Genomic DNA, 115,343 nt, shown 5'->3' on the forward strand with positions numbered 1-115,343 from the left:
CTGAAAAGTGCCTGATTATTGCCATGCCCGAAGTCCGGATGACCGGGGATGGGATCGAACCCTATCGCGATGCCATGCAAAAGGCGGGTGTATGCGTCAAACCGATACGCATGCCGCTAGCACGGGTTGGACAAGCCGTGTCGCATGGTGAAATTGATGGTGCGCTCGCCGAACTTGAAGGATTTCAACAACGCGTTGACCGCCCGATCATAAGGGGAAATGTCCGCGTTGGACTGGTTGACGGAATGCTGGTGGTGCGGTCCGGAAAGATATCGAGGATAAGCGATCTGACAGATGAGAGTGTTGGTGTCTGGCTTGGTTCCGACTGGTCTGATGTACTATTGGCTGATCATCCCAAAGTCGTGCGTGTTCCGCGCGGGCCCGAAATGATGCAGAAGATGCTGCGGTACGGGCGATTGGACGCAATGCTGCTGGATAGCTATTCGTTGTCGGTCACTGGTGGCACCCCGGACGGATTCCAGGCAATTCCCGTTACGAGCCTTTCGGTCTACAGCTGGCTTGCCGTCGACCATGCCGATTTGCTTCCTGCCTTTGATGAAGGCACGTCATTGTTTTTGAAAATGATTATTGAGTGGCGCCTGAAGTAAGGTGACTTGCCCGGTGTTATCTGCGGCCTATCCCGAAAGATAAAATATCGACATGCCATAAAGGCACAGGATTGAAACGCTCTCCCAGCCGATATTGGCAAGTCCCCTGCGTTCGCGGTTGAGCATCCCCAACAGAAGGATGCCTGTCATCAGTATGACAAGGGCGATGGTAAACAGGTGCTGCGGACTGAATGCGGCGTAAATCGATCCATCGCGATAGGCGAAGTCCGATGCGGCCAGAAACAGAACATCAAACGCATTGCCACCGATAATATCCCCAACTGCCAGATTGACGGCTCCCATGCGGACAGCTGCAATTGCCGAAACAAGTTCGGGCAGCGATGTCGCAATCGCGGTCAGGAAGGTGCCAACTGCTGTCTCGCTAATGCCGGTTTTATCGACGATGGCCAGTCCGCTTTCGCCAATAGTGTAACCGGCGACGGCTGTTATTGCGGCAAAGGCCAGAAACTCTGCCCACAGACGAAGCGTGCTTTCGGGATGGTAATCTGCGTCGTCTTCTTTGGCATCCTCGTCGGTCAGGTCGGTTTTGCGCGGTCGCCACATTGGCTGATGCCTGATTTCGGCGAGCAGTGACAGGCCAAAGCCATACAGAATGAACAACAGGATCGATACCGGATGGATATGCAATATTGTCCAGTCTGGACCAGCATAGGCCAGAAGCGGCAGGGCAAGCATGCTGACCAGCAGGGTTGCCTGCGCCAAGCCGGTTGCGCTGGCCGCGGCATGTTCCAGATTACCCCTGCGATACAGAAAATCGGCGATTGCCAGAAAGGTCGTCTGGGCAGCAATGCCACCCAGCGCATTACCGATGGCAAGATCGGTGTGTCCTTGCCACGCCGTCGTTACCGAAAGCACACTTCCGGGCAGGCTGGTCGACATGCCGACAAAAACCGCACCCGCTATGATTTGTCCCATGCCGGTCCGTTCGGCGAGCTTAAGGGCAATCGTTGCCAACCGAGTTCCGGCGAAGCCGATCACCACTGCACAGATTGAAAACAGTCCGATAATGGACCAAAGCGGAAGGGTTGCAATTGCAGGCAGCATCAAAACGTCTTTTGTTCGGATCTGGCCGCATTTGCACCGGGGCGGCTTTACCTGCCCTTTATGACGCGTCGGGCGCCGTCATGTTCCCTGATTGTGTAAAAGTTAAAACACTTCCCCTTCCGGACGTGCCACCGGCTTGTTTTCGTTGTGTTCAATCGCTTCTTCACGGGCGCGATGCGTGATATCAATCGGCTCGCCGTTGCGGTTATCGGGGCGGACACGGCCAAAGAAATCGGAAAGTTCCTTTGCGACGGTTTCCGGACCTGTCACCTGACGCAGCGTGAAGCTGTGACCTAGCCGGTCGGTAATATGCAGATCACCATAATCAAAGATATTGCCGATTACACTTTTGCTGATCTGGGTGCTTTTGATGGACTCAAACCCGCGATCATCTTGATCTTTTCGCAGAACGCCGCTGCGTGTTACGATCCGGTTATTGGTGATGACACGTTCAAAGAAAAACAGATCGCGAATGGCCGTAAGCGGCAAGAGAATGCTATCGCGTGCAGCGCGCGTTGAAACGCCAAGGGCACGTTTCAAAAGTTTCCAGACAATCGAAATCAGCGCAATGATCACCCCGAACAGGGCAATTGAAAACACGAATTCATATTCTTCCCAAACGCGATCCAGCGCGGCAAAGGCTTCAGGTCCGGTCAGAAGGGCGCGTGCCTGCGGCATGAGGAAATCGTAAATTGCCCGCCAGTGATAGGATGCGTAAATCAGAATCGCAATCCAGATGATCTTGATGAGACCGGGGACAAGGATCGAAACCGGCGAAATCGGCAAATCCATGATGACCACCTCGCCGTCATGCAGATGGCGGCGGATGCCCTTGAAGGGTTTGCTTTCCGCATTGGTGTCGTTTTTCCGGCTCATGCAGTCTGTCCTGTTTTATGCAATCGGTCCAACATAGGCCGCGATCCGAAATTGGCAAGATACAGAAGGATTTACCCGGTCAAAAGGCACCGTCTGTTGCAAAATATTCGGCCAAAAACGTATCGCGTGCAGCAAAACCGGGCGATTTTGCCGGGCGTGTGCTGTCATGGGTCAGTCTGGCAAATGTGATGGTTTGCTCGCCGCGGGTTGCCCAACCCACAAACCAGCCCCACGGTTGCCCCTTGATCGTGCGGCCATCGGCATTTTGCGACAGGCCAGCACCGGTTTTGCCAAATACATGCCAGCCATTTGCCTGAACACCCATGTCAAACAGCCCCATTGCCATTTCGCGGGCCTGTTTGCCGATGGGCAACTCGCCCCGGATCATTTTTGAAATGAATTCGATCTGTTCGGCAGGCGAGATTTGCAAGGACGAGCTTAGCCATGATCGCGTCAGGCCGTTCTGTTTTCCGGCATCCCCGGATACATCGGCATTTCCGTAATCAAAGGATGTGACATAGTTGCGAAACCTTGCCTCTCCCAGTCTGATATTGATCTGTTGCGAATACCAGACGACGGATTGTTCGATCCAGTATTGCGGATCCGTATCCTCGTGCCATGCGGTGCGCCAGTCTGGATAGCCTTCCTTGAACGACCATACGGGATGATGGGCATCGGTCAGGATGCCACTGTCAAATCCCATCAGACTGATGGCGATCTTGAAGGTCGAGGCCGCCGTTGCGCGGGTTTTACATTCTCCTTCCTCAACAATGGTCTTGCCGGTTTTGGTATCCGAAATCAGGGTGCAAACCGTTTTGGTTTCCGCCGTGGCATTGAAGGGGGCGAACATTACGCCAAGAAGAAAAATCAGGCTGGTACGTTGCAAAACGCGATCCTTGTGGATGGGTAAAGTTCGAAGGGTAGGGACGAATGCTGAAGGTTCATTTAATCGTTTAACCCATGTTGTCCTGGCCTTTATCTACGGGCGGAAATTCAGATTGCCAAAATGCGGCAAAGCGGGTTTATGTTCCCGGTCCGGTTGCGCCACAATCCGGCAGCCAAAAAACAACAACGTCCAAGCAAGAGCCCCGCATGATCCCGTTCTTCGGTGAAGCCGCCGCCTTTACTGCCGCTATGGCTTGGGCGACGTCGAGCATGATTTTCTCCAACATTGGCGGCAAGGTCGGTGCGCAGACAGTCAATCGCGGGCGTCTTGCCTGCTCGATTACGTGTCTTACATTGCTGCATTGGCTGCTTGAAGGGCAGCCATGGCCGAATGCCGTGACATGGGAACAGCTTGGCTGGCTGTCACTGTCTTCGGTTCTGGGGCTTGTGATCGGCGATGCCATGCTGTTTCAGGCCTTTGTGACCCTGGGGGCGCGGCTATCGATGCTGATGATGTCGACCGTGCCGATCATGGGGGCGGTGTTGGGCTGGGTTCTGTTTGACGAAGTCCTCAGCCTTCAGGAAATGTCGGGTATTGCGCTTGGCATTGGTGGCATTCTTTTGGTCATCATGATGAAAAAGGGGCGCCCTGTCGGGCTGGAGGGACGCAATTATCTGGTCGGTATTCTGTTTGGACTTGGTGGCGCCATTGGACAGGTCGCCAATCTGGTGACGGCGAAATATGCACTGATCGGCGGCTATTCCGCACTGTCGGCAACATGGATCAGAACTTTTGTCGCGGTTGTGATCATGTGGGGAATTGCGATTGCCATGGGGCGTGCCCGACGCACGATCGTGGCGTGTAGTGCGCCGGATGTCGGGCGTTGGCTGTTTCTTGGTGCCTTTATCGGTCCTGCTTTGGGGGTATGGCTTTCGATGGTGGCGGTTCAGAATGCCAATGTCGGGATTGCCTCGACCCTGATGGCGTTGCCGCCGGTTCTGCTGATTGTTTACGAAGGTCTGATTTTGCGCCGCCCGGTCGGCCCGCAGGCCATCATCGGGACCTGCATGGCCTTTGGCGGGGTTGCCCTTTTATTCCTGCATTGATCGTTGTTTTTACCGCTGTCTGAACCAGATCGGGATGAATGCCAGATTGGAAATCAGGCTCACGCCGAACAGGATTGCTGCCCATAGCGGAAGATCAAGCAAGGCACCTGTGCCGCGAAGGCCGGGTGCGGCCGGTTCGGATGATTTTGATGCGTCTATTGTGTTTGGCGTATCTGTCATATCTGACGAATGGGTTAGGGTGACTTGATGCCCCATGCCGTCCGACACCAGGATTTTCCAATGCGAACCGGTTTGCCCGTCACGTGGCTGGGATGGCGTTGCAAGGGCAAAACGACCTGCACGATCCGTCCGGCCCTTTTGCCAAACCTTGCCATCCGGACCGGTTATCGTGACTTCGGCAAACATCATTGCCGTGCCATCGGTATATCCAAACTGATAGACGGTGGCGGACTGGCTTTGGTCGATTTGCCATCCGGCACCGTGGGCAAACGCAGGCAAGGGCCCCGCCAACAGCAGGGCTAAAGCCAGAATTCTGGGGCGAATAAATGCCATCATGACGGAATGTTATTGCGCAATGTCAAAGGTCATCGTGGCACGCAGATTGTGCACGCCCACACCTTCCTCGACATCGGGAAGATCAGCGGCAACACGGACCACCCATAGACCCGGCGCACTGATGCGGATTTTGGCAATGCCGCTGCCGCGATCGTCGCTCATGGTTTCGGTATAATAAGCATAGGAAGATGGTGTTTCGGTAAATCCGGCATAGGTTGCCAGAACGCTGGTCGAATAGGGCTGCCCGTTCAGCAGGACCTGAACATCGATATCATCCCCGATGCCTGTCGCGCGCGGATCGCTTAGGGGCACGATCTCAAGCGTGTGGCCGAGTGGTGTTGAAACAAACGCTGCATTTCCGTCACCGCCGGTCAGGTTCTTGGAAAACTTTTCAAAGCGCGAGGATGCAATGGCATCCGGATTCACATCCGACCCGCCTTCTTTCCAGCCATCGGGTGTCTGTGACCAGATCACCGGAAGGCGATGTCCGACAAGCCATGCCGGTTCGTCGGAAAGGGTAAAGGTACCGGTCAGATTGGGGGCATCCGCATTTTCGCTAACATCAAGATCGGTGGCGGCCGAGGGAGTGATTAATTGTGCGGCTACATGCTTTGGGGCTTCGGCTTCTTCGGCGGAGCCGAAAACATGGGTCGAATCGAGGATGAATACAGCAGTGTTTTTGTCATTTGCGGGGTCGGTTTTGCTGCTGGCGATGAATTCGTGGGCCGTTGCACCATAACCAATCAGGCACCCCAGCGCGGCAATTGCAAGCGGGGTTGTGAACTTTGATTGAAACATCTGCTATCCTTTGGGAGATTAAGGGAGTTGAAAGGCTGTGTGAACTTTTCAAAATTGTTCATACGAGTCAAGCTGATGATTCTGAAAGGGAATTCGTATGACCCGTGTGACCGTATCGATCGAAGACGATTTGATGGAGGCATTCGATGCCTTCCTTGAACATCGCGGCTATACCAACCGTTCCGAAGGTTTTCGTGACCTGATTCGGGAAAAGCTTCAGAACACCAAGCTTGACGAAGACACTGGCGGCGTTGGCATTGCGGTTCTGAATTACGTGTATGATCATGAAGAACGCATGCTGGCGTCACGCTTGATGAGCGCGCAGCACGAACATCATGACCTGACGGTCTCGACCGTGCATTTCCACATCGATCATGATACCTGCCTTGAAAGTGTTACCCTGCGCGGCAAGCTTGCCGATATCCGCAGATTTGCCGATCAGGTTCTGGCGCAGCCGGGGGTTCGCCATGGGCAGCTTTATTCCGTTCCGGGCGAACTGCATGTCGAAGCCCATCACCATGGCGATGACGATCATGGTCACGCCCATCGTCACGAACACCTGAAAATAACCACCTGAAACAGGATTTCGGCTGAATTGTTTTCTGAGGTGCTGCGCGGGTGTCGTGATCGTTCCTGTTCGCTGTGTATGAATTCTCTATCGCTGGAATGAGAACAAACTTGCAACATCCATTTTTTTATGAGAGTGTTCGCATTATGTTCTCAATGCGTTTGCCGGAAAATGGTTGGCGTGATGCCAGTTATCCGGCGGGGCACCTAGCGGTGGCGTTCCGCATTTAGGACCGGGGAACCGCCTGCGTTGCATCCTACCCGGCCCTGTGGAATAAGAGAGTTCGGAAAATGATTCAGACCGCGCTGCATTTGGTGGATAAAGATACGATGGATAAGCAGAAGGCACTCGAAGCCGCTCTTGGGCAGATCGAACGCGCATTTGGCAAGGGCTCGATCATGAAGCTCGGCCAGCGCGATAGTGCGGTGGATATTTCAGCCATTTCGACCGGATCACTTGGCCTAGATATCGGGTTGGGGATTGGCGGTCTGCCGCGTGGCCGCATCGTCGAAATTTACGGTCCGGAAAGTTCGGGTAAAACCACACTGGCCCTGCACACCATTGCCGAGGCACAGAAACTTGGCGGGACCTGCGCCTTTGTCGATGCCGAACACGCGCTTGACCCGGGTTACGCCCGCAAGCTTGGTGTGAATACCGACGAACTTCTGATTTCGCAGCCCGATGCCGGTGAACAGGCGCTTGAAATCGCCGATACGCTGGTGCGTTCCGGTGCGATTGATGTTCTGGTCGTCGATTCGGTTGCTGCCCTTGTGCCGCGTGCCGAACTTGAAGGCGAAATGGGTGATACCCATGTCGGTCTGCAGGCTCGTCTGATGAGCCAGGCCTTGCGTAAACTGACCAGCTCGGTGTCGCGTTCGAACTGCATGGTCATCTTCATCAACCAGATCCGTATGAAGATCGGTGTGATGTTTGGCAGCCCGGAAACCACCACGGGTGGTAACGCGCTTAAATTCTATGCGTCGGTTCGTCTTGATATCCGCCGTATCGGTCAGATCAAGGACCGTGACGAGGTCGTCGGCAACCAGACCCGTGTGAAGGTCGTCAAAAACAAGATGGCCCCGCCGTTCAAGCAGGTCGAATTCGACATCATGTATGGCGAAGGCGTTTCCAAGATGGGTGAAATCCTTGATCTTGGCGTCAAGGCCGGGATCGTTGAGAAATCCGGTTCCTGGTTCTCGTATAACTCGACCCGGATCGGTCAAGGCCGCGAGAATGCCAAAACCTTCCTGCGTGAAAATCCGGAAATGACCGCCGAAATCGAACGCAGCATCCGCGAAAGTGCTGGCCTGATCGCCGAAGCAATGACCAGCATGAGCGATGATGAACCGTCAAATGACGATGATGCGTGATTGCTGACTAACGATTGTCGCTAAATACATCAAACGGGTCCTTCGGGGCCCGTTTTTTGTTGTGAGGCGGGCAAATCCGCAATTGCCCCAAAATGATCAATATTGGCCGCAACCTGCAAAAAACAAAGGCATTCAGGCTGCCTTAATTGTGCCAAATCAGGGGTTTGGCAACGTGTGAGGGAACTTTGTCTTTTCGGCTCCGTTATGGATGGTGTGAACAAAATCACGTCGAGCAAACAGGAGAAACCGAAATGTCCGATTTTTGGAAAAAGATTTTCGCCGTTGCGATGATCTCCGGCATGGGCTTTGGCCTTGCCGCGTGTGAAACCGCCGAGGGTTTTGGCCAGGATATGGAAAATGCTGGTGAAGCCATTCAGGATGAAGCCAGCGAGTAAGGCATCATCGCGGATTTTCGTTCGCTGACGGGATTTTGGGATCAACTCCATCACCCGCAAGCGGCCAAAGCCTAAAAAGGAGATAACATCATGTTGGGTTGGGCAGTCTTTTGTCTCATTCTGGCGCTTGTCGCCGCCGTCCTTGGTTTTGGCGGCTTGGCAGGTACGTTTGTCGGGATCGCGAAGATCCTGTTCTTCGTCTTCCTCGTACTGTTCGTTGTTTCGCTTCTGGTCAACGCACTGCGTGGTCGTCGTCCACCGATCTGATCGCGGTATAGACAGTAATACGAGCAAACGGAAACGGGCGTGCTGCGGCACGCCCGTTTTTCTGCGTGACTTTTAAATCATCGATGCAGGAAAGAGTTGCCAGCCGGACGTGACCCCGACAAGATAGCAACCGATTTCGGAAGCCATATGCCTTGCGTCAGAAGCAGGCGGCGGCCGCCTTCAAAATCAACATGTCGTTAAAGGCAGGAGCATTCAAACGATGACTATTTTTGTGAAACGTATTCTGGCACTGGCCCTGATTGCGGGCTTTGGCATGTCGCTTGCCGCGTGTGAAACCGCCGCCGGATTTGGCCGCGATGTTGAAAAACTTGGCGAACAGATTCAGGAAGGCGTCGACAAATAACCATCACGCGTTTTGGAATTTACGAAAGCTCCCGCCGTGATCACCTGTTATCTTAAATATATTGTCGACATGCATAAAATCCCCGAGTTCGAGGATTATGCCCGTCGCTGGATTCCCATCGTCAACCGGATGGGCGGGACGCATCACGGCTATTTCCTGCCCCATGAGGGTGCCAGCAACATTGCATATGCCCTGTTCAGCTTCCCAAGCCTTGCGGCATACGAAGACTACCGCAATCGCATGGCCGATGATGACGAGTGTGTTGCGACACTCGAACTTGAAAAACGTAACCGCAGCATCATCAGTTACGAGCGCAGTTTCATGCGCCCGGTTCTTGATTAGGCAGGCATACCCGATCATGCCGTTGTGGTGTTCCGGTGCGATGCCGGATGCAGAAATCGTCACTTACAACACCGCAAAGCCTTTCCCCGACTGGACAGCACAGAGCCGAGCCGCTAAATAGGGCAGTCGCGCCGTAGGTTTGCGGCAGCGTTTGTTCCGCGTTTTCCGGGTTGGAGAGAGATGCAGACCGTTAACGATATCCGCACCACGTTTCTGGAATTCTTCCGCAAGAACGGCCACGAGGTCGTGTCTTCCAGCCCGCTGGTACCGCGTAATGACCCGACCCTGATGTTCACCAACGCAGGGATGGTCCAGTTCAAGAACGTTTTCACAGGTCAGGAACAGCGCGATTATTCACGCGCGACCACCTCGCAGAAATGCGTGCGTGCCGGTGGCAAGCATAACGATCTTGAAAATGTCGGTCATACCGCCCGTCACCACACCTTCTTTGAAATGCTCGGCAACTTTTCGTTCGGCGACTATTTCAAGGAAAACGCGATTGAATTCGCCTGGAACCTGATCACCAAGGAATACGGCCTCCCGGCGGACAAGCTGCTGGTCACCGTCTATCACACCGATGACGAGGCCCATGGTCTATGGAAAAAGATCGCCGGTCTGTCCGATGATCGCATCATTCGCATTCCGACGTCTGATAACTTCTGGTCGATGGGCGATACCGGTCCTTGTGGTCCGTGTTCGGAAATCTTCTTTGACCATGGCGACAAAATCTGGGGCGGTCCTCCGGGCAGTGCCGACGAAGACGGCGACCGGTTCATCGAAATCTGGAACCTCGTCTTCATGCAGTACGAGCAGATGGCGAATGGCGAACGCGTCAATCTGCCAAAGCCGTCGATTGATACCGGCATGGGCCTTGAACGTATTGCCGCCGTCCTTCAGGGCAAGCACGATAACTATGACATCGACCTGATGCGCGCGCTGATCGAAGCATCGGCGGACGCCACCAGCACCGATCCTGATGGACCGCATAATGTGTCGCACCGCGTGGTTGCCGACCATCTGCGTTCGACCAGCTTCCTGATTGCCGATGGCGTTCTGCCGTCCAATGCCGGGCGTGGTAACGTTCTGCGCCGTATCATGCGCCGCGCAATGCGTCATCTGCACATGATCGGCACCCAGGATCCGGTGATGTATAAACTGGTCCCGGCACTGGTGCGTAAAATGGGCGGTGCCTTCCCGGAACTGGTTCGGGCGCAGGCATTGATCGAAGAAACCCTTAAGCTCGAAGAGCAGGGCTTTAAAACCATGCTTGATCGCGGTCTCAAGATGCTTGATGACGCGACCGATGGCATGACCGAGGGCGCGACCCTTTCGGGCGATGTGGCGTTTAAGCTTTATGATACTTACGGCTTCCCGCTTGATCTGACGGCTGATGCGCTTAAACCGCGCAAGATTGGCATTGATGAAAGCGGCTTTACCTCGGCGATGGAAGAACAGAAAGCCAAGGCCCGTGCCGCATGGTCGGGTTCGGGCGAAGCTGCAACCGAGGAAGTCTGGTTTGACATCAATGACCGTGATGGCGCGACCGAATTCCTGGGCTATGAAACCGAAAATGCCGAGGGCGTTGTCACGGCCCTGATCAAGGATGGTGCAGAAACCAAAACCGCTACCAAGGGCGATGAGGTTGCCATCGTTGCCAACCAGACCCCGTTCTTCGGGGAATCCGGTGGTCAGCAGGGCGATGCCGGCGTGATCAAAACCGAGAAGGGTGCCGTGATTGAAATCACCGACACCCAGAAGAAACTCGGTGCGCTTCATGTGCATCTGGGCAAGGTTGTCGAAGGTGATGTTTCGGTTGGCGATGCCGCTGAATTCCGCGTCGATCATACCCGCCGTTCGTCCTTGCGCGCCAACCATTCGGCAACGCACCTTCTGCACGCGGTCATGCGCAAGCATCTGGGTGATCACGTCACCCAGAAAGGATCGCTGGTTGCCAAGGATCGTCTGCGTTTCGACGTATCGCACCCCAAACCGATCACCGCCGAAGAAGCCGCTATAATCGAATTCGACGTCAACCGTCTGATCCGCGAAAACAGTGAAGTCACCACCCGTCTGATGACCCCGGACGAGGCGATTGAACTGGGCGCGATGGCGCTGTTTGGCGAAAAATACGGTGATGAAGTCCGCGTTGTTTCGATGGGCCTGCCCGAAGCGAACGAACATGCCTATTCGCTTGAACTTTGCGGTGGTACGCATGTCAAACGGACCGGCGATATCGGTATGTTCAAGATCGTATCCGAAGGTGCGGTTTCAAGCGGTGTCCGCCGTATCGAAGCCCTGACCGGCTCGGATGCCGCAAGCTATATGGCGGCCCGCGATCAGCTTCTGCAAACCATTTCGGCCGATCTCAAAGCCGTACCCGAAGATGTTCCGGCACGTGTCAAAGCCTTGCAGGATGAACGCCGGAAGCTTGAACGCGAAGTTTCCGACCTGCGCAAGAAGCTGGCAACAGCCGGTTCGGGCGGGGCATCGGGTGCTGACGCGTTCAAGGAAGTCAATGGTGTCAAACTGGCCCTGCGTGTTCTGGACGGTATTCCGGCCAAGGAACTTAAAGGCATGGTTGATGAATTGCGCGATCAGATGGGATCGGGGATTGTTGCCCTTATCTCGACCGATGGCGGCAAGGCATCAATCGTTGTCGGCCTGACCGAAGACCTCGCCGGTAAATTCAGCGCGGTCGATCTGGTCCGTGTTGGTGTCGAAAAGCTCGGCGGTAAAGGCGGCGGTGGTCGCCCGGATATGGCACAGGGCGGTGGCCCCGACGCCGATCAGGCCGACGCGGCACTTGCCGCGATTGAGGCGGCGGTTGCTGGCTGAGCAGTTGCAGTGCGAATTAAAAAAGGGCCCCACAAGGGGCCCTTTTTACTGGCGCTGTGATGAGTTTCAGCCTTGCAGTATACGCTTATTGAGTTGTGCAAGTTTCTGCTGCTTTTCCTCGTCCGTCATTTCTTCATCTTCGTTTACTGTCAGAAGCTCCTCTGCCGATGTTGGCAGCGTGGATTTGGAGGCTTCATCCTGCTGGCCGATCAGTTGGGCTTCGGTTCGTGACTTGGCACCTGCATTTGCCGCAAGCGGGTCAAAAGGCAAAGTATCCGATAGTGGTGCGGCTTTGACTGAGCTGGCATCGTCTCCCTGCCGTTGGCGCATGAAGGCGATGGTTTCTTCGGGGACCTGTTTGTTCGCAACGTTGATCCCCAGCTTTTGAAACGATGCAACATTGAACTGGGACGGATTAATGCTGGTCATGCAGTGTTTTCCATAAGTTTTACCCTGAAAAGTTGCAAGCAATAATCAGACCACCCGTTCATCTATGTGCCGTTGGATTTAACTGTCGTATGATCATTTCTGGATAGCGGCATTTCTTGCCGGGTTGCGTTTTCCACTACGCCAGAGCTGCCAGCCAAGATTCATGCCGGTTGCGGCAATCACAATCGCCACTGCCCCGATGATCTGGGCGGTATCCGGGCGATAGCCAAACGCAATCAGATCGACAAGAATGGCGACGACTGGATAGATGAAGGACAGCGACCCTTGCAAATGGGTGGGTAGTTTCTGAACCGCGCCATACATCAGCACATACATGATCCCGGTATGAACCACGCCAACCGTGACAAGCGCGCCCCAGCTTGATGGCGTATCGGGCAGGTTATCAAGATTGGCAAAGGGAGCGAGTAGCAGAATACCGACACAAACCTGAATGAGCGCGATCAGATGCGGCGGGGTACCTTTCAGCTTTTTGGTAATGATGGCAGCCACCGCCCAGAAAAAGGCTGCGACCAATGCCATCGCGATGCCGCCTGCATAATTGGTGCCGGTAAAGCCGCTATCGGGCTTGCCCGATATGATCAGGAGCAGACCGCCAAATGCAATCGCAAGCCATGCAAATTTATTGGCTGTCAGTTTTTCACCAAACAGCAATGCACCGAACATCACCAGCATGAAGGGCTGGGTATTGTAAACGGCTGTTGAAATGGAAATCGATGCCATCGAATAGGACTGGAATAACAGGAACCAGTTTGTCACGATGGCAACACCACCAAGCGCGGCCCAACCCAATATCCGCAGGTTCAAAAGTCCGCGTAAAAAACCCATGCCAGCGCAAACGACAAGCAGGGCCCCAGCCCCGAATACGCACCGCCAGAAAACAACATCAAGAGCGGATTGCCCTGACATCACAACGAACCAGCCAATTGTGCCCAGAATCGTCATGGCCGCGGTCATTTCGACCGTGCCGCGCAGTTTTTCATCCATCGGAATGCTCCGTTAAACTGATTTTATGGATGAAATTTGCGCCTTTTTTCGGCTTTGTTCCATGGTCTGAGATTGAAAATGTCGGTTCTTTACCTAATTATATAAAGTTTATGTCGAATATTTATAGGAAAAGTAAAGTGATCGACGAAATCGACCAGAAGATACTGAAAATCCTGATTGGTGATTCGCGTATCTCGCAAAAGGAACTGGCAGCCCGTGTCGGGCTATCATCCCCCGGCGTGGCGGAACGGGTCCGGCGTCTGGAGGAACGCGGCGTTATTCGGGGCTTTACCATTGATGTAAATCCCGAAGCACTTGGCTACCCGCTGCAGGCGATCGTACGCATTCGTCCGCTGCCGGGCAAGTTGCATATCGTTCAGCAGATGATCGAAGAAATTCCAGAATTCGGGGAATGCGACAAGGTCACGGGCGATGATTGTTATATCGCGCGTCTGTATGTTCGCTCGATGGGGGAACTTGATACATTGTTGGACCGCATTGTCGACAAAGCGGAAACCAACACATCAATCGTGAAAGCGAAGTCGGTTGAACGGCGCATGCCACCGCCGGTCATGCGTTGATGGTTTCCGGTTATCGGTCTGCCGGGTTTTGCGTGGCAAAGGCCACCAGTTCATCTATGAAAACACGTTGGCGTTTGGGCATGAAATCGGTTTCGGGCCAAACAGCAAAGATATCGCGCTGTTCGGTTTCCCAGTCGGGCAGAAGCGCTACAAGTCGTCCAGCCCGCAGGCTATTGCCGATAATGCTGTGTGGTACAAGGCCGATGCCGTGGCCTTCTTCTATCATAAGTGATGCCAGTTCGATCTCGTCGACGTCAAACCGGCCATCAACGCTAAATACCTCGTTGCGTCCTGTTTTGCGGTGGGTCAACCGCCAGGTTCGAAGCGGACTTGCGACAATCATCGCATGATAACGCAGTTCTTCGGGCGATGTCGGTGTGCCGAATTTCGCCAGATATTCCGGGGCGGCACAGGCAACCAGATAGGTGTCACACAGCTTGCGCAGAACGAGAGATTGCTGGGTTTGCTTGCCGACACGGATGGCGACATCAAAATTGAATTCGCCAAGCGGCAATACACGATTGGACAGGGTCAGCCGCAGATCGATATGGGGATGATTACGAAGAAAAGTGCTGAAAAATGGGGCGAGCCAGCTTCGGGCGAGATTGACAGGCAAGGCGATCTTCAAAATCCCGGCAGGCTCGTTATGGCGTGTGTCGATACTTTCAAGCGTTCTGTTCATTTCGGTGACCAACGGGCGTAACTGGTCGAAATAGGTACGCCCCGCATCGGTCAGGGCGAACCGTCCGTTGCCGCGTAGCAGCAGTTTGCAGCCCAGCTTTTCCTCCAGCTTTTGCAGGCGTCGGCTAAGTGTCGCCATCGGAACCTCCAGGGCAATCGATGCCTGCCGGAGGCTGCCAAGTTCGGCTATGCGAATGAAAAGGGCGAAATCGTCCAGTTGTGTATGTTCCATATATGGAAACTCAAATCCCGAAAATATCTACTATTCCCGAAAATGAGATTATCGCATTGTCCGCTCCATGCCCACCGTAAACGGGAACCAAATCAAAGGAGCCTCACATGCTTCCGGCACGTTTTTATCGTTTTGTATTTTCCGGTCTGATGTCGATCTGGCTGTCGACCCTGATGACCGGGCTGGTGACACTGATCAATACTGGTATCGACCCCGAATTTCTGCTGCGCTGGGGGCGGGCATTTGTCATTGCCTGGCCTATTGCCTTTTCGCTGGTTCTTATTAGTGGCGGCACGGTGACGCGCATCGCAAATAACCTGACCCGCCATTCACGTGTTCAGGCCGCTGAATAATCGTCTTTGGCCTGTTGCTGTCGCAGGACACGGTTGACGGCACGTTCAACCGCCCTGCGATCAGCCGCCTCGGCAATGTTTCGCGCGGCCGTCCGTCCGATAAGGCGTGCATGATCGCGCAGGGTGTCCTGCTGTTTGGCTGTTTTGGCCAGTCCGGCCAGGCTTTCAAGAACTTCTGCCATGGGCAACAATACATAGGGCTTGGTGCTTGCCGATTGTCGGATCTGGTTAAATGCCGCGTCCAGCATCTCGCCGAAATCCGAAAGATGGGCACATATCCGTTCCTGTCCTTGCTCGTCCCGCCAAAGGCCCAACGGGGAATGAAAATTCATCGCCTGCGGCATGGCCCGGCCCAGACGATAAATCACCGCAATTGCGGTAAACGGGTCATTGATGCCCGGTGACAATGCGCGCAGGGCGACCTCGACCAGTTGGCGCAGGGCGAACTCGATATCAAGCATCGCGGTGCGCTGATTGCCAATCAGTATCTGTTCGGAAATGAAATTCCGGTATTCGCCGATGTCGTCTGTTGCATTGGCGGCATTTATGCTGATTTCTCCGATGATGTCCTCGGCAATTACATGCTGTCCAGCATGGATTGTCAGGGCGATATGAATGTCTGCCTTGGTCGCAACCTCCAGCAAACCTTCATAGTCGATGCCCTGCACATAACCAGATTTTGCGGCCTTGATGGCTCTGTCGGGGTTGATTGTTCCCGCATCAGGCAGGGTGCATCCGGCTTCTGCTGCATGGTCGATTGGTTTTGAAAGCGTTTCCAGCGACGATGCAATCGTTTCTTCCAGATTTCCGCCGACTTTCTGGATGACCTGATCCGCCACAATGGATCGACCCAGATGATGCACAAACAGAATCAGGACAAACAGGCTTACGACAAAAAGGATAATCCCGGTTATGGCGGCAATTTGCGGGACCTGATCCTCCTTGCCCTGGCCCCCCATGATGACAAGGGCCGTGATCAGAAACAGAATGGATCCGACAAAGCTTCCCAGTGCATTTTGTGTTTTGGGATCACCCATAAAATTGCGAATGGTGCGAGGGCCCAGTGATCCGGCGGCAAGTGTCAGAACCACCATGGTTACGGACAGGGCAAAGGTGGTCATGGTCACAAGAGTGGCAAGAAGGGTCGATGTCAGGTCCTGTACCGTTTGAACTGTTCCGAAACGCGGCCAGAAATCCGGCAGGCTGGCAATCATGTCCTCGCCCGGGAGGCGAATTGCCAGTAAGGCAACAGTGGCACCGCCAATCGCATAAAGCAGCGGAATAAACCACAAGCTGTGACCAAGAAATTCCCATATCCGGATAAATCGGTGAAACATTTACTGCGGTCCTGTTCTTGCCGTGTGCTTTGCGTGGCGACAAATGCCGCCCGTTGGCAAAGCCGAAACCGGGACAGCGATCCAGTGTTAAACGTATAAGGTTAAAGCCGGTTCCCTGTTTTCTGCGTTTGGGTGCATCCGTTGAGTGTTCGGATGAATGCCACCCATGCAAAATTCGCGATTGTTTGGCGTTAAAAAATGAACCAAATTCGATTTTTCGTCATTTATTGAAAAGGCAGGGATATGGCAGCCCCGAACGACCCGGAAAAGCAACCGCTGAGACAGCGGCCAAACCGCATTGAAAAACGTCAGCAGCGCGAGGAACTGATCCTTGAACGCGCGGGCGAGCTGATTGCGGAATACGGGTTTTTCGAACTGAAGATGTCTGATCTGGCCCGCGCCTGCGATATTTCGGTTGGTACACTTTATGCCCATTTCGCCAGCAAGGAGGACTTGCTGCTTGGGCTTGCGATTCTGGCGGGGCAAAAACGCGCCGGGTTTTTCGATTATGCCCGTGCTCATGACGGCAGTGCGATGGAAAAGTTCATTGTCGCAAGCCTGCTTGATATCCGCTTTTCCATTGATCACCCGCAATGGTTTGAGGCCGAATATCTCGCTCTGGCCCCTTCGATCTGGCAGCGCGCAACCCCGTCGCACCATCAAAGCCAGCTCGCCGGGATCGGACGTATCACCGAAATGTTCCAAAGCTTCCTGTCCGATGCTGCCAATGAACTGGGGGTATCGGGCGATGTGATCGCGCAGACCCGCAACCTCAATCTTGGCAGTTGGGGGCTTTCATTTGGCATGAATGCCCTGGCCCTTTCAGAAATAACCGACCGCCATTACGGCACTGAATTGCGCAGCAATGCGATTGACATCTTCTGCGACAGTCTGGCCGATCTTTTGGCCGGGGCGGGATGGCATGTCGATGACGCCCGCCAGATCGTGCGCGACCTTGCCGCCCGCTATGCCGATCTGAAATAGCCACTGGCGACGCTATCAATTAACCACCGCCACCAAAATGCCCCACGGAGTATTCGCCCCATGTCCCAGGAAACCAAAACCATGTCCGCGGTCTTTTTGACCGTGCTGTTCGGTTTTGCCGGGTTCAGCCTGCCTTATCCTGTTTTCAGCCCGATGTTTCTGAAACCCGAACTGGGTTTTCTTGATCCCTCGGTGCCCACAGAATACCGCACGATACTTTTGGGTGTCGCCATGGCGCTTTATCCCATCGGGCAGTTTATCGGTGCACCGTGGCTGGGGCGGGTATCGGACAAGCTTGGCCGCCGTCCAGTTCTGATGGCGTCGCTGACCGGTGCGGCCCTTGGCTATCTGGTGACCGCCTATGGGGTGGCGACTGCAAATTTGCCGTTGGTTTTGATTGGACGTTTTGTGTCGGGCCTGTGCGAGGGCAATATGGCGATTGCCCAATCGATTGCATCGGATATCAGCCGTCCGGAAACCAAGGTGCGCAATTTTGGTCTGATCACGGTCGCGATCAATGTCGGCTGGATCATCGGCCCGCTGATGGGCGGCTTTTTCTCCGACCCGACCATTCATCCGTCCTTTAACGTTTCCTGGCCGTTCTATTTTGCCGCTGGTATGTATGCCTTTAACCTGCTGGTGGTATTCGTAATCCTGCGCATTCCTGAATATGCGCGCCGTCGCGGCACGCCAAAGGGTATGACGCCACCCGCTACCCGCACGGTCTGGGCGACGATCAAGGACCCCGACCTTTTGCCGGGTTATGTGATTTCGTTCTTCAGCTATATCGCGGTTTATATCTTCTTTGCCTTTTTCGGGGTCTATCTGGTGCAGAATTACGACGTCACCAGCAGCTTCCTTGGCATGTGTTCGGCAATCATTTCGATCCCGCTGATCCTTGCCGGATTGACGGTTGATCGTGCGCAGAAGATTTGCGGCCTGATCGGTGTCGGAACTCTTGGCCATCTGTTTTTGGGGATCGGCCTGATCACGTTCCTGATCCCCGATGGGCTGGTGTGGATATTTGTGCCCATGTGTCTGGCGGCATTCGGTATTGCCTGGTGCGAGGTGACGACCAGCCTGTTTATTTCCAACGCAGCCGGATCACATGAGCAGGGGCAGGCGCTTGGCGTTTATCGTTCTGCCCACGTTCTTGCCGAAGCCGCAGCCGTTCTGATTGGCGGTGTGCTGGCCGGGATCGCCAGTTATGCGCCTTTCTTCCTTGGCTTTATCGCCGCAATGCTATGCGTGATCGGCATTCTGGGCTGGTTGCGCATTCGTCAAACCGCAGCCGACGTTCCGGCGGCCTGAGTTACGTGGAACGTAACTTAACGTTTTTGCGCGACGGTCTGTTTTAGGAGCGGTCGCATTCATGCTGATACAATCAATGCTAAAAAGCCCCCGACAGAATTTTGGGGGCTTTTGGCCTTCCATAAAGAACCTAGTCCAGAAAAGTGGTCGCAATCAGGTCTTCTTTTTCTTTTGACCATGCAAGCACGGTTTCAAGATTTTCTTTCCAGGTACCGGTGCCAAAAGGTCGGTCATATTTCTCGACCGAAGCAGGCTGGTATCCCGGCAGCATTTCATCACCGGTTTGGCGATAATTAAAGCCATATTGAACAATCAAAAGCTTGTTGCGGCGGGCGATACGGTAGTTCGTGAAAAGCATCGTGCTTGGCTTTTTAATGCCGTGTTCTTTGAAATATGCTTCTGCCTGCAAAACGTCCGGGTCAGACTTGGCTGACGTATTAAGTGTCCAGTCTTCAATAAAGAAGCATTGCTGGTTGGCAAGTTCCTGATTGGCTGTCTGCTGAGAATAGATCGTACTTTCGTGAGGTTCGCAATATGCCGTCGAATAGAAGGCATAGCCCATACCTGTCTCCAGTGCGGTCATATACATTACCAAACCATCAAGGCGTTTCTGCTCGTCTATGCGTGCCAGAACGACATGACCAAAAGCATGGTAATTGTTGTTGCGCGAAACCGTTTTACCAACAACGGTCCAGTTGCCAGGTGGCAGCATTACATCACCCTGTGGTGCATTAACCGTGCCTGTAACAACAGTGCCGATCGGCATTTCTTCTTCGAATTGGCTTGTTGCGGTAACGCACCCGGCAAGTAGCACCAAGGTGGTCAATGCGACCAGTTTCTTGATCATAGTGTTCCCCTTTTAAACGTCCTGATTCTGTTCTAGTGCATTGTAATTAAAGGGGGAACTATCCATAAGAGCGTAACTTATGCAAAAGAGGAGGGAGCATTCCTTGCGCACGTTTCAAGAGGCAGCCATAAGCTGCCAATCTAAACGACAGCTTTAGAGTTATATATCAATCGGTGCATGGGCCGCGCGGGCAATCAGTTTGGTCGCCTTTTCGCTGGTTTTGCGGTCCTTGTCCGGTAGTTTAGCAAGGTTATCGGCAAGCGCGCGGGTTTCCTCGATCCCGTCGAGATCGGCACTGATTTCCATGACCCGGTCCCAGATTGCCTTGTCGTCCATATCCCCCATCACGGTCAAGGTGATAGCGCGGTTAAGGGCGGCTTCGGCATTTTCAGGATCATGGCTCAGGATTAGCTCGAACGCTTCAAAGGCTGCAATCAGATGCCCTTCGCGCAAATTGATAACGCCCAGATCGTTCGAAGCCACCATTGATGGGGGATCGATCTGCAAAAGCTGCTCGATTGCGCGGCGTTCGCTTTCGATATCGTCATTGGCGCGATGTGCTGTTGCGATCAGCCGGTGGATATTGGCATTGCCCGGCTGGTGATGGGCGGCGTTCTGAAAGGCGCTTAACGCATATTCGGGCTGCTCAAGTTCCAGAAGGGCCTGTCCGCGTAAAATCAGCAAATCGGGATCGGTCGGATGATGACGCAAAACGATATCGACATGGTTAAGTGCCGAACGGGCATCCCCGTTTTCAAGCAGCGCGCGTGCAATGTGATGCAGGCATTCTTCGTGGCCTCCATCAGATTGCAGCACAGTACGGTATTCACCAAGTGCTTCGGTTAGTGAACCTCTTTCATGAAGGGCGCGGGCCAACCCGAACCGCGCTTCAAGATTATCCTCATCCTCGCCAAGTGCCTGGCGCAACATATTGATCGCAGCGTCATATTGGCGGCGTTTAAGCGCGGCAAGCCCCATATCAGCAAAGGACATAGTGGTCATGCAAATTCTCCCAACCTTGGTGTTATTCCGTTGCCCGGAACATCAAATTTATCGAATTTCGATGGGATTATAGGCGGTGGGGCAATCATTTCCACCCCCGATCTGCAGAAAGTCAAACCTGCCCGCGACGGCAGGCGGAGATCACAAATTAGTGTCGCTTGCGCAGGGTTTCAGACGGTAGAACACCGAACTGCCTTGCATAGCTTTGCGAAAAGCGTCCGGCATGGGCAAAGCCCCATTTCATCGCGATTTCGGCAACGCTTGCCCCATCCTCGCTGTCAAGAAGGTCTTTATAGGCATGGCTTAGGCGCACCGATTTTAGATACGCCATCGGCGATATGCCATAGGCGGCATTAAAGGCCGTTTGTAACGTCCGATAACCGCAATCCGCATGCTGTACCAGAGTTTCAAGTGTGATCGGTGTATGGGCGTGGGCGTGGATGTAATCGCGTGCCCGTTTCACATAGTGCGGAACCGCGTTGGATTTCGTTTGCCCATGCAGAAGTTCCGAACAGGAATTCGGAAGCATCATCAGGATATTTGTCAAAAGCAAATCCTGAAGACCGCTCAGAACAATGGAATTGTCGGAATTGAGCAGAGGACCATCAAGGGCCTGTGCGATGTAATTCAGGGTATTGCATACATGCCGACCCGGTGCGGAGGCCAGATCAAGGCTGATTTCAAAGCCTGGATCCGTGGCTGAGCCATCATTGCCCAAAAGCATCCGGCAATGTTTGGAGAGAATATCTTTTGGCAACCGGACGCCAAAGCAGGCAAACCGGTCTTCGTCCGCGAAAAGGGGCATGCGCATGTCGCGGATCAGTCCGCGTCTGGTCGAAATCGTGTAATCCCGCCCCTGATGCTGGACCGTGCCGCCACCTTCGGTCGGGATGATCATGAACAGTGCATCATTATCGCTTTCTGGTGTCCGAAGCTGGATGCGGCAATCGCCAAAGGACGAATGCAAAACCTGCAAATCGCCCAAGGCAGTCACCCGAACCGCGACATCGAAAAATGCAGGTCGTTCGATCAGGTCCAGTGAATCAATGGAATTCAGATCAGCCAAAAGGGCACGTGTCTCGTTCAGATCACGTGATGATAAAACCTGATGATTCTCAAGATATGTCACACAAGCGTCCCCATGACGCATTGCAAAATTGCAATGGCGCAAGCTTTGTAACTCCCCCGGGCACCAGAACTTTATAACAGTTTGGAATTTTTATGATTTTCAATGATGGTAAGCTATTGGCTGTAACGGCACAAGCTCGTTGAACCGGGCGGCTCGTGAACTCGTCCCTTGCCCTGCGAGCGGCAACATCCTAGGTTAACGTAAACGTCAACTTATGTTGCAGGGCAAAATGAAATTTCAGGGTACGGAAAATTACGTCGCGACCGAGGATCTGATGGTGGCGGTCAATGCCGCAATCACCTTGCAGCGGCCGCTTCTGGTCAAGGGCGAACCAGGAACCGGCAAGACCGTTCTGGCCGAGGAAATTGCAAAATCACTTGGCAAGAAACTGATTACATGGTCGATCAAATCAACCACGCGTGCGCAGCAGGGGCTGTATGAATATGACGCGGTTTCGCGTCTGCGTGACAGTCAGTTGGGTGATGCGCGTGTGCACGATATCGCCAATTACATCGTCAAGGGCAAGCTTTGGGAAGCGTTCGAGGATGAAAGCGCGCCGGTTCTGCTGATCGATGAAATCGACAAGGCCGATATCGAGTTCCCCAACGACTTGCTTCAGGAACTCGACCGGATGGAATTCTTTGTTTACGAAACACAGGAAACCATCAAGGCCGCCAACCGCCCGATCGTGATCATCACATCGAACAATGAAAAGGAACTGCCCGACGCGTTCCTGCGCCGGTGTTTCTTCCATTACATCCGCTTCCCGGATACGGAAACCATGGCCGAAATCGTTGCTGTCCATTTCCCCGATATCCAGAAACGTCTGGTGTCGGAGGCATTGAACCTGTTTTATGACATGCGCGAAGTTGGTGGGCTTAAGAAAAAACCGTCTACCTCCGAACTGCTTGATTGGCTGAAGCTTCTGATGGCCGAGGACCTGCCGCCCGAAGCATTGCGGGCCAAGGACGCCAAAACGGCCGTGCCGCCACTTCATGGGGCGCTTTTGAAAAACGAGCAGGACGTCCATCTGTTTGAACGTCTTGCCTTCATGGCGCGGCGAGAAGGGCGTTAGAGCATCATGTTCACCGGCTTTTTCTTTAAGCTGAAAGAGGCCCGCGTTCCGGTCAGTTTGCGCGAATATCTGACGCTGCTGGAGGCTGTCGAAAAGGGGCTTGCGAACTATGCAGTCGAGGATTTCTATTACCTGGCACGCGCAGCACTGGTGAAAGACGAACGCCATCTTGATCGGTTCGATCAGGTCTTTGGCACCCATTTCAAGGGTGTGATTGATCTGGCTGACGGCATCGACGAAGTTGTCGAGGCCGACATTCCCGAAGAATGGCTGCACAAGCTTGCTGAAAAATTCCTGACCGACGAGGAAAAGGCCGAGATCGAGGCGCTGGGCGGTTGGGAAAAGCTGATGGAAACCCTCAAACAGCGGCTTGAGGAACAAAAGGGCCGCCATCAGGGCGGCAATAAATGGATTGGTACTGCCGGGACATCGCCCTTTGGGGCCTATGGCTATAACCCCGAAGGGGTGCGGATCGGGCAGGATAAATCCCGCCATCGCCGTGCGGTCAAGGTTTGGGATAAACGCGAGTTCAAGAACCTTGATGACAGTGTCGAAATCGGCACTCGCAATATCAAGGTGGCCCTGCGGCGTTTGCGCAAGTGGGCCCGGACCGGGGCAGCCGATGAACTTGATCTGCCCGGCACCATTACATCAACCGCCCGACAGGGATGGCTTGATGTGCAGATGCGGCCTGAACGGCATAATGCGGTCAAGGTCCTAATGCTGTTTGATATCGGCGGGTCGATGGATGACCATATCAAGGTCTGCGAGGAACTGTTTTCCGCAGTCAAAACCGAATTCAAGCATCTTGAATATTATTACTTCCACAATTGCCCCTATGAAGGGCTGTGGAAGGATAATGCGCGCCGCCGTACCGATCAGGTTTCAACATGGGATGTGATCCGGACCTATGGTGCGGATTACAAGCTGGTGATTGTCGGTGATGCCACCATGAGCCCCTATGAAATCACCTATCCCGGTGGTTCGGTCGAACACTGGAATCAGGAAGCCGGGGCGGTATGGATGCAACGTTTGCTGGATCATTTCGAACATGCCGCCTGGATCAATCCGCAGGCGGAAAACTGGTGGCAGTATCACGGCTCGATCCAGATCATGCACAAGCTGATGGACGGGCGGATGTATCCGCTGACGCTTGAGGGGCTTGATCGGATGACGGGGGAACTGAACCGCTAGGCACCGGTCTGATAGATCAGGCAGGTCCGAGAAACAGATAGCTTTCGGTTTTGGCGATGCCTTCCATGGCGCGTACGGTCGTGACCACCTGATGAAAATCCGAAAGAGCAGGGACCTGAATTTCCGCGATCAGGTCCCATTCGCCATTGGTGGTGTGAAGGGCGGCAAAGCCAAGATTTTTCCGCAGGCTCGCGACCAGCGTTTTCACATTCTTCCCCGATAGCTCGATCATCATCACGCCCCGGATGGTGCCATCGGCGGCATCGTCGCGCAGGCGCACGGTAAATCCGGCAATCACGCCCTGATCGATCAGGCGGTCCATACGGGTTTTAACCGTCCCGGCCGCCACCCCCAGAAGTTGTGCCAGTTTCGGGACGGAAGCACGCGCATTGACGCGAAGTTCGGCAAGGAGGCGACGGTCAAGATCATCCATGATTTCATCCTGATTTGACGATCTTGTCAATTATCCTGATGAAAGCATCAATTTCCAATCGAAAATTGTATCAAACTGGGATTTTAACTGATTTCGGCAAAGCTTATCCTGCTGCCATGTCATCAGGGAGCAAATAAATGACCATGCCGGAAGATCAATGGACCCCTTACGTCCGCACCGCTGAAATCGCCGACCGTCTGACCCGTTTTGGCAGTGTCACCGGCAGTGCCGGGGAAGCCGATATCACCGGCCTGATCGTCGATATCCTGCGCGAAATTCCCTATTTTCAGGACAATCCCGACAATATCGCGGTGATCGATAGTCACCTTGTCGCGGGTGGCAGCCGCATGGCCAAAAGCGTTGTCGCACTGGTGCGGGGAACCGGGCGCAAGACAATGGCAATGGCCGGGCATTTTGATGTGGTTTCGATTGAAAATTATCACGACCTGAAACATCTGGCTTTTGAGCCTGATGCACTGTGTGAGGCCCTGATTGACGATCTTTCGAGCCGGGAAAATCTTAGCGATGCCGAGGCACTTGCCCTTCGCGATTTTCAGACCGGCGATTTCATCCCGGGGCGCGGGTTGCTTGATATGAAAAGCGGTGACGCGGCGGGCATCGCGTTTCTGGAACATTTCAGCCAGCAACCAGATCGGCAAGGCAATGTCGTCCTGTGTCTGACCCCTGATGAAGAACGCAATTCATGCGGCATGCGCAGCCTGCGTAACGCGTTGCCGGACCTGATCGCACGCTGGAGCCTAGACATTATCGGTGGGGTCAATCTGGATGCCAGCAGCGATACCGGCAATGGCGAGATCGGGCGCGCAATTTTCCATGGCTCGGTCGGAAAGCTTTTGCCCTTTGCCCTTGTTGCCGGTTTGCCAACCCATGTCGGTTATCCGTTTGACGGCATTTCAGCCCATGCCATCGCGTCGGAAATCATGCAGGCGACCGAAGCCAACAGCGAACTGTGTGATCGTGGTATGCGTGAAACCGCACCACCCCCGGTCTGTCTTGAGGCCCGGGATGTACGCGATATTTACGAAGTCACCACGCCCGAACATGTCTGGATGGCGTTTAACTGGCTGGTGATGGGGAAAAGCTGTGCTGAACTGATGGACGATTTCACCGACATCGTAGAGGATGCCGGAAACCGAGCGCTTGAACGGTTCACAGGTAATGCAGCCCGTTATGCCAAAGCCAACGGGCAAGCCGCCCCGGCAGCTTTGCCGCCCTTGCGCATGGTAACGGTTGCCCAATTGCGAGACATGGCCTTTGCATCCGGGGGCAGCGATGCGCTTGACCGGATTGAGGCGGTCGCCCTTGAAACGGCACGGGATAACAATCCGCTGAACCGCACCCGCGTTCTGGTGCGTGCCATGCTGGCCGAGGCGCATCTGCGTGGCCCCGCAGTGGTAACCGGAATGGCCGGTCTGCATTACCCGGCCGTGCATGTCGATACGGCAAAGGATATGGACCGGGAGTTTTTGGATGCGATTGGCCGGGCCCGCACCACGATAGAGGGCCGTCACGAAACGCAAATTTGTGACCGTGGTTATTTCATGGGTATATCGGATATGAGCTTTTTCGGCCATACAACCGATGCAGGCGATACCGAAATCATCGCTGCCAGCACCCCGATAGCCGAACTGGTGGATCGTCCGGTTGACAATGCCCTGACCTATCCGGTGGTCAATATCGGCCCGTGGGGCAGGGAATATCATCAACGTCATGAACGGCTTTATGCGCCCTATGCCTATTGTGTGCTACCCGATTTTCTGGCCGAAATCGCGGGCGAGCTTTTGGGCTGAACAACCCGTTTCAAAGCAATCCATGGAAGGCGAACAGGCGTAACAGTTTCAAGAAACTTTGCGCTCTCGCCTTCTGCCTTGTTCCTGCCGCATCGTTTCGTCACTATGCTGGGCAAAACTTATGCGGAAATAAGGAGTTATGGGATGCTGATGAAATCTGCCCGTGCGGCTATTCTGGGAACGGCGCTTGCCATTCTGCCTTTGTCGATCACACCGGCAATAGCACAGGACAGTACCCTTGAACGGGTTGTGATCGCCCATCGCGGGGCATCGGGCTACCTGCCCGAACATACCCTTCCGGCAAAGGCGCTTGCCTATGGCATGGGGGCGGATTTCATCGAGCAGGACGTGGTGATGTCCAAGGACGGTGTGCCGGTTGTCCTGCATGACATCCATATCGATACCACGACCGACGTTGCCAAGAAATTCCCCGACCGCAAACGTGAAGATGGTCGGTATTACGCCATCGACTTCACGCTTGAAGAACTCAAAAGCCTGAATGTTACCGAACGGTTCAAAGCCGATACCGGCGAGCAGGTATATCCGGATCGCTTCCCCGGCGAATATGCGATTTTTAAAATTCCCACACTGGAAGAAGAAATCGCCATGATCCGGGGGCTTAACAAATCAACCGGGCGCGATGTTGGCATTTATCCTGAAATCAAGGACCCGGCTTGGCACAAGGCCGAAGGGCAGGATGTGACCGCTGTGGTCATCAAGATCATGGAGCATTGGGGATATGGCACTCCGGAATCCAATTCCTTTGTCCAGTGCTTTGACTGGGCTGAAACCAAGCGTATTCGGAATGATCTGAAATATCAGGGCAAGCTGGTTCAGTTGCTGGGTGAAAACAAATGGGGTGCGCCCGAAGGCACGGATTACGATTATCTGAAAACCGATGACGGTGTCGCGGAAATGGCAAGCGTCGTCGATGGTATCGGCCCGTGGCTGCCGCAGGTCATCGAAGGTCTTAGTGCGGATGGCAAGGCGATCATGACGCCAACCCTGATCGCAGCCCAGCGCGCGCAGTTGAAAGTCCATCCCTATACCCTGCGCGCGGATCAGTTGCCGAAATGGGCGGGTGATATGGATATCGCGCTTAAGGCGATTTTTGATGATGCCGGGATTGATGGCATCTTTACCGACTTTCCCGATCAGGTTGTCGAATATCTGGCGGCAAGACCGCAACAGGACTGACCGGAAGGATCAAATACCTCTGCCCCGGAACAGTTTCGGGGCAGTATGCGTTCTGACCCGGACAGACGGGGCGAAATAGACTGTTTCCAATGTGATCGTTTTCGTAAGGCGGCAATTGTCGCATGCTGGAGGCGACAGTTTTTTTAATCAAGGAGGCAAAATTGGCCAAGGTTCTGGTTCTTTATTATTCAATGTACGGGCATATCGAAACCATGGCGAACGCGGTGGCCGAAGGTGCGCGTGGTGTGGCGGGTACACATGTCGATGTCAAACGTGTGCCCGAAATCATGCCCGAAGATGTCGCCAAGGCTGCGGGTGCGAAGCTCGATCAGGTTGCGCCGGTTGCTGCGGTTTCGGATCTTCCAGAATATGATGCGATCATCTTTGGCGTGCCGACCCGCTTTGGCAATATGTCGGCCCAGATGCGCAACTTCCTTGATCAGACCGGCGGCCTTTGGGCCAAGGGCGCATTGATCGGCAAGATCGGTTCGGTCTTTGCCTCGACCGGAACCCAGCACGGCGGTCAGGAAACCACCATCACCTCGACCCATACTACGCTTCTGCATCATGGCATGGTCATCGTTGGCGTACCATACAGCTGTGCGGGATTGACCAATATGGACGAAATCACCGGCGGTTCGCCCTATGGTGCAACAACACTGGCCGGTGCCGACGGTTCGCGTCAGCCATCGCAGAATGAGCTTGATATCGCCAAATTCCAGGGAAAACACGTCGCAGAGCTGGCTGCCAAACTGGCCGTTTGACGGATTACAGTATTGATGAAAGGCCGCGCAGATAGGTCTGCGTGGCCTTTTTGTTGACCAGATTGGGGTGAATGCGGAAACAATCAGATGCCTGATTGATCATTGTTTCGCGACAGTTTTCTGCCAGATTGAGGGGTATGAAAGTTTCACGGATCGCAGCCGAACGCATTTCCGGTTGCTGACAGGAGGACCCGATGTCTGAACAGGGTAAAACCCCGCGTGGCGTTGCCCGCGTACTTCGCGCGATGGATACATCCGATGGGGCTGGTGTGTCGCTTAAACGATCGGTTGGATCGCCGCAGCTCGATATGCTTGATCCGTTTTTGATGCTCGATTCAATTTCGACCGACAATGCCGACGAATATATTGCCGGTTTCCCCGAGCATCCGCATCGTGGCTTTGAAACCGTGACCTACATGGTCGAAGGTGCCATGCGCCACAAGGACAGCATGGGCAATGAAGGTGTCCTGCGTTCGGGTGGTGTGCAATGGATGACCGCAGGCAGCGGGATTTTGCATTCCGAAAGTCCGGAACAGGAAAACGGTCTTTTGCAGGGTTTTCAGCTTTGGATCAATCTTCCGGCCAAGGATAAAATGGTCACCCCGCGTTACCAGAATATCGAAGGTAGCGACGTCGCCGAACTCAGCCCCGAAGACGGTGTTGATCTGCGGCTTGTTGCGGGTGAATTCATGGGTAAAACCGGCCCGGTTAATGGCATTGCTACCAAGCCGGTCTTTATAGATGCCAAACTGGCGGCTGGTCGCGAGGTAACCCTGCCGGTGCCCAAAGGCCATGCCGCGATGGTTTATGTCTTTATCGGGGACGCAATTGTCGCCGATCAGGCTGTCACCACGCATCATCTGGCCGTGCTGGAAGATGGTGATAGCATCACGCTTAAAGGCGGTCCCGAAGGCGGCCGGATGCTTGTGATCGCGGCCCGTCCGTTGCACGAACCGGTTGTTCGCTATGGCCCGTTCGTCATGAGCAGCAAACAGGAACTGATGCAGGCCTTTGACGATTACCAGCGTGGCCGTTTTGTCCGTGCGGCGGCTGTTTCCTGAAAAATATCTTCATGAAATTCTCAAAACCCCGTCAAACTTTTGGCGGGGTTTTTCTTTTACGGGCATCCGTCGATACTGTGGCATGGGCATTTCAATAGCTTACGTGGCTTGAAAGAAATACCTGCGCCCCTAACCTATAAGATGCAGGGGGCAGTAATGCCCTGCGGAGTGGGTCGGGAATGAAAAAACAATGGGTCATGATGCTGGTGTTGACCGCGTCGCTGATGATGGCGACGCAGGCAAAAGCCGATCATGTCCGGATCGTGACCGGGGATTACTTTGCCCCCTTTACCGGTCGTGATCTGCCCGATGGCGGTATCATGACCGAGATTGTCCGCCGCGCATTCGAGATTGCCGGATATGATCATGCTGAAATTATCTGGCGGTCCTGGCGTCAGGGCTATGACATGACGGTAAGGGGCGAGGTTGAAGGCACTTTCCCTTATGCTTATACCCCGTTCCGGGCGCGCTCGGTCTTGTTCTCCGAACCGGTTGCCAGCCTGTCAGCGTTTGGCTGGTATGCGAAATCTCGCCAGAATTTTGAAACCATCGATGATTTGAATGGTGCGGCACTTTGCCTGCCGCTGGGGTATGCCGAACTGGGCAGGACAAGCCAGATGCTTGCAACCGGGCGGGCAACCCGCCATGCACCGCCCGATATGCGCACCTGTTTCAAACTTCTGGGAGCCGGGCGGGTCGATATTGTCGTGGCCCCGCGCTCGGAAGCACGCGATTCCATGCGGGCCGCCGGGTTGGAACTGGGTCATTTCGGCCATATCGACGAGCCGCTGTCGACCATGCCATTGCATTTCGTGATCGGCCTGAACCATCCCAGGGCAGGCAAAATCATGCAAGATTTCAACACAGCCCTCAGGGAACTGGACGAAAGCGGCGAACTGGCCGTGTTGCTAAGCCGCGCGCAGTATTGAGGCATCAAAACCGTGTGTTTTCCACGCGGTTGCAGGCAAAACAAAACCCCGCCAGTTTGCACCGGCGGGATTTCATCATTCTGGCAAAATGCCGGGCAATCAGCCCATGGCAACTTTCAAGCCTTCGTCAAGTTTGTCGAGGAACTGCGTGGTGGTCAGCCATTTCTGGTTCGGACCGATCAGCAGTGCCAGATCCTTGGTCATGAAGCCAGCTTCGACCGTGTCGACGCAGACTTTTTCAAGGGTTTCGGCAAATTTCACGACTTCCGGCGTATCATCGAACTCGCCACGGTATTTCAGGCCCTGCGTCCAGGCAAAGATCGACGCAATCGGGTTGGTCGAGGTTTCTTTGCCCTGCTGGTGCTGACGATAGTGGCGGGTAACGGTGCCGTGTGCTGCTTCTGCTTCAACGGTCTGCCCATCCGGCGTCATCAGAACCGAGGTCATCAGACCGAGTGAGCCAAAGCCCTGTGCGACGGTGTCGGATTGAACGTCGCCGTCATAGTTTTTACAAGCCCAGACGAAACCACCATTCCACTTCATCGCGCATGCAACCATGTCGTCGATCAGGCGGTGTTCATAAGTGATGCCGGCTGCTTTGAACTTATCGGCAAATTCGTTCTGGAAGACTTCCTCGAACAGATCCTTGAAGCGGCCGTCATAGGCTTTCATGATCGTGTTCTTGGTCGACAGGTAAACCGGCCAGCCAAGAGCAAGGCCATAGTTCATGCAGGCGCGTGCAAACCCGATGATGCTTTCATCAAGGTTGTACATCGACATGGCAACGCCCGAAGACGGGAAGTCAAAGACTTCGTGTTCGATCGGCTCACCACCGTCTGCCGGCTGGAACTTGATGGTCAGTTTGCCTGCACCCGGAACCTTGAAGTCGGTCGCACGGTACTGGTCACCAAAGGCATGACGACCGATAACGATCGGCTGCGTCCAACCCGGAACCAGACGCGGAACGTTCGAGCAGATGATCGGCTGGCGGAAAACGGTACCGCCGATGATGTTGCGGATGGTGCCATTCGGCGACTTCCACATTTTCTTCAGGCCGAATTCCTCGACGCGCTGTTCATCAGGCGTGATGGTCGCACATTTTACGCCAACGCGATGTTCCTTGATGGCATTTGCCGCATCAATGGTGATCTGGTCGTTGGTCTCGTCGCGTTTCTGAACCGACAGATCGTAATATTTAAGATCAATGTCGAGATACGGCAGGATCAGTTTGGTTTTAATGAAGTCCCAGATGATCCGGGTCATTTCGTCGCCGTCGAGCTCGACGACGGGATTCTTCACTTGAATCTTGCTCATGGAATACTCCCTTTCTGGCCGCGGCCAGGATACAGCGCGGCTGCCATTTGACATGTCATCCGGCGCGCGAGGGAGCGCCCTGGCCGCGTCGGGAGCCCGCAACATACAGGATGAAATCAGAAAATCAAAGAGGGCGGCGCAACATCCTTGTTAAGACTTTCGCGCAAGGCGGAAACTGGCGGGTTTTTGCGCTTTGACCGGTTACGAGATGACCCGGAAAAACGCTGGTTTGTCCGATATTTACACCATTGCCTGAATTAATATGCAAAACACGGGCAAGGGGTATGTCATGTAAGGCGGTATGATCCTGATCAAAGAAAACGGTTATGGAATGGGTCAAACTCGCATTTGTCGGGTTCAAGGGGGAAGACTCCGGCATCGCCAAACCGGAACAGCATGGGGGATACCATGAACCTGCCTTATGAAAGCAATATCATCATCGCGTTGTGTATTGTCGGATTTTGCCTTCTGGGCGTTGGATACAGCTTCCGCGACCGCGGATGGGGGCTTGCCCTTGTCTGGATCGGGGTGACCACGATGATGGGACCGATTGCCTATCGTCTGCTGATCATGTTCTGAGCCGGGGAACCTCCGGTGCGGCAGACTTATGCCTGCACCGGGGCTTTCTGGTCGACGGTTGCCGGATCAATGCCATATCCACGTAGGAACATATCGACCGCGGCAATCACATGGCTATGCAAATCCTTTGCATGCGGTTCCCAGCCGACATAGGTCATTTGCCGGAAATCGTAATCGGCCTTAAGCAGGCTTGTGAAAAACACGGCCGCCTGTTTTGGGTCGCTCTTCGGGAAATTGCCTTCTTCCATCTGGCGTTCGAAATAGGATGTGATGATCCGGCGTCCGGTCATCAGGCCGCTTTCATAAAACACCTTGCCCAGATGCGGGAAACGCGGAACTTCTGACAGGAACAGTCGCATATAGCGGATGGTTTCCGGTGTCGTCAGAAGTGTCATCAGTGTTTCGCCAAAACGGATCAGGGCGGCGCGCAACGGCATTTGCGACAATTCCAGATCGGCCATGACCGCAACCACACGTCCCGTGCAATCGCGAATCACCGCTTCGAACACGCCGTCCTTATTGCCAAACAGCTCGTAAATTGTCCGGCGTGACCCGCCTGCCTCGGCGGTGATCATTTCAAGTGTCGTGCCCGAAAGGCCGTGCTCACAGAAAAGTTCACGGGCCGCATCGATAAGCGCTTCGCGGCGTTTCAGGGTTCTTGGGTCGATATTTCGCGTCTCGGACAAGCAACTGTTCCAATTCTGCACTTGACGTATGGTACTGATTGGTACCATAAGGGATCAAATGGTACTGATCAATACCAAAAGGATCAAACGGACGATGAGTGTGAAAAAAGTCATACTGCCCCTGATCGCTGCGGCGATTATCGGTGGCGGCGGTTATTACGGGTTCTATTGGGTGACCGAAGGTCAGTTCCACGAATCCACCGACAATGCCTATCTGCAGGCCGATGAAGTCGCGATTTCGCCCAAGGTTTCGGGCTATGTCGGCGATCTTCGGGTTGCGGAAAACCAGCCCGTCCGCAAGGGCGAACTGATGTTGTCCATCAAGGACGAAGATTATCGTGCCGAACTGAAACAGGCAGAGGCAGCACTTGAGGCGCGCCGTGCCGCGGTTCAGACCATGGACGAACAGATCACCCTGCAGATGGCGGCCATCGATCAGGCTAAAGCCAACCTGCGCATCGCCAAAGTCGAACTTGATCGCACCTCCGAGGATTACGCGCGTTACGAGGATCTGGTGAAAAAGGGTGCGGCCAGCCGCCAGAAATTCGATTACGCCAAGGCCGACCGTCAGACTGCACAGGCACAGGTTGCCGCCGCCAATGCGACGCTTGCAGTCGAGCAGGGCAGGATCGGTGTTCTGCGTGCCCAAAAGGTCGAAGCCGAACGTGCTGTGTCGCAGGCCGAAGCATCGCGCGATATCGCCCAGCAGGCTCTTGACGATACCCGTATCTATGCCCCCTTTGACGGCGTGATCGGCAACCGGTCGGTTCAGACCGGCGCACTGGTCCAGCCGGGTGAACAGTTGCTGGTGCTTGTACCGTTGCCCGGCGTTTATGTTGTGGCGAATTTCAAGGAAACCCAGATCGGCCATATGGCACCGGGCCAGAAGGTCCGGATCGAAGTTGATGCCTTTCCTGATGCCGATATCACCGGCCGGGTTGAGAGCTTTGCCCCGGCCACCGGCGCGCAGTTCAGTTTGCTGCCGCCTGAAAATGCCACCGGCAACTTCACCAAAATCACCCAGCGCGTCCCGGTGCGTATCGCCCTTGATAACAGCGACCTTGCCAAGGCCCTGCGTCCCGGTCTGTCGGTTGTTGTCAATGTCGATGTCCGCGATGACGATGGGGCAGAACATGCCTCGGGTACCGGCCTTGCGAGTGTCGTAACACCGGCACCGGAACTGTCGGAGCGTAACTGAAATGAGCAGTGCCGCCACCAGCCCCGGTTCCATAGCCGGGCCCGATGATCCGGTGCAGCATGTCGATACCACCAAGTTTATCGGTTGGGTCGCGATGGTGGTCGGCATGTTTCTGGCGATTCTTGATATCCAGATCGTCGCAAGCTCGCTAGAAAATATTCAGGCCGGTCTTTCGGCAAGTCCGGATGAAATCGGCTGGGTCCAGACCAGTTACCTGATTGCCGAAGTCGTAATGATCCCGCTTTCGGGTTTCCTGTCACGCCTGATCTCGACACGCTGGCTATTTGTCGCATCCGCCATCGGCTTTACGATTTTCAGCATCGCCTCTGCCTTTGCCTGGTCGATCGAAAGCATGATCTGGTTTCGTGCCGCGCAGGGGTTCCTTGGCGGGGCGATGATCCCGACCGTCTTTGCCACGACCTATATCATTTTCCCGGCGGATAAACGTAATACCGCCTCGGTCATGATTGGCCTGATTGCCACCATGGCACCGACCGTGGGGCCGACCTTGGGCGGGTATCTGACGCAGTCTTTTTCCTGGCATTGGCTGTTTCTGATCAACGTTTTGCCGGGGATGCTGATTGCGCTTGTCGTGGCAGTCACGCTGGACGTGGATCGTGGCGACCGTTCGCTGCTGAGGGGCTTTGATTTGCGCGGATTGCTTGCGATGGCGGCATTCCTCGGCAGTCTGGAATATGTTCTGGACGAAGGGCCGAGAGATGACTGGTTTGATGAACGCGCCATTGTTTATGGCGCCGTTATCTGCGTGATTTCGGGGCTTTATTTCTTCCGGCGCATGTTTACCTATGATCATCCGATTGTCGATCTGCGTTCGTTCAGGGATCGCAACTTTGCCATGGGCTGCATCTTTAGCTTCACACTTGGTATCGGGCTTTATGGCAGCGTCTATATCCTGCCACTGCTGCTGAGCCGTGTGCGCGGCTATGACAGTCTGGAAATCGGTACCATCATGGCGGTAACCGGCATTTGCCAGTTCATATCGGCCCCGATTGCCGGGAAACTGACGGCGAAACTGCCCGCACGCGTCGTTCTTGGCTTTGGCCTGGCGCTGTTTGCGGTCGGGGTTGCGCTGAACGGTTTTCAGAACAGTCAGGTATCGTTCCACGAACTGATCCTGCCACAGGCGGTTCGTGGTTTTGCCCTGATGTTCTGTATGCTGCCGATCACTAATCTGGCGCTTGGCACCTTGCCGCCTGAAAAGATCAAAAACGCCAGTGGCCTTTATAACCTGATGCGTAACCTTGGCGGGGCGATTGGTTTGGCTGCGATCAACACGATGCTCGATAAACGGACTGACCTGCATTTCGCGCATCTGGCCGAGCATATCAACACGGCCAGCACCGGCTTCCAGAATTATCTGGCGACGATGACAGCACGATACAGCGCCATGGGGCTGCCCGATCCGCAGGCAAGTGCGATGAAATCCATCGTCAATATTGTTACCCGCGAGGCCAGCATGATTTCATTTAACGATGTGCAGCTTGCCATGGCGGGCATCTTCATTCTGGCTTTGCTGCTTTTGCCACTGGCGCGCCCGGCAAGATCGGGCAAACCATCCGCCGACGCACACTAAAAACAGGATACAGCGCAATCAGACAGAAAAGGCCGCACATGTTCCCCCGACCCCGCAAGCGAAAGCTTGAGTGCGGCCTGGCCGGTCCCCGTTCCAACGGGGACCGGCTTCTTTAACTGACTAGCTTGATCACTTGTTGCGTGACACTTTCCGATCCGGGTTCGGCCCAGTAAAGGGTCGCGCTCAGTTTGAAATCGTTGTCGCGACAGTCGGCATTCATGATGGCGAAATTGTTGTCACCGGCAAAGCGGAACATCTGTTCAAATCGCCCACCGTCAAACCCGTCAATCGCGGCTGATTTCTGCATGGCAGCCGTGGCAATGCCCGGTGCCGGTTTGCGCGAAATCGCACTTGAGGTCACATTGAACAACCGCGCCTTGGGATAGGTCGTGCAATGGGTGATCTGAAACGCGCTGGCGCAGTGGACGTCGCCGCTCAGGATCACGATCGGGATGTTGCTTTCAGCCGATCGGGCCAGAAGCAATTCAAGCATTGCATTGCGTTCCTTATGGTTGGTTTCATGGCCCCATTCATCCATGAAATCATCCTTCTGGCCACCAAAGTCGAGGGTGTTGACCGCACTTTCCGTCCAATGAACGACGGGAACAGGTGAACAGATAAAGATCGCCTTTTTCTTTTTGATTGAGGCTGAATTGATCCACTTTTTGAAACGCCCGAACTGTTCCGCGCCAAGCAATCGCTGCCCGTCAGGCAATTCACAATCATGATGGCCGCGCACATCAAGCATGTAAAAGCCATAGGCTCCCTGATCGAAATGATAATCCCATTCACTGGCATCGGGATCGCCATTGATGATCTTGCTGTCAGGATTGTGGGCGTGCTGATATTCCAGATAAGCCTGTGCTGCGGCCTTGAACATCAGCATGACAAGTTCGTAATTGGCGTCTTCGTCGTCATCCTGAAAGAAATTGCAAATCTTGGCCTTGCGTTCCTTGGCAGTTAACGACCCCCAGCCATCCATGATCTCGTGATCGTCCCAGATCATGTATTGCGGGAACCGGCGATAAACATATCGCAGATGTTCGAACTGCCAGTAAATTCGGTAATAGGTGCGGTAAAGCTTGGTGAAATAGTCGATGATGGCGGGTTCATTGAGGCTTCCGTCGGGCTTGCGATAGGTCGCGAGCAACGCGTTTTTATTATTCTTAAGCCACACCCAGACATCCTGGATTTGCGATTTATGGTTGGTGTCGCAATAAACCTGATCGCCGCCGCCAATCACGAAATCGGCCCTTCGTTCGTTCAGCACGTCATAAAACTTGTCCCATGCGCCTTCGCTGTTGGGTTTGACGCTGAACGGGTCGTGGCAGGAATAAAACCCGAATTGCAGGGATTGCGGGTTTTTGGCAAGGGTTCTGAACCAGTATGAGTGATCGCCGCCCATCTCGATGCAGCGATCAAGACCAAGCTTGTCAGACGCCAGATAATAGTAATAGCGCGTATCGGGTTTAAGGCCGCTGACCTCGAATGTCGTGGTCAGGTCGGTCTGATGGGTGAAATTGCGTTCGGCCATGAAGACGATATCAGTGTTTTCATCCTTCATTGCAGCAAGGCTTTTGCCCGACAGGTCATAGGCATCCTCGGGCAGCTTCTGGGCACTTACGATCAGTGTCCATAGGCCGTCCCTGTATGCCCGAACCCAGATTTTCGCGGTGCTGTCGGTAGTGTGACCGACAATGGCAGCCGTTCTGATCTTGGCTTTGAGTGTTTCGTAATTGTCTGGCTGTTGCAGGCTTGTCATGGATAATCCCCGCGCATTTTACGGCCCGTTTTCAGGCGCTTGTTGTCCCTCTTGCCCCTTTTCGGGGTACGGGCAGTTTAGGCGAATTTGTGCGCGTATCAATTTCAAGTTTCAGATGCGATGGTTTGGCAATTTTATCGGGAATAATGTCGCACCCTGAAACAGAAAACGCCCGGTCGGGGAAACCGGGCGTTTCGGCCCATCCGGAAGGGAGACTAACCGGATGGAAACAGGGTCGGACGGCCAATTTTTTGGGAGGCTGGCCGTTTGGCATATGCCCTTACGAGAGGGGGCTCGTTGGGGGCGTGGGCGACCCTGCATTGGTGGCGCGAGGGGACGCGTCTTGTTTGGTCTTCTATTCGTCTCAGGCCGGGGCCGGATCGGTTGTGCCTAGTGACTTGAGCCGCTTGGCATGGCGGCGTTTCGAATAGGTGATCTGCATGATACCCAGCATCACCAGAAGGGCCGAAATCCAGAAAACACTGTCATGTGTCGGCGCCGGTGTCAGGTCAAACCGTGCGGCAAGCATTTCGAGCCCCAGCAGGATAAAGGGCAGGATACTTGTCGCCAGGATGTATTTCTCCATCCCGGCTGTCTTGATCGACCGCAATGTCAGGACCATAGCAGGGCCGCGCAACAGCGTTCCAAGGATCAGACCGGCCAATATGGTCTCGATCCCGAAGAACCCGTCAAGCGAGGTGTAGGGGATCGGAACCGGGCTGATTGCGCCGATCAGCGGTGGGAAGATCAGAAACACCGAGGCGGTAATCAGCAGCAAAACCCCGGTAAAGCGCAAATGCGACCATGCATCCCTGATCTGGTTATCGGGGTGTTTTTCCGCCAGAACCGATGATGAAATCGCCGTAACCTCGGATGCCAGCATCAGCCACACCGCCGGATTGGCAAAGCCATCGGGCAGATGCCAGGCAAGGAAGCCAGCCCCGGTAAGCAGGATTGCATGGCCGAACCATTCCGATTTGCCCGGTGCGCGGCCAAGGATAAAGGCCGCGGCAAGGGCTGCCATCGGCATGCCGGTTTGCGATAAGATCCCGCTTTCAGGCGCACTGATATAAACCAGTGCCGCGGTCCAACTGACTCCGGTCAGGACGCGCAAAATTCCATAGGCCCAGTTGATCCGCAACGTGAATTGTCGCCACGGAATGGTCCGACCAGGGGCAAGCAACACCAGCGCCAGCCCGCCAAAAACCAGCTGCCAGCAGGTCATGGCATAGACATCGACATCAAACGCCGTCAATGCGATCCGGTTGCACACCAGAAGCATCGCCCAGACGACAGTCGTGCTGACAAGCAGGATCAGAACCGGCATATGAAAAAACTTTAAAAGTTATGAACAATGATAGTCTCATGGATTCAGGAATGAATAGCCATGCCCGATATTTAAGGGGTGCTATTCATATTTGTATCGCTGGGCAGGCTGCCGCCAACCATGCGGACTTCCACAGGCGGCGGCGTTAACTCGTGACACCAGGCCGTATGATCAGCTAAAAATCAGCGACTGATGCGCTCCCACCCCGGCCAGAACACCTGCTGCGGATGCCAGCGTCGCATTATGCCGTGCGGTGGCAGCATCGCCTGCGGCAAAGACGCCTGGGATACTGGTTTCCTGTGATGCATCGACTTTGATGAATGGTCCGGCAATTCCTTCTTCGAACGCGCAGCCGAGCATTTCGGAAAGTGGATTGGTCATGGAAACGGTTGGTCCGGCAAACAATGCCTGAATGGGCATGCTGCGCCCGTCAGCCAGTTTAACGGCCTCAAGGTCGGGGGCTGCGCCGATCAGTTCGACAATCGGGCTTTGTTCAATCGTGATCCCGCGCGCGTCCATCTGGGCACGGATTTCGGGTTCCGGTTCGTATTTCCCCTGCGTGAAAAAGGTCGTGGGACCCCAGTCGGGGATCATCATGGCCTGATGGTTGGACATCGGCCCGGTTGCTAGCACGCCCAGGGCGCGGTCGCGCACTTCATAGCCATGGCAATAGGGACAATGCAGCACCGTTTTGCCCCAGCGCGGCATCAGGCCGGGGATATCGGGCAGGGTATCGACGACCCCGGTGGCAAGGATCAGGCGCCGGGCCTGAAAGCGGCGGCCGTCATCAAGCGACACTTTGAAACGGTTGTTGTCTTCGTTCCCGGTTCCGGCGGCATCCGGTTCCAGTCGGCTCGCCGCTTTTGCCATACCGTGCACAATGCTGACGGTGGGGTAGGCCCTGATCTGGCCAATCGCAAGTCGCGAAATTTCATCCGGGCTTTTGCCATCAAGACCGAAAAATCCGTGTGAGGCCGCAGCAAACCGGTTGCGCGGTAGTCCTGCATCAATGATGCATATCTGCTTTCGGGCGCGCGCCAGTTGCATCGCGGCGGACAGGCCTGCGAAACCGGCACCAATGATGATCACGTCATAAAGTTTTTCGGAATCAGGCATCGAAACCGGTTGGGTTGCGGACGGGGTGGGGATGGCGTCAGACATGATCGGAACTCCTGTGATATCTCAAAATCAATCATGTAACTTTATAAGTATCGTAAATTTCTGGAGTCAAGCATCTTGAAACTTTTGGTGTTGCGAATATGCGCCAAAGCCCGATAGTCTGGGATATGATGAATGCCAGCCCCAAGGAAACCGTTGATGCGCCGTGACAGCCGCCTTTCCCGCATGTTGCATGTCCTGATCCACATGGACCGGTTTGGCGGGGCGATGACATCCGATATGATTGCCCGGATGCTTGACACCAATCCGGTGGTGGTTCGCCGAACGATGGCAGGGCTGCGCGATGCCGGTTATGTGCGATCCGAAAAGGGGCATGGTGGCGGATGGGTGATCATTCGTCCGCTATCGGAAATCACGTTTCTTGATATCCATAACGCGCTTGGCAATCCGTCGATCTTTGCCATGGGGGTTGCGGTCGAACATCCCGAATGTCTGGTCGAACAGGCGGTGAATGCCGCCCTTGGCAGTTCGTTTGACGCGGCCGAGCAACTTCTGCTTGAACGGTTCGCATCGGTCACGCTGGCGGATCTTGCTTCCGATGTCGATCAACGCTGGCCGACTGAACCCGATGGTAAATGGACCGGACCGGGCAGCATTTTCGAACATCTGCCCAAGTCCAAAGATTCCGAATAGTCATACTTTACAGGTGCTTGCGGTTTTATGGAGGTACCCGTGCAACCATGACTTGCGGTGCGGGTAGTGATCCAATAATGAATAGCGATAGGGTTGTTTGATGATCCGTTATTCAATCCTGTATCGCGCCCCACCATCAGCCGAGGCCCCGATGACGACCAAAAAACCCGATTGGGATCATATTCGCGTGTTTCTGGCGCTTGCGCGTACCGGCAGTCTCAGGGCGGCCTCGCAGGAGCTTGGCGTCAGCCAGCCGACATTGGGGCGACATTTATCCGCTCTTGAAGACGTTGTCGGTGTCGTGCTGTTTGATCGCCTGCCCGAGGGATTGCGCATGACAGAGGCCGGGCGCGATTTGCGCCCGCGCGCCGAGGCGATGGAAGAAGCCGCCTTTGCCTTTCACCGGCAGGGTGACGCGATATCGGGTATTCGAGACCGGCAGGTCCGCCTGACCGCCAGTGCATGGTCGGCACTGTTTCTTGCTGGTCAGATCAATAGCAAACCCGACGGTCTTTACCTTGAAATCCGGCAATCCGACGATACGCAGTTGCTGACCAAACGCGAGGCGGATTTTGCCGTCCGGCATGGTCTGCCCCTGACCGGGGATTTTATCACCAAGCGGCTTGGGACGATTTCCTGTGCGATCTATGCGACCGAGAGATTGGCGTATGATATGCGTGGTATGGGGCCGGATCGGGTGTTTTCTGATGCGCCGTGGATCTGTTTTTCCGAGGAATTTGACCTTTATGAAAGCCAGCGCTGGTTGCTGGCCCATATTGACGGTAACAAGCCGCTGTTTCGCGCAGGCAATACCGCGATGCTGCAAAATGCGTTGCGCACCGGGATCGGGGCCGGGATTTTGCCATGCTTCCTGGGGGACCGCGATCCTGCATTGGCCCGGGTTTCGCGCCCGATCGAGACGCTGGATTCCGATATCTGGCTGATTGTTCATCGAGATCTGCGGGCGGCCGAAGGTATCAAGCAGGCGACCAACTGGGTTGCTGATATTTATAAACGCCGGGTGATGCAGTTATCAGGTGCACGGGCCTCTGGCGGTGAGGGAATGGAACTGAAATAGGCAAAAGAAATGCCGCCCGGGTTGTGTCGGGCGGCAGGTTCGCAAAGGGCGTGTCGGGGTTCGCGCCTTTGCGGGTACTTTCTGCTTTTCCACACCCCTGTGGGATCAGTTTGCGACCATTGCGGCCGGTTTGGGTGTGGTTTTACTGCTGACCGGCAGGATCGGGTATTCCACGCGCGGTGCTTCCCCGGTCAGGGTCATGAGGAAGGCGGTAATCGCCTTGATCTGACTGTCATCAAGTTCGGCACCAAGCTGGCTGGAACTCATGATCGCGACGGCCTGTTCCAGATTCCAGACCTTGCCAGAATGGAAATAGGGTGCGGTCAGTTCGATATTGCGAAGCGGTCCGGCGCGGAACACATAGTCATCCGTTGCCGTCTGGGTTACGGCAAAGCGGCCCTTGTCATCGGGCGGCAGGATTTCTGCACCCGGCTGTTCGACAACACCGAACGGATAATAACCGGTGCCACCGACATTCACCCCGTTATGGCAGGATGCACAACCGGTATCGATGAACAGTTCAAGCCCGGCCATTTCTGTTTTGGTCAGGATGGCATCGTTGCCTTCCAGAAACTGGTCAAACCGTGATGCTGGGGTAATCAGGGTTGCTTCAAACGCCTCGATTGCTCTGGCCATGTTATCAAACGTTACCGGATCTGCTTCCCCCGGGAAGGCGTGGGCGAATTTCTGTACGTAATCGCCCATGCTTTTCAGCACTTCGACAACACGTTCGGGGGTGCTGGCCATTTCGACCCCGGCCTGAACCGGGCCTTTGGCTTGTGCTTTGAGATCCTCGGCGCGGCCATCCCAGAACTGCGCTTCGTTGAACACCGCATTTAGCACGGTCGGGGCGTTACGGGGTCCTTTCTGCCAGCCGTGGCCGATGGATGTTTCAAGATTGTCATCCCCACCCATGCCCAGATTGTGGCAGGTATTACACGAAATCAGCGCACTGGATGACAGGCGCGGATCAAAAAACAGCATCTTGCCCAGTTCGACTTTTTCACGGGTAACGGCATTGCCCGAAACGGCCGGTACCATTGACGGAATGACTTCGAAATGTTCAAGGGCGGCTTCGCGCAGATCGGCAGGCGATGGCGTTTCTGCTGCAAGAACGCTCCCGACGATCCCCAGCATGGCAGTAACCGAAACAAGGCAGCCCGCTAAACCACGATATGATTTCATTTGCTCTCTCCCAAATGATGGTGGTTCGGGAAGTAAAGCAGGAGGTATATGCAGCGACGCTGATATATATCAAAGCTCTAAAATAAACGTGATATCAGTATGTTGATTTGAATTTGGCTAATGAAAATGTGCAGTTTCATGGTGACGCATAGATTCAATATAAAGAAATCTTTATGTCTTTCTTGACAGGTTGGACGTTTATCTGCACTGTATGCCTGTCGATGGTTCTTCTGCCCGCCTGTCGGGTAGAAGCTAAGAGGGAATTCGGTGCGTTGCATGTCATATGCGGCAATGCCGAAGCTGCCCCCGCAACTGTAAGCGGCGAGCTTTTGTCCATTCATGGTCACTGAAACGTTCTGGTGTTTCGGGAAGGCCGGGCAAAGCACTGACCCGTGAGCCAGGAGACCTGCCGCGACTTCATATTACGTCCTCGGGCGGGGTGCCCCGGTGGAGTATTGTGCTCCCACCGGGTATTTTTGCCGGTTGGGCGCATGTGCTTTCGCCAGGCCTTTGCCCCCATTTATTGGGGTAAGCCTATGTCAAAGAAAACTTCCATTCCGGTTTCAACTCTTGGAACGCCTCGGATCGGTCCGCGGCGCGAGCTTAAATTCGCGCTTGAGGATTACTGGTCCGGCAAATCGGATTTTGTATCCTTGCAGGAAAAGGCATCTGCATTGCGCTGTGCCAACTGGGCGAGGCAAAGAAGCCTTGGCGTCGACAATGTGCCAAGCAACGATTTCTCTCTCTATGATCATGTACTCGATACCTGTGTCATGGTCGGTGCGATCCCCGAGATTTATGATTGGCAGGGCGGTCTGATTGAACCTGCGACCTATTTCGCCATGGCGCGTGGTGACACACAGGAAGAGAGCTGCTGTGGGAAAACCACACAAAAGGGCATTCCGGCACTGGAAATGACCAAGTGGTTTGATACCAACTACCATTACATGGTTCCCGAACTGTCTTCGGAGCAGCATTTTACACTGGCATCGACAAAAGCCGTTGACGAGTTCCGGGAGGCCAAGGCGCTTGGTTTCAAAACCCGCCCGGTTCTCCTTGGTCCGGTCACTTTTTTGAAACTCTCCAAAGGCACCGGAGCAGGGTTTGATCCGTTATCCCTTCTGGATCGATTGTTACCGGTTTACGGCGAAGTCCTGCGTCAGCTTCGCGACAGCGGTGCGGAATGGGTACAGGTTGATGAACCCTGTCTTGTGCTGGACCTGAGCGATGCGGATCGCGCGGCCCTTAAAAAGACCTATCAGGTTCTGGGCAAAGCAGTGCCGAACCTCAGACTGATGCTGACGACCTATTTCGGTGGGTTGGGTGACAACCTGCAAACTGCCCTGTCATTGCCGGTGGACGGGTTGCATGTCGATCTGGTGCGCGCGCCCGAACAGCTTGACGCGGTGATCGCCGGGGCAAACCCCGAGCAGGTCATTTCGCTTGGTGTGATCGACGGGCGTAATATATGGCGCGCCGATTTGCAGGCGATTTATGACCGGATCGCACCGGCTATTGCATCACGTGGTGCTGCACTTTTTGAAATTGCGCCATCCTGTTCGCTTCTGCATGTGCCGATCGATCTGGAACAGGAAAGCGATCTGGATGCTGATCTTAGAAGCTGGCTGGCTTTTGCTGTTCAGAAGATTGATGAACTGAAAATCCTGTCGCGTGCCCTTGGCGACGGCATTGGTTCGGTTGCGTCCGAATTCCGCGATGCATCGGCAGCCATTGCCGCACGTCGTAAATCGACCAAGGTTCATAACCGTCTGGTTACCGAACGCGCCCTTGCCGTGACGCATGATATGGCCAAACGTCAAAGCCCGTTTGATATACGCCGGGCTGCGCAACAGGAAAAACTCGGGCTGCCAGAATTCCCGACGACAACAATCGGATCATTTCCGCAAACGACCGATGTGCGTAAATCACGTGCAGCCTTTGCGAAAGGAACGCTGGACGGGGCGGGCTATGACGCCTTTATCCAGACCGAGACCGAGGCCGCCATCCGCTGGCAGGAAGAAATCGGTATTGATGTACTGGTTCACGGCGAATTTGAACGCAATGACATGGTCCAGTATTTCGGCGAAAAGCTGGCGGGTTATGCCTTTACCAAACATGGCTGGGTGCAAAGCTATGGTTCGCGCTATGTCCGTCCACCGGTGATTTTCGGCGATGTGTCGCGTCCCGAACCGATGACGGTAAAATGGTCGCAATATGCCCAATCCCTTACGGATCGTCCGGTCAAGGGGATGCTGACCGGCCCGGTCACAATGATGCAGTGGTCGTTTGTCCGTGATGATTTACCGCGTCGCGATGTCTGTGCACAGATTGCCCTAGCACTGCGTGACGAGGTTACAGACCTTGAAGTGGCGGGTATCGGCCTGATCCAGATTGATGAACCGGCCATCCGCGAAGGCTTGCCGCTGCGTCGCGGGGATTGGAAAGCCTACCTGGACTGGGCTGTCGAATGTTTCCGCCTGTCGGCATCCGGGGTACGCGATGAAACCCAGATCCACACCCATATGTGCTATTCGGAGTTCAATGACATTATCGAAGCCATCGGAGCCATGGACGCCGATGTGATCTCCATCGAAACATCGCGGTCGAAGATGGAATTGCTCGACGCATTCGTGAATTATGCCTATCCGAACGATATCGGACCGGGCGTTTACGATATCCATTCCCCGCGTGTGCCGACGATTGACGAAATGGTCGATCTGTTGGCTGCTGCCACCCGGCAATTGGCGGTAAGCCAGATTTGGGTCAATCCGGATTGCGGCCTTAAGACGCGCAACTGGGAAGAAGTCCGTCCGGCCTTGATCAACATGGTCGAAGCAGCCCGGATGTTAAGGAAATCCATGGCAGAGGCTGCGCAATGAGCCCGGATCATCTGGTATTTTCCGGGCCGACCCGGCTTGCCGATATCGTGTTTCCCGGTGATGCCAATCATCACGGAACGCTATTTGGTGGTACGGGACTTGCTCATATGGACAAGGTCGCATTTATCGCGGCGTCCCGTCACGGGCATGTCGATTTTGTCACCGCATCCTGCGAACGCATCGATTTCAATGCTCCTGCGAAAATCGGTGATATCGTCGAACTGGTCGGATCGGTGGTGCGCGTCGGACGCAAATCCCTCTCGGTTGAAGTGGATATGATTGCCGAAGGGCCGCTGAGTGGGGAACGTCGCCACTGTTCGCGCGGTGTGTTCAACATGGTGGCCATCGGATCGCATCTTGAGGCACGGGGCGGCACTTTGCCGCCCCTGCCCGATGCGGTTACGTGTATCAAGGATCCCGATACCCATCCGGCGATGGTCGAAATCGTCTTTCCCGAAAAAACCAGCCATTACGGCAGTCTTTATGGTGGCAATGCACTTGCAGCCATGGGCAAGGCGGCCTTTATCGCGGCATCACGCCATTGTCGCAAAACCGTGGTGATGGCGGGATCAACACGGGTTGATTTCACCAGCCACATTCAAAGTGGCGAGGTCGTGATTACCGTGCCGCGGGTCATCGCAACCGGACGCAGTTCCATGCAGATCGAGGTTCAGCTTTGGGCCGAAAACCTGCATGCCGATGAAAGACGGCAATGCGGAGCGGGCGAATTCATCATGGTTGCAATCGACGAGGATCACCGCCCGCTTTCGTTCAACGGTGTGGTCTGATGGGTAACTCTTTCCCTGACGCTGTATGATTACAGCGTCTGAACTTGACGCAAATATCACTCCCATGCGTCAAAAGCGGTTGGCAAAGACCCTGTGCCAACCGCTTCTTTTTTGATCAAACAGGGATCAATCCCAGCTAAGGGCGCCGCCGTTCTGATATTCGATGACGCGGGTTTCAAAGAAGTTCTTTTCCTTCTTTAGGTCCATAGCTTCTGACATCCATGGGAACGGGTTGTCGACTTCGGCAAAGACCGGGCTCAAGCCAAGCTGGCCACAGCGGCGGTTGGCGATGAAGTGCATATACTGTTCACACAGCTCTGCATTCAGTCCCAGAAAGCCGCTCGGCATCGTATCGCGGCCATAGGCGGCTTCAAGTTCGGCTGCGTTGCGCAACATGCCACGGACTTCATCCTGAAATTCCGCTGTCCATAGATGCGGGTTTTCCGCCTTGATCTGGTTGATGACATCAATCCCGAAATTGAGGTGAATGCTCTCGTCGCGCAGGATGTACTGATATTGTTCGGCGATGCCGACCATCTTGTTGCGCCGGCCCAGCGACAGAATTTGCGCAAAGCCGGTATAAAACCACATGCCTTCGAAAACGACATAGAATGCGACCAGATCACGCAGGAAATCCTGATCGCGCTCTGGGGTGCCGGTGGCAAAGTTCGGATCGTCCAGATGCTTGGTATAATCAAGTGCCCAAGCCGCCTTGTCGGTGATCGAGGGGACCTCGCGATACATGTTGAAAAGTTCGCCCTCATCAAGACCAAGGCTTTCAACGATATACTGGAAGGTATGGGTATGGACTGCTTCCTCGAATGCCTGACGCAAAAGATATTGGCGGCATTCCGGGTTGGTCAGGTGGCGATAGATCGCAAGTACGATATTATTCGCAACCAGACTTTCCGATGCGGCAAAGAAACCCAGGTTGCGTTTGAGCATCCTGCGTTCATCCTCGGTCAATCCGTCGCGCGATTTCCAGAGTGCTATATCAGCCTGCATGGAAACCTCGGTTGGCATCCAGTGATTGTTGCATCCCGCAAGGTACTTTTCCCACGCCCAGCCGTATTTCAGCGGCAAAAGCTGGTTCACATCCGCGCGCGAATTGATCATCGCCTTGTCACTGACCGTCACACGGGCGGCCCCGCGATCAATCGTGCCAAGACCGGTGGCATCCGGTGTTCCGGGATCATTGGATGCGGTTGTGTCCGTTGTATTGCTGTTGGTGGGGGCGTTACTTTCTACCCAGTCAAGCATGGTTCTCGTTCCCGATTTTAAGATTGTTTACACAGGGCCTATTGGCAGGCTTCGCATTCCGGATCATCGATCAGGCAGGCCTTTCCCCATGCCTGACCTTCGGCAATCGTGTCGGTTGCTGTGACTGGCAAGGCCGATGGTGAGGCCGTGATCACAGGTGCCGGTACCGGGCTGGCAGAAATCGGGGCGGATTGTCCGCTTGAGACGGCATTAAGTCTGCCGTCTGTGCCCTTCAATGTTGATTTCTCGACATGGGTGGCCGCACTGGATCGCAGGTAATAGGTGGTTTTAAGCCCGCGCAACCACGCCAGGCGATATAGGTCGTCCAGCTTCTTGCCCGACGGGTTGGCGATATAAAGGTTCAGCGACTGGGCCTGATCGAGCCATTTCTGACGGCGTGACGTCGCTTCGATCAACCATGCTGAATCCATTTCGAACGCTGTGGCATAAAGCTTTTTCAGATCATCGGGGATACGGTCGATCTGCCCCACGCTGCCATCATAGTATTTAAGGTCGGAAATCATGACCTCGTCCCAAATGCCGCGTGCCTTCAAATCACGGACAAGGGCGGCATTGACCACGGTAAAATCGCCCGACATGTTCGATTTGACAAACAGGTTGCGGTAAGCGGGTTCAATCGACTGGCTAACACCGCAAATGTTGGAAATCGTGGCTGTCGGGGCAATCGCCATGGTGTTCGAATTACGCATGCCGATGGTTTTGACCCGTTCACGCAAGCCATCCCAATCCAGTCGCGTGCTGCGATCAACATCAAACTCGTTGCGCGTTTCGGCCAGTAATTCAAGGGAATCAATAGGAAGAATGCCTTGCGACCACAGCGATCCGTCAAAGCTTTCATACCGGCCGCGTTCCGCTGCCAGATCGACAGAGGCGGCAATTGCGTGAAACGCAATGGCTTCCATGCTTTCATCGGCAAAGGCAATGGCCGCATCCGATGCATAAGGGATTTTCATCGCCTGCAATGCGTCCTGGAAACCCATCAGGCCAAGGCCGACCGGGCGATGACGCAGGTTGGAGTAACGTGCTTCGGGAATGGTATAGAAATTGATGTCGATGACGTTATCAAGCATACGCATCGCGGTTTTGACCGTTTTGGCGAGCTTGTCGTGATCAATGCCGTTCTCTGTGACATGGGCCGCCAGATTGATCGAACCTAGGTTACAGACCGCAATTTCGTCATGCGACGTATTCAGCGTAATTTCCGTGCACAGGTTGGATGAATGCACCACCCCGCGATGGCCTTGGGGGGATCGGATATTGCATGGGTCCTTGAAGGTGATCCAAGGGTGACCGGTTTCAAACAGCATGGTCAGCATGCGCCGCCAAAGGTCAATCGCCCGGACAGTTTTGAAATTGGTGATGTCGCCGCAGGCTGCTTTTTCTTCGTATGCCTCGTAGGCTGTCTTGAACGCCTTGCCGTAAAGGTCGTGCAGGTCAGGCGTATCGTCGGGTGAGAACAGAGTCCATGCTCCGTCATTGAACACCCGTTCCATGAATAGATCCGGCACCCAGTTGGCAGTGTTCATGTCATGCGTGCGACGGCGATCATCACCGGTATTTTTGCGAAGGTCGAGAAACTCCTCGATATCGATATGCCAGGTCTCCAGATAAGCACAGACCGCGCCTTTCCGCTTGCCGCCCTGATTGACCGCAATGGCGGTATCGTTGGCGACTTTCAGGAACGGCACCACGCCCTGGCTCTCGCCGTTGGTTCCCTTGATATGTGCCCCAAGGCCGCGAACCGGTGTCCAGTCATTGCCAAGACCGCCCGAATATTTCGCCAGCAACGCGTTGTCCTTCACCGACTTGAAAATGCCGTCAAGGTCGTCGGGCACGGTGGTCAGGAAGCAGGATGACAATTGCGGTCGCAGCGTGCCGGAATTAAACAATGTCGGGGTCGAGGCCATGAACACAAAGCTTGAAAGCTGATTGTAAAATTCGATCGCCTTGGCTTCGCGGTCGACTTCGCGGATCGCAAGGCCCATCGCAACCCGCATGAAAAAGGCCTGCGGCAATTCGAAACGGGTGCCCTTGATATGCAGGAAATAGCGGTCATAAAGTGTCTGCAATCCCAGATACTGGAAATTCAGGTCGCGTTCCGGTTTGATTGCGGCACTGATTTTTTTCAGATCGAACCTTGCCAGTTCCGGGTCGATCAGGTCGGCTTTAATCCCGGCCTTGAGGGCGACGGGGAAATAAGTCGCGTAACGATCCTTCATCTCGGCCTGTGTTGCCTGATCCGGGCGGCCGGTGATGAAACTGAGTGCCTCGAACCGCAACTTATCTAGCAACAGCCGTGCACTGACAAAGGCGTAATTCGGTTCGCGTTCGACAAAGGTACGTGCCGCCATGATCGGGGCTAGGGCCAGTTCCGCGGTTGAAACTCCGTCATACAGATTGCGTTTGGTCTCTTCGAAAACCGGATCGGGGGAAACACCGTCAAGGTTGCTGCATGCCTCGTCGATCACAGTTGCCAAACGGTCAAAGTCGAGCGGAACAATTGTGCCATCGGCCTGTTTGACATTTAGCTTGGGTTGGTCGGTTTTCTTCTTTTTCTTGCGGGAATCAAGTTTGGCGCGTTCGCGCGCGCGGTCTTCACGATACAGAACATAGGCGCGTGCGACCTTGTGATGCTCGCTGCGCATCAGAGCCAGTTCAACCTGATCCTGAATATCTTCGATCTGAAGTGTATGGCCGGGGACCGCACGGCGCAGAAGTACCGATGTAACCTGTTCTGTCATGGCATCGACAATGTCATGAACCCGGTGTGATCCGGATGCGGTTTCGCCTTCGGCCGCCAGAAACGCTTTTGTCAGGGCATTCTTGATTTTTGCCGGGTTGAAGTCGGTCACGGATCCGTTGCGTCGGATGACCTGATGGCCGCCCGATGAGGCATTTGCCTGTTTGGAGGCAGATTGGGAAACGACAGTATCGGAAGCGTTATGGCGCTCCGCTTCGAGAGTAAGAGACATCTTTAACCCCAAATAGTTGGGGGCAAAGGCCAAGCGGACGCATGCTGAAATCTGTGGCAAAAAAACTGCCGGGTCGCAAGCGTTCCACCGGGGCACCCCGCCCGAGAACGTAAAACATCAACCACGGCAGGTCTCCTGGCTTGCGGTTATGGCGCTGTCATCCGGCCTTCCCGAAGCGCAAAATCGCTTCAGTGACCATTTGTGGATGCCAGCTCACCGCTTACAGTTGCGGGGGCAGCTCCGGCATTGCCGCAGAAATCTGCGGCGCACCGTATTCCCTCTTAGCCTTCGAGAAGTCTCGAAGGACCATGATGTCTATATGTTGGGGGTAATTGGCGCTTGGCGTCAACATATATGTTTTGTTGACAGGGTCGGGAGGAATGCCCGATCAAGAATGAATCCTTGGCCAGACCGGGTTGTAACGCTGGCCAAGGACATTCAAAAGATCACAGAAGCTTTTCGCGCGGGTCGAATTTCGGGGCGGGTTCGGCTTCAAGCTGTTCGAAAACCTGATCAAGGGTTTCGGCAACCGTAAACAAGTTGCGGTTGCTCTCACGTGCAAAGCCGTCCTCGATGATGCCATCAATCATATCAAGGCATTTGTCCCAGTATCCCAGCGCATTGAGGAATACCAGCGGCTTGTCATGTATGCCAAGCTGGCGAAGGGTCAGTGCCTCGAACGCTTCGTCAAGGCTGCCAAGGCCGCCAGCAAGCGTGACAAAGGCGTCCGAACGCTTGAACATCTCGACCTTGCGCTCATACATCGATTTGCAGACGATCAGTTCGGTCAGGCCCTTATGACCGACTTCGATATCGTCAAGATGAGCGGGGATGATGCCGATGACCTTGCCGCCGTTTTTCATCACCGCGTCGGCAACCGCCCCCATGAGGCCGATGCGCCCGCCGCCATAAACCAGCGCAATACCGCGTTCGGCCATCATTTTGCCAAATGCAATCGCGTTTTCCATGTGCTGGGGGTTTTTGCCGTTCGAAGCGCCGCAAAAAACACAGATCGATTTTACTCTTGTCATGGCAACCTGCCTCTTTGTTGTTATCTCGCAGGTAACTTTCGCCCGGTCACGACGTATGCAACGCGCCGTACCGACCGGCGATGTGGCCCGTCTAGGGGGCAAGCATAGCCTATTGCGCCATTATCGGGTCAATAGTTTCCTTTGCGAAGATCCTGTGACAGCCCGTATTGATACCATGTGAACCCTGCCGCATTTTTGCCTTGGCAATCGGCATGATCGGGCGCGATAAGCCGGGGCGAATTTTTCGCCGATGGTTAACAGGTTCTGAACCTGATTGTGGGATGGATATCAGCGCCTGCGTGCTCAATGCCGTTCCCCTCGCAGGTTTGAAAACGAAACAACAAGAAGGCAGGATAGCCCAACGTGTTTGTCGACAGTCCCTTTTGGCTCGCCATTCTGGTGTCCGGTGTTATCGCAACGGTTTTGATGCTCGCCCTTTGGTTGGGGCTTGAGCGGGCAATGGCCCGGCGCATGGTACTCGCCGCTGTCATCCCGGCGGTAGCGGTGGCTGTTCCGGCGGCCATCGGTTTGCCGGAAACCGCGCGTGGCGGTGTGGGTGCCGCACTTCTTATGCTGGTGCTGGGCGGGGTTTGTGGCGCAATCCTTGATTTTGCACATCTGCGTGCGCGGCCTTGCGCGATTGTTGCGGCCATTCTGATGTTGCTGGGCGGTTGGCTGGTTCTGGCGGCTCCTGTTACCGGGCTTCTGTATCATCCAGGCGGGTTGGTGACGCTGGTATGGGGTGCCTATATCCTGATCGGGGCGTCCTTCCTGTGGGTCTCACGCCCGAATTTTGACGAGGACGAAGACCCGGGCACGACCAAGGGCAGGGGCAAAAAGAACGGCAAATCTGCAAAAACCGCCAAAACATCGACAAAATCCAATGTCACAAGCGACGAGGATGTCGCAAGACCGGCACCAGTTGCGACCTTTGTGGCACTTGCGGTCGGGCAGGGGATTATCGCCGCCCAGTTCGACCTGCGCGATCAGGTGGTTTTTCAGGCCGGTCTTTCGGTCGCCCTTATGGTGGCGCTGGTTTCCGAAAAGGCCGCCCCGCAATATCGTGCAGCGTTGTGGCTGGCGATCAGTACCGCGCTGATGGCAAGTGCATCGGGCGTGATGCTGGCAGCACCGGCGTCAGCATTTGCCATGGCGGTCCTGGTTCTGGTGGTGTTTGCCGGATCGGGTGCAGCGCGGATTGCAGCACTTTTGCCAGCCGATATCGGTGCGAATGCCGGGCCGGGCGGTGCGGTTCTGGCGATGCTGGTGCGGGTATCGGTTCTGGCATTGCCAGTGTTGGTGGCGGCACTTGTGGCCTATATCGGGGCGACAATGCAGTCAATTCCTTAAGGAATGCGGGACAAGGCTTGACCAAAAGCGCTGATTCTATTCATCTTTGCCTAACTGTTGCACTGTAATCTCGGTTTGTTACGTTATGGAAACTGTGTGCCGAAAGTAGTACAAGTTTCGAATTAACGCGTCGGGTGGGGCGTTTGGGGGACTTAATGACTGCCAGTTACAAGGTTTCGACGCCACCCGTAATAATCATAACCACCGTTCAAGGATATTACCGGTGAAAAGACCTTATATCCTCGTCATCATTGGCGTTTTGCTGATTGTTGCCGCGATCTCGTTGAATTACATGCTGACACAGTCGGTAGACGAAACCGATACGCCGGCACGAACAACAGCTCCGCCCGCCGTGACACCGGATGCCGGAAACACGCAGCAGGCCGCGCCGGAACAAACCGACGCAGCACCCGAAGTTCGTACGCCGAGCTTTGACGTCGTGCGCATCGGCCCGGATGGCAATGCCGTGATTGCTGGCCGCGCTGCCCCGAACAGTACCGTGCGTATCCGCGAGGGTGACGAAGTTATCGGACAGGCAACCGCCGATGAACGCGGTGAATGGGTGGTTTTGCCTGAGAAACCGCTGGCAAGCGGTGATCGGGAACTGTCACTTGAATCCGAAGACAGCACCGGTGAAATTCACAAGGGCGATGATAATGTCGTGGTTCTGATCCCGGAAAAACCGGCTGCCGGTGACACCGCAACTGCCGATCAGACATCGGGTGATGATGCCGCCAAAAACGATGATGCGGCAGAACAGCCGATCATTGCCATGCGCGTGCCCAAGGAAGGCGGCGCTGCCACCGTCCTGCAGGGACCGGCTCCCGAAGATATGAGCAAGGAAACCGCCCGCGAACTGGCCGAAGCCATGCCGCAGGGATCGGAAATGCCTGCCGCGACCGCCGAACAACCTGCAGCCGCCATGCCACGCCTGTCGATTGATGTTGTCGATTATGACGAAGAAGGTCGTGTTGCCATGTCTGGCAAGGCCGATGATGACACCAGCGTCCGTGTTTATCTTGATAATAAATTTGTCGGCAGTGCAACGACCGGGGAAGATGGCAACTGGGCTCTGACCATTGGTGAGCCGATCGAGCCGGGCCAGTATCAGTTACGCGCTGATCAGCTTGATCCGTCTGACAAGGTGACCGCACGCGTCGAATTGCCGTTTGAACGCGCCCGTCCAGATCAGATTCTGGAACCGGGTTCGCGTTATGTTGTGCAGCCGGGTAACAGCCTTTGGCGGATTGCGCGTCGGACCTATGGCGACGGCCTGCAATACTGGGTGATTTACAACCAGAATCGCAAACAGATCCGTGATCCGGACCTGATTTATCCGGGGCAGATTTTTGCGCTTCCGGAAAATGGGATCGCACAGCAGTAACTGCATTTCTTTTCCGGGGGCAAAACACGTGATAATGGTGTTTTGCCCCTTTTTATTTGCAGGTTGCGTTGCCCTTTGTCATCACTAGATGGTAGTAACGCGGCCGACCGGTAATCATTGCCGGAATTGTTATGCCCGTACCCATGGCAACCAGGGAATAAAGACTTTGAAATCCGTTCTTGTGCCGATCAATCCCGAAGGCTGGAAATTCGTGGCGATTTTCGCGGCGATCACCGTGGTTCTGTTTCTGATTGCCGAACCGCTGGGCTGGATCGGTGTGATCCTGACACTCTGGTGTGCCTATTTCTTCCGCGATCCGGACCGTATCACCCCGGTTGACGAGAACCTCGTCATTTCGCCGGCGGATGGCCGCGTCTGCATGATTTCCAAGGCACCGCTGCCCAAGGAACTCGAACTGGACGATAAAACGCCGCGCACGCGTGTTTCGATCTTCATGAATGTGTTCAACGTTCATGTGAACCGTTGTCCGGTCAATGGCGAAGTCGTTGGCGAGGCCTATGTGCCTGGTAAATTCGTCAATGCCGAGCTCGATAAGGCATCGGAAAACAACGAACGCCAGATTCTTCTGGTGCGTGACAAGGAAGGCCGCGAATTTGGCGTTGTCCAGATTGCGGGTCTTGTGGCGCGTCGTATTCTTTGTGATGTTGGCCGTGGTTCGCAGCTGAAAGCTGGCGAACGTTTCGGCTTGATCCGTTTCGGATCGCGTGTTGACGTGTACCTTCCCGAAGGTGTCGAACCCAAAGTCATCGTTGGTCAGACCACGATTGCCGGTGAAACCATCCTTGCCGATATTGCGGCCAAGGGGGCAGAAGCCGCAGTCGGGGAGATCCGCTAATGGCAGGCGGCATCCGACAGAGCCGCCCCCGGCGGTTCAAGGCATTGTCACTAAGCCGTCTGGCGCCGAATGTGGCGACCCTGATGGGGATGTGTGCTGGTTTGACATCGATCCGCTTTGCGATGCAGGATCGATGGGAAGCTGCGGTTGCCGCCATCCTGATCGCCGGGATCATCGATGGCCTTGATGGCCGTCTTGCGCGGATGCTGAACGCATCCAGCCGCTTTGGTGCCGAGCTTGACAGCCTTTCGGATTTTGTCTGCTTTGGTGTCGCACCGGCGATGATGCTTTATTTCTGGTCGCTGCATGAATTCGGCCCGATCGGCTGGGCCTTGTCGCTGCTGTTTGCGGTGTGCATGGCGCTGCGTCTGGCGCGGTTCAATACCCAGATGCTGGGCGAACCGGAATTGCCGACTTGGGCCTATCGTTTCTTTACCGGGGTTCCTGCCCCGGCGGCAGCGGCGCTTGCGATGTGGCCGATTGTGCTGACTTTCCAGTTCGGGCGTGGCGTGTTTGACAGCCCCTACATCGTTGCACCTTACGGTGTGTTGATTGCCGGTCTGATGGTGTCGCGGATGCCGACCTATTCATTCAAGAAGGTCAAGGTTCCGCGCGCATGGGTTCTGCCGCTGATGCTGGCATTCGGGGCTTCCGTCGCGTTTCTGGTGTCCTCGCCGTGGCTGACGCTTTCGGTGATTGCCGCGGTCTATTTTGCGACCTTCCCGCTGTCATATCGTTCGTATCGCCGCATGGGGGTCGAACATCAGCAGGACGAAGTTCGTGCCGAGGAAGAAGACGATGACGGCGAACCCGATGACGATCCCGAAGAAGGGCTGAACCGGGTTCATCAGAATTGATCCTATCCGGCCGAAATTCTTTGGCAGGCACCGTTTTGGCGGTGCCTGTTTCATTTGGGGGAGCGATGTTATTGTCCGACGGGAAGATCTCGTGACTGTTTGAATTCTTTCAGGGCATCAAGGAAACGGGCACGGTCCTCGTGGCCAAGATAATCGATATAATATTCAAGCCACGGCATAGCGGGATGGCTGGCAAGGATGGCGTTGATCTCGCTGACAGCCCCGATACCATTTTCCGACCGACTGCAGGCCACGCTGATATTCATCAGACGGGGTAGCCCCTGAATGGGCAACGACAATGTGTCGGATGCATCCTTTGCCTGACGGCGATGGAACTCGATTTCAACCGGATAGGCCAGCATCCAGTCAATGCGACCTATTTCCAGCATCATCGGAAAGCTTGACTGGTTATCAGTGCGCAAAACATTTGGCGCATTAATCGCAGTTGCCAGAATGCTGTCAACTTCCGGTCCATAAGACCGGGCCTTTGCCAGTGCTGTATAGCGCGATGTATCGCCAAGCAGCGCGGCCAGATCGATCGTTCCGTTTGCCAGCATGTATGGCCGAAAGTAGTGGCGGGCGCTGCTTAGAACGACAACCGAAAGCGGCAGCAATGGTGCGACGGTGCCACTTATGGCGAAATCTTTTGCGCGTTCCGGGGTCTGTTGGGTTCCGGGGATACAGATGGTTTTACCGCTTTCTCCCGCCGCGCGCATGGCATCATAGGCACTGCGCCGCGGCAGGATTTGTACCAGATGGTTATATTCGGGCATACGCGCGATAAACCAGTCCAGCATTTGCGCACCATAGCCGTTCAACCGACCCTCGACCTTTATGAAGCCCGGTGTGATGGCGTCTACGGCCCAGACAATATCCGTTCTGGTTTCCGATGTTGATGGGGGCACGGGGGTAACAAGCAGCGGCAAAGTTTCCTGCGCCATTGCTGCAGGTATTTGCGAAACCAGCATTGCCGAAATTCCGGCAATTATGAGGGAACTGAAATAGCGACTGCACATACCAATATACCCGTTCGCCAAGATGCGCGGGTCCGTGTTTTCATCCATGCTTACCCAAAAGTGGTGGGGCATCAGCATAGATCAATAGTCATACAATGGAAAATCGTGTTGCAGTCCGGTTTAACCGAGGTAAAGGGGCTTGCATGTTGGATATCAGAAAGCGGATAGGTTTGGAAAACGGCCCGCAACACCCGGGCAGGTTTAGTCACTTTAGGATAGGGTGTTGTTTGGTGAGACATTGGGACGTGGTTTATTTTCTTGGCGTCAGAAGTGCTTCGAACTGTTTGGGGTCGATATAATGCGCCCGTGCCGCCACAAACCATTCGCGATCCTGAGGGGAAAGCCAAGCAGCATAAAAGTTGGTCCATGGCATGTCGGGATTGGTATCGACAATCTGGTTGATCCGGGAAATCGCCTGTTGGCCAGCCGGTGTTTTCGCACAGCCTATGGTCGCTTCAAGCAGGTTGGTATTGCCACGGATCGGCAATGATTTGATCATCTGGTTGGGCGCGATTTCCCGCCGGTAAAATTCCGCTTCGGACGGGAAATAGAATGTCCAGTCGATCCGGCCCAGTTCAAGAAGTTTCAAAAGCTTGCTATCGTCGGCCACCGGCATGATTTGCGGGGCGTTGCGATATCTTTCGACATAATTGTCAATCAGTGTCCCGTAAGATCGCCCGATCCGAAGGGCGGTGGTCATATCCCCGTTCGCCATCAATTGGCCAAGCTGGATATGTCCTTCTTCGTCAAGGAAGGGTTGGAAATTTGCCTCGTCCTCCGCGCGGATGACGACGGAAATCGGCAGATGCAGCAGAATGGTCTTGGCAAAGCTGATATATTCGCGCCGTTCGTCGGTCGGGATCAGGGTCGTACTGCAACGGATATGACCGGGATGGTCATCGGCCGCCCCGTTGCGCATTTCCGCCAGAAGCCGCGCCAGAGGAACTTCCATGATTTCGTGCTGATAATCGTCAAGCCGCGCGGCAAACCAGTTCTGGGTATCGGAGGCATAACCGGTAAGTTTTCCATCTTCGGAAATGAAGGCTGGAGCGAAAGGCGGGACAGCCCAGGTCAGGATGCCCGGGGCATCAGCGTTAGCGACCGTTGCCATGAAGGGCAGCGCGACAAGTCCGATCAGACCGGATACGGCGCGATATTTGCGCCAACGCATCATCCGCAATCCCATGTTTTATTCCCGAATATGCAAGGATCGTTATTGTTTTGTGATCATGATAGCGCCGAATTCATTAGCAAATTATGTAGGCCCTGCTATCCGAACGAAGGATTTCCCCTATCACTAGGTTTGGTCTTGAAACAGAAATTGCTCTACCTCATGTGCAATAAGACCATTAGACTTTCGATAAGGGAATCTGAGCGGAATTGCTGTTTGGTGATCCGTATGTTCTTCGCTACGATGCTGCTGACGGGAATAACGAAAAACAAGACGGCTTTCATCGCTATGAGGCGGTAATGACCTTTGACAGACGTCCGCCATGGCCCGTTGCCATTTTATCCGTTACGGCCGCTCGTCTTGTGGCGATAGTGTTTGTCTTGTGCGGGCTTTCGGAATGGAAGCAAAGCCCCGCTTATGCGCAAACTGTCGATATCGTGACAACGCCGTTCCCACCCTATGTTGTTGTCAGCGAAGACAGCAATTATGTCTCTGGCCCTGCAGTCGATGTTGTACGCCAGATCTGCAATGACGCGAATATAGAATGCCGGATTACTGCGCAACCTTGGGCACGCGCCTTTGCCGCAGCACAGGCCCAGCCCGATACCCTGATTTTCAGTATCGCCCGTCGTCCGGATCGGGAAGGCCTGTTTCGATGGGTTGGCACGGTTTCTCCGTATCATGTAAGACTATTTTCACTGCGCGGTAGCGACGTGCCGGTGGGAACCAATTGGGACGCCTTGAAAACCTTCCGGATTACCGGTCAACTTAAGGACGTCAAGGCAGAGTTCCTGCAAAATCAGGGTTTTGACGTTGATTTCGTCCCTTCGGCCGAGGCGACCCTGCGGCTTCTTTATGCCGGTCGGGTTGATCTGGTGGCGGGGGATGCGCTTTCGCTGCCTTACCGGGCTGGAAGCCTTCAATACAATGTCGATCTTTTACAGGTCTCAGCCGAAATACCCGAACTTTCCAGCGAGCTTTATCTTGCCGCCAGCCGGTCAACCGATCCGAACATCGTTACCCGATTGGAAAATGCTTTGGGTGAGTTGAAAAAAAGCGGTGTTTATCAAAAGATATGGGCGCAATCCCTGCCCGAAGGTGTTCCTTCGAACTGATACATTCCGCCTTGTTGCGGCTTATGATTTTCCCTGTCTGTTCCCCCAAAAAGTGACCGGCCCCCAATGCGTAGCTGGGGGCCGGTCAAACCGCGCGGCGGGGTCGGGGGGGAATGTCGCGCGGTTTTTCTGTTCTGCCAGAGGTCGCTGGGTTTTACGCCCCGTGATCGGCCGATTGCGGTGTACTATCCCGGCCAAATTTTTCTGCTATTCGTGCTTTCAGTTTCCGCCAGCCGATCCCCGCCTTGTGACGCATCATCAGCGCACAGGGGGTAAAGACCAGGGTCAGGACGGTGGCAAATGCCAGACCAAACGCAATGGATGTCGAAAGCTGGACCCACCATTGAGTAGAGGGCGCACCGATCGACATTGAACGTTCGGCAAAGTCGATGTTGATCTGCAACACCATCGGTACCAGACCAAGGATCGTGGTAACAGTGGTCAGCATCACAGGACGCAAACGCTGTGCTCCGGTTTGCAGGATCGCGGTTTCGATACTGTCGGCACTGTGTTTGAGCCGATCAAACGTATCGATCAGAACGATGTTGTTGTTTACCACAATGCCGGCTAGTGCCACGACCCCGATCCCGTTCATGACAATTGAAAACGCCTGTCCGGTGATCATCAAGCCAAGGAACACACCGGCTGTTGACATCACAATCGCGATCATGATCAGAAGCGAACTGGATATGCTGTTGAACTGGGTTACCAGAATGACGAACATGATGAACAGAGCGACCGAAAAAGCGTTTTTCAGGAAGTCTGCAGATTTTTGCTGTTCTTCATCCTGCCCCTTGAATTCGACCGAAACCCGCGGATCGATATCAAGGGTTTTCATCCATTCCTTGACCTCCTGGACCTTGGTGTCGACCAGAATGCCTTCGGCAACGTCGGCCTTCACCGTCAGGGCACGGCGGCTGTCAACGCGTGACAATGTCCCGGTTTTGGGCTTCGCCGTACGTTTGACGAAATTCGCCAGTGGTACCAGACCCTTGTCGGTCACGATCTGAAGACTTTGCAGTTCTTCAAGCGATCTGTGTTCAGCCGGATAACGCCCGACAATGTCAATTTCCTCGGTTGAATCATCCGGACGATAGGTCGAAAAATTGATGCCGTTGGTGACCAGTTTGATCACATTGCCGATCTGGGTGATATCCGCCCCAAATTTCAAAGCCTGTGCACGGTCGACAGTATATTCCCAGTCAATGCCCGGGGGCGATTTGCCGTCTTCGAAATTGTAAAGACCGCCCATTTCCTGCAATCCGGTCATCAGCATGGTTGCGGTTTCATCCAGCGCGTCGGGATAAAGCGAGCGCAACTGGATCTGGACATCCTTGCCTTGTGGCGGGCCTGCTTCGGCGGCGCGAATTTCGATCTGTAATCCGGCGAGATCGGCCGTTTCTTCAAGGATGCGATGTTCAATCTCGGTCGCTTTCGGGCGCGATTGCCAGTCGGCATATTCAAGCTGGATGACACCGATCACGTCTTCGGGGGTATCATTGCCGCCGCTGCTTGCACTGCGGCCCGAGCGGGCATAGACCGTATCAAACCAGTGTTCGCCTTCGTGCTTGGCATCAAGGCCCAGAATGCGGTCCTCGACTTCTTTGAGCAACGTATCCTGTTCATAGTAGGACATATTGCCGCGTGCACGTACCTGAACGGCGGCGACCTCGGGCTCGACCGCGGGGAAAAACTCCACCCCGCGACCAAATACCCCAAATGCCGCCCACACACCGATCAGGATGACAAATGCCATCGGTACAACCAGCCAATGCAACCGCAATGAACCTTTAAGCAGCCGGACATAAAAACCTGTCCCACCCTTAAGGTCGCGCAAACGATCCATCCGGCCTGCGGCAACCGCGTCCAGTGCCTCGCTTGATGCTGAACCGGGCTTGCCAAACCATGCGCCCACCGTCGGCACAAAGATCAGGGCCATAACCAGCGATGCCGACAGGGTAAACAGAACCGTGATCGGCAGGAATTTCATGAACTCGCCGACGATATCGGGCCAGAATGCCAGTGGCAGGAAGGCCGCAAGCGTCGTTGCCGTGGATGCAATGATCGGCATCGCCATGCGTTTGGCCGCCAACGGATAGGCCTGCTTGCGCGGCAATCCGTCCAGCATCTTGCGATCAGCATATTCGGTTACAACAATTGCACCATCCACCAGCATCCCGACCGCAAGGATCAGACTGAACAGAACGACGATATTAACCGTCATGCCCAGAGCCCAAAGGATCAGGATAGCCGTCAGGAACGACCCCGGAATGGCAAGCCCTACCAAAAGTCCCGACCGCCAGCCCAGCGACCAGATCACCACCACCATCACCAGCAGGATCGCAAGAATCACACTGTTCTGAAGGTCGGTCAGCATGGTGCGGATATCTGATGATTTATCCTGCGAATAGCTGACGGTGACGTTGGGCGGGAAGGATTGGGCGGCGTCGGCGGTAACAGATTTGATGTTGTCGATCACATCAATGATGTTTTCGCCGACACGTTTGGAAACCTCGATTGCGATGGCCGACTGGCCGTTCAGACGGGCAAAGCTTTCGGCATCCTTGAAAGTCCTGCGGACTTCGCCGATATCGCGGAACCGGATGACGGAATCCCCGTCGACGACCAGCGGCATATCAAGGATATCATTGACCGTCTCAAACAGGCCGGGAACCTTGATGTTGAAACGGCCCGATCCCGTATCGATGGCACCGGCCGCCACCAGCGCATTTGAATTGCGGACCAGCGAAACGATATCGACACCGTTCAGGCGATAGGCCTCGACCTTCATCGGGTCGATGACAAATTCGACCAGTTCCTCGCGGTCACCGGCAAGGTTGGCTTCAAGGACCGCTGGGATGCCTTCGATGTCATCTTTAAGGTCGCGCGCCAGACGCAACAGGGTACGTTCGGGCACTTCACCGGCAAGTGTCACGACCAGAACCGGGAACAGCGACAGGTTGACCTCGTGAACTTCGGGGTCGTCAGTTTCGTCGGGCAGTTCGGATTTGGCAATGTCGACCCGTTCACGCACATCGGCAAGCGCGTCGTCAATATCGACATCTGAATAGAATTCAAGCGTGACCGATGCGCCATCCTGATAGGATTGCGACGTCATTTCCTTCACACCCTCGATGGTGCGAAGTTCCTGTTCCATTGGACGCAGCAAAAGCCGTTCGGCATCTTCGGGCGAAATACCGTCATGATGCATCGACACATAAAGGACCGGAATCTGCACATCCGGGTCGGCTTCTTTGGGGATCGCGTTGTACCCCACCCAACCGGTCACCAAAAGCAGGATCAGGGTCAGGATAACGGTGCGCGAACGGTCAAGCGCAATATCAATGAGGGACATTCTTCTGTCTCCGGTTCCTCAATGCCACGCTTATCGCGCGACCGTTTCCTTGGGGGCTGCTGCCATGTCCTGCGTCCCTTCGGACCCATTGTCTGCCTCAAGGCGGCTGACATCGACAGTCGCACCCTCCTTGACCCAGTCATGGCCGACAACGATCAGGTCGATCTTTTCTGGCAATCCGCCGATCCAGATACCGTCACGGTTCCCGCCCTGAAGCTGCACCGGATAAAACGCAACCTTGTCCTCATCGACAATTCCGCGCACGCCGACCTGGCCTTCGTCATTGAGTGTCAAAACCGACGGGACAACACGATGGGCCATCTTGGTGCCAATCGGGATTTGCAATTCCGAGGTCATGCCGTCAGGGATGCTCAGATCGGTGTTCTCGATTTCGACCTCGACCCGATAGGTCCGGGTTGAATTGTCTGAAACGCGGGAAACATACCGCACAACGCCATCGGCCTCGCGACCATCAAACAGCGTGATATGCGCGAGCTGTCCGTTCTGGATATCGCCAATCGAATGTTCGGGGACATGGGCAACTACCAGCATCGGGTCCGCCTGGATCAGGGTCGCGACCGGATCGCCAATCGACAGAAGATCACCGATTTCCGCCGGGCGGTCTTCAACGACACCGTCGAACGGGGCATGGATTTCGGTATGGGTCAGTTCGATCTGTGCGAGTTTCAAATCCGCGCGTGCCTCTTCCAGAAGCGCCTTGGTTTCCGCAACGCCGGTTTTCGAACGGTAATTCTTTTCTGCAAGGCTTTTGGCGGCACTGTTTTCAAGTTCGCGCTGGGCCACAAGGGCGCGCGCCTTTTCAACACGGGCCAAACGATCTTCAACCGCCAACTTGACCAGAAGGTCTCCTTTCTTCACCCGTTGTCCCTTGACCGCGCCGATCTGTTCGACGGTTGCATCGATCTGGGCACGGATTTCAACCGACACAACGGCTTCGGTGCGTCCCGAAATACGCAGCATATCGACATGTTCGACGGCTTCGCTGGTTCTGACGCGGACGGCGGCACGTGGGGCGTGCCCGGCTGATGGTGATTCCGTCGGAATCGGGGCGGCATTTTCGTCCATGCCGGATGCGGAAGTTTCCGCCGTCTCGGCCGGTTCGTCCCCGGCCAGTAATCCCGATCCAACCCAAAGTACAGCCCCAAGGGCAAGTACGATGGCGACAAGGCGTGAAGCATTCATGGTTCAATTCCCTCAGATATGCCCAAACGGAATGCGTGTGGTACTTGATACGGTGGCGCGTTCAGGGTGACCTTGCGGTTCTTGTTGTTGTTTCTGGTATTGTTTTTATTCTTATCGACAGGTCAGGCTTTCTTGTCTTTGCGAGTTCGCAATTCCTCGATCAGACCTGCCTTGTTCTGGCGGATGAAGTTAAGGGTCGCTTCGCACATCGCCTGTCCAAGTCCGGCGACAAAGCGGCACCCGGGGGTTGGTTGGCCGTCTTCATCGCGACCATGGGCAAGCGGACATTCATCCTTTTGCGGATTGTCCGGATCGATATCGATTTTCATCATTTCGTGACGGGCGGCGAATTCATCGATCAGGGCCTCGGTCAGCTCGATCGGCAATTCCTCGGCAAAGGTCAGCATGAACAGGATGTCGGACCGGTAACGATCCTCGCCCGGACGGGTCTGCAAAAGTGTCCGCAGGAATGTCCGGCGGCCTTCACTGGTCAGCTGGTAAACCTTTTTGTCGGGGCGATTTTCCTGTTCGCGTTCGACAAAGGTTACCATGCCGTCCTGCGTCAGCTTGGTCAGGGCCGGATAGATCGAACCAAGAGACGCGATCTGAAAATGGCTGAAAGTACCATCTTCAAACATTTTGCGAATCTCGTATCCGGTTGCTTCACCACCCATCAGGGCGCCAAGGCACAAAGTGCGTACATCCATATTCTGTCCGGTATCCATCCTGTTATGCATCTCGATCCGATTGCCATTCCGGCGGGGGAAGATGCTGGAATAACTATATCAGTTCGATATATATCGATTCTTAGTATATCGAACTGATATAGTCAATTTAATACGCGTTGTAGTTTCATGACGATCGATGCAGGTGGTTTGTTACAAAACTGACGAATGTTTCATCATCCGTTTTGGGGTAGTCATACTGGTCCAAGAAGCAAACTGTCTGATTTCGCCTGTTCGGGCGTCCGGCTGTGCATTGTCGGACGCCGATTGTGTTTGTTTGTGCATATTGAAACGATATAGGACGATAATTCTTCATCCCGGCAAGGGGGCAATGCCGGGCTCCGATCAAACGGGATAAGACAGGTTCATGAACGACATATATGACTATCTTGATCTGATTGTGGCTGTAGCTGGCATCGCGCAGGCAGCATTCCTTTGCCTGCTGTTGCGTTCCGAGGGTGCGCGCGCGTTCCGCGCCAATCGCTGGATGATGCTTTTCCTGACGTCCGTGGCGTTCAACCTGTTCGAAGATGTCGCCGAGGTCTTCTTTTCCCCGCAGAGCTATCAGGTTGTCGAAATGATATTCATTCCGGCAAATTTCCTGATTGCCCCGGCTGTTTATCTTTACTTCCGCGAAGTTTCGGGCGTCCCGTCACGTCAGCCTTGGGTACATTTTGTGTTGGCAGGTGTGGTTCTGAACCTCATGGCATGGTCGATCACCAATGGCATGCCCATTTCTGATAATTTCCAACATAGTTTTACTGTTCCTGCCGCCATCAGCAGTTTTTGCTGGTTTGCAATTTTCGCGCAGGCGGGGACTTATGTTTTGCTGATCTGGAAGGTGGCGCATCGGTATTTTCGTCAGGCACAGGAACAGCTCGGAGCGGATCGCAACGCGATGCGCCGCTGGATGGCGGTTATTCTCGGTGGTGTCAGCCTGATCTTCCTGACGGCCCTTATGGGTAAGATTGCGGCATTTTTCTATGTTGAAGACCTGGCGATGTCGGGAACCGGGGTGGCATTTTTGCTACTGCTGTTCGCGCTTAGCTATGAGATTGCGACCCAGCCAGTTTTGTTTGTCATGCCCGATTGGCCGGGCGACGGTGAGGTGGATGAAGAGGACCTGACCGAACCAGTACACGGCTCGGAAAGCAATGCTGTTTCTGCGGCGGTTCCTTCTGCGCCTTCTCTGCCGGGTTCCGAGGTGGAACCGATTACACGGCCGTTGCTTGACGATGACGGCGTGGCATTGGCGCGAAGGCGGCTTGATGAGATTCGCAAGCGCGGAGATCTGCTGTTGGACCCGCTGGTTTCGCTTCCGAAGCTTGCCCGTGCCATCGGGGTTTCACCCAATCAGTTATCCTATGTTTTGAATCATCATATCGGGCAGAATTTCTTTGATTATGTCAATGGTGCGAGGATCGAGGAAGCCCGTGCAGTACTGATTGCCGAGCCGGACCGCACCATCCTGGATGTGGCGCTAAGTGTCGGTTTCAATTCGAAATCGACCTTTAATCTGGCGTTTAAAAAGCTGACCGGGGATACGCCAAGTGCGGTGCGGGCGAACGCGCGGGCCGTCGCAGAATCGCAAGCGTCCGGAGTGACACCGGACGGGGCGGATGGGCAGGGCCGGACGTCGGACGCAGCGCAATAGGGCAGGGTTGGCAGGATTTCAAAACAGGAACCTGCCGACATGATCCAACCAAAAAACCATTTCAAGCCCAGCCATAATGCCAGTAGCAAACCCGGCGAAAACAATGACCGAAACACGGTCGTTCGAGACGGCAACGTCATAAACGCCGCTGAGCGCCATGATGATGGTCTTCGGAATGTGCAGCGTATCCGCAAGCGAACCTTGCGGATCGGCGGTCTGATGATGCTTCTTTTGGTGACGCTCGCACAGGCAAGCTGGCAACGCACGACAAACATCCATGATGTGATCGAGGCGACCGGGATTATCGCCATCATGATCTGCATCGTTGGGCGTGGCTGGTGCGCGCTTTATATCGGCGGGCGCAAAAAGACCGAACTTGTGATGACGGGCCCTTATTCCCTGTGCCGCAATCCGCTTTATCTGTTTTCGATCACCGGTGCATTCGGCGCAGGGGCGCAAAGCGGTAGCCTTGTGATTGCCGGACTGTTTGCCATTGTCTGCTGGATTGTCCTGCGCGAGGTAACCCTGCGCGAGGAGGCGGTGTTAAAGCAGAGTTTCGGCCCGCGATATTACCGTTACCTGATTACGGTGCCACGATTTCGCCCGGCAACTTTCCGATGGCGCGATGAAAGTCCGCTGGTCTGTCAGCCACCCGTTTTCCTGCGCACCATTCGCGATGGCTGCTGGTTCCTGATCGCCGGGCCGCTGCTGGAGGGGGTAAAAGTCATGCAGGAACAGGGCTGGATCACGCCGCTGGTGTATTTACCCTAATGCTGGCTGGCGCCACCATTGGCAATTGGTGGTTTGGCGGGGGTGCCCGGCCTGCCAAGAAGGGCTTCGCGTTCTTCTTCGCGTAGCGGATCGGCATCAAGAACCAGTGCCGCATCAAGGGCGGCGGGATCGACAATCAGGATTTCCTCCTCCATGTCGCGGCTGCCTTCGACCAGAACCGGGATGCGGCATTCGATCTTTTTATAGGTCCGGGTGGCGGCCATTGCATCAAGTTCCTCAGTGGTTTCGACCTCGTAAATGCCGGGCGGAAACAGCCGGTCATGCCCGGTCAGACGAAACGGGTGATAGAAGGTAACACTGCGATGCGTGGTGCGGGTGATCGTCATGATCATGGCTCCTTCGGGCTTCCGGAATGGACCAAAGGCCAAGCTTCCGGCAGTTTCGCGCGACCGTGTAACGAGCGGATCTAATCCGCTCCTGCTCGCCCCAAAACAGCATGATTGCCGGTCTTTGTGCGCGCACTGCGCGAGAAGTCAAACCGGCTTTCTTCCTTAAATATGGTGAGTGCCCCGCAATTTCGCAAATGGGGTGGTTCTGTTTGGCGGGATATGGGGGACGAAATAAGAAAAAATGCGGCAGGCATTCAGTTAGTGATCTGGCGGGTTCGCATCCATAGGAGAGCAATGTGCCCGCCCTATTGCATAAAGCGACAGCCGCAAATCACACCCCGCGCAGGTTGCCCCAGACATGGACGTGCCATTGCGGCAGGACACGAATGTTAAACCAGCCGCGTTCTGATACCTGATCCACCAGCCAGCGATAGCGTTCCGTCAGTCCCGCAATATCAACGCCATTCGCCCCGTCCGGATGTGGCTCGGCAGGGGTGGTATTGACCGGTTGCAGGCAGACCGGGATATCGGGATGCAGTCTACGGACATGGTCGGCAAACATCAGATCGGCATCATCGCGGACCGGGAATTTAAGAGTGATCGCCGGACCGTCAAGCACGCCATTGGCGCGCGCAGCATTAATGCAGGCGGCAAGGGCGCGCGGGTCGAAATCAGTACTGCTGCTTGGTGGTTTGGGGCTTAGCGTCAGGTAATCAAGATCGGCAAACCAGTCACGCGCGATGCTGCCCTGGGTTTCGATGGCAAAGGTAAAGCCATTGCGTTTGCCAAGCGCAATCAACCCGCCCAACGGCTGGATCGCCGGGTTGCCACCCGAAAGGGTCACAAGGATCGGCTTGCCACCCGAAAGGGTGCGGACGCGATCCATGACCTCAGCCGCCGTATTCGGTTTCCAGTCGGCGCGAAAGGCCGGATCGACGGCATAAAGCGTATCGCACCATGAACAGCGAAAATCGCATCCCCCGGTGCGGACAAACACTGTCGGCATGCCGATCAGCGCCCCTTCGCCCTGCACGGTCGGTCCGAAAATTTCCGATATGCGGATTTTATCGGATGCCAGCTCTGTTCCAAGCTCTGGCGCAAGTTCCGTCCCGCTCATGGTCGGTATTCCGCCCATGTTTTCGGGGTTTCGGAAACCCGCACTGCACTGACTTCAGGCCAGCGGTCATGCGCCCATTCGTAAAAGAAAAGGGCAAGCCGTTCGGCGGTGGCATGATCGTGGCCAAGGACCTCGTTGAGGTGGCGGTGATCAAATTCGTCATCAATCATTTTCTTGAGCGGGCCCAGTTCGCGGTAGTCGCGCACGAACCCCCGCGCATCAAGCTCCGCACCGCGAAGCTCGACTTCGACAATGTAATTATGCCCGTGCAGGCGCGAACAGGGATGATCGGCATCAAGCCCGGCCAGTTGATGGCTGGCGGAAAAGGCGAATTGTTTGGTGATGGTAAACATCATAATGGCTTTCGATACGGCGCGCCCGTGCCCGCGATGCAGCGGAGGGCTTGCGGCCGGGTTGTGTCTGTGAGTCTGCGGTGCGAAAGACTGGGCTCCCGCCTGCGCGGGAGTGACGGTTTTGGGGGGATTACCTTACCTTCGTCATGCCCGCGAAAGCGGGCATCCATCGTGCCCCACCATGCTTGGTCCAGCGGCTTTTAGTCCCCGGAAGGTTGCACTTCCGCCTCTGCTCCAAGGCTGCGCGCCATATGCTCCGCCCTTGCCTGTTTCCAGTAATCGCGATCGACATAAACCGTCGGATCGGGCACACGGGCAAGCTCAAGCGCCTCGCGCCGCTCGACACAGGTGCCGCATCGCCCGCAATGGGTTTCACCACCCTTGTAACAGGACCATGTGCGATCAATCGGAACGCCAAGACGCCCGGCTTCGGCGGCGATATCGGCCTTTGATCCGTGGAGGAACGGGGTATAAAGCGACACGTCGCGCACACCCTCAAGGGCGTGGTTCTGCATCGTCTGGAACGATTTGATGAAATCGGGACGGCAATCGGGATAGATGAAATGATCCCCGCCATGAACGGCCGCTGCTACTGCATCCGCCCCGGCCGACGCCGCAGCCCCGAACGCAACCGCAAGCATGATGGCATTGCGGTTGGGCACAACGGTGATGCGCATGGTTTCTTCGGCATAATGGCCATCGGGCACATCGATATCATCAGATGTCAATGACGACCCGGTCAGGAGTGCGCCAACCGGTGTCAGATCAACAATGTGATGTTTGACGCCAAGATCGCGTGCGGCACGCGCGGCGTAATCAAGTTCCTTTTTATGGCGCTGGCCATAATTGAACGAAATCAGGGAATGCAGTTTATGCTCGGCCGCAACCTTATGGGCCAGCGTGACGGAATCCAGCCCGCCAGAGCAGACGACAATCGTCTTCATATGTCATGTCTTTCGTGTTTTTAACCTGGTGCTACGACAGGGGAAGGAAACATCCCTTCCAAGGCGCGCGGTTTGACACGAAGGATCACGGAAATCAAGGGAAAAACGCTGCTTTGAGGCGCGGTCTTACCCCTTCACCCCGGCAAGTACATGAAAACAAATCGGAACCTGAAAATGCCCGTCCGCTACATAAGGACGGAGTGCTTCGAACATCGCGGCATCAATCGCCCCGCGTTCCGCATCCGTGGCGGCACGTAGTTGCGGCCCAAACAGCATTTCCATCTGCGGCTTCCAGAATGTCGCGCGTTCCGGGATGCGCCCGGCGGGATTATGGGTGGTGATGGCAACATCGCCAAACCCGCCCCGCACCATGCGCGCAGTCGCCGACGCCGGATCGGCAAAGCCAAACAGGTCAAGCCCCGCATCGGCAAACCCGGTGCCCAGCATATTGCCCAGAACCCCATCCATGGCGGCAAATAACGGATTATCGACCAGCGGCGCCCACAGCATGAAGCTCGCCCGGCCACCAGCGCGCAAGACCCGGCTGGCCTCATGAAGGGCGGCATCGGGATCACGGCAAAACATCACACCAAACCGGCACGAAATCGCATCCATCGTGCCCGCCCCAAAGGGCAGCTTTTCCATGTCGGCCGCAACCACCGACAGATTGCCAATCCCCTCCGCCCCGGCGCGTTCCACCAACCCGGCACACATGCCCGGCACGATGTCGGATGCGATCACTTGGCCGTGCAGGCCTGAATCATCCTCACCAGCCAGCATCCGCGCAATTCCGAATGCCGGTTCCCCGACCCCGGACGCGAGATCAAGCACGGCCAATCCTTGCCCATCGGCGGCCCGTGCCAAAGTCGGCAGATCGAGTGCTGCGATCAGATGCCGGTTGATCTTCTGTGCTGCGGGGGCGAGTTGATCAGCCCAGTTCAGCCAGTCTGAGGAAAGGTGGTGCCACGTCATATTTGTAAAAGATATATCGCAATTGCGCTTAGACAGACTACTATGTGCGGTAGGCTTATATGTGGCCAATGCATTATTTTAAAAGCAAACAGTGACCGCCCATTCTGATTCCAATGTTCACTCCATGAGGTGGCAATTCTGAATGGTTGTATTGGGGTGCCTGTTTGAAAAGCCGCTTCGATTTCTTTGATGCGCCCGTAAAATGCCTGCTGGTTCGCTTTCCATAGTGCTTCAATCAACCAAAATACGACTGAAGATGCAGCTGCTACTAGTAACACTAGCGGTTTTTCTTCAATAATGCTTGTTACAATACCTGCTGCACTGAGGGTTACGCTCCAAGTTTTGATCGTCAATGATTTCCCATCAAATTCTTCGACAATCCTTTGGAGATGCTCGTATTCTGAAATAAGTTCGGAGTGCTGGGTCATTTGGATCCTGAAGATAGCTTTGAGAATGGAGGAAATATTGCTCGGTTGGTTAGTGACCTCTATCTAGGGTAAAGTGATTGTGTTTCATATCGCCTAAAGGTAACTTCGTTTTAGGCATTTTTATATTGTTAAATGTCAGATTGTTGTAGGTAAGTGCGTTGTGTCAAGGAGATCAAATTTGTTGAGGGGGCTCCACAAAAACTCATGAAACACGTGATAGTCCCGAAATCGAATTAACGATTATAGCTGGAAGCTAAAAGTATGCAGTTGTTGAAGTGGGCGGGGAGCAAAATGGGGTCCGCTCGGGAAATTATGCCCTATCTTGATTTTGATCGTCCTTACTATGAACCATTCTGTGGTTCTGCATCATTTTTTTTAAAGTCGAATCCTCCTGCCGCAATACTAAATGATTACAATCCCGCTCTTATTTCTTTTTATGCGAATATTAGGGTTAACCCTAAAAAAGTTTGGGATGTGTATAATGATATAAATATAGGTGAAGAAGATTATTATAAAGTAAGGGACGAGTTTAATATTTTATCATGCGGGATTGTGAAGGCTGGATTTTTTCTATATTTGAATCATTATTGTTTTAATGGCATATATAGAACTAACAAAAAAGGTAATTTCAATACTCCATTTGGGGCTAAGTTGAAAATTAAAAAGAAAATATCATTTGAAGATGTTTTGTTTTTTTCAAATAAGCTCAGAATGGCTAAATTGTTTAGTTTAGATTTCGAAGATTTTTTAAGGAATTCTTCCCCTTCTGGTTCTACGATTTATATGGACCCGCCATACTTTACAAAAGACGCAAGAGTTTTTAGTGAGTATGGAAATAAAGAATTCGGCGGGGAAGATTTGGAGAGGTTGCGTGATGTCGCCGTGTGGTGCTCGAAACGAGAAAATCGAGTTGTAATTTCATATAGAGACTGTTCGGAATTTCGCGGCCTATTTTCCAATTGGATAGTTGGAAGTGTCAATGTTCGTAGAAATGTTGGCGGTTTTGTCGGGCGACGTAAAAAAGATAATGAGCTTATCGCTGTGTTAGGGGGGAGGGTATGAAGGCCCTAATTGTCAGCGATATTCATGCGCTATCTATGGATATACGAGAGTCGGCAGGTGGATATAGTGGGGGGCAAGGGAGCGATTTTTATATTGAGAATAGGCACCCCTCAAGAAACCCGATAATATCGATAGTGGATTGTTTGAAAGACAAGGACCTAAACATAGACGCTCTTGTTTGTTTGGGTGATTTGGCTCATCAAGCCAAGAAACTTCCCTTGATTACTGTTTGGAGTGATCTTCATTTCGTCGCAGAAGAGCTTGGAATACCTCATGTAATATCTGTTACGGGAAATCACGATATAGATTCACGCGCTGATAACATCAGAGCTGCAGAAAACAGGTTGGAATATTTATCCCAAATTAAACCAGAGTTTCCGTCATCAAATCAAGAATTCAATGATCATTATTACAGGAACGGTGTCTCTGCTCTCGAGATTGGTGACTGTTTGTTGATTGCATTGGATACATGTCGACTACATGGCCTCGGGACCGATCGGGCGGATGAGATATTCAGTGTTGGTCATCTGACTGATGGTATGATTTCAGCTGTACTTGATATAATTGCGCAGACTAATTTGAATCATATTCTAATAGCTATGCATCATCATCCTCAGAAGATTGATGAGATTACTGATCCGACGTATGATCAGATTCCAAGCGGGCCGGTATTTTTAGAGAGGTTGGCAAACTGTGGAAAGCAGTGTGTTGTTTTGCATGGCCATAAACATCTAGGCGCATTGAAGCGTTTTGTGACCGGGCAAAATCCTCCCTACATTTTGTCAGCTTCAAGCTTGGCGGCGTTGCCATACAGGCGGCTTGAGCGTTTTCATACCAACCAGTTTCATATTTTAGATTTTCATACTCACGAGCAAGGTTCGCCGTCTGGGGTGGTTTATTCATGGGAATGGGGGGAGGTCGCATGGCAGGTGAGTGGAAGGGATGCTATGCCGCATACTCGACGATTTGGTGTGGAGCCAGATGTCGGGCAAGTGGCGCGAGATTTGCTTTCTCTAAATGCAGTTGGATTTAGGAGCTTGGAGGATCTGACCCAGACGGCTGTGGGGGTTGAATACTTATCTGTTAAGCAAATGGATGAAGTTAACTGTTTGATGGTAGGCGGAAATCGTAAACTAGTTGGAGAAAGAGGGCAGGTGATCGGTATGCTGATTCAAGGAGACGGATCATGAGTAACCATCCGACAGCGTTTAATGCGAGAAATAAAACTCCTCGGGAAATTGTTGAGCATCTAGTTATGCCGAAGGAGTTCAGTAAAATTGCTGGATATCATAATCTTGTTTTGGTGGGGCCAAGAGGAATTGGGAAGACCACTATATTAAAATCCCTTACTCCATCTGGTTTATATTTTATGAGCAAGAGGGGTGATTTTTGTAATATTTTAAAAGAAATAGATTTGAACTATATACCTATATATATCCCGGCGGAGACTCTTTGGAAGGGAAATGCAAATATTATTAAGATGAGTGATGGTGGGGAAGGTTTTAAGGAAATAATACTTAATGGTTTGTTTGTTGATCATTGTTTGCATGAACTTATTTCCTCTTTTGAGGATAGCCGGAACATTGCAAAAAAATTTAGTGATAAGGATGCTCCATATTGGGCGGTTCGGGTCGATGAAGATCAAGAGGTCGAAATATCTAGGAAATGCTCCAAATTTTGGAAGTTAAAACAGGTTGAAACATCTTTTCTAGGGGTAAAGCTGGCTCTTATAGATCGGGCAAACTCGTTTAGATCGAAAATTAATTCATTCGAGCAATTAAACGATCATTCCCGAATTGTTTCAGATCATCTAGATGTTCTTCTGATGTTTAGAGGTTTTTTTGATATAGTTGATAATGTTCTTGGAGAGGTGAAGAAGTGGAGTATAAATTTCGACGAAATGGAAATTGCCCCTAAGAGAGTTCTTTATAAATTATATGAAAACTTGCGGTCATTTGATCACAGAGTAGTTCTTAAATTTTCTCTTTTCCCCTTTGTTGATTTTTATGACATTGAGGCTAAGCTGTCATCTGGATCTTCTCCCGTTGAGGGGCAGGACTTTATTGCTGTAAACTTGACCAGTAAATTTGCAAATCCAGAATATGATTTTTCTCGGGAATTGGTGGCTTTGCAGTGCGCTAAGAGAAAAGTTGATTTTGACGATTTTGTTCTATATCTGAATTCCTCTCAGGCAATTAACAAAAGAACAAGAGACTATAAAAAGACTAGGTTTGAGAAAAATTTTGAAAAAATATTTGATAATGCAATAAAAGATAATGAAGATAAAAGTTTTATTGAGTATATGAGTGATCAGGGAGTGGATGATGTTGGAAGTATTAGAGAGTTAACTGGAGCAAAAAGAGCTCAACAGGTAAGGAAAATTGCGCCGATAGTAGAGATTAGAAGCTATTATTTATCTGAAAAGGTTAGGCAAGAAGGGGTGATACGGAGGAGATCTGTTAAAGGTTACGGGTATTATCATGGATTTGATCAAATTATTAGTTTAGCCGAAAGTAATCCAAGGGCTATTAATTTCTACATTAATGAACTTTTGGATAGTTTTCTTTCTGGTGAGAGCTCATCTACTGCGCAGAACCGCGTTATCAGTCGTAATGTCGATCGGTTCCGGGCTTTGGTTGCAACGCAGGCTGTTCCGACAAGTGGGCATAATCGAAAAGTACGGAATCCTCTCGATGTTGTTGACTGTTTGGGGGCCTCTATTTCTTTGGGTTTATTTGATAAGAAATTTCGTCCTGAACCTGCCCTTTCTTTTATTTTCAAGGATATTGATGTTGTGACCAAAGATATACTTGGCATTGCTATAAATGCTGGAGCTTTGGTTGTTGACCAACGAAGGGAAGGTAAGCATCTTCTTTTTGAAATTACAGATTGCCGCGCACGTGTTTCCCACAGAATTGCACCTTTCTATCCATTGCCCTTAATAACCGGGCAAAGTAAGGTTATAAATAATATCCCAGATGGCAATGAGACAAGAAAACGTCAGCCTGACTTATTGAATTGGGGGGCTCTTGATGATTGACATTATTGTTAATGACATTGGTGATATGTCACCGGATATATTTATTGGTTGTATAGGTTATGAGGATAGATCAAAGTACTATTTTCAGAACTACATAGATCCAGACCTATGTAATGTTATGTTTTATGATTATATGTCATCTGGAGTTTTATCTTATGATGCAAATAAATCATTTATGTCATCATTTGATAAGATGGGAATTTTCTCTGAAATAGATGAGGTTTTTTTTTATTTTAAGGATTTGTTAAATAAAAATAATAATTCCAAAGTGGTGTTGGATGTAACTTCTTTTGATAGAGAGGTTATTGGTAGGTTGATGCATTTGATGTTTTTGGAGAGAGAAAGAATTTGTAGCGTATGTTTAATTTATTGCCCTAGGAAGTTTGTCGATATTGATCTTAAGTTTGATGTGGTTCAATCGTTTGGGCCAGTTTTACCTATTTTTCTGGGGGATGCATCTTCTAGTCGTCACGAGCTATGCCTCATACTTGGCGCTGGTTATGAGTATGGGAAGGCAGTTGGAGCAATCGATACTCTTGAACCGGATAACGTATACTGTTTTCGTCCAACCGGAACTAATCCAAAATTTGATGAGTTTATCGACAAAGCAAATGTAGACTTTAATTTCATTGATAATAAAGATCATATTATTTCATATGACCTTAATGACGTAGACTTGTTATACTATAGACTTAGAAGGCTTGTTGAGGCGGAATCTTCTAGAAGAGATATTCTGATATTGCCTCTTGGGCCAAAATTATTTGCTGCTCTGTCAATGATAGTTGGTCTTATACTTCATCCATCAGTTATGATTTGGAGGCATTCTAGCTGTTCCACAAATCATCCGGATTCTATAACAGATGCAATCGCAACAGGAAATATTCTGAAGTTTAGCTTCTCCTTTGATAATTAGTTTGTATTTTTTTGCTTATATTTATGTTTATAAGCCGCATCATTAATTTTCAAATTTTCATTGTATCGAATCATTTCTGATGATTGTCCTCACTCAATCACCGCACAAGCAATCCGGTCCCCGGCATCGCCTGAGGGCTGGGATTTATAGTCGTCGGCACCGGCATGGATGATGACGGCCTTGCCGTGAATGTTGGTTTCGCCGGTGCCGTCAAAGCGAACGGCGTTATTGAGAATCTGGGCGTAAAGTTCGCCCTTGTCATTGACATACTGGTTCATCATGTCGCCTGCATGCGGGCCGTCGGCAAATTCATGGCCGTGGGATTTGTTCGTTGGGTTGAAATGGCCGCCGGCGGATTTGAAGCCTCCTTTCGCATCGCATTCGCCGTTTTCATGGATATGAAACGCCACCCACTGCCCGGGAGGAAGGTCGCGAAGCTCGATCTTCAGGATCGCGGCATCCGGCACGCCATTGACCGTCAGCGTTCCGATTTCCGCACCACTTGCATTGATAAAGCTTGATTGGGCTTCCTCGCCCGCCCTGGCATGGCCGGGCACAAGCGCCATCGCCGCACCAAGGGCGAGAAGTGCCGCCGTGGCGGCGGTCGCCAGTGCCATGTGGCGGGCATCATTGGCTTTGGTGGCGGTGGGAATGGCGGCGGCATTTGATTTCGGGCGGCAGATGTTTTCGCGATGGAACATGGGAAATCCTCTGCTGTTGCGGGCGGGCCCGTGGGCGGCATGGTGCCGGTTTGGCCGTTCTTTGAAAAACTGTCTTTGTAAAACTGGTGAGGTCGGGTTTTGTTCCGTAAATCTTTGGTTTTTTGGTTGAATTGCGACCGGAGTATTGACGGGGTTTGAGGCTATTTTGTGGGGCGGGATGGGCTCCGGACTTTGCGGGCGTGCCGGGGCGGGATTGATGGGGGGCGACAGGAAGCGCATGACAAAGGGGCCGCTGTCACAAGGGCGGGTCTGGGAGCGTCAGGTTTGAGGCGGCGCGGGCCGCCGTGATCACGGCATAACCGGACGGGGTGCAGGCACTGACCATGGCAGAGGAGAATGACCGGCAATCTTCGGGGGCTCCGACACGGCTACCGGCATCTGGTGCATCCGGCAGCGGCGTAGGCGCAAAAGGATTGGGCGATCTGATCCGGCGTGTTCTGTTTGGCCGGGTTTTATATGTTCGCGGGGCGGCGATTTTGGGCTCTGTCATGCTGACCGGGTTGGTGGTGGTTTTGTATGTCGGGTTTGTCGTGACCCTGTTTGCCGGATTTACCGCCGATATCCAGCGCGAGCTTTTAAGCCGTGAGCTTGAGCTAAGCTCGCCCGGCGATCTGGAGCGGCTGGTGTTTCAGGGTTATCACGAGGCACAGCTTAAGGGCGATATCCATGCCATGCGCACCGAAATCCGGATGCTGGACGCCGCGTCGCTGAACGCGGCCCGGCACGGATTGGCCCTGCGGCAGGATGCGATTGCCGCGTGGCGGGCCGCGTTTGATCTTTATGCCGGGCTCGGCGCGGTGATGGCAGCGCAACCAGACCGGTTTGACCCGGAATTTCGCACCGATTACCTTGCCGCGCTTAATCAGGCCTTTACCTTTCTGGCGCAAAGCGATTTCAGTGCCGAGGCGGGGCGCCCCTCGCCCGACACGGCGCGCACCGATGAGGGCAAGGAAGTGATCGCCAATCTTGACACTGCCCTGTCGCACATGAAGCTTGCACCCGGTGTGAGCGAGGCCTTTGCAGCCGATATCCAAAGCCGGATCGATGCGATCCGCAATGCGGTAATGAGCTTTGGCGAGAAGGCGGCGCGCGCCCAGGTGGCCTGGGCCAATATCACCGCCGAACAGGCGCAGGCCGACCGGCTGCGCGCCAGCCTGAGTGCGGAGCTTTCCGACCTGCGCGAAGAACATGCCGCCCTTTGGGCCGACGAGGATGCGACGGATGATGGCGGGCGACGGTCGCTGGTCGCCCTGTTTCAGCAGCCGCTGGGCGGGGTGCTGTCGCTTCTGCTTCAGATGCCGGGGATTGTCCTGACACTGCTGGTGACGGTGGCGGCGGGTGGTCTTGGCTCCGTCGTCAGCTTTACCCGTCGTTATCGCCGGGTGGGAGAGGGCGGCGAGGCGGATATTGAGATGGCCGAAGGCGATATGGCGCCGGTTCCGGCAGAACAGGCGCCGGAAACCGGTTTTGCCGCGGCGGGCCGCCTGATGGTGATGACCGGCGAGGGGATTGCGGCCGCAATCGCGATTTTCCTGTTTACCGAGGCGGGGATGCTGATGGTGACCCAGGGTGGGCCGGACGGATCGGGCAATATCGAAATCAGCGCATTCCTCGTGACCTTCATGGCATTCGTGTCGGGCTTCATGGCCGAGGACGCGTTTAACAAGATACAGGATGCCGGCAGAAAGCTTTTTCGTGTTGGTGGCGACGACGGGCCGGGACCGGCGGGGTTGTAAGGGCGCAAAACAAAACCGGCAGGGGATGCCTGCCGGTTTGGATGGATGAGATTATGATCGCGAGGATCAGATGGCGGACGTGCCGTAACGCGGGGCGTTACGCTGTGCATTGCTGCCGGCCTCGGCATAGGCCTGACTTGCCTGCGCGGTCTGGGTGACCTGCGACTGAAGGACCTGTTCATCACGTTCTGGCGTTGTATCGGCTGCTTCCTTGGCCGTGCTGTTTTCAAACAGTTCGGTCAGGCGGGCTTCGATGGATTTCAGCCCCTCGTTCAGACGATCTTCGGTTTCGTTGATATTGCCATTGATCGTGTCATTAAGCGCGCCAAGCCCTTCAAGGAATTCGCGGGCCTGTTCAAGTCCCTTGGCAATGCCTTCGCTGGCCTGATCAAAAATCTCGCGGGCTTCTTCCTCGCTTCCGGCATTGGCGGCGATCAGATCGCCGACACGGGCAAGGATACGATCAGCCACCGCTTCGGGCGTGTAATCGGACGGATCGACACCCTGGATCGAAAGGCCGGTCGAAGACAGGCTTTCATTGATTGCCGAAACGATCTGATCGGCCGACAGAAGATTGGCTGACTGTGAAGAAAGCGAAACCGAGGTCGCACTGGCAAAAGAGGAGGCAATAGAATTGTTCGACCCGGATTTCGAGTCGTCATTACCGGGCAGGTAAGACTGCGCGCTGCGGCTGGAGCCGTTTGCTGCCTGCGATGTCAGTCCGCCGATGGTGATATCCATGCCGTCCTCCCTGGACGCGGGTTATATGTGTACAAATCCTTGATCGGGCTTGATACACGGTGATTTCCTGATGGCCTGCGCGGGCACCTGCTTGGTACGGATCGCGCGCCGGAAGTCTTTACGTACGGTTAATATCGCACAATCGGGGCGAAAAGGCCATAGACAGTTATATAGGTTCGGTCGGGCGATGTGCAAACCCGTCATGCGCGATACGCGGCTTTTCGGACTTGCATCGGGGCCGGTTGTGGCGGTTATCCTGCACTCTGATATTGCAACAGGGGCCAAGCCCGATTATTGAACAGGGTTTATGCGAGTTATGTTGCAAGAATTTCTTGCCCGGAACGCGTCGAGGTCTTCTCCGCATCCGGTATTTTGAGCTTAGGAGCTGTTTGACGGTGGCGAACTATCAGGAAAGTGCGCGCGAATTTGAAAAGCGCTGGCAGGATTACTGGCGGGAAAACGATACCTATCGTACCCCCAATCCGGGCGATGCCGATTTCGACGCCGCCAAAAAGAAAAAAGTCATCCTTGATATGTTCCCCTATCCAAGCGGGGTTGGTCTTCATATCGGTCATCCGCTGGGTTATATCGCGACCGACGTCAAGGCACGGTTCGAACGCATGCGTGGTTTCAACGTGCTGCATTCCATGGGCTTTGATGCCTTTGGCCTGCCGGCCGAGCAGTTCGCCATCCAGACCGGACAGCATCCGCGCATCACCACCGAAGCCAATATCGAAAACATGCTGCGCCAGTTGCAGGTGATCGGCCTTGGCCATGATCCGCATCGTCGCTTTGCCTCGACCGATGTCGATTATTACAAATGGACGCAGTGGATTTTCCTTCAGCTTTTCAACAGCTTCTATGACCCGACCGTCGAATGGAAAGGCCCGCAGGGGCAGACCATCACGGGCCGTGCCCGCCCGATTGCCGAGCTTCGCGGGCTGCTTGAAAGCGGGGAATGGCTTCTGGATGAAGACGGCGTGCCGCAGCCAAAATCCGTCATTGGCGAAGGTACGAAGGCAGAAGGCAAGGAAATCGACCGCGCGATTGACCGCGGGCGTCTGGCCTATGTCGATGAGGTTCCGGTCAACTGGTGCCCGATGCTGGGTACGGTCCTGTCGAACGAGGAAGTTACCAACGAAGGCAAGTCCGAACGCGGTGATTACCCGGTTTACAAGCGCCCGCTGAAACAGTGGATGTTGCGCATTACCGATTATGCCGATCGTCTGGTTGCGGACCTTGAAGGACTGGACTGGCCCAACGGCGTTGTCGAGATGCAGAAAGGCTGGATCGGTCGTTCGGTCGGTGCGCGGGTTAATTTCCAGGTTGCCCTTGCCGATGGCGGCAAAGACAAGATCGCGGTCTATACCACGCGTCCCGATACGATTTTCGGTGCCACCTATATGGTGCTGGCTCCTGAACATCCGCTGGTTGATGCGCTCACGACGGCCGATCAGAAGGACGCGGTTGCGGCCTATCGTGCCGAGGTCAAACTGGCTGGTCCGGTATCGTCCAAGGATGAAGCCAACCGTGAAAAGACCGGCGTGTTTATCGGGGCCTATGCCACCAATCCGGCCAATGGACAGCAGATCCCGGTGTGGATTGCCGATTATGTCCTGATGGGCTATGGCACCGGAGCAATCATGGCGGTCCCAGCCGGCGATCAGCGCGATTTCGAATTTGCCCATAAATTCGGCCTGCCGATTGTCGCCACCACCAAACCGTCGGAAAGCTGGCTTCGGGCCAATGCACCGGCTGATGCGGTCGATCTTGACGATGCGGCCTTGTTGGCGCTTTACAAAACCGCCCCTGGTGATTTCAAAGTCGCACAGACCGATATCGGCGATACAATCAATTCGGCCAATGACGAGATCAGCCTGAACGGGCTCTCGACCCCGGATGCCAAGGAGAAAATCATCGAATGGCTGGAAGCCAAGAACATTGGCCGGGGCCGGGTTCAGTACAAACTGCGCGACTGGCTGTTTTCGCGTCAGCGTTATTGGGGCGAGCCGTTCCCGGTGCTGTTTGATCAGGAAACCGGACAGGTGCATGGCGTGGCCGAGGCTGCCCTGCCCGTAGTTCTGCCGGAAATGACCGATTTCAAACCGCAATCAAACGAAGACCCGAATTCGGAACCCGAACCGCCGCTGGCGCGCGCCAAGGAATGGATGGAGGTCACCGGGATCGTGCTTGCCGATGGTTCGGTCCTGCCGGTGGATGCGGTAGTGGGGTCGACACACTCCCATGCCGGTGCGGATTACGAAGTGCGTTCGTTCCGTCGTGATGCCAACTCGATGCCGAACTGGGCCGGATCGTGCTGGTATTATCTGCGCTATTTCGATGCAAAGAACGATCAGGCCTTTGCATCGGATGCGGCGGCGGCCTATTGGGCCAATACCACCGATGACAATGGCAATGCCAAGCCGGGTGCTGTCGACCTTTATGTTGGCGGCGCGGAGCATGCGGTGCTGCATCTCCTGTATTCACGCTTCTGGCACAAGGTCCTATTTGACCTTGGTTATGTTGCAACGCCTGAACCGTTCCAGAAGCTGTTCAATCAGGGCATGATCACGGCCGATGCCTATACTGACGCGCGCGGCGTTTATGTCGACATCCATGATGTTGAAATGCGCGATGTGGATGGCAAAAAGCAGCCATTCAATGCCAAGACGGATGAAAAACTGATCACCGTTCCCGGCAAAATGGGCAAGCGGTACAAAAATGGCATCCCGCCGGAAGAAATTTGCGATCAATATACGATTGATACCTTCCGGACGTACGAGATGTATATGGGGCCTCTCGACAGCTCCAAACCTTGGCAGTCCGACGCGATTGTCGGCATGATGCGTTTCCTCTCCAACGTCTGGAAGGTCGCAACCCAGATGGAACGCACAAGCGATGTTGATGGCAAAATCGAAACGCTTTTGCATAAAACCATCGCCAAGGTGACCAACGACATCGCCGAACTGCGGCTTAATACCGCAATTGCGGCATTGATCGAACTGACCAACGCCATGACCCGTCAGAATGCGGTGCATGACGATCATGTTCGTGCGCTTGCCCTGATGGTCGCGCCTTTTGCGCCGCATCTGGGCGAAGAGCTTATGAGCCGTATGGCAGAGGCCGAATTTGGCACGCGAAAATCGGTGATCAAGTTTGACTGGCCGGTATTTGATGCTGAAAAAGCCAAGGACGACGAATTTGAAGTCCCGGTTCAGGTTAATGGGAAAAAACGTGGTTCGATCATGGTGGCGGCCGATGCCGATCAGGCAACGGTCGAAGCAATGGCAAAAGCCGACGAAAATGTCGCCCGCCATCTTGAAGGCATGCAGATCGTCAAGGTGATCTATATCGCCAAACCGACCCCGAAATTGATCAATATTGTGGTCAAGGGTTAAGGTGGATCGCGACAGGTTTCACACAAACAGGGTGTTCTTAAGCGAATGCCCTGTTTGTCTTTGACTGGGATTGTTGACGGTTGTGCATGTGCTGGCTAGAAGTCAGACAGAATTAAAATCCAAGGGTTGAGCAATGAGCCACGGGCGCAAGATTTCAGTGATCGGTTTGGGATATGTCGGTTTGCCGGTGGCGGTAGCCTTCGGGACCGAGATTGGCCGGACGGTTGCATTTGATATCAACAAGTCTCGCATTGCGCAGCTTAAGGCAGGGCATGACGCAACAGGCGAGGTTGATGATCATGAACTGGCAGCTGCCGATTTGTTGCTGAGTGATAATCCCGAAGATTTGCGTCAGGCTGATTTTCATATCGTGACCGTACCGACCCCGATTGACAGATCGAACCGCCCTGACCTGTCGCCGTTGCGATCTGCATCGAAAACCGTTGGTTCGATCCTGAAAAAGGGCGACATCGTTGTTTATGAAAGTACGGTTTATCCTGGGGCGACCGAGGAAGAATGCGTGCCGATCCTGGAGAAGCTTTCGGGGTTGAAGGCGGGGATCGATTTCACGGTGGGCTATTCGCCCGAACGTATCAATCCGGGTGACCGCGAACACCGCTTTACCACCATCACCAAGGTTGTATCCGGACAGACGCCAGAAACGCTTGAGATCGTTGCTGCCGTTTATGGCTCTGTCGTCAAGGCCGGTATTCACAGGGCACCGACCATCAAGGCCGCCGAAGCCGCCAAGGTGATTGAAAATACCCAGCGCGATCTGAATATCGCGTTGATGAACGAACTTTCGCTGATCTTTGATCGGGCGGGGATTGATACCCGTGACGTGCTGGATGCTGCCGGGACCAAATGGAATTTTCTGCGCTTTACGCCGGGTCTTGTCGGCGGGCATTGCATTGGGGTTGATCCCTATTACCTGACCCATAAGTCCGAGGAACTTGGCTATTATCCGCAGGTGGTTCTGGCTGGCCGCCGGGTGAATGACGGCATGGGCGAGGTTGTTGCCAACAAGGTGATCCGCGCGTTACTTCGCGAAGGTGCGACCAAGAACCCAACCGTTACGGTTCTTGGCCTGACCTTCAAGGAAGATGTGCCCGATATCCGCAATACGCGTGTGATCGATATCATCCGTTCGCTTGAAGAAGCAGGGATTAATGTTCAGGTCCATGATCATCATGCCGATGCCGAGGAAGTCGAGCATGAATTCGATGGTCTGAAACTGTGTGGTGATGGCGACTTGAAACCCGCTGATGCCGTCGTGCTAGCGGTGTCGCATCGTGAATATGTTGCCAAGGGTTGGCCGCTGGTGCAGGCGCTTTTGAAGGATGGCAAGGGCTTTGTTGCTGATGTGCGCGCCATCCTGCCGCGTGACGAGGTGCCCACGGGCATCGACCTTTGGCGTTTGTAAAAGCCGGATTGATTAATCCTGATAAAGGTCAAGCTCGTGCTGCTTCTTTTTGGTGAGGCCGAGGGCGACGATTTTGTGGGATGCCTGCAAATGATCGCGCAGAGCTGCGTCATCAAGTCCCGGCACGTCATAATGCTGAATCCATTTCATGCCGCGCGAGGCAAGGTAAGGGGCAGGTCGCAAGCCAGGCTGTTCCTTTAAAACCTCGTAGGCGATATCGGAAACCTTGAAGGTAATGCCAAGCGTATTGCCCTTGGTCCAGCCGCCAATCGCAAAGACCTTGCCGCCGACCTTCCAGACATCCGCACCGCCCCATTGCACAACATGGGTTGTGACCGGCAGAGATTTGCAAAATGTGTTAAATTCATCGCGGGTCATTGAGGCTTTTTCCTGATCAAGAATTGTCAGAATATTCTGATGCCACCGTCACATAGAGATCAAGAAACGACTTGACCGATGAGTTGCTGCAAATCGTGGTCAAAGCGGGTTTTGCTAAAATGCGCGCGGCAAAAGGCCTGTGCGGCATTTGCCATATCCTGTGTTTCTTTTGTTTGAGTAAAAGCGTCGGATATCCTGTTCGCCAGTATTTCGGGATTACCCGGTTGGCAGATACGCCCGGTTTCACCATCTCGAACGATATCGCCCAATGTACCGATGCTGCTGGTGATGACTGGAACCCCTGCGGCCATGGCTTCCAGCACGACAAGGGGCTGGGCCTCGTTTGAATAGCGGGTGGGAAACACGAAAAGGTTGGCTTTGGACAGAAGTTTTGCGAGGCAACCGGCATCGACCAGGCCGTGATAAAGGCAATGATTTTCAAGGCCGAAAGTGTCGATTAATCGTTCAAGGTCGCCGACTGAAATGTCACCCTCTGCCCCGGCGATATCAAGTGCGAAATCGATATTGCGCTGTCGGAGGATTGCGCAGGCCGCCAGCACATCGTCAATGCCTTTGCTGCGAAACAGGTTCGACAGATAAAGTAGGCGTGGCGTGATATCGCCGGATAGTGACCGTGTGATTTGGAAGGCCTCGTCAGGCAGGCAGTTGGCGATGATTTTTGATTGGCAATCAAGGCCTGCAAGTTGGTGGCGCAAGGCATCGCCAAGAATAATGGCGGTTTGCCCGGCAAAGGCCCGATGTTGCAGCCAGCTCGCGAATCTGCTTTCGTGGCGAGCTTGCAGGCCCTGACCATGCAGATGCAGGATCGCCGGAACGCCAAACAGTTTCGACATAAGGACGTAAATGCCATCGCGATAAAACGCGCCGCCGGTGGGAGCAAAATTTATGTAAAGCGCATCGGGTTTTCGCCAAAGTTCGAAGAGCAGTCTGAGCGACAGGTAAAATGCCGTGAGCAGTTTGCCAATTGTCGGTCTGGCAATGTCGCGCGGGCGCTTGGCAAAACGCATTTCAAGTAGAGTCACATCACAGGTTTTCCGCAATGCGGTCAGCGCCCTTTCATTCATGACAGCAGCCCCGTGCATCGGCGGGGGCAGTTGTAGCATGGCAATAATTCGCGGGCTTTTTATCATATGCCGATCCCCAATGCGCGTTTGAGATCAAAGAGGCGCATCCAGATCGGTGGGGCTATGCCTTTGCGATGGCGGGCCAGAACATGACGCAATGTATCGCGATGGATTGTAGTTTGGATGGATGCAAAGTGGCGGGTTGCGGGATCGGTATTTCGCGTGATCAATGGAAGATCCAACCGCCAGATTGTAGTCTCGCCATGCTGGGCAGCCCGCAGGTAAAAATCAAGATCAATGCAACATGGCAAGTCCGGATCGTATCCGCCCGCCTGTTGCCAGATATCGCGATGGAAAGCCAGAGATGAATGGTGCAGCGGATTGCTGCGATAAAGCCGTGCTGCGGGTATTTCGCGCCATTGATTGCGGCAAGTTTTTGCCTGTGCCTGTATTTTCTGTCCGGCTGTGAAGGCGAGTACGTGCGGATGGGCACGTAAAATGCCGGTTTGTATCGACAGTCGGTCGGGATGGGAAAAATCGTCGATATCCTGAATGGCGATCAGGTTGGTCGTGGCATGTGAAATGGCGAGATTGAGCGCAGCGCCCCTGCCAATCGGGTTGGTTCGGATAAGTTGGGCCTGCTTTAATCCATCGGGAAGTATGACGCGATTGGTCGATCCGTCGTCAACGATTACCGCACAGTCCTGCGGGCGCAGAATATCCGATAGATTGGCAAAATAGCGATCCAGAAAGGCATCGCCATTTCGAACCGTGGTGATCACGGTGATCGCATCATCCTGGGTCATGACGGGTTCCAGACAATGCGAAGTGTTGCGGTGCTTTGGTTTGGCACAAAGATCGTTTTGACCAGGCCGGTCACAGCAAACAGGCCATCATCGGCAATCTGGAGCGGATGATCGGCGATCAGGTGCAGGTTCAAATCGGGGAAATCAATCCGGTTTCCTGCGGGTTTTTCAAAGGCCAAACCGGAGGGGACCAGCAGGCGGAACAGGTGTAGGCCCGATGAGTCGTCTGCCCGGACCTGATCATGGATGACAATTTCGTCCTCATGGAATGTGATGCTCCGCCGCCCCCGGAACCCTGCCAGCCTGAAAGCGATGTTTACTGTGGTATCGTTGACGGTGCCCGATGTGAATGCCCCGAAAGCCTCGTGACCGGCAAAAGCGGGAAGAGGCTGGGATGCCGGGCTATAAAGGCTTGGAAAATCTTCTTCGCCACCGGTGGGTGGGACAAAGACATGGCCGTTCGTGATCAGGACCGGTGCGGGGGTGACATCATAAGATGCCTTTCCGCGCAGGCACATGCGGGCGTTATAATGGCGGGTATCCTTGATCAGAAGGAGATCGGCCTTGGCGGTGGAGTGATTGGTTGGCACAGATTTGGGGATGGTATCCATTGTCGCGCGCAGCAGCCAGAAAGCAGAAAAGGCCAGATAATCGTAATGCCGGTTATAGCTGTACCAGCCCGGTGTTTGCGGATTATTCGGGCCGGGATCATGCGGCAAAGGATTGGGGGCAAGAAGTTTCAGCGGCAATGTCTCGGTTAGCAATAGTGTCTGTTCAAGGCGAAACAGGATGGCTTCGGCCTCAACGCGATAGCCATGTTTGAGGAGGGTATAAAGGGCGGTGACGGTGCCAAAGCTTTGCCCGGCACCGCGCCCGACAAGGTTTGGGATACCTGTTGTTCCGCAAATTCGGGCGATCAGATCGGTGGCCTTTGCCGCGATTTCGCGTTGGGCTGGAATGGGGCTATCGGTCAGCAAGGCTGCACAGAAGGCGTGATACTGGGCTGAAAAGCAGCCGGGGCGATCCATGAAAACCGGCGCACGCCAGAAGCGGGTGCGGATGTAAAGCCAGTCGAGTTCGGCGCGCAGTTTATCGTGCCATGAACCGGATTGTCGGATGCGCATGCCAAGGATGCGCCAGTTTGCGACACGCGGTGATTGGTAGAGGGCGTTTCGCAAGATGGCATTGCGGGTTTCGAAGTTTATGTCCGGGCACCTTTCCAGTGCGTATTCGATGAATTCACGGTGATAGAGGTGGTCCTGTTTTTCGTTTTTCAGGGCGTTTATTGCCGAGATGCTTTTCGGATGATGGCGGGCATCACCCAGATTTTGCCAAAGGGCAAGGGCATAGGCCTTGGCGTAAAAGCTGTGCTGCACGAAGTTGCCGTCCTCTCCTTGATGATCGGCCATTTGATCGGCGAGCAGCCGGGCGAGGCGAAGGCAGCGTTCCTGCAGATCGGAGTGGGTTACCGGAAGTGACATGTGACCTCCAGCAACAGGGACTGACCGGATTTCAGGTTATTGAGCGGCACGGCCTGTATTTCGGGGCAGTGCCGGCCAAGTCGTTCGCGCAATCGCCAGAAGAGGGCCTTGCCGCCCGGACATTTCCAGACCAGATGCGCAAACCAATGCGGGGCGGACAGGGTGAAAAATCGGTTGGCCCAACGCAGCCAGACGTAATCAACCGGATCAATGGGCAGCAGGCGGGCGTGAATGATCCAGTGATCGCCCTGATCGCGCAGGTACATATTAGGCGCAAAGCGGCCTGCCCCGTCGTGACGATCAAGGGTGACGGATAAGACCGTGCCATCGGTCCCGGTCAGTTGGGCGGTGTGGACGGGGTAAAGGCGGTATCTGTCACTGTTGGTGTGGCGAAATTTGCGACCGGCAATTTCGCCGGTTTGAATGGCGGATTTGTCACAGACCAGTCGGATGACGGCATCCTGCAGTAGCCCATCGCGAAGGGCGGTGAGTGTCGCCCGGATGTGCAGCGTGTTCGGATCTGTTTGGCGGGCGTGGTAATCAAGTGCCCAGTCGCCTTCGGCAAGCTGCCAATAATCGCCATTTTGGTGCGCATTGCGGCACTGATCGGTCAGGGTCAGAAAGGACCGCCGATCAGAGCATTCAAAGCCCCATGGTCCGAAGCGGATATCGCCATACTGACCTGTGACAAGGCGGTCATTGATGATTTTGGCCTGCAATTTCTTCATGCCGGTTTGCTGCGCAAAAGGGGATTGCGGTAACAGACCAAGATCAGAATCAGGCAGAAGGTCAGGCGAAGCTGCATGACGATCATGGCGTCGGCTTCTTGGGTAAAAGCCGGAAGAACCGCGCCAGAGAAGACCAATAGAGCAAGGCAAAGCCATCCGGGGAACAGCCGGTTTTCCGTTTCCTGCGAGATCAGGGTTTGACGCGAGATCATGGCGAGAAGTACGGGCCAGAAGGCACCTGTGTGCAGCAAGGTAACGAGGTCGGCATTGGTCGTGCCGTAAAATAGCAGGACAAGCGTTTCGGGGATGAACAGTAGTATCGCAGTCATGGCAAGCGGCGGTGTGACAAGCCAGATATCACGGAGCAACCCGGCCTGTCGTTTGGCAAATAATGCTGCTGAAATGCTGGCGATGATGGCCGCTGTGATCAGGAAAATGCGTTGGGCCAACATCAGATTGTCGTGCGCTGCATCGGGCAGGTTTTGACCGAGCAATACGAAATCAAGATTGGGCAGTGCCCCGGCAAGCAGGGTGAAACCGATCATATTGATCACATGGTTACGGGTGAGTTTGCTGACAGCGGTTTGCTGGGGGGCTTGTTCGCGCAGCGCAAAGAGGGAGCCTGCGATCAGGCTTGCCAGTGATACTGCGGGGGCGATGGCAAAGAGGGCAAGATTGCTGTCGGTTGCAATGGCAATGATGGCGATGACAACCCCGGCGATCTGGCCGAAAACCGCAATCAGGGCGATTTTGGAAAGCTGACCTCGTCCGGTGATAATCCAGTCCGGGGCAAGGGCTGCGGTAAGTGGCATCAGCAGGATCGGCGACAGGGGGATATCGGTGGTGGTGATTACGAACGCGGTTGCCACAAATGCCAAAGCCACACGCAGAGTGCAGATGCCGACTATCATCTTGATCTGGCTCGTTTGATAGAGCCTGATCAGAAGCGGGCCGCATCCGGCCTGCGCGATGGTTACGGCAAGCCCGATGGTGGCAAGGGCGGTGAAATAACCGGCAAGCTGATCTGGCGCAAAATGATGGCCGATCAAAAGCAGAATGACCATGCCACCAAGGCGCGCAACCAGATTGGCGATCAAAAGCCACAGGGGATACAGCCTATGCATGGCGAACAAGCACCCTGTCATAGGCGGCCTCAACCCGGTTGCCATAGCCTTGCATGATGTCGGCAGATATCTGATGACGGGCGGCTTTGCCAAGGGATTTGCGTTTGATGGGATTTGCTTGAAGGTCATGGATGGCGTCGGCAAGCGCCTCGCTATTGCGTGGCGAGATCAGGATGCCGGTTTGGTCATGTTTGATCGGGCTTCCGGCATCCGGGGTTGCGATCACGGCACATCCGGCGGCCATGGCTTCGAGCACGGCAAGGCTGCTGCCTTCCGACAGGCTGGGGAACACAAAGATATCAGCGGCGGCCAAATGACGGGGTAGCTCTGTTTGCGGGAGTGGACCGTGCCAGACGCAGCCCTGTGGCAGTTTGGCAGGATAGGCAAGGGCACAAGGCTGGGCTGGGCCGATCAGGTCCAGCGTGATGGTCGGACCAAGTCGGGTGCGCAGGGTTCGAAAGGCTTCGATCAATATCCGGATGCCCTTGGCAATCGAGATATTGCCGACATAAAGCAGGTGGATGAAGCTGCGCCTTTGCATTGGGCGTTTGCAGTTTAAAAGCTGTGTGCACAGACCGGAGGAAAAGGGCACCAGATGAATGCGGGCGGGATTGATGCCGCATTCCTCAAGCCCAGCAGCGACCGCATCGGAGGGCGCAAAGACCCCATCGGCAAAGCGGGCTTCGGCGATCCGGCGGTGGGCAAGGAAGTTCGATATCTCGCGATAACGCAAACCGTGATGGCGATATTCATCAGCAAGCTGGCGTTGGCGGACAGGGGCAAGCTGGCCGGTGACATCGGAAATGATTGCCATGCCATGGGTGCGGGCGGCGCGCATGGCAGGCAGGCTGTAATTCCCCTGTCCATGCAGGATGCGGGCATCAGGCATATGGATACGCGCCAGCAACGACAGCGGCAGATCGGAATAAAGGTTGCGCGCGGGCAGCCCCAGTTTTTTGGCGGCCTTGCCCAGCAGATCGGGCAGAAGATGGCGACCGGGAATAGAGGCAAGTATCGGGTCGACATACCGTGTCGGAGGCGTGATCAGGCCATTGCCGTCGTGGCGCCAGAAACTGTCCCAGCGGACCAGCCGGTTATGGTGTGCCAGATGGGTAGCGAGAATGCGGAACTGGTCATTGCGGCCGATCATCCAGACGGGGGCGTCGGTCTTGGGAAGGTGTTGATGCATCAGGCGGCCTCCGTCCGTCTCGTCGCCATCAGGCTGGCCTGCCAGAGTGTTTCGGCGTGATGGGCGGGATTGTTGCGGGTGATGCGCGAATGCTGCGCGGTTTGCGTTTTCTGCCATGCTGCCTGATCGCGAAGCAGTCTGGTGGCCACATCAATCCACGCGGGCAGGATCTTGCAAGGCAGGATTTCAGGCGATCCTAGAACATCACGGGCGCAGCCGACCCGATTGCTCGCCAGTGCGACCGAACCACACGCAATCGCCTCGATCACGGTGACGCCATAGGCGTCATTGAGGCTGGGCAAAAGGCAAAGCTTGGCTTGTTGGTAAAAAGTCGGAAGTTTCGAGGGTGTGACATTTTCCACAAGGTTGGTAACCGCGCTTAACCCCATGCGGGTCAATCGGCCAGTAATATCATTGTGATGGTTCGCTCCGACGATCAGGATGTTTTTGGCAGTCCCATTGCGATGAAGCTGGCTTGCGATTTCAAGGAAGGTATCAAAGCCTTTGAGTCGTGTAGGTCGCCCGCACCACAGAAGATCGACTGGACGATGATCAAGGCCCAACCGATGATCGGGGGGCGTGAAGGATGGCGGGATCGGCGCGATCAAGATGTCGGTGCCGGTCTTGCCGAAACGGGCAAACCAGTCATGGCCGTTTTTCCCTGCTGCGATGCAGATTTTGGCGCGCGCGATCATCGTACGCCGGATGCTTTCCCTCAGCGGATTTTGATATGCCGCATCTGACACTGCCCAGCCATCAAACTGCACGATGGTCGGGATATTGTGCCGATCGGCGTAACGATGCGCCTGCCATTGTGCAGGGCCAAATCCGGCAAGGATCAGGATATTGGGTCGGGCGTGGTCAAGGGCACGCGTTAGTCCGAAATTAATCGCGATGACGCGGTTTTCACCAAGTGGCACCTTTACGCTGGCCAGGATCGACTGGGGAAAATCACCGGTCAGGATGGGCCATCCACGTTGCGGTTCGTGATGCTGGGTGCAGATGATACCAAGTTCACCATCCGGATCGCCGGCGCGAGCAAGGCGGGCCAGCATGCCATAAGCACGTTGCCGGTAAGGCGGAACGATATTCGTTACCAGAATGATCTTCACGCACTATCACCTTATGGTGTTTATCTTGATGACAAAACAATCATAAGTTACTTTCAATTTCAATGCTTTGTCAGATGGTTGTCGGGGCGGAAACAATTACAGCCATCGTATCGGGAGACATTGGGGAGAGATCGGCGGGGATGAACAGCGACCGACGGGCATTTTTCGGCCTTTCGCTTGATTCGAGCAGGCAGATAGAAATGGCTGATCATATCTGTGAACGCATCCATCATGAGGTCTGTTTCCGTCACCTGTCGCTAAATGCTGTCAAATTTGCGCAGGCCTGCCGGAACCGAGATCTTTGGAGGATTCTGACGCAGGCCGACTGCCTGTCTGCAGATGGCATGGGGATTGTTTGGGCAGCACGTTTGCTCGGGATTGCGGTACCCGAACGGGTGACGGGTATCGATTTGATGCAAAGCCTTTTGCCACGGTTTGAAGCGGTCGGGCATTCGGTGTTTTTACTTGGCGCACGCGCCGAAGTTCTGGATCGGCTTCAGAAAAGACTTCGTCTCGATTTTCCTCACCTCATCATCGCTGGTGCCCACCAAGGCTATGAGGCGAATGATGCCAAACTGGCCGAAATGGTGCGCAGAAGCGGGGCGGATACGGTTTTTGTCGCCCTTCCAAGCCCACGCAAAGATTCATTTGTGATCAATTACGGTGCCCAAACCGGATGCAAGTTTGTAATGGGTGTTGGTGGGGCGTTTGATGTGCTTTCTGGTGATATCAAACGGGCACCGAAAATCTGGCAACGATACGGGTTGGAATTCGCATGGCGGATGGTCTGTGCGCCGAGAGTTATGGTGCCGCGCTATGTTTGTGGTCTTGCGTGGTTTGCGAGAATTGTGATTCCTGCTGTTTTGATGCGGTTGAAGTGGCGGGTTCTCTTTGCCTGTGTATTCGCAGGTGGGGTGTTTGTTCTTGCGTCCCAAGCTGTTGCGCAATCTATTGAACCGCTCGCCGTACCATCAAGTCGCATTGACCACAAAATTCCGGAGCTAGCTGCAGAATTGGCAGACTTCCTGGTTTTCAGGACTGCCGGGGTAACTGGTGAAATTGCGTTGGCCGACATCACTCAGGAACTGATCGTTTGGTTGTTTAACGCCCTGAGAGATCAAAATGTAGGCGACGCTGGGACACCTGAAGAATGGTTTGGAAATCTCTCCGCAACAGATCTGGTTTCTGTCCTGTCGCTGCTTGAAAACGTTCTTTTCGTCGTGAAAGCGGGAATATCGGTGAGTGGTGTCGGGTTTCTGATCGAAGCCGTTTTAATAAAGTTTGTGTTTCATCTGGTTTCTGCGGACTTCAGTGCTGGGGGAGGTCGTGTGATCGAAGAGTTAAAGCGGCAATCGCCCAATATTTATTCAAGTATGGTCCAAATAAGTTTTGTGGAACAAACCTATCAGCGTTCCAAGCTTCAGGAGCGTGGAGAAGATAAAGGAGAGACCGCTGACGCCGACCACCTTTTTCTCGAATTAAAGTATTCAAAATATTACAGCAACCAGTTGCCGATCGAAAGCCAGCAGACCCCTGTATTTTATGACAATGAGTTGACCGGGGACGGGCTATACGAAATCCCGCAGTCAGTGAGCCCGCGATGAGAGATGAACGAGAGTCAGTATCCCGTATCGCATCGAAGCGTTATCTGGAAATGACCATTTCCGATCTTGTGGGGATTTTGTACCAGCGTTGCGGTGTTTTTGCGGTTTCATTCGTCGCCTTGTTGATGATGGCATCCGTTGCGATTTCATTTTTTTCGCCCGTATACAAATCGTTTGCGTCGGTCGGATTTGTTCGGGAAGAACCGGCAACAACACAAACAGATTTCCCAAAAGCGGTTTGGCCAAACGCAGCCGAATTCGTTGAAACCCGAATGGAGATGATTGTTGGCAACGAAACGTTGTCGACGGTTATGTCGATTTTGCGCGGACAAGGTATCATTTTTTCGCAGGAAGCAAACGTGCAAGGAAACTTCCTGCGCAGAATATTCGGCAATGATCAGGGTTTTATCGCACCAGATGCCAAAGTTTCTGACGAGATTGATAAAGATGTCGAAGCTTTGAGAAGACGGATCGATGTAGAGAGGATAGGAAATTCGACCGTCATTCAAATCGGAGTTACGGATGATGATCCTGAACGAGCCTACCAGATCGTGTCGGCGGTGGCGGAGAGCTTTGTTTGGTTGCGAAATAATGAAATTCGCCGGGGCATGGACAACCAGTTAACTGTGATTCAAAGGCAATTGGATGAAGCTAGAGAGAGGTTGGAAACTGTTGAGCAGCGTCATGCCGACTGGGAAAAGTCTTCCGGTAACATTGCTGATAGAGAAAGAGAACTGATCCTTGAGCGGATTTATGATCTCAATGCCGAACTTGACACTGCCTTTCAGGAAAAAGAAGCGGCAAGGATGCTTTTCGAAAAGCGTCAGGCTATAAAATCCAGTGAGGAATTGCTGGCTCTTCCCGATATTGCCAAGGACGATCAGGTTCGTGATCTTCAGATGAAATACGAGGTTTTGCAGCAGAACTACGCCGAATTGGAACAGAGATATCAACCTGCTCACCCTTCGATGGTTCGTATCACCGGGGAAATCTGGAGTGTTCAGCAAACCCTTGCAAAGGCACTAGAACGTTCAGCGCGTCAGATTGACTTCGGTAATGCCAATGCTCAGGCTCGCTATGAACTTGTTCTGAAACAGCTTGTGCGATGGAAGAAAGAACTCGTTAAAAAACACGAGGCTTTGGCCGGACAGGGAGTGCTTGAAAGAGATGTCGAGGAAGCAAAGCGGACCGTCGAGCTTTTAGGGGCTCGCGAACAGGAAATTCTATCATCAATCGCCGAGCTGAAGCCCGATACGCTTCTGCTGCAGCTTCCTTCAGTGCCGCTTTATCCCGAGTTCCCCGGGAAGAACGATCTTTGGATCGCGGGTGTTCTTGCTGCTTTGCTTGTTTCCGTCTTGATCGTGATTTTGCGTGATTATTTTGATCAGGCAATAAGGAGTGATGAAGATCTGAAACGTGTTTTTCTTTTGCCGGTGTTAGGGAGAGTGCCGTTAAGTCGCGATAATTCGCAATATCTCGAAATCGGCGAAACGACAGAAGAAGCGTTGGGGCATCTTATTGTACTGACCGAAATGATGCGAACCGACCCCGATCCTCGACAGCCGGATGCAGGTAAGGCGCAGGTGATTTGCGTCGGTTCGGCAAGTCCAAATGAGGGTAAAAGCCGTCTTTCAGCTCAACTGGCACTATCATATGCCCGGCGCGGATTTAAGACCCTTTTGCTTGACGGTGATTTGCGACGCCCGGGACATCTTTCGTCTATTGTCGGAATTCCCGACTTTTCAGACGTTTTTATCGGCGAAGAGGATATTTCAGTTCTTGTATCCAAGGTGACCAAGGTTGATCGAAATCTGGATTATCTTGGTGCCAGAGATGGATTGCCTGGTGTGCTGGCAACGCAGTTGATCGAAAGTCGGTTTGGAGCTTTGACTGCAATCATGCGCTCAAGCTATGACAGGATCGTCATTGATACACCGCCCGTTCTTATGGTGGCAGATTCTGTAACCCTGATGCGGTTGGCTGACGTACGGTTGATGGTTGTGCGCAACAATTTCAGTCGACGGCCAGATGTTATGAGAGCACTGGATCAGTTCGGAATCGCTGAATGCTCCCCTGATGGTCTGGTGTTAATGGCCGCTGATACCCCGAAAACGTATGGCTATAGGACTGACACGGTTTGGGGAACATAAAGGATGGGGCGTTCTCTGCTTCTTTTGGTCTCTGGCATAATATTGGTGTTGGTCGGAACGGTTGGTTTGGTTCGCGAATTCGATGTGCTGACCGGAGTAAAGCCAAATGACGTCCAGCTGGCATTTCGGGATGGGGAAGGTTTGCTTCGCTATGCTGATCGTCAGCAACGATTTGATCTTTTCCGTTCAGGGAACTGGGCGGAGCTACTGGAAATCCTAAAGAAGCATCAAAAAGATGAACCATTTGATCCCAACCGAATGGCCCTGCATGCAGTTGCAAGTGCACAAATCGGGGGAGCTAATCCCTTGGCGATAGCGCAGGAGCTGGAAGACGCGGTTCTGATCTCGGGTAACCGTCCAGATATTGTGAGACTTCGCAACCTTGCGCTTTCGGCGCTGCTTCAAGACCGGACAGAACCGATAGGAACGGCAGAATGAGCGCCGGGAGAGAGGCAACCCAGCCAAGACTGGCCATGATGCCGCTCAGAATGGCGAGGGTGATCAGCAGGGTCCGGTCGGCTCTGTTTCCCGTGTTTCGGATCGCCCGGATTAATCGGTGCAGGATGAACCCGACAATCAGGATCGTGGCGGGGATGCCGAAAGCAAGGGCAGCGTCAAGCCACAGGTTATGGCTGCTGAACCATGCGGCGTTGCGGTTCAGGCCGGTGGTGGCGAAATGATCCATTACCAGTGTGATAGCATCGGGGCCAAAACCGACAAGCGGGCGATGGGATATTGCGATGAATGCGGTTTGCCATGCTTCGTCGCGCTGGATCAGATCAAGTCGTGCCAGTTCGGCGAAACGATTGCCGAGGTCGGGTACCATCGCGGCAACAAGTGTCAGGATCGCCAGCATGCTGATGATAGTCAGGATTGGGTAAGCAGCGCGCCAAATTCCGGTCTGGAAATGGGCTGGACGATAAAGGATTGCGAAACTCGCGACTGCGATGGCAAGGGCCACAACGGCACTGCGCGAATGACTTTCGATCAGGGCGACGGTGAAAATCAGGGCAAGGGCGATCCAGCCGCCTGCATGGTCGATCCGCTGTCCGGTCGTGGTGGCACTTTTGCGGCAAAACAGGTACAGGCAGCACAAAATGGCAATTGCCATCAACCCGCCAAAGGCATTGCGATTGGCAAAGGTGCCTGTCCAGTCGCCAAGATGAGCCTGCTTGGAAAACCAGTAGGTGGTTTCAATCGCCATCACATCGGCAAAGGCCGCAAGGACGGCCTGAATGGATGCGGAAACCACCACGGCAATGGCGATATGGCGGATAAAAGCCCGGCTCTGGCTTCGGGCATTCTGAGCGGCCAGAATGCAGGTGCCGACCAACCAGACGATATTGCCGACCATGGATTGCAACGCATGCGGATAGAGGGCGATACGGGGCGCATCAAAGGGCAGGGGCTGGATCGGCCAGATTGGTATTGCCTGCAATACCAGCCACAGGGAAACAAGTGCCCCGGCGATGATAATATGCCGAATGCCGGGCGTGAGTTCCGCCCTGCTGCGCCATCCGGTGATGATCAGGCCGATGCCGGTCAGAATGGTCAGCACCGCCATCGCCCATGGTCGTCCCCCGCCCAGCAGAAGCGGCGCCAGAACGATTTGCGATGTCAGACAGAATTGTCCCAGTCGTGGCATCGGCATCCCGAAAACATCCGTGATTACAATGCGATCACGATAACGGAGTTTGGTGGGTTTGTCCTGTGGTGTGACGGGGCCAGTTTCGGGTGGGGATGTTTATGGCCGAACTGAACCTGCGATCGGGTCGGAACGCGCCCCTAACAGGTGTTTCTATATCCGTCATCTTGCCGGGTACCTTCGCAATGCTGGTATCCCTTTGGCTGACCGGGTTCGGCGGGATGGCGTCGAAGCTTGTTTTGATCGGATTCTGGGGTATTTGGGTATTTCCTTTGGTTTTCCGGGCTCGATTGACGGGCGATGGATTGGTCGCCTGCCTTTTGCTGTGTGGGTTGATCGCAATTGTCGGGGCTGGCAATGGTGATAGTGACGAGAAGCTGCGGCTGATCGGCAATATTTTGATCCTGCCGCTGGGGTTGGTTTGCGGGATTTGTCTCGGGCGGGAGTGTTTGCGCGTCATGGTACCCGCACTTGCGGTTTATCTGCCGGTTGCCAGTGTTTTTCAGGCAACGCACGAGGGATGGCGGCTTAATCACCCGTTTTTGTTTCTGGGGTTGTTTGTGCTGGCTTGTGTGATGGCGCGGCCTGCACGTGGTGTCATCGGCGCGATCAGCGGCATCGCCGTCTTATTGAGTCAGACGCGGATTGCGGTTCTGGCACTTGTGATTGCTCTGCTTGGGCGTGTGCGGTTTTCGCATGCGATGACCTGGTTTTTGGGGATACCGGTTTTGCTCGGCGTAATGGTGATGGCAGCTATCTGGCTGCCGCGTCTCCTGATGACCCATGGCAGCGGGAGATTGGCGTTCTGGCAGATGTTTTGGGATGATTGGTTACAGGCTGACACCGTTCGGCAGTGGCTTGGTTTTGGCGCGGGAAGTGTAGAGGCAGTTTTGCAGCGGTTGCCATCTGCAGCGGCTTTTGGCGCGCTGCATAACGACCATTTCCGCATCCTTTTCGAGACGGGATTGATCGGTATAATTCTTTGGGTGATGGGCTGGGGGATGCTGATATGGCTTGCGCGGGGTTCGCGGGTGGCTGTCTGTATTCTGGCATCGGTAGCTGTAACCATGGTGACGGATAATACGCTTTCATACGGGCATTACCTGATCTGTTGCGGGATGGCCGCCGGGATCGCGATGCGGGAGGCCGTAGTTGAAAATCGATGATCTGATCGCCGTGCGCGACCGGGTGATGGTTGCGATTGTTGCCGCCGATTTTACCGGGGCCGATCCGTTTGACGGGCTTGAAAGCCGATTGTTCCGGGTAAGTGGTTTGGGGCGGTTTCGTAAGGCGCGGCTGGTGTGGTTGCAGGCGATAAAGCGTGGGCCACGGGCACTGCGCCACATCGCGATGATTCCGGCATTGCAAAACCCGAAAACATTGGCGTTGCTTTCGGGGGCGGGCGACGGTGTTCGGCTTTGCGATGTGGCGGGCAGGCTTTGCCAGATGCAAAACGAGGATGGTGGTTGGGGATATCCGTTTGCGTGGCAGGCGCGCGCCTTTTATGTGGCGCGCGGTGCGTCCAATGCGATTGTCGCGAGCTTTGCGGTTGATGCGCTAATGGCGTGGGGTATGTCCTCAACCGATCCGGTGATGCAACGTGTGGCGGGGTTTATGCGTGGGCTTTGGCGGGAGGGATATTTTGCCTATGTCGACCAAGGGAATGCCGAAATCCACAATGCCAGCCTTTGGACAGCGTGGGCATTGCATCGGATTGATCCTGATAATGAGATGAGCCAGAAGTCGGTTGCGCGGGTTTTGACTACACAGCGGCCCGATGGGGCCTGGGAATATGGCACGCGGGTGCATCATCGCTTTATTGATGGCTTTCATACCGGATACATCCTTGATCTTCTTGATCGGTTCCGCGCATCCGGGATGGTCGGGTTGGATGACGCGATCATGCGCGGATATGCGTTTTATCGCGCGGAATGCTTTGATGCGAATGGCCATCCGCGCAGCTTTGCCGGGCGGGATGGTTATGTGGATTGTCATGCGGTGGCACAAGCCATAGCGACACTTTGCCGGTTTGGTGAACTGACCGCGGCACAGAAGATTGCAGATTGGGTCTGTGATGCATTGTTTGATGCCAAGCGCGGAGTTTTTTATGCCGGGCGCTGGCGGTTTGGTGTGGATCGGCGTAATTACATGCGCTGGACGCAGGCATGGATGGTCTGGGCATTATCGATTGTGATAGAAAAGACCACGATGACAGAAGCACTCAACCCTGGCCAACCCTTGGTTTTCGAACATCCGGATCCGGCCCGGCTGGAGAAGGAGGAAGCCCTTCGTGCGCTTTCCGAGGATGCATTTCGCGACCTGTTTAAAGTGACCCGGATTGAAGCGCAGAAAATGCGGGTAAGCGGGGATATGGAAGCGCTTTATCGCCTGACGCGGGGGCTTAAAACCCTGCAACGGATTGGCGGGGAGCGGGGAATTATCCTGAATGCGCGGCGGATTAAGGCGATTACCAGCGACACGTAACCTTGCCCGTTTGCGCGTTTTGGGAAATAACCGGGGCAGATACCGGCTCCAAACCAGAAATCAGAAAGCCGTTCATGCCCAAAGCCTTTCCCGTCCTTCCGATTGATGCCGTTCTGCCTGACCTTTGTGTCCTGCTGGAAACCGGTACCAATGCGGTTTTGCAGGCCCCGCCGGGGGCTGGGAAAACGACCAAGGTTCCCTTGGCGTTGCTGGAAAGTGCATGGCGGAATGATCAGAAGATCGTGATGCTCGAACCCCGGCGGCTTGCCGCGCGGGCGGCCGCTCGCCGGATGGCCCAGTTGATGGGCGAGGGCGTCGGCGAGACAGTCGGCTATCGCGTGCGGTTTGACAGCAAGGTTTCCGCCAGAACTCGGATCGAGGTCGTGACCGAAGGTATTCTGGTGCGCATGATCCAGGACGACCCGGAACTGTCAGGCATTGGCTGCGTGATTTTTGATGAATTTCACGAACGGTCGCTTGATGCCGATCTGGGATTGGCATTGGCGATGGAAACGCAGGCCGCCCTTCGCGATGATTTGCGCATTGTCGTAATGTCGGCAACCCTTGATGGCGATCCGATTGCGGCCCTGATGGGCGGTTGCCCGGTGATCACCAGCGAAGGCCGCGCTTTTCCGGTTGAAACAAAATATATCCCGATCCGCCCCGATGCGTGGATTGATCGGGAAATGACGGCGGCGATCCGGTTGGCACTTCGCGACGAAAGCGGGTCGATCCTGGCCTTCCTGCCGGGGCAGGGGGAAATCACGCGGGTTGAGGCGGCGTTGAAAGACGGGCTTGATCCATCGGTGATCATTGCGCCGCTTTATGGCGCGATGGAAACGAGGGCACAGGATATTGCGATTGAGCCGGCCCCCGATGGCATGCGCAAGGTGGTGCTGGCGACTGCGATTGCCGAAACGTCATTAACGATTGATGGCATTCGGGTGGTGGTCGATTGCGGATTGCAGCGTTTGCCAAGATTTGACCCGGCATCGGGCATGACGCGGCTGGTGACAGTCAAATCATCGCAGGCCAGTGCCGAACAACGTCGCGGTCGTGCCGGACGATTGGAGCCGGGCGTATGTTATCGCCTGTGGGCAGAAGCCGAACATCGCGCCCGTCCGCCTTTTACCACGCCGGAAATTGCCGATGCCGATCTGGCGCCGCTGACGCTGGAGCTCGCCCGCTGGGGCGTGTCTGATCCGGCAAGCCTGCCGTGGCTGGATCAGCCCGACAGAGCAAAGATCGAACAGGCACGTGATGTGTTACGGCGGCTTGAGGCGATTGACGATGCTAACCGGATCACGCCAATGGGAACTGCGATGGCCGGATTGCCAGTGCATCCGCGGTTGGCACATATGATGTTGCGTGGCGCGCGCCTTGGACTGGACGAGGTTGCCTGTGCGCTGGCAGCACTTTTGTCGGATCGGGATTTCATGCGCGGGCGTGGGGCGGATTTAAGGCTTCGGGTCGAGGCGATTCTGGCCCGCAAGGCCCCAAAAATGATCACGGAAGCCGCAATACAGCTTGCACGGCGACTGGGCGAGGTCGCAAAGAAAGAAGTGGCGTCCGACGCAGGCAACATTGAGGTCGGCCCTGTGGATCATGCGGATCAGGTCGGGTTGCTTCTGGCATTTGCCTATCCCGACCGGATTGGCGAAAGACGCAAGGGTGCGGATGCGCGGTATCGCCTGTCGGGCGGGCGTGGCGGGATACTGGCCAATGACGATGCATTGGCGAACGAACCCTATATCGCGGTGGCGGAACTTGACGGGCAGGCGCGCGAAGCACGGATTTACCTTGCCGCACCTTTGTCGCGCGCAAATCTTGAAACCCATTTTGCCGATCAGATTTCCGAAGGAACAGAGGTCTTCTGGGAAGTGCAAAGCGATGCAGTGCAGGCACGATGGCAACGGCGGATCGGGGCGCTGGTGCTTGATGAAAAGACCACCCGTGACGAGGCCGGATCGGATGCGATTGCGACCGCGATGATCGAAGGCATTCGTCGTCTTGGCCTGCATTGTTTGCCTTGGGACAAGGCGGCCGAGGGACTGCGCGAACGGATCGCGTTCCTGCATGGGGTCGATCCGGAAAACTGGCCCGACATGAGCGACGATGCGCTTTTGGCATCGCTTGAGGATTGGCTCATGCCATATCTTGGCGGGATCAATAAACGCAGCCAGCTTAAACAGGTCAATCTGGTCGAGGCACTGTTATCGGGCATTGACTGGAACCGGCGCCAAGAGCTTGATCGTCTGGCACCGACCCACTGGACCGTGCCGACCGGATCACACATCCGCATTGATTATAGTGCTGAAACACCGGCACTTCCGGTCCGGTTGCAGGAAATGTTTGGCGCGACCGAAACTCCCAAAATCGCCGGGGGCAAGGTGGCGGTAACGTTGCATCTGCTGTCGCCAGCACAAAGGCCGCTTCAGGTAACGTCTGATCTGGTGGGGTTCTGGAAAGGCTCCTATGCGCAGGTCAAGGCCGAGATGAGGGGACGTTATCCCAAACATCACTGGCCCGACGACCCGTTGCAGGCCGAACCGACCAGACGGGTCAAAAGCCGGATGTGAGAAGACGGCCTTATCGGGCGCGGCAGGGGCTATACGCGTGTGGTGCAGGCGGGCATAATCGTGCCTCGATTTTGCGTTTAACAGGATCATGATGATCACAGCCGCCACACCGCTTTTAAACGTTGCCGAGATTCACCGCAGCATCGATTTTTACCGTTTGCTGGGGTTTGAGGTGGTGGCGCGTACCTTGTCCGATCTGGATGAGCAACCGGTCTGGGCGATGCTGGAGGCAGGTGACGGGGATACCAGAATCCGTTTGATGCTGGCCGCGCATGGCGGTGTTTCGCATGAAGAGCGCCGGATGCGACCATCCTTTGCCGGGCTGGTCTGGTATCTGGAATGCAATGATATTGAGGGCATGTTTGTCGCGCTAAACGATGCCGGGTTCAAGCCAGAGCCGGTGACGGAGCTTGAGGACGGCACGTATCAGTTCTTTGTCCGTGATCCGGACGGATATGAAATTGCGTTGACAGAACCCAATGGTTACACGGTCGGGTAGCTGATTTTCAGGACTTCAAGTTCGTCCTCGCCGGCTGGCGTGCGCAGCGTCACCACATCACCGACACCGGCTTTCATCAGGGCGCGCGCGACGGGGGAAATCCAGCTTATTTTGCCTTTGAGGCTTTCGGCCTCGTCCTCGCCAACGATGCGGATGGTGACTTCTTCGTCCCGCGCATTCACATAGGTGACCGTGGCACCAAAGAAGACCCGGCTGTGATCGGGTTGTTCGCGCGGATCGACAACCACCGCATCCTCAATCCGTTTACGCAGATACCGCACCCGGCGATCAATTTCGCGCAGGCGTTTCTTGCCATAGATGTAATCACCATTTTCCGACCGGTCACCATTGCCTGCCGCCCATGAAACCACGGCAACGGTTTCGGGGCGTTCCTTCTTCCACAGGTGATCAAGTTCGGTGCGAAGGGCTGAGAGCCCTTCGGGGGTCATGTAAATCGGTCTGTCCATTAGCGGGTTTTAGCTTAACGCCGTGTCGCGGGAAAGAGGCGATTTGGGTCGGCAGTATAGCAGATACCGGGCATCTTGTTATTCATCAAGCGGCAGGCCCGCGACAAAATCGCGCAGCCAGCGTTGTGCGGGATGGACTTCATTGCGGCGATGCCAAGACATGGTGAAGCCGATCGGATCAAGATCGAAGGGAAGCGATCGAATGGCAAGAGCATCGTCCTGGCCAGACGCTGGAATGACGCCAGCCATCAGGGTCGCGATCAGATCGGAGCGAGCAATCACAAGCGGGGCGGCGTACATCGTTGGCAGGGTCACGGCAAGGCGGCGTTTATGGCCCATTTTTGCCAGTGCCGCATCCACCAGACCAAAGCAGTCATTTTCCGGTGATACCAGCAAATGCGATAGCGAAAGGAAAGCCGGAAGATCCAGCGGTGCCTTGGCTGCCGGATGGTCGCGACGCATCACGCAGACAAAGTTTTCGGAAAAAAGCGGGCGGGTCAATATGCGCCCACTTGCCGTGGGGGGCACCCCAATCGTCAGATCGGCTTCGCCCGCATCAAGCAGGTTAATGGCATCATCCCTGGCGGTGAAATTGCTGATCCGTAGCGTGATGCCCGGCGCCTTTTGACGCAGGGCATCAAGCAGCACGGGTAGGACCTTGAAGGTCGGGTGATCCGAAAGTGCGACGGAAAAGGTCGCGGTTGAGGTCGTCGGATCGAATGTCTGGGTGAAATCAAGCGTGCGCTGAATTTCGGCGAGCGCATGACCGAGTGGTTCGGCAAGATCAAGGGCGCGTGGGGTTGGTTGTAACCCGCCCGGGCTTCGGATGAAAAGTTCATCATTAAGCAATCCGCGCAGCCGCGATAGTGCGGCACTCATGGCTGGCTGAGTACGGCCAATACGTATGCCCGCACGCGTGACGCTGCGTTCTTTCATCAGCGCGTCGAAGGCCACCAGAAGATTGAGGTCGATGCCATGTAAATCCATTGGATGGATGTTGTCACATATTTTATATTGATTTCAAGTATGTCGAGAGGGTCGGTAGCATTTCCCCATATCCAACAATCCTGAATGGGAAATGAAAATGACGGATCAAATTAATACGTCCGCGATTACCGGGGTATCAGACCCGGATCGCAACGCCATCGAAGCACTGTACCGGGCTTTCAGCGAAGGTGCCGACCTTTTGGATGAGGCGGTTTGCAGCGACTGGCAGGATATCCCGCTGGCCCCCGGGCAGGAACCGGGACGCGACGGCATGAAGCCGCTGATCAGGGCGTTTCGGGCTGCCTTTCCAGACGTGAAAATCATCGTCCACGAAATGATTGGCGGACCGGGCCGAGTTGCCGTGCGGGCCGAAATCACCGGCACGCATTCAGGCGAATGGTTCGGGATTGCGCCGACAGGCAAGGCATTTCGCATGCCGATCCACGAATTCCATTATGTCGAAAACGGCAAAGTGACCCATACGTGGCATCTGGAAGACTGGCTTGGCTGGTTGTATCAGGTGGGCGCATGGCCAATCACTGATCAGGAGGCCTCGCAATGAAAGCCGTCAGAATTGATGATTACAATACGGCACCTGTCATCCGCGATATTGCCACACCGGAAATCGGCCCGGAGGACGTGCTGGTCCGGGTGGGAGCAGCAGCTCTTAATCCGCTGGATGTCAAATTGCAAAGCGGCGTGTTGCAGGGCTATTTCCCGCTGGAATTCCGATACACGATGGGATCAGATATTTCCGGGATGATCGAGGACGTCGGCGCAAATGTGATCGGCTGGCAGAAAGGTGACAAGGTTATTGCCCGGCTTGATCCGGTCGCAGGTGGTGCCTTTGCCGGGTTCGCCTGTGTTCCGGCAAATTACCTTGTGAAGCTAACTGAAGACATGCCGCTTGAAGTGGCCGCAGGCATTCCGACGGCGGCGGGAACAGCGTGGCAGGTGCTGTTCGAGATGGGCGATCTTGGTGTCGGGCAGACCGTTCTGATCCATGCCGGGGCAGGCGGGGTGGGCAGCTTTGCCATCCAGTTTGCCCGTGCGGCCGGCGCGCGCGTGATTGCAACCGCATCCGGGGACGGGATCGACATTGCGCGGACATTGGGCGCAGATCAGGTGATTGATTATCGTCATGCTGATTTTGCTGAAATGCTTTCGGACATCGATCTGGTGATCGACAGCATTGGCGGTGAAACACAGCAAAAATCGTTTGGAGTTCTGCGAAGCGGCGGCAGGTTGCTATCGCTTGTTGCCCCGCCGGACGAGGCATTGGCACATGCGCACAATGTCAATGCGCAGTTTGTGTTTCATATGTCTGACGGGGAACGGTTGGCGCGGGTTGTTTCAGCGATACACGAGAATAAAGTGAAGGTCCTGATCGACCGGACCGTGCCAATCGATCAGTTCGGCGATGCCTTTACCCGGCAAGCATCGGGCCGGGCGCGCGGCAAGATCATTGTGACAATGGTTTAATATGAGAAAACCGTGATGCAGACTGTCTGTGTCACGGTTTTTGTTTTCTAAGGATCGTCACTGGTCAGGCGTTGGCTTCGACCCGAAGGGCTTTGTCGTCAATCGGCATATGCACGAGGGCGGCAAAGATGCCAAGCGCGATGGAAGCGATCCAGACGCCATCGAAACTGCCGGTCAGATCAAAGATGAGCCCACCCATCCACGCGCCAAAGAACGCACCGATCTGGTGGGACAGCATGACAATGCCAAACAGCGTTGCCATATAGCGTGGGCCGAAAACCTGCACGATGATGCCGCTAGTGAGCGGCACGGTTGACAGCCACAAGGCCCCCATCACCGCCGAGAACAGCCAGATGGTCTCAGCCGTTTTGGGTGCAATCATAAAGATCAGAATGACCAATGCGCGCATGCCGTAAATAAACGATAGGCCCCATTTTTTACGCCATTTGCCGCCTGCCCAACCGGCGGTCAGCGTGCCGACAATGTTAAACAGGCCGACAATCGCAAGTCCCTGTGCCGCAACTGAACCGGGTAACCCGCAAAGCTGGGTAAAGGTCGGAAGGTGGGTTGCGATCACAGCGATATGGAAGCCGCAGACAAAGAAGCCGGCATTCAAAAGCAGGAAGCCACGATGTTTGCGCGCCTCGTGAAAGGCCGCGACCAACCCGGTCGGGCCAAGATCAACGCCCCCCGAATTGGGGCCGTGGGCCTCGGCCTTGCCCGTAAGTGCAAAGGCAAACGGCACGATGATCATTGACATGACGGCAAGGATTGCAAGGGCAGACACATAGCCGACACTGTCATTCAGAAACTGAGTTGTCGGGGCCATGATAAACTGGCCGACCGAGCCCCCGGCAGATGCCAGGCCAAGGGCGAAGCTGCGTTTGTTGGGTGGGAAGGCACGGCTGATGGCGGCCAGAATGACCGGGAAGCTGGTCGCACCGACACCCGCCCCGATCAGGAAGCCTGATGTCAGATGCAGTTCAAGTGGGGAGGTCGAAGTCCCCATCAGATACAGACCCAGCGCATAAAACAGTGCCCCGCCGATCAGGGTGCGGATTGTGCCATAGCGATCGGCAAGGGCTCCGGCAATCGGGGCGGCAACACCCCACATCAGGTTCTGAATGGCAAAGGCCAGACCAAAGGTGGAAGCACTCCAACCGGTGGCCGTCAGCATATCGGGGATAAACAGGCCAAGCGACGGTCGGATCCCAAGATTGACTGCCAAGACAAGACAGCCAGCGACAAGAACAAGCCAGGGAAACCATCTGGCGGAGCGAAGAGTGGGGCTCATCGGGCTACTCCGGAGCGGATTTCAATAATTGTTCCGATTTTGAACGCGATGGTGTAATGCGTCCAATTCATTCGGATTATTATGCTGATAACATTTGCGCATTATTATCTGGCAGCGGATCGGATATCGCACCGGCTTCGACGACAATTTTGCCAACGGTATCAATGATATCATCAAGATCGGTATTGGCCTGACGGCGGATCAGCATGATCCCCATATCCCAGTTCATGCCGGGAATATCAAGGATGCGAATGCGGTTTGCCGCCGGACTGTGCATGCAGAACCGCCGTGCCATGATGCCGTATCCCGCACCGGCGGCAACCATTTCGATCTGCAATTCAAGGGCGGAAACTTCGAGCACGGATTTGATCTGCACCCCGTTCTGACGCGCCCACGCATTGCCAAGTGCCCGGAAAGTACAGCCATCCGGCATCAGAACCATTGGATGTTCGGCCAGTTCGGCAATGTTTTTCGGGTGGTGTTTGGCCGATCGTGGTCCGATGGCAACGATTTGGTCATCAAGAAGCTTTTGCGCGCGCAGACTTACCGGAATATCTCGGACATCGGTCCCACCGATTGTGCCATGTGGACCATCCAGCGACAGCATGGCATCAATTTCACCCCGCCGCATCAGCGGCAACAGCTCGCTTGACCAGCCGCTTTTGATCGTAAGCGACATGTCAGGAAAACGTGTGTGCAGGTCGCGCAGTTCACGTGCCGCCAGCAGAGGTGCCGCCCCGTGGCTGACGCCAAGGCGGAAGGGGCCCGTCACGGCATTGTTGCCGGTGATGCTTTCGGTGAAACCGTTAAGGCGGCGCAAAAGATCACGGGCTTCGGCCAATGCACGATGCCCGGCAGGGGTCGGTTGCAATGGTTTCAATGACCGGTCAAAAAGCTGTGTGCCAATGCGTTCTTCAAGGCGCTGGATGCGGCGCGTGATGGCGGGCTGCGTCAGGCCAAGGTGGGCCGCCGCCCCATGAAAGGATTTTTCATCGGCCACGGCAATCAATGCCTGAAGTTCGCGGGTATCCATAACAATCCATCCTTGATGCTGGAAGCGACAAGGATCGCGCAAATATACTTGTGATGCAAGAAAAGCATCATGCTGGATCTAGCGATATATTTGATGCATGTCTGGCCTGTTTCAGGGCATCGGCCATTTTCTGCATTTTGGTTTTGCATGCTGTTGCTGCCGCGGTATAGCCGCCTTCGCCGCCATCAAGAAAATGAAAATGCGCATCGTTGGTGACGGATGGTACGATGCAGGTCATCAGGGCGGTTTTCTGGTGATGCACGCCGAAGTGAATGTCGCCGTGCTGTTCGGCTTCGAGCAGAAGGTCTTCAATATCGCGTGACTGATCGGGTGTGCAATTGACCGTCATCCACAGTCCATCACCGAATTTGCGAAAATCGGTATTCAGTGCCGTATAGTCGCGATAGCGCACCGGATCAAAGCCGCCGACGGATTTCCCGGTTTTAAACAGGATCAGCGCGATCAGGGAAATATACAGCGCCTGTACCCATGCCTTGAAAAGCGATCCGCCTGGTGCGCGCGTTGCCAGCGCTTCAAGCCGCAGACCCGATGGCGGGAATTTGAATGCGGGTCCGGCAGCGGGGATCGGGCTGCTTTTACGCGGGCTGCTATCAAGGATGTCAAACAGCTTGGCAGCACAGACATCAAATAGAGGTCGGTCTTCGCCGGGCAGAACGATGATCGACAGGATTTCGCTATCCTCGGCAGCCTTGATCGGTGACCAGCGACATGACAGGCCGCTAAGGTTCGGCTGGGTCCCTGCGGGGGCCGGGGCAACGAGATTGTCCCCCTGTTTCATCTGGTCTTCGGCCCATTTCATGCCGCGCCCGGAAAACATCGCATAGGAAACCGGCGGTGAAACCGCGTAACGTGCCACCCTTACATTGCGCCCGGTTGCCCGAATTTCGGCAATCCGTATCAAGGCAACCCTCAGATCAAAACCAAGGGCTTCGTTCGCCCATGTCGCGGTGGCTGCAAGGGCATCGCGCACGGCGTCAATATGATCGGGCGGGCAGGCAAAACCGGCACCATCGCCGCCAAAAATAAAGGGATAATCGGAATGGCCAAGCGCATTGCTTACCGCGCAAATTACCGAGGCCCCGACCATGTTGACATCCTTGAACCGGCCGGCTGCGACGGCTTTGGTCGATCCGGCAATATCGGATGTGCCGACCCACCAGTCATCTGGCAGTTCGTGATAGATTGACGGATCAAGAACCTTGGCGAAATCGTTAAAAACCGGGATGTCGAGATAGGGATTGTTCACAGGCATCTCGCAGTTTCGCAGGGCCGGACTATGCCGCCTTAGTAATGAGGCGGCGGTGCATCATCTTCTGGTGATGTACGCAGGAAATCAACAAGCCGTTTAATATCTTCGGCCATCAATTTGTTGCGCCGTTCCAGCAGATCAATCCGGTCCCACTGCGATTTGATCATGTCGGACATGTCATGCATCGCGCTTTCGAGATGGGCAATATGGATTTCGAGTTCGTTGATGCGGGTATCGGGGGCTTGCTGGCTCATGTTGGCGTATTTGCTCTGACTGCGGGTGGAAAACTTGCCGGGCTTCAATCCCTGTGGCAGGAGTAGGGAATGGACCGTAACACACATTGCCAAGATTGGTTAGCCGACCTGTGAGCGAATTATCCATCCTTGTCATTCTGGGCGTCGTTATTGCCTTGATCCTGATTTATGCGATCCGGCTGCGTGCGGTGCCGATGCCAAGTGGTCGCAAGGCACGAACGGAAATCATATCCTATCTGCCCAAGGAACCCTGCCGGGTGACGGATTTCGGATCGGGTTGGGGAGACTTGGCAATCAGCATTGCGCGAGCCCGGCCTGACATTACCGTGACAGGGATCGAACTATCGCCTTTGCCCTATGCGGTCAGCCGCATTCGTGCACGGCTCGCCCAGCTTGAAAACCTCTCTTTGGTGCATGCGGATTTCAGAAAGCGAGATCAGGACCCGGGGGATGTTGTTGTGTGCTTCCTTGACCCGCGCGTGATGGCAGATATCGGCGATGTACTAAATCAGCGTATGGTGCTCGGCGGGATCGTAATATCGCGCGCCTTTGCCATTCCCGGCTGGCAGGCATTTGGCGAGGTCCCGATGCAGTCGGGGAGCGATATGCTTTATCTTTATCGGGTGGGATCGCATCTGTCAGGATAAGGTGAAGCGCGGTTTGCAAAAAGCAGGGGCGCTTTATGCGACCCTGCGTTTCGGCGTTATTCTTCTTCGTAAATCTTGATCAGGGCGGAATGGTCAAGATCGCCGCCGCCCATTTCGATCAGTTCTTCGTAAAGTTCGAGTGCGAGGCGCGAGAAGGGCAATTCAAGGCCAAGCTCGCCTTCGGAAAATTCAAGCGCTTGATACAGATCCTTGCGCTGGGTGACGACCTTGCCGCCGGGTTCGAAATTACGTTCGATCATGCGTTCGCCGTGCTTTTGCAGGATGGCAGAATCCGCAAAGCCGCCGGTCAGGGCGGATCGCAATTTGTGCAGATCGACCCCGGCTTCGTCGGCCATGGAAAAGGCTTCGGCAATGGCGCCGATGGTGATGCCGACAATCATCTGGTTGGCGGCTTTTGCGATCTGGCCTGATCCGATTTCCCCGACATGGGTAACGCGTGATCCAAGAACGCCAAAGACACGCTGGACACGTTGGAAGTCTTCTTCCTCGGCACCGACCATGATGGTGAGTGTACCGTTTTCCGCGCCGTGTGTACCGCCCGATACCGGGGCATCGATCCAGTGACCGCCTGCTTCTTCGACGGCATCGGCAAAGCGCCGCGTCGCATCGATGGCGGTTGTGCCCATATCGACAACGATGGTGCCTTCTTCCATACCATCAATAACGCCGTCTTCGCCAAGCAGGACATTCTCAAGCGCCTCGGTATTTGCGACACATATGATGACGATATCGGCATCGGCGGCGGCATCGGCGGGGGTCGGGGCGGTTGCAACGCCCAGATCGTCAAAGGCATTGAGCGTTTCGGGATTTCGCGTATTGACGGTCAGGATCGCGCCGGCCTTTTCAAGATTGAGCGCCATTGGGCGGCCCATCAGTCCCAAACCGATGAATGCGATATTTTCCCCGGCAAGTGCGGTCATAACGGTGTTCCTTCGTTTTGGCCAACGGGTGGGCCTTCAATGTGACGGTCAAAGCGATCAGGCGATCAAAAACATCCCGGTTCTTGGAACCGGGCGGGCGGCAGTAAAAATGCAGGTGCGGCCATAACATGGCGGTCTGACAAAGAAAGCAGCAATTCAAGGCACTTGCCTGATGTTATGCGCGTTTCATTCGGGTTCCGTCACTATCGGCCGACGCTATGTCGTCGGAATGGAAATTATGTGGTCGTTCTGTGCTGTCTTCGCTTTTATCTTCACGGGCCTAGAATTCGCCAGGGCGGACATAACGCGCGGCCATCGCGCGTTCAATGGCTGCACCTACAAGGCGGTCGATATCAAGGCGGTGACGTATCAATTCGAGAATGCGAAGTTCTTCCTGGCTGATTTCGCTGTCAGACAGGACAATTTCACAGGCAAAGACATAGGCTGTTTCGCGCAATTTGCGCGGCAGGGCTTCGCGGATCATATCCAGCGTGCTGTCGAGCCCGTCTTCTTCGGCAAGTAACTTGGCACAGTCACGTGCAACTGCGGTGACACCGTCATTGTCAAAGCCGGCAAAAATCGGAAGGTAACGAACCCGACGCCCCATTGCGGACAATTCTGCGTCGGTAATATCGTTATCCGAGGCCGAAACCATAACCATTGTGTAAATCAAGGCGTCCTGATGCGAGATCACGATGATTACTCCTTTTCCGGGTGACTGACCGTTAACGGATATTCCCGCCGAACGTCGACGCACCGGCTGATGGCGTGTGACAACTCCGATGGACATAGAACCTAAGACGGTATTTGATCCCCGGCAACAGTTAACCGTTTAAATCCTCACGATTTTAATGATTGCGTAGTGAAGTATGAGGCATCCTTTGGTCGTCGGGACACAGGGGGGCTTGCTACGCATTCATGCGTAGAGGCTGTGAACCGAAGGGGATGCTTAAAAAATTACAACATGTTAGCGTCAGGAACGCATCGCATTCTCTCTTGGGAATAAAATAGGCCTTTGCAGCGCATGGGGTAATAGTTATGGTCTCGCAGCGATAACAAAAATGACGAATAAGCCGGGTATGGGAGTTATCATTTCAAGCAATGCTGCGGGAACTCTTGCGGCGTTGATTGGGCATCTTCGTGTACCGTCGGGGGTTTATGATCCCATCGGCGAGAGCCTTCTTGTCAATGCGCCGTGGGTGCAGACGATCTCGCCCGACCTTGCCGATGATACCTGGCAAAAAATCGATACCCATCCCGAAATTGCCCGAAATATTCGTGAAATCAGTGCCGAAGCCCTTAATGCCGTCGGCTATTTTTCGCGCGTTGATCATATCGACGGTCGCGATGTTCAGTTTTTTGCCTGGCAGCTTTCATTTTCCGAACAGGTTTATGTCCGCATCATCGCCCTGCAGGATGCCGATGCAACGACAGGCACCGGGGTTCTGATTTCCCCGCAACCGGTTCTTGTGGTCGAACGCGATGGCGGTTTGCGATTCTCGAACAAGGCAGCAGAACAGGCTGCCCTCGAAATGGGGCTGCCCGGTGCATTGTCGCTGACCAAGCCAACCGGACAACGTGCCCTGTTCGAAGAAGGGGAGGATAACGGCGACTGGGATGAGGTTCGAACGGTCCATTACGGGCAGCGGATTTACCAGTGGCAGCGCATGCCTTTGCCGACGCAGGATGCGATTGCGCTGTTCGGGCAGGAACGCACGCGCGAGGAAAGCTATCGCCGGGCACTTGAACATGCCGTACATGGTATTATTGATCTGGCGGCTGATGGCACCCTGACCAGTGTGAACGAAGAAGCCGCAACATTGTTTGGCTATGACAATGTCCGTGAACTGCGTCAGGCCTATCTGACCAATCCCGAAAAGTTCTATGCCCGATCCGAGGATTTGCGCGATTTGCGCCGCGATCTTGTATCGGGCAACGGCATTCAGGCGCGCGATGTGGAAATGCGCCGTCAGGATGGCAGTCAGCTTTGGGTGCGGATCAACGCGACAGAAATCCGGGGCGAGGGCGGATCGCTTCTGGGGTATAGCGTTACCGTTACCGACATCACCAAAAGCCGTCAGGCGGAATATGATCTGCGCCGTCGCCAGGAACGTTATCGTGCGTTGGTGCAAACCGCGGGCAGCGTGATCCTGTTTCTTGATAGCGAAGGACGCATTCTGGAATATAACCGCGAATGCGAATGGACATTCGGCTATTCCTGGATGGAAGCAGCGGGGCAGAATTTCTTTGATTTCCTGTTGCTTCCGGGGGAACGCGATCAGGTGCGGCAGGCGATCAAGCGCCTGATTTCCGGTGAGATCATCAAGGACGAAGTCATTTCATTCCGTCGTCGCGACGGCGAGATGCGCCTGTTGCAATGGAATGCGCGTGCGCATTTTGGTGAAGATGGGGACGTATCGGGGGTGATCTGCATCGGGCAGGATGTGACCGAAAAACTGTCGGTCGAACGTGCTCTTCGCCGGGCCGAGGAAAAATATCGCGGTATTTTCGAAAATTCCGCCGAAGGGCTTTATCAAAGCCGCCCGCTTGGCGATATCCTGTCGGCCAATCCGGCCTTTGTGTCGATCCTTGGCTATGACAGTGCCGATGAATTGCTGGTGTCACAAAGCGGGTTTTCGCAATGTTACCTGAACCCGACCAATCGGTTACGTTTGACGGGTAAACTGTTGCGTGACGGCGCGGTTCAGGGTTTTGAAGCCGAAATGCGCCGCCGGGACGGCAAGATCATCTGGGTTGAGGAAAATGCCCGGCTGGTCCGCGATGACAAGGGTGTTCCGGTTCTGATCGAAGGATCGATCACGGATATCACGGATCGAAAACGCAGCGAAGCCCGCATCCAGTTCCTGGCTCATCATGACGGATTGACCGGACTTCCCAACCGAACCCTGTTTCAGGAACGTCTTGCTGCCGCGGTCAAGCGCGGCAAGCATGAAAAGCGCAGTTTTGTGCTGATGCTGTTTGATCTGGATAACTTCAAGGACATCAATGATACGCTAGGGCATCCCATCGGCGACCTACTCTTGCAGGGGGTAGGGGAGCGCATGCGGGTGTGCCTGCGTAATGAAGATGTTGTCGCACGCCTTGGCGGGGATGAATTTGCCGTTCTGATCCATGATCCGGGCACGGTCGAGGAAGTGACCCTTGTTGCGCAGCGACTGATTGAACGGGTGTCTGAACGCTTCATGCTGGACGGGAACGAGGTGCAGGCATCGACATCGGTCGGGATTTGCATGTTCCCGCAGGACGGGCGCGATGAAAAGGACCTTTTCCGCAATGTCGATCTGGCGCTGTATTGCTCCAAGGCCGAAGGGCGCAACCGGTATCATTTCTTCGAGCCGCGTTTGCAGGTCGAAGTGCAGGAACGCAAGGCGCTGGAACGTGACCTTAGCCACGCGATTGAAAATGACGAGCTGGAGCTGTTCTATCAGCCGATCATTGATATCGCGAACCACAAGATCATCGGGATGGAGGCGTTGGTGCGCTGGTTCCATCCATCACGCGGGCAGGTGAGCCCGGTCGATTTCATTCCCGTGGCCGAACGCATGGGAATCATTGCCGATGTCGGGCGCTGGGTGCTCAATCAGGCCTGC

102 protein-coding genes, 2 pseudogenes and 2 riboswitches (2 of these 106 only partly in view) are annotated in these 115,343 nt (G+C 54.5%); of the genes and pseudogenes, 51 read left to right on the forward strand and 53 right to left on the reverse strand.

The window, feature by feature from the left end; all coding sequences use genetic code 11:
- Positions 1-608 carry the 3' portion of a hypothetical protein gene (locus R1T41_RS12540; RefSeq protein ID WP_411045423.1) on the forward strand. Its footprint begins 100 nt before the window's first position, so 608 of the gene's 708 nt are visible here — the last part of the coding sequence; its start codon lies off the left edge, out of view; the stop codon is at positions 606-608.
- A 27-nt stretch (positions 609-635) separates the two neighbouring features.
- Here the strand turns inward: R1T41_RS12540 and R1T41_RS12545 are convergent, their stop codons facing one another.
- The 3 genes from R1T41_RS12545 to blaOXA form a co-directional block, all read right to left on the reverse strand.
- Complete coding sequence (locus tag R1T41_RS12545; RefSeq protein ID WP_317337306.1) at positions 636-1,673, reverse strand: sodium:calcium antiporter; 1,038 nt, start codon at positions 1,671-1,673, stop codon at positions 636-638.
- A gap of 102 nt (positions 1,674-1,775) precedes the next feature.
- On the reverse strand, positions 1,776-2,549 hold the full coding sequence (locus tag R1T41_RS12550) for a PH domain-containing protein (protein WP_317337307.1): 774 nt from the start codon (positions 2,547-2,549) through the stop codon (positions 1,776-1,778).
- Positions 2,550-2,628: 79 nt separating this feature from the next.
- Entirely contained in the window at positions 2,629-3,435 is an 807-nt protein-coding gene (blaOXA, locus tag R1T41_RS12555) for a class D beta-lactamase (protein WP_317337309.1), read from the reverse strand.
- Between the two features lie 206 nt (positions 3,436-3,641).
- Here blaOXA and R1T41_RS12560 point away from each other — a divergent pair, with 206 nt between their 5' ends.
- Positions 3,642-4,541, forward strand: coding sequence for a DMT family transporter (locus R1T41_RS12560; protein WP_097051004.1), 900 nt, complete (start codon positions 3,642-3,644; stop codon positions 4,539-4,541).
- 9 nt (positions 4,542-4,550) lie between these two features.
- Here the strand turns inward: R1T41_RS12560 and R1T41_RS12565 are convergent, their stop codons facing one another.
- Complete coding sequence (locus R1T41_RS12565) at positions 4,551-5,057, reverse strand: hypothetical protein (protein WP_317337312.1); 507 nt, start codon at positions 5,055-5,057, stop codon at positions 4,551-4,553.
- Positions 5,058-5,066: 9 nt separating this feature from the next.
- Entirely contained in the window at positions 5,067-5,855 is a 789-nt protein-coding gene (locus R1T41_RS12570) for a DUF4198 domain-containing protein (protein ID WP_317337313.1), read from the reverse strand.
- A 97-nt stretch (positions 5,856-5,952) separates the two neighbouring features.
- Here R1T41_RS12570 and nikR point away from each other — a divergent pair, with 97 nt between their 5' ends.
- The 7 genes from nikR (at position 5,953) to alaS (ending at position 11,996) form a co-directional block, all read left to right on the forward strand.
- Positions 5,953-6,432 carry a nickel-responsive transcriptional regulator NikR gene (gene nikR / locus R1T41_RS12575; RefSeq protein ID WP_062952854.1) on the forward strand — a complete coding sequence of 160 codons (480 nt, stop codon included), beginning with the start codon at positions 5,953-5,955 and terminating at the stop codon, positions 6,430-6,432.
- 281 nt (positions 6,433-6,713) lie between these two features.
- On the forward strand, positions 6,714-7,793 hold the full coding sequence (recA, locus tag R1T41_RS12580) for a recombinase RecA (RefSeq protein WP_062961010.1): 1,080 nt from the start codon (positions 6,714-6,716) through the stop codon (positions 7,791-7,793).
- A 350-nt stretch (positions 7,794-8,143) separates the two neighbouring features.
- Positions 8,144-8,188, forward strand: a complete 45-nt coding sequence (locus R1T41_RS12585; protein ID WP_317341578.1) for a hypothetical protein — start codon at positions 8,144-8,146, stop codon at positions 8,186-8,188.
- Between the two features lie 90 nt (positions 8,189-8,278).
- Positions 8,279-8,455, forward strand: coding sequence for a DUF1328 domain-containing protein (locus R1T41_RS12590; protein ID WP_082824831.1), 177 nt, complete (start codon positions 8,279-8,281; stop codon positions 8,453-8,455).
- Positions 8,456-8,675: 220 nt separating this feature from the next.
- The gene (locus R1T41_RS12595; RefSeq protein WP_062952850.1) at positions 8,676-8,819 is read left to right on the forward strand and encodes an entericidin; all 144 of its coding nucleotides are present in this window, start codon (positions 8,676-8,678) and stop codon (positions 8,817-8,819) included.
- Between the two features lie 36 nt (positions 8,820-8,855).
- On the forward strand, positions 8,856-9,161 hold the full coding sequence (locus R1T41_RS12600) for an NIPSNAP family protein (protein WP_114111703.1): 306 nt from the start codon (positions 8,856-8,858) through the stop codon (positions 9,159-9,161).
- Positions 9,162-9,341: 180 nt separating this feature from the next.
- On the forward strand, positions 9,342-11,996 hold the full coding sequence (alaS, locus tag R1T41_RS12605; RefSeq protein ID WP_317337320.1) for an alanine--tRNA ligase: 2,655 nt from the start codon (positions 9,342-9,344) through the stop codon (positions 11,994-11,996).
- 66 nt (positions 11,997-12,062) lie between these two features.
- Here alaS and R1T41_RS12610 read toward each other — a convergent pair whose 3' ends face one another.
- Together R1T41_RS12610 and R1T41_RS12615 are read right to left on the reverse strand one after the other, a co-directional pair.
- Entirely contained in the window at positions 12,063-12,467 is a 405-nt protein-coding gene (locus R1T41_RS12610; protein ID WP_317337323.1) for a hypothetical protein, read from the reverse strand.
- Positions 12,468-12,518: 51 nt separating this feature from the next.
- The gene (locus R1T41_RS12615; protein ID WP_317337325.1) at positions 12,519-13,430 is read right to left on the reverse strand and encodes a DMT family transporter; all 912 of its coding nucleotides are present in this window, start codon (positions 13,428-13,430) and stop codon (positions 12,519-12,521) included.
- 137 nt (positions 13,431-13,567) lie between these two features.
- Here R1T41_RS12615 and R1T41_RS12620 point away from each other — a divergent pair, with 137 nt between their 5' ends.
- Positions 13,568-14,011, forward strand: coding sequence for an Lrp/AsnC family transcriptional regulator (locus R1T41_RS12620; protein ID WP_114111733.1), 444 nt, complete (start codon positions 13,568-13,570; stop codon positions 14,009-14,011).
- A 10-nt stretch (positions 14,012-14,021) separates the two neighbouring features.
- Here R1T41_RS12620 and R1T41_RS12625 read toward each other — a convergent pair whose 3' ends face one another.
- Positions 14,022-14,924, reverse strand: a complete 903-nt coding sequence (locus tag R1T41_RS12625; protein WP_317337327.1) for a LysR family transcriptional regulator — start codon at positions 14,922-14,924, stop codon at positions 14,022-14,024.
- A 107-nt stretch (positions 14,925-15,031) separates the two neighbouring features.
- Here R1T41_RS12625 and R1T41_RS12630 point away from each other — a divergent pair, with 107 nt between their 5' ends.
- Entirely contained in the window at positions 15,032-15,277 is a 246-nt protein-coding gene (locus R1T41_RS12630) for a DUF2798 domain-containing protein (RefSeq protein ID WP_062952845.1), read from the forward strand.
- On the opposite strand, the gene R1T41_RS12635 is transcribed toward R1T41_RS12630, so the two are convergent.
- Entirely contained in the window at positions 15,262-16,614 is a 1,353-nt protein-coding gene (locus tag R1T41_RS12635) for a DUF2254 domain-containing protein (RefSeq protein WP_317337330.1), read from the reverse strand. The two genes, R1T41_RS12630 and R1T41_RS12635, sit on opposite strands and share 16 nt — an antisense overlap.
- A gap of 243 nt (positions 16,615-16,857) precedes the next feature.
- Between R1T41_RS12635 and R1T41_RS12640 the strand changes: the two genes are divergently transcribed.
- A complete protein-coding gene (locus tag R1T41_RS12640) occupies positions 16,858-17,598 on the forward strand; it encodes a TetR/AcrR family transcriptional regulator (protein WP_051682259.1) in 741 nt (246 codons plus the stop codon).
- A 60-nt stretch (positions 17,599-17,658) separates the two neighbouring features.
- Positions 17,659-18,909: an MFS transporter gene (locus tag R1T41_RS12645; RefSeq protein WP_317337332.1), complete on the forward strand. Its 1,251-nt coding sequence runs from the start codon at positions 17,659-17,661 to the stop codon at positions 18,907-18,909.
- A gap of 130 nt (positions 18,910-19,039) precedes the next feature.
- Here the strand turns inward: R1T41_RS12645 and R1T41_RS12650 are convergent, their stop codons facing one another.
- The 3 genes from R1T41_RS12650 to R1T41_RS12660 form a co-directional block, all read right to left on the reverse strand.
- Positions 19,040-19,756, reverse strand: coding sequence for a hypothetical protein (locus R1T41_RS12650; protein WP_317337334.1), 717 nt, complete (start codon positions 19,754-19,756; stop codon positions 19,040-19,042).
- Positions 19,757-19,915: 159 nt separating this feature from the next.
- The gene (locus R1T41_RS12655) at positions 19,916-20,758 is read right to left on the reverse strand and encodes a tetratricopeptide repeat protein (RefSeq protein WP_317337336.1); all 843 of its coding nucleotides are present in this window, start codon (positions 20,756-20,758) and stop codon (positions 19,916-19,918) included.
- A gap of 148 nt (positions 20,759-20,906) precedes the next feature.
- Positions 20,907-21,887 carry a helix-turn-helix transcriptional regulator gene (locus R1T41_RS12660; RefSeq protein WP_317337337.1) on the reverse strand — a complete coding sequence of 327 codons (981 nt, stop codon included), beginning with the start codon at positions 21,885-21,887 and terminating at the stop codon, positions 20,907-20,909.
- A 229-nt stretch (positions 21,888-22,116) separates the two neighbouring features.
- Between R1T41_RS12660 and R1T41_RS12665 the strand changes: the two genes are divergently transcribed.
- Together R1T41_RS12665 and R1T41_RS12670 are read left to right on the forward strand one after the other, a co-directional pair.
- Complete coding sequence (locus R1T41_RS12665; protein ID WP_209221403.1) at positions 22,117-22,962, forward strand: AAA family ATPase; 846 nt, start codon at positions 22,117-22,119, stop codon at positions 22,960-22,962.
- A 6-nt stretch (positions 22,963-22,968) separates the two neighbouring features.
- Positions 22,969-24,156 carry a VWA domain-containing protein gene (locus tag R1T41_RS12670; RefSeq protein WP_317337339.1) on the forward strand — a complete coding sequence of 396 codons (1,188 nt, stop codon included), beginning with the start codon at positions 22,969-22,971 and terminating at the stop codon, positions 24,154-24,156.
- Between the two features lie 16 nt (positions 24,157-24,172).
- Here R1T41_RS12670 and R1T41_RS12675 read toward each other — a convergent pair whose 3' ends face one another.
- On the reverse strand, positions 24,173-24,589 hold the full coding sequence (locus R1T41_RS12675) for an Lrp/AsnC family transcriptional regulator (RefSeq protein ID WP_062952838.1): 417 nt from the start codon (positions 24,587-24,589) through the stop codon (positions 24,173-24,175).
- A gap of 137 nt (positions 24,590-24,726) precedes the next feature.
- Here R1T41_RS12675 and R1T41_RS12680 point away from each other — a divergent pair, with 137 nt between their 5' ends.
- The 5 genes from R1T41_RS12680 to R1T41_RS12700 all read left to right on the forward strand — a co-directional run bounded on the left by R1T41_RS12680 (position 24,727) and on the right by R1T41_RS12700 (position 30,351).
- A complete protein-coding gene (locus R1T41_RS12680) occupies positions 24,727-26,400 on the forward strand; it encodes a M20/M25/M40 family metallo-hydrolase (RefSeq protein ID WP_317337340.1) in 1,674 nt (557 codons plus the stop codon).
- 144 nt (positions 26,401-26,544) lie between these two features.
- Positions 26,545-27,597 (forward strand): glycerophosphodiester phosphodiesterase, encoded by a 1,053-nt coding sequence (glpQ, locus tag R1T41_RS12685; RefSeq protein WP_317337341.1) that lies wholly within the window; start codon positions 26,545-26,547, stop codon positions 27,595-27,597.
- 161 nt (positions 27,598-27,758) lie between these two features.
- Positions 27,759-28,361, forward strand: a complete 603-nt coding sequence (gene wrbA, locus R1T41_RS12690; protein ID WP_062953006.1) for an NAD(P)H:quinone oxidoreductase — start codon at positions 27,759-27,761, stop codon at positions 28,359-28,361.
- A gap of 194 nt (positions 28,362-28,555) precedes the next feature.
- Positions 28,556-29,422 carry a pirin family protein gene (locus tag R1T41_RS12695; RefSeq protein ID WP_317337342.1) on the forward strand — a complete coding sequence of 289 codons (867 nt, stop codon included), beginning with the start codon at positions 28,556-28,558 and terminating at the stop codon, positions 29,420-29,422.
- Between the two features lie 179 nt (positions 29,423-29,601).
- Complete coding sequence (locus R1T41_RS12700) at positions 29,602-30,351, forward strand: transporter substrate-binding domain-containing protein (protein ID WP_317337343.1); 750 nt, start codon at positions 29,602-29,604, stop codon at positions 30,349-30,351.
- 99 nt (positions 30,352-30,450) lie between these two features.
- Here the strand turns inward: R1T41_RS12700 and R1T41_RS12705 are convergent, their stop codons facing one another.
- Positions 30,451-31,665: an NADP-dependent isocitrate dehydrogenase gene (locus R1T41_RS12705; protein ID WP_062960996.1), complete on the reverse strand. Its 1,215-nt coding sequence runs from the start codon at positions 31,663-31,665 to the stop codon at positions 30,451-30,453.
- 408 nt (positions 31,666-32,073) lie between these two features.
- On the opposite strand from R1T41_RS12705, the gene R1T41_RS12710 reads away from it, so the two are divergent.
- Positions 32,074-32,244 (forward strand): hypothetical protein, encoded by a 171-nt coding sequence (locus R1T41_RS12710; protein WP_317337344.1) that lies wholly within the window; start codon positions 32,074-32,076, stop codon positions 32,242-32,244.
- Between the two features lie 26 nt (positions 32,245-32,270).
- On the opposite strand, the gene R1T41_RS12715 is transcribed toward R1T41_RS12710, so the two are convergent.
- Complete coding sequence (locus tag R1T41_RS12715; RefSeq protein ID WP_062960995.1) at positions 32,271-32,930, reverse strand: TetR/AcrR family transcriptional regulator; 660 nt, start codon at positions 32,928-32,930, stop codon at positions 32,271-32,273.
- Positions 32,931-33,024: 94 nt separating this feature from the next.
- Here R1T41_RS12715 and R1T41_RS12720 point away from each other — a divergent pair, with 94 nt between their 5' ends.
- A complete protein-coding gene (locus tag R1T41_RS12720; protein ID WP_317337345.1) occupies positions 33,025-34,128 on the forward strand; it encodes an HlyD family secretion protein in 1,104 nt (367 codons plus the stop codon).
- A gap of 1 nt (position 34,129) precedes the next feature.
- On the forward strand, positions 34,130-35,722 hold the full coding sequence (locus tag R1T41_RS12725; RefSeq protein ID WP_317337346.1) for a DHA2 family efflux MFS transporter permease subunit: 1,593 nt from the start codon (positions 34,130-34,132) through the stop codon (positions 35,720-35,722).
- A gap of 112 nt (positions 35,723-35,834) precedes the next feature.
- Here R1T41_RS12725 and R1T41_RS12730 read toward each other — a convergent pair whose 3' ends face one another.
- The 3 genes from R1T41_RS12730 to R1T41_RS12740 form a co-directional block, all read right to left on the reverse strand.
- Complete coding sequence (locus tag R1T41_RS12730) at positions 35,835-37,484, reverse strand: alkaline phosphatase D family protein (protein WP_317337347.1); 1,650 nt, start codon at positions 37,482-37,484, stop codon at positions 35,835-35,837.
- A gap of 364 nt (positions 37,485-37,848) precedes the next feature.
- Positions 37,849-38,811 carry an EamA family transporter gene (locus tag R1T41_RS12735; protein ID WP_317337348.1) on the reverse strand — a complete coding sequence of 321 codons (963 nt, stop codon included), beginning with the start codon at positions 38,809-38,811 and terminating at the stop codon, positions 37,849-37,851.
- Between the two features lie 171 nt (positions 38,812-38,982).
- Positions 38,983-39,972 (reverse strand): NAD(P)/FAD-dependent oxidoreductase, encoded by a 990-nt coding sequence (locus R1T41_RS12740; protein WP_317337349.1) that lies wholly within the window; start codon positions 39,970-39,972, stop codon positions 38,983-38,985.
- A 156-nt stretch (positions 39,973-40,128) separates the two neighbouring features.
- Here R1T41_RS12740 and R1T41_RS12745 point away from each other — a divergent pair, with 156 nt between their 5' ends.
- Both R1T41_RS12745 and R1T41_RS12750 read left to right on the forward strand, forming a co-directional pair.
- Positions 40,129-40,623 carry an Rrf2 family transcriptional regulator gene (locus R1T41_RS12745; RefSeq protein WP_062952826.1) on the forward strand — a complete coding sequence of 165 codons (495 nt, stop codon included), beginning with the start codon at positions 40,129-40,131 and terminating at the stop codon, positions 40,621-40,623.
- 100 nt (positions 40,624-40,723) lie between these two features.
- Entirely contained in the window at positions 40,724-41,701 is a 978-nt protein-coding gene (locus R1T41_RS12750) for a LysR family transcriptional regulator (RefSeq protein WP_317337350.1), read from the forward strand.
- A gap of 105 nt (positions 41,702-41,806) precedes the next feature.
- Here R1T41_RS12750 and R1T41_RS12755 read toward each other — a convergent pair whose 3' ends face one another.
- Positions 41,807-42,886, reverse strand: a complete 1,080-nt coding sequence (locus tag R1T41_RS12755; RefSeq protein WP_317337352.1) for a cytochrome-c peroxidase — start codon at positions 42,884-42,886, stop codon at positions 41,807-41,809.
- 205 nt (positions 42,887-43,091) lie between these two features.
- Positions 43,092-43,315, forward strand: a riboswitch (cobalamin riboswitch).
- Between the two features lie 107 nt (positions 43,316-43,422).
- On the opposite strand from R1T41_RS12755, the gene metE reads away from it, so the two are divergent.
- Complete coding sequence (metE, locus tag R1T41_RS12760; RefSeq protein ID WP_317337353.1) at positions 43,423-45,765, forward strand: 5-methyltetrahydropteroyltriglutamate--homocysteine S-methyltransferase; 2,343 nt, start codon at positions 43,423-43,425, stop codon at positions 45,763-45,765.
- Complete coding sequence (locus R1T41_RS12765; RefSeq protein ID WP_317337355.1) at positions 45,762-46,553, forward strand: acyl-CoA thioesterase; 792 nt, start codon at positions 45,762-45,764, stop codon at positions 46,551-46,553. Before metE ends, R1T41_RS12765 begins: the two co-directional genes overlap by 4 nt.
- A 126-nt stretch (positions 46,554-46,679) precedes the next feature.
- On the opposite strand, the pseudogene R1T41_RS12770 reads toward R1T41_RS12765, so the two are convergent.
- From R1T41_RS12770 to R1T41_RS12780, 3 genes and pseudogenes are all read right to left on the reverse strand, one after another.
- Positions 46,680-47,759: pseudogene (locus R1T41_RS12770) on the reverse strand (ribonucleotide-diphosphate reductase subunit beta); the annotation flags it as partial.
- Positions 47,760-47,851: 92 nt separating this feature from the next.
- The gene (locus tag R1T41_RS12775) at positions 47,852-50,806 is read right to left on the reverse strand and encodes a ribonucleoside-diphosphate reductase subunit alpha (RefSeq protein ID WP_317337358.1); all 2,955 of its coding nucleotides are present in this window, start codon (positions 50,804-50,806) and stop codon (positions 47,852-47,854) included.
- Between the two features lie 107 nt (positions 50,807-50,913).
- A riboswitch (cobalamin riboswitch) is annotated at positions 50,914-51,132 on the reverse strand.
- Between the two features lie 120 nt (positions 51,133-51,252).
- Positions 51,253-51,837, reverse strand: a complete 585-nt coding sequence (locus R1T41_RS12780; RefSeq protein WP_097050973.1) for a TIGR00730 family Rossman fold protein — start codon at positions 51,835-51,837, stop codon at positions 51,253-51,255.
- A 363-nt stretch (positions 51,838-52,200) separates the two neighbouring features.
- Here R1T41_RS12780 and R1T41_RS12785 point away from each other — a divergent pair, with 363 nt between their 5' ends.
- The 4 genes from R1T41_RS12785 to pssA all read left to right on the forward strand — a co-directional run bounded on the left by R1T41_RS12785 (position 52,201) and on the right by pssA (position 56,284).
- Positions 52,201-53,187, forward strand: a complete 987-nt coding sequence (locus R1T41_RS12785) for a hypothetical protein (protein WP_317337359.1) — start codon at positions 52,201-52,203, stop codon at positions 53,185-53,187.
- A gap of 223 nt (positions 53,188-53,410) precedes the next feature.
- Complete coding sequence (locus R1T41_RS12790; RefSeq protein ID WP_317337360.1) at positions 53,411-54,571, forward strand: Ig-like domain-containing protein; 1,161 nt, start codon at positions 53,411-53,413, stop codon at positions 54,569-54,571.
- Positions 54,572-54,659: 88 nt separating this feature from the next.
- Positions 54,660-55,427, forward strand: a complete 768-nt coding sequence (locus tag R1T41_RS12795; protein WP_269451400.1) for a phosphatidylserine decarboxylase — start codon at positions 54,660-54,662, stop codon at positions 55,425-55,427.
- Positions 55,427-56,284, forward strand: a complete 858-nt coding sequence (gene pssA, locus R1T41_RS12800; RefSeq protein WP_062952820.1) for a CDP-diacylglycerol--serine O-phosphatidyltransferase — start codon at positions 55,427-55,429, stop codon at positions 56,282-56,284. The genes R1T41_RS12795 and pssA overlap by 1 nt, the downstream gene beginning before the upstream one ends.
- A 68-nt stretch (positions 56,285-56,352) precedes the next feature.
- Here pssA and R1T41_RS12805 read toward each other — a convergent pair whose 3' ends face one another.
- Both R1T41_RS12805 and R1T41_RS12810 read right to left on the reverse strand, forming a co-directional pair.
- Positions 56,353-57,252: a hypothetical protein gene (locus tag R1T41_RS12805; RefSeq protein WP_317337361.1), complete on the reverse strand. Its 900-nt coding sequence runs from the start codon at positions 57,250-57,252 to the stop codon at positions 56,353-56,355.
- Between the two features lie 298 nt (positions 57,253-57,550).
- Positions 57,551-58,486 carry a transporter substrate-binding domain-containing protein gene (locus R1T41_RS12810; RefSeq protein ID WP_317337362.1) on the reverse strand — a complete coding sequence of 312 codons (936 nt, stop codon included), beginning with the start codon at positions 58,484-58,486 and terminating at the stop codon, positions 57,551-57,553.
- Positions 58,487-58,770: 284 nt separating this feature from the next.
- Between R1T41_RS12810 and R1T41_RS12815 the strand changes: the two genes are divergently transcribed.
- Positions 58,771-59,586, forward strand: coding sequence for a substrate-binding periplasmic protein (locus R1T41_RS12815; RefSeq protein WP_317337363.1), 816 nt, complete (start codon positions 58,771-58,773; stop codon positions 59,584-59,586).
- A 154-nt stretch (positions 59,587-59,740) separates the two neighbouring features.
- Here R1T41_RS12815 and R1T41_RS12820 read toward each other — a convergent pair whose 3' ends face one another.
- The 3 genes from R1T41_RS12820 to R1T41_RS12830 all read right to left on the reverse strand — a co-directional run bounded on the left by R1T41_RS12820 (position 59,741) and on the right by R1T41_RS12830 (position 64,869).
- Positions 59,741-62,941 (reverse strand): efflux RND transporter permease subunit, encoded by a 3,201-nt coding sequence (locus tag R1T41_RS12820; protein ID WP_317337364.1) that lies wholly within the window; start codon positions 62,939-62,941, stop codon positions 59,741-59,743.
- A gap of 30 nt (positions 62,942-62,971) precedes the next feature.
- The gene (locus tag R1T41_RS12825) at positions 62,972-64,144 is read right to left on the reverse strand and encodes an efflux RND transporter periplasmic adaptor subunit (protein WP_317337366.1); all 1,173 of its coding nucleotides are present in this window, start codon (positions 64,142-64,144) and stop codon (positions 62,972-62,974) included.
- Between the two features lie 122 nt (positions 64,145-64,266).
- Positions 64,267-64,869: a PadR family transcriptional regulator gene (locus tag R1T41_RS12830; RefSeq protein ID WP_317337367.1), complete on the reverse strand. Its 603-nt coding sequence runs from the start codon at positions 64,867-64,869 to the stop codon at positions 64,267-64,269.
- Between the two features lie 367 nt (positions 64,870-65,236).
- Here R1T41_RS12830 and R1T41_RS12835 point away from each other — a divergent pair, with 367 nt between their 5' ends.
- Together R1T41_RS12835 and R1T41_RS12840 are read left to right on the forward strand one after the other, a co-directional pair.
- Complete coding sequence (locus R1T41_RS12835) at positions 65,237-66,523, forward strand: helix-turn-helix domain-containing protein (protein ID WP_317337368.1); 1,287 nt, start codon at positions 65,237-65,239, stop codon at positions 66,521-66,523.
- Between the two features lie 39 nt (positions 66,524-66,562).
- The gene (locus tag R1T41_RS12840; protein WP_317337369.1) at positions 66,563-67,294 is read left to right on the forward strand and encodes an isoprenylcysteine carboxylmethyltransferase family protein; all 732 of its coding nucleotides are present in this window, start codon (positions 66,563-66,565) and stop codon (positions 67,292-67,294) included.
- On the opposite strand, the gene R1T41_RS12845 is transcribed toward R1T41_RS12840, so the two are convergent.
- The 6 genes from R1T41_RS12845 to R1T41_RS12870 all read right to left on the reverse strand — a co-directional run bounded on the left by R1T41_RS12845 (position 67,291) and on the right by R1T41_RS12870 (position 71,458).
- The gene (locus tag R1T41_RS12845) at positions 67,291-67,641 is read right to left on the reverse strand and encodes a hypothetical protein (RefSeq protein ID WP_317337371.1); all 351 of its coding nucleotides are present in this window, start codon (positions 67,639-67,641) and stop codon (positions 67,291-67,293) included. The two genes, R1T41_RS12840 and R1T41_RS12845, sit on opposite strands and share 4 nt — an antisense overlap.
- 334 nt (positions 67,642-67,975) lie before the next feature.
- On the reverse strand, positions 67,976-68,761 hold the full coding sequence (queE, locus tag R1T41_RS12850; RefSeq protein ID WP_317337372.1) for a 7-carboxy-7-deazaguanine synthase QueE: 786 nt from the start codon (positions 68,759-68,761) through the stop codon (positions 67,976-67,978).
- On the reverse strand, positions 68,758-69,117 hold the full coding sequence (queD, locus tag R1T41_RS12855; protein WP_231887036.1) for a 6-carboxytetrahydropterin synthase QueD: 360 nt from the start codon (positions 69,115-69,117) through the stop codon (positions 68,758-68,760). The genes queE and queD overlap by 4 nt, the downstream gene beginning before the upstream one ends.
- A gap of 197 nt (positions 69,118-69,314) precedes the next feature.
- Positions 69,315-70,058, reverse strand: coding sequence for a 7-cyano-7-deazaguanine synthase QueC (queC, locus tag R1T41_RS12860; RefSeq protein ID WP_317337374.1), 744 nt, complete (start codon positions 70,056-70,058; stop codon positions 69,315-69,317).
- Positions 70,059-70,184: 126 nt separating this feature from the next.
- Positions 70,185-71,030 carry a class I SAM-dependent methyltransferase gene (locus R1T41_RS12865; RefSeq protein WP_317337376.1) on the reverse strand — a complete coding sequence of 282 codons (846 nt, stop codon included), beginning with the start codon at positions 71,028-71,030 and terminating at the stop codon, positions 70,185-70,187.
- Complete coding sequence (locus R1T41_RS12870; RefSeq protein WP_317337377.1) at positions 71,027-71,458, reverse strand: hypothetical protein; 432 nt, start codon at positions 71,456-71,458, stop codon at positions 71,027-71,029. Before R1T41_RS12870 ends, R1T41_RS12865 begins: the two co-directional genes overlap by 4 nt.
- 261 nt (positions 71,459-71,719) lie before the next feature.
- Here R1T41_RS12870 and R1T41_RS12875 point away from each other — a divergent pair, with 261 nt between their 5' ends.
- The 4 genes from R1T41_RS12875 to R1T41_RS12890 are packed head-to-tail and all read left to right on the forward strand — an operon-like array spanning position 71,720 to position 76,473.
- Positions 71,720-72,520 (forward strand): Dam family site-specific DNA-(adenine-N6)-methyltransferase, encoded by an 801-nt coding sequence (locus tag R1T41_RS12875; RefSeq protein WP_317337378.1) that lies wholly within the window; start codon positions 71,720-71,722, stop codon positions 72,518-72,520.
- The gene (locus R1T41_RS12880; RefSeq protein WP_317337379.1) at positions 72,517-73,710 is read left to right on the forward strand and encodes a metallophosphoesterase; all 1,194 of its coding nucleotides are present in this window, start codon (positions 72,517-72,519) and stop codon (positions 73,708-73,710) included. The genes R1T41_RS12875 and R1T41_RS12880 overlap by 4 nt, the downstream gene beginning before the upstream one ends.
- Positions 73,707-75,560: a hypothetical protein gene (locus tag R1T41_RS12885; protein WP_317337380.1), complete on the forward strand. Its 1,854-nt coding sequence runs from the start codon at positions 73,707-73,709 to the stop codon at positions 75,558-75,560. Before R1T41_RS12880 ends, R1T41_RS12885 begins: the two co-directional genes overlap by 4 nt.
- On the forward strand, positions 75,553-76,473 hold the full coding sequence (locus R1T41_RS12890) for a hypothetical protein (protein WP_317337381.1): 921 nt from the start codon (positions 75,553-75,555) through the stop codon (positions 76,471-76,473). Before R1T41_RS12885 ends, R1T41_RS12890 begins: the two co-directional genes overlap by 8 nt.
- A gap of 89 nt (positions 76,474-76,562) precedes the next feature.
- Here R1T41_RS12890 and R1T41_RS12895 read toward each other — a convergent pair whose 3' ends face one another.
- Positions 76,563-77,174, reverse strand: a complete 612-nt coding sequence (locus R1T41_RS12895; protein WP_317337382.1) for a superoxide dismutase family protein — start codon at positions 77,172-77,174, stop codon at positions 76,563-76,565.
- Positions 77,175-77,518: 344 nt separating this feature from the next.
- Here R1T41_RS12895 and R1T41_RS12900 point away from each other — a divergent pair, with 344 nt between their 5' ends.
- Entirely contained in the window at positions 77,519-78,931 is a 1,413-nt protein-coding gene (locus R1T41_RS12900; RefSeq protein ID WP_317337383.1) for a hypothetical protein, read from the forward strand.
- A gap of 66 nt (positions 78,932-78,997) precedes the next feature.
- Here R1T41_RS12900 and R1T41_RS12905 read toward each other — a convergent pair whose 3' ends face one another.
- Positions 78,998-79,672 carry a DUF5610 domain-containing protein gene (locus R1T41_RS12905; protein ID WP_317337384.1) on the reverse strand — a complete coding sequence of 225 codons (675 nt, stop codon included), beginning with the start codon at positions 79,670-79,672 and terminating at the stop codon, positions 78,998-79,000.
- A gap of 395 nt (positions 79,673-80,067) precedes the next feature.
- On the opposite strand from R1T41_RS12905, the gene R1T41_RS12910 reads away from it, so the two are divergent.
- Together R1T41_RS12910 and R1T41_RS12915 are read left to right on the forward strand one after the other, a co-directional pair.
- A complete protein-coding gene (locus tag R1T41_RS12910) occupies positions 80,068-83,070 on the forward strand; it encodes a leucine--tRNA ligase (RefSeq protein ID WP_317337385.1) in 3,003 nt (1,000 codons plus the stop codon).
- Positions 83,071-83,203: 133 nt separating this feature from the next.
- Complete coding sequence (locus R1T41_RS12915) at positions 83,204-84,493, forward strand: nucleotide sugar dehydrogenase (RefSeq protein ID WP_317337386.1); 1,290 nt, start codon at positions 83,204-83,206, stop codon at positions 84,491-84,493.
- Between the two features lie 12 nt (positions 84,494-84,505).
- On the opposite strand, the gene R1T41_RS12920 is transcribed toward R1T41_RS12915, so the two are convergent.
- The 8 genes from R1T41_RS12920 to R1T41_RS12955 form a co-directional block, all read right to left on the reverse strand.
- Complete coding sequence (locus R1T41_RS12920; protein WP_317337387.1) at positions 84,506-84,871, reverse strand: MmcQ/YjbR family DNA-binding protein; 366 nt, start codon at positions 84,869-84,871, stop codon at positions 84,506-84,508.
- Positions 84,872-84,930: 59 nt separating this feature from the next.
- The gene (locus R1T41_RS12925) at positions 84,931-85,956 is read right to left on the reverse strand and encodes a glycosyltransferase family 4 protein (protein WP_317337388.1); all 1,026 of its coding nucleotides are present in this window, start codon (positions 85,954-85,956) and stop codon (positions 84,931-84,933) included.
- Between the two features lie 62 nt (positions 85,957-86,018).
- Complete coding sequence (locus R1T41_RS12930; RefSeq protein ID WP_317337389.1) at positions 86,019-86,762, reverse strand: glycosyltransferase; 744 nt, start codon at positions 86,760-86,762, stop codon at positions 86,019-86,021.
- A complete protein-coding gene (locus R1T41_RS12935; protein ID WP_317337390.1) occupies positions 86,759-88,243 on the reverse strand; it encodes a hypothetical protein in 1,485 nt (494 codons plus the stop codon). The genes R1T41_RS12930 and R1T41_RS12935 overlap by 4 nt, the downstream gene beginning before the upstream one ends.
- Positions 88,228-88,971, reverse strand: a complete 744-nt coding sequence (locus tag R1T41_RS12940; RefSeq protein WP_317337391.1) for a hypothetical protein — start codon at positions 88,969-88,971, stop codon at positions 88,228-88,230. Before R1T41_RS12940 ends, R1T41_RS12935 begins: the two co-directional genes overlap by 16 nt.
- Positions 88,968-90,095: a hypothetical protein gene (locus tag R1T41_RS12945; RefSeq protein WP_317337392.1), complete on the reverse strand. Its 1,128-nt coding sequence runs from the start codon at positions 90,093-90,095 to the stop codon at positions 88,968-88,970. Before R1T41_RS12945 ends, R1T41_RS12940 begins: the two co-directional genes overlap by 4 nt.
- The gene (locus R1T41_RS12950; protein WP_317337393.1) at positions 90,088-91,284 is read right to left on the reverse strand and encodes a glycosyltransferase family 4 protein; all 1,197 of its coding nucleotides are present in this window, start codon (positions 91,282-91,284) and stop codon (positions 90,088-90,090) included. The genes R1T41_RS12945 and R1T41_RS12950 overlap by 8 nt, the downstream gene beginning before the upstream one ends.
- On the reverse strand, positions 91,284-92,396 hold the full coding sequence (locus tag R1T41_RS12955) for a glycosyltransferase (RefSeq protein WP_317337394.1): 1,113 nt from the start codon (positions 92,394-92,396) through the stop codon (positions 91,284-91,286). The genes R1T41_RS12950 and R1T41_RS12955 overlap by 1 nt, the downstream gene beginning before the upstream one ends.
- A gap of 200 nt (positions 92,397-92,596) precedes the next feature.
- Between R1T41_RS12955 and R1T41_RS12960 the strand changes: the two genes are divergently transcribed.
- The gene (locus tag R1T41_RS12960) at positions 92,597-94,000 is read left to right on the forward strand and encodes a WecB/TagA/CpsF family glycosyltransferase (RefSeq protein ID WP_317337395.1); all 1,404 of its coding nucleotides are present in this window, start codon (positions 92,597-92,599) and stop codon (positions 93,998-94,000) included.
- Entirely contained in the window at positions 93,997-96,150 is a 2,154-nt protein-coding gene (locus tag R1T41_RS12965) for a hypothetical protein (RefSeq protein WP_317337396.1), read from the forward strand. The genes R1T41_RS12960 and R1T41_RS12965 overlap by 4 nt, the downstream gene beginning before the upstream one ends.
- 298 nt (positions 96,151-96,448) lie before the next feature.
- Here the strand turns inward: R1T41_RS12965 and R1T41_RS12970 are convergent, their stop codons facing one another.
- Entirely contained in the window at positions 96,449-97,795 is a 1,347-nt protein-coding gene (locus tag R1T41_RS12970) for an O-antigen ligase family protein (RefSeq protein WP_317337397.1), read from the reverse strand.
- Between the two features lie 185 nt (positions 97,796-97,980).
- On the opposite strand from R1T41_RS12970, the gene R1T41_RS12975 reads away from it, so the two are divergent.
- From R1T41_RS12975 to R1T41_RS12990, 4 genes are all read left to right on the forward strand, one after another.
- Positions 97,981-98,961, forward strand: a complete 981-nt coding sequence (locus R1T41_RS12975) for an O-antigen ligase family protein (RefSeq protein WP_317337398.1) — start codon at positions 97,981-97,983, stop codon at positions 98,959-98,961.
- Positions 98,948-100,279 (forward strand): hypothetical protein, encoded by a 1,332-nt coding sequence (locus R1T41_RS12980; protein WP_317337399.1) that lies wholly within the window; start codon positions 98,948-98,950, stop codon positions 100,277-100,279. Before R1T41_RS12975 ends, R1T41_RS12980 begins: the two co-directional genes overlap by 14 nt.
- 74 nt (positions 100,280-100,353) lie before the next feature.
- Positions 100,354-102,858, forward strand: coding sequence for an ATP-dependent helicase HrpB (gene hrpB / locus R1T41_RS12985; RefSeq protein WP_317337400.1), 2,505 nt, complete (start codon positions 100,354-100,356; stop codon positions 102,856-102,858).
- 88 nt (positions 102,859-102,946) lie between these two features.
- Complete coding sequence (locus R1T41_RS12990; protein WP_317337401.1) at positions 102,947-103,357, forward strand: VOC family protein; 411 nt, start codon at positions 102,947-102,949, stop codon at positions 103,355-103,357.
- On the opposite strand, the gene greB is transcribed toward R1T41_RS12990, so the two are convergent.
- Positions 103,342-103,824, reverse strand: a complete 483-nt coding sequence (gene greB / locus R1T41_RS12995) for a transcription elongation factor GreB (protein ID WP_317337402.1) — start codon at positions 103,822-103,824, stop codon at positions 103,342-103,344. The genes R1T41_RS12990 and greB overlap by 16 nt on opposite strands.
- A gap of 78 nt (positions 103,825-103,902) precedes the next feature.
- A complete protein-coding gene (locus R1T41_RS13000; RefSeq protein WP_317337403.1) occupies positions 103,903-104,811 on the reverse strand; it encodes a LysR family transcriptional regulator in 909 nt (302 codons plus the stop codon).
- 97 nt (positions 104,812-104,908) lie between these two features.
- On the opposite strand from R1T41_RS13000, the gene R1T41_RS13005 reads away from it, so the two are divergent.
- Positions 104,909-105,373, forward strand: a complete 465-nt coding sequence (locus tag R1T41_RS13005; protein WP_317337404.1) for an ester cyclase — start codon at positions 104,909-104,911, stop codon at positions 105,371-105,373.
- A complete protein-coding gene (locus R1T41_RS13010) occupies positions 105,370-106,293 on the forward strand; it encodes an NADP-dependent oxidoreductase (RefSeq protein ID WP_317337405.1) in 924 nt (307 codons plus the stop codon). Before R1T41_RS13005 ends, R1T41_RS13010 begins: the two co-directional genes overlap by 4 nt.
- Positions 106,294-106,357: 64 nt before the next feature.
- Here the strand turns inward: R1T41_RS13010 and R1T41_RS13015 are convergent, their stop codons facing one another.
- From R1T41_RS13015 to R1T41_RS13030, 4 genes are all read right to left on the reverse strand, one after another.
- Positions 106,358-107,587, reverse strand: coding sequence for an MFS transporter (locus R1T41_RS13015; RefSeq protein WP_317337406.1), 1,230 nt, complete (start codon positions 107,585-107,587; stop codon positions 106,358-106,360).
- A 79-nt stretch (positions 107,588-107,666) separates the two neighbouring features.
- Positions 107,667-108,620, reverse strand: a complete 954-nt coding sequence (locus R1T41_RS13020; RefSeq protein WP_317337407.1) for a LysR family transcriptional regulator — start codon at positions 108,618-108,620, stop codon at positions 107,667-107,669.
- Between the two features lie 67 nt (positions 108,621-108,687).
- Positions 108,688-109,893 (reverse strand): DUF3095 domain-containing protein, encoded by a 1,206-nt coding sequence (locus tag R1T41_RS13025; RefSeq protein WP_317337408.1) that lies wholly within the window; start codon positions 109,891-109,893, stop codon positions 108,688-108,690.
- Between the two features lie 32 nt (positions 109,894-109,925).
- Positions 109,926-110,144: a SlyX family protein gene (locus R1T41_RS13030; protein ID WP_097050938.1), complete on the reverse strand. Its 219-nt coding sequence runs from the start codon at positions 110,142-110,144 to the stop codon at positions 109,926-109,928.
- Between the two features lie 110 nt (positions 110,145-110,254).
- Here R1T41_RS13030 and R1T41_RS13035 point away from each other — a divergent pair, with 110 nt between their 5' ends.
- Positions 110,255-110,791: a class I SAM-dependent methyltransferase gene (locus tag R1T41_RS13035; RefSeq protein ID WP_317337409.1), complete on the forward strand. Its 537-nt coding sequence runs from the start codon at positions 110,255-110,257 to the stop codon at positions 110,789-110,791.
- 56 nt (positions 110,792-110,847) lie between these two features.
- On the opposite strand, the gene R1T41_RS13040 is transcribed toward R1T41_RS13035, so the two are convergent.
- The 3 genes and pseudogenes from R1T41_RS13040 to R1T41_RS13050 all read right to left on the reverse strand — a co-directional run bounded on the left by R1T41_RS13040 (position 110,848) and on the right by R1T41_RS13050 (position 112,426).
- Positions 110,848-111,228, reverse strand: coding sequence for an NAD(P)-dependent oxidoreductase (locus R1T41_RS13040; RefSeq protein ID WP_317341579.1), 381 nt, complete (start codon positions 111,226-111,228; stop codon positions 110,848-110,850).
- Positions 111,229-111,243: 15 nt separating this feature from the next.
- Positions 111,244-111,750: pseudogene (locus R1T41_RS13045) on the reverse strand (NAD(P)-dependent oxidoreductase); the annotation flags it as partial.
- 262 nt (positions 111,751-112,012) lie between these two features.
- Positions 112,013-112,426 carry a tellurite resistance TerB family protein gene (locus tag R1T41_RS13050; RefSeq protein ID WP_082824825.1) on the reverse strand — a complete coding sequence of 138 codons (414 nt, stop codon included), beginning with the start codon at positions 112,424-112,426 and terminating at the stop codon, positions 112,013-112,015.
- A gap of 367 nt (positions 112,427-112,793) precedes the next feature.
- Between R1T41_RS13050 and R1T41_RS13055 the strand changes: the two genes are divergently transcribed.
- A protein-coding gene (locus tag R1T41_RS13055; protein ID WP_317337410.1) for an EAL domain-containing protein crosses the window boundary here: on the forward strand, positions 112,794-115,343 show its 5' portion. 588 nt of this gene lie beyond the right edge of the window; only the first 2,550 of its 3,138 coding nucleotides appear in the window; its start codon is at positions 112,794-112,796; its stop codon lies off the right edge, out of view.

The organism is Thalassospira lucentensis, from assembly GCF_032921865.1.
In the GTDB taxonomy this organism is placed as follows: Bacteria; Pseudomonadota; Alphaproteobacteria; order Rhodospirillales; family Thalassospiraceae; genus Thalassospira; species Thalassospira lucentensis_A.

Excerpts from the sequence above, each read along its gene's own strand:
- nikR (WP_062952854.1), top strand. The coding sequence starts at position 5,953 with ATGACCCGTGTGACCGTATCGATCGAAGACGATTTGATGGAGGCATTC.
- recA (WP_062961010.1), top strand. The coding sequence starts at position 6,714 with ATGATTCAGACCGCGCTGCATTTGGTGGATAAAGATACGATGGATAAG.
- R1T41_RS12665 (WP_209221403.1), top strand. The coding sequence starts at position 22,117 with ATGAAATTTCAGGGTACGGAAAATTACGTCGCGACCGAGGATCTGATG.
- R1T41_RS13000 (WP_317337403.1), bottom strand. The coding sequence starts at position 104,811 with ATGGATTTACATGGCATCGACCTCAATCTTCTGGTGGCCTTCGACGCG.
- R1T41_RS12940 (WP_317337391.1), bottom strand. The coding sequence starts at position 88,971 with ATGAAGAAATTGCAGGCCAAAATCATCAATGACCGCCTTGTCACAGGT.
- R1T41_RS12735 (WP_317337348.1), bottom strand. The coding sequence starts at position 38,811 with ATGCCGGTTCTGATCCTGCTTGTCAGCACGACTGTCGTCTGGGCGATG.
- R1T41_RS13005 (WP_317337404.1), top strand. The coding sequence starts at position 104,909 with ATGACGGATCAAATTAATACGTCCGCGATTACCGGGGTATCAGACCCG.
- R1T41_RS12775 (WP_317337358.1), bottom strand. The coding sequence starts at position 50,806 with ATGTCTCTTACTCTCGAAGCGGAGCGCCATAACGCTTCCGATACTGTC.
- R1T41_RS12945 (WP_317337392.1), bottom strand. The coding sequence starts at position 90,095 with ATGCATAGGCTGTATCCCCTGTGGCTTTTGATCGCCAATCTGGTTGCG.
- R1T41_RS12625 (WP_317337327.1), bottom strand. The coding sequence starts at position 14,924 with ATGGAACATACACAACTGGACGATTTCGCCCTTTTCATTCGCATAGCC.
- R1T41_RS12920 (WP_317337387.1), bottom strand. The coding sequence starts at position 84,871 with ATGACCCGCGATGAATTTAACACATTTTGCAAATCTCTGCCGGTCACA.
- R1T41_RS12840 (WP_317337369.1), top strand. The coding sequence starts at position 66,563 with ATGATCCAACCAAAAAACCATTTCAAGCCCAGCCATAATGCCAGTAGC.
- R1T41_RS12700 (WP_317337343.1), top strand. The coding sequence starts at position 29,602 with ATGAAAAAACAATGGGTCATGATGCTGGTGTTGACCGCGTCGCTGATG.
- queE (WP_317337372.1), bottom strand. The coding sequence starts at position 68,761 with ATGAGCGGGACGGAACTTGCGCCAGAGCTTGGAACAGAGCTGGCATCC.
- R1T41_RS12825 (WP_317337366.1), bottom strand. The coding sequence starts at position 64,144 with ATGAATGCTTCACGCCTTGTCGCCATCGTACTTGCCCTTGGGGCTGTA.
- glpQ (WP_317337341.1), top strand. The coding sequence starts at position 26,545 with ATGCTGATGAAATCTGCCCGTGCGGCTATTCTGGGAACGGCGCTTGCC.
- R1T41_RS12780 (WP_097050973.1), bottom strand. The coding sequence starts at position 51,837 with ATGACAAGAGTAAAATCGATCTGTGTTTTTTGCGGCGCTTCGAACGGC.
- R1T41_RS12845 (WP_317337371.1), bottom strand. The coding sequence starts at position 67,641 with ATGACGATCACCCGCACCACGCATCGCAGTGTTACCTTCTATCACCCG.
- R1T41_RS12740 (WP_317337349.1), bottom strand. The coding sequence starts at position 39,972 with ATGTCTGACGCCATCCCCACCCCGTCCGCAACCCAACCGGTTTCGATG.
- R1T41_RS12720 (WP_317337345.1), top strand. The coding sequence starts at position 33,025 with ATGAGTGTGAAAAAAGTCATACTGCCCCTGATCGCTGCGGCGATTATC.
- R1T41_RS12895 (WP_317337382.1), bottom strand. The coding sequence starts at position 77,174 with ATGTTCCATCGCGAAAACATCTGCCGCCCGAAATCAAATGCCGCCGCC.
- R1T41_RS12745 (WP_062952826.1), top strand. The coding sequence starts at position 40,129 with ATGCGCCGTGACAGCCGCCTTTCCCGCATGTTGCATGTCCTGATCCAC.
- pssA (WP_062952820.1), top strand. The coding sequence starts at position 55,427 with ATGGCAGGCGGCATCCGACAGAGCCGCCCCCGGCGGTTCAAGGCATTG.
- R1T41_RS12615 (WP_317337325.1), bottom strand. The coding sequence starts at position 13,430 with ATGGATGAAAAACTGCGCGGCACGGTCGAAATGACCGCGGCCATGACG.
- R1T41_RS12765 (WP_317337355.1), top strand. The coding sequence starts at position 45,762 with ATGAGCCCGGATCATCTGGTATTTTCCGGGCCGACCCGGCTTGCCGAT.
- R1T41_RS12645 (WP_317337332.1), top strand. The coding sequence starts at position 17,659 with ATGTCCCAGGAAACCAAAACCATGTCCGCGGTCTTTTTGACCGTGCTG.
- R1T41_RS12650 (WP_317337334.1), bottom strand. The coding sequence starts at position 19,756 with ATGATCAAGAAACTGGTCGCATTGACCACCTTGGTGCTACTTGCCGGG.
- R1T41_RS12570 (WP_317337313.1), bottom strand. The coding sequence starts at position 5,855 with ATGTTTCAATCAAAGTTCACAACCCCGCTTGCAATTGCCGCGCTGGGG.
- R1T41_RS12905 (WP_317337384.1), bottom strand. The coding sequence starts at position 79,672 with ATGGATATCACCATCGGCGGACTGACATCGCAGGCAGCAAACGGCTCC.
- R1T41_RS12915 (WP_317337386.1), top strand. The coding sequence starts at position 83,204 with ATGAGCCACGGGCGCAAGATTTCAGTGATCGGTTTGGGATATGTCGGT.
- R1T41_RS12655 (WP_317337336.1), bottom strand. The coding sequence starts at position 20,758 with ATGACCACTATGTCCTTTGCTGATATGGGGCTTGCCGCGCTTAAACGC.
- R1T41_RS12810 (WP_317337362.1), bottom strand. The coding sequence starts at position 58,486 with ATGGGATTGCGGATGATGCGTTGGCGCAAATATCGCGCCGTATCCGGT.
- R1T41_RS12960 (WP_317337395.1), top strand. The coding sequence starts at position 92,597 with ATGGCTGATCATATCTGTGAACGCATCCATCATGAGGTCTGTTTCCGT.
- R1T41_RS12695 (WP_317337342.1), top strand. The coding sequence starts at position 28,556 with ATGTCTGAACAGGGTAAAACCCCGCGTGGCGTTGCCCGCGTACTTCGC.
- R1T41_RS12640 (WP_051682259.1), top strand. The coding sequence starts at position 16,858 with ATGGCAGCCCCGAACGACCCGGAAAAGCAACCGCTGAGACAGCGGCCA.
- R1T41_RS12705 (WP_062960996.1), bottom strand. The coding sequence starts at position 31,665 with ATGAGCAAGATTCAAGTGAAGAATCCCGTCGTCGAGCTCGACGGCGAC.
- R1T41_RS12970 (WP_317337397.1), bottom strand. The coding sequence starts at position 97,795 with ATGCCACGACTGGGACAATTCTGTCTGACATCGCAAATCGTTCTGGCG.
- R1T41_RS12865 (WP_317337376.1), bottom strand. The coding sequence starts at position 71,030 with ATGACGTGGCACCACCTTTCCTCAGACTGGCTGAACTGGGCTGATCAA.
- R1T41_RS12550 (WP_317337307.1), bottom strand. The coding sequence starts at position 2,549 with ATGAGCCGGAAAAACGACACCAATGCGGAAAGCAAACCCTTCAAGGGC.
- R1T41_RS12890 (WP_317337381.1), top strand. The coding sequence starts at position 75,553 with ATGATTGACATTATTGTTAATGACATTGGTGATATGTCACCGGATATA.
- R1T41_RS12560 (WP_097051004.1), top strand. The coding sequence starts at position 3,642 with ATGATCCCGTTCTTCGGTGAAGCCGCCGCCTTTACTGCCGCTATGGCT.
- R1T41_RS12755 (WP_317337352.1), bottom strand. The coding sequence starts at position 42,886 with ATGAAATCATATCGTGGTTTAGCGGGCTGCCTTGTTTCGGTTACTGCC.
- R1T41_RS12630 (WP_062952845.1), top strand. The coding sequence starts at position 15,032 with ATGCTTCCGGCACGTTTTTATCGTTTTGTATTTTCCGGTCTGATGTCG.
- R1T41_RS13015 (WP_317337406.1), bottom strand. The coding sequence starts at position 107,587 with ATGAGCCCCACTCTTCGCTCCGCCAGATGGTTTCCCTGGCTTGTTCTT.
- R1T41_RS12545 (WP_317337306.1), bottom strand. The coding sequence starts at position 1,673 with ATGCTGCCTGCAATTGCAACCCTTCCGCTTTGGTCCATTATCGGACTG.
- R1T41_RS12565 (WP_317337312.1), bottom strand. The coding sequence starts at position 5,057 with ATGATGGCATTTATTCGCCCCAGAATTCTGGCTTTAGCCCTGCTGTTG.
- R1T41_RS12730 (WP_317337347.1), bottom strand. The coding sequence starts at position 37,484 with ATGACAAGCCTGCAACAGCCAGACAATTACGAAACACTCAAAGCCAAG.
- R1T41_RS13010 (WP_317337405.1), top strand. The coding sequence starts at position 105,370 with ATGAAAGCCGTCAGAATTGATGATTACAATACGGCACCTGTCATCCGC.
- R1T41_RS13030 (WP_097050938.1), bottom strand. The coding sequence starts at position 110,144 with ATGAGCCAGCAAGCCCCCGATACCCGCATCAACGAACTCGAAATCCAT.
- R1T41_RS12820 (WP_317337364.1), bottom strand. The coding sequence starts at position 62,941 with ATGTCCCTCATTGATATTGCGCTTGACCGTTCGCGCACCGTTATCCTG.
- R1T41_RS12875 (WP_317337378.1), top strand. The coding sequence starts at position 71,720 with ATGCAGTTGTTGAAGTGGGCGGGGAGCAAAATGGGGTCCGCTCGGGAA.
- R1T41_RS12990 (WP_317337401.1), top strand. The coding sequence starts at position 102,947 with ATGATGATCACAGCCGCCACACCGCTTTTAAACGTTGCCGAGATTCAC.
- R1T41_RS12830 (WP_317337367.1), bottom strand. The coding sequence starts at position 64,869 with ATGGATACCGGACAGAATATGGATGTACGCACTTTGTGCCTTGGCGCC.
- R1T41_RS12975 (WP_317337398.1), top strand. The coding sequence starts at position 97,981 with ATGCTGGTATCCCTTTGGCTGACCGGGTTCGGCGGGATGGCGTCGAAG.
- R1T41_RS12935 (WP_317337390.1), bottom strand. The coding sequence starts at position 88,243 with ATGTCACTTCCGGTAACCCACTCCGATCTGCAGGAACGCTGCCTTCGC.
- R1T41_RS12670 (WP_317337339.1), top strand. The coding sequence starts at position 22,969 with ATGTTCACCGGCTTTTTCTTTAAGCTGAAAGAGGCCCGCGTTCCGGTC.
- R1T41_RS13025 (WP_317337408.1), bottom strand. The coding sequence starts at position 109,893 with ATGCCTGTGAACAATCCCTATCTCGACATCCCGGTTTTTAACGATTTC.
- R1T41_RS12795 (WP_269451400.1), top strand. The coding sequence starts at position 54,660 with ATGGTAGTAACGCGGCCGACCGGTAATCATTGCCGGAATTGTTATGCC.
- R1T41_RS12675 (WP_062952838.1), bottom strand. The coding sequence starts at position 24,589 with ATGGATGATCTTGACCGTCGCCTCCTTGCCGAACTTCGCGTCAATGCG.
- hrpB (WP_317337400.1), top strand. The coding sequence starts at position 100,354 with ATGCCCAAAGCCTTTCCCGTCCTTCCGATTGATGCCGTTCTGCCTGAC.
- R1T41_RS12590 (WP_082824831.1), top strand. The coding sequence starts at position 8,279 with ATGTTGGGTTGGGCAGTCTTTTGTCTCATTCTGGCGCTTGTCGCCGCC.
- R1T41_RS12725 (WP_317337346.1), top strand. The coding sequence starts at position 34,130 with ATGAGCAGTGCCGCCACCAGCCCCGGTTCCATAGCCGGGCCCGATGAT.
- R1T41_RS12880 (WP_317337379.1), top strand. The coding sequence starts at position 72,517 with ATGAAGGCCCTAATTGTCAGCGATATTCATGCGCTATCTATGGATATA.
- R1T41_RS12930 (WP_317337389.1), bottom strand. The coding sequence starts at position 86,762 with ATGACCCAGGATGATGCGATCACCGTGATCACCACGGTTCGAAATGGC.
- R1T41_RS12815 (WP_317337363.1), top strand. The coding sequence starts at position 58,771 with ATGACCTTTGACAGACGTCCGCCATGGCCCGTTGCCATTTTATCCGTT.
- greB (WP_317337402.1), bottom strand. The coding sequence starts at position 103,824 with ATGGACAGACCGATTTACATGACCCCCGAAGGGCTCTCAGCCCTTCGC.
- queC (WP_317337374.1), bottom strand. The coding sequence starts at position 70,058 with ATGAAGACGATTGTCGTCTGCTCTGGCGGGCTGGATTCCGTCACGCTG.
- R1T41_RS12680 (WP_317337340.1), top strand. The coding sequence starts at position 24,727 with ATGACCATGCCGGAAGATCAATGGACCCCTTACGTCCGCACCGCTGAA.
- queD (WP_231887036.1), bottom strand. The coding sequence starts at position 69,117 with ATGATGTTTACCATCACCAAACAATTCGCCTTTTCCGCCAGCCATCAA.
- R1T41_RS12835 (WP_317337368.1), top strand. The coding sequence starts at position 65,237 with ATGAACGACATATATGACTATCTTGATCTGATTGTGGCTGTAGCTGGC.
- R1T41_RS12805 (WP_317337361.1), bottom strand. The coding sequence starts at position 57,252 with ATGCTGGTTTCGCAAATACCTGCAGCAATGGCGCAGGAAACTTTGCCG.
- metE (WP_317337353.1), top strand. The coding sequence starts at position 43,423 with ATGTCAAAGAAAACTTCCATTCCGGTTTCAACTCTTGGAACGCCTCGG.
- R1T41_RS12925 (WP_317337388.1), bottom strand. The coding sequence starts at position 85,956 with ATGAATGAAAGGGCGCTGACCGCATTGCGGAAAACCTGTGATGTGACT.
- R1T41_RS12750 (WP_317337350.1), top strand. The coding sequence starts at position 40,724 with ATGATCCGTTATTCAATCCTGTATCGCGCCCCACCATCAGCCGAGGCC.
- R1T41_RS13020 (WP_317337407.1), bottom strand. The coding sequence starts at position 108,620 with ATGGATACCCGCGAACTTCAGGCATTGATTGCCGTGGCCGATGAAAAA.
- alaS (WP_317337320.1), top strand. The coding sequence starts at position 9,342 with ATGCAGACCGTTAACGATATCCGCACCACGTTTCTGGAATTCTTCCGC.
- R1T41_RS12710 (WP_317337344.1), top strand. The coding sequence starts at position 32,074 with ATGAACCTGCCTTATGAAAGCAATATCATCATCGCGTTGTGTATTGTC.
- R1T41_RS12885 (WP_317337380.1), top strand. The coding sequence starts at position 73,707 with ATGAGTAACCATCCGACAGCGTTTAATGCGAGAAATAAAACTCCTCGG.
- R1T41_RS12965 (WP_317337396.1), top strand. The coding sequence starts at position 93,997 with ATGAGAGATGAACGAGAGTCAGTATCCCGTATCGCATCGAAGCGTTAT.
- R1T41_RS12950 (WP_317337393.1), bottom strand. The coding sequence starts at position 91,284 with ATGCATCAACACCTTCCCAAGACCGACGCCCCCGTCTGGATGATCGGC.
- R1T41_RS12595 (WP_062952850.1), top strand. The coding sequence starts at position 8,676 with ATGACTATTTTTGTGAAACGTATTCTGGCACTGGCCCTGATTGCGGGC.
- R1T41_RS12870 (WP_317337377.1), bottom strand. The coding sequence starts at position 71,458 with ATGACCCAGCACTCCGAACTTATTTCAGAATACGAGCATCTCCAAAGG.
- R1T41_RS12900 (WP_317337383.1), top strand. The coding sequence starts at position 77,519 with ATGGCAGAGGAGAATGACCGGCAATCTTCGGGGGCTCCGACACGGCTA.
- R1T41_RS12635 (WP_317337330.1), bottom strand. The coding sequence starts at position 16,614 with ATGTTTCACCGATTTATCCGGATATGGGAATTTCTTGGTCACAGCTTG.